Source organism: Streptomyces sp. NPDC107575 (assembly GCF_055657265.1).
Genome location: NZ_JBVKBG010000007.1, coordinates 392,059 through 506,330, shown reverse-complemented (window position 1 = coordinate 506,330; position 114,272 = coordinate 392,059). Strand labels below are relative to the sequence as shown.

95 protein-coding genes, 1 pseudogene and 1 riboswitch (2 of these 97 only partly in view) are annotated in these 114,272 nt (G+C 71.9%); of the genes and pseudogenes, 22 read left to right on the top strand and 74 right to left on the bottom strand.

What is annotated here, in order from left to right; genetic code table 11:
• The 5 genes and pseudogenes from ACZ7L4_RS34720 to ACZ7L4_RS34700 all read right to left on the bottom strand — a co-directional run.
• Nucleotides 1–552, bottom strand: partial view of a GTP-binding protein gene (locus ACZ7L4_RS34720; protein WP_472108776.1) — the 5' portion only. The gene continues 51 nt to the left of window position 1, outside the view; the window shows 552 of its 603 coding nt (coding positions 1–552); it begins with the start codon at nt 550–552; the stop codon falls past the left edge of the window.
• Nucleotides 533–4,199 (bottom strand): annotated as a pseudogene (locus ACZ7L4_RS34715) (hydantoinase B/oxoprolinase family protein). Before ACZ7L4_RS34715 ends, ACZ7L4_RS34720 begins: the two are co-directional and overlap by 20 nt.
• A gap of 54 nt (nt 4,200–4,253) precedes the next feature.
• The gene (locus tag ACZ7L4_RS34710; protein ID WP_450814535.1) at nt 4,254–4,649 is read right to left on the bottom strand and encodes a DUF742 domain-containing protein; all 396 of its coding nucleotides are present in this window, start codon (nt 4,647–4,649) and stop codon (nt 4,254–4,256) included.
• A gap of 9 nt (nt 4,650–4,658) precedes the next feature.
• A complete protein-coding gene (locus tag ACZ7L4_RS34705) occupies nt 4,659–5,096 on the bottom strand; it encodes a roadblock/LC7 domain-containing protein (protein WP_422406034.1) in 438 nt (145 codons plus the stop codon).
• Nucleotides 5,093–7,957 (bottom strand): sensor histidine kinase, encoded by a 2,865-nt coding sequence (locus tag ACZ7L4_RS34700; RefSeq protein ID WP_472108774.1) that lies wholly within the window; start codon nt 7,955–7,957, stop codon nt 5,093–5,095. The genes ACZ7L4_RS34705 and ACZ7L4_RS34700 overlap by 4 nt, the downstream gene beginning before the upstream one ends.
• Nucleotides 7,958–8,383: 426 nt before the next feature.
• Here ACZ7L4_RS34700 and ACZ7L4_RS34695 point away from each other — a divergent pair, with 426 nt between their 5' ends.
• Nucleotides 8,384–8,800: a hypothetical protein gene (locus tag ACZ7L4_RS34695; RefSeq protein ID WP_472108772.1), complete on the top strand. Its 417-nt coding sequence runs from the start codon at nt 8,384–8,386 to the stop codon at nt 8,798–8,800.
• Between the two features lie 67 nt (nt 8,801–8,867).
• On the opposite strand, the gene ACZ7L4_RS34690 is transcribed toward ACZ7L4_RS34695, so the two are convergent.
• The 10 genes from ACZ7L4_RS34690 to ACZ7L4_RS34645 form a co-directional block, all read right to left on the bottom strand.
• Nucleotides 8,868–13,478, bottom strand: coding sequence for a coiled-coil domain-containing protein (locus ACZ7L4_RS34690; RefSeq protein ID WP_472108770.1), 4,611 nt, complete (start codon nt 13,476–13,478; stop codon nt 8,868–8,870).
• Between the two features lie 37 nt (nt 13,479–13,515).
• A complete protein-coding gene (locus tag ACZ7L4_RS34685; protein ID WP_399235228.1) occupies nt 13,516–14,409 on the bottom strand; it encodes a hypothetical protein in 894 nt (297 codons plus the stop codon).
• 97 nt (nt 14,410–14,506) lie between these two features.
• Complete coding sequence (locus ACZ7L4_RS34680; protein WP_472108768.1) at nt 14,507–16,033, bottom strand: hypothetical protein; 1,527 nt, start codon at nt 16,031–16,033, stop codon at nt 14,507–14,509.
• A gap of 92 nt (nt 16,034–16,125) precedes the next feature.
• Complete coding sequence (locus ACZ7L4_RS34675) at nt 16,126–16,818, bottom strand: GntR family transcriptional regulator (RefSeq protein ID WP_472108832.1); 693 nt, start codon at nt 16,816–16,818, stop codon at nt 16,126–16,128.
• Between the two features lie 91 nt (nt 16,819–16,909).
• Nucleotides 16,910–18,112, bottom strand: coding sequence for a cysteine desulfurase-like protein (locus ACZ7L4_RS34670; RefSeq protein ID WP_472108766.1), 1,203 nt, complete (start codon nt 18,110–18,112; stop codon nt 16,910–16,912).
• A gap of 43 nt (nt 18,113–18,155) precedes the next feature.
• Entirely contained in the window at nt 18,156–19,076 is a 921-nt protein-coding gene (locus ACZ7L4_RS34665) for an SGNH/GDSL hydrolase family protein (protein WP_472108764.1), read from the bottom strand.
• Nucleotides 19,073–20,224: a glycosyltransferase gene (locus ACZ7L4_RS34660; RefSeq protein WP_472108763.1), complete on the bottom strand. Its 1,152-nt coding sequence runs from the start codon at nt 20,222–20,224 to the stop codon at nt 19,073–19,075. The genes ACZ7L4_RS34665 and ACZ7L4_RS34660 overlap by 4 nt, the downstream gene beginning before the upstream one ends.
• Complete coding sequence (locus tag ACZ7L4_RS34655; protein WP_472108761.1) at nt 20,221–21,357, bottom strand: glycosyltransferase family 4 protein; 1,137 nt, start codon at nt 21,355–21,357, stop codon at nt 20,221–20,223. Before ACZ7L4_RS34655 ends, ACZ7L4_RS34660 begins: the two co-directional genes overlap by 4 nt.
• Nucleotides 21,358–21,507: 150 nt before the next feature.
• Entirely contained in the window at nt 21,508–22,920 is a 1,413-nt protein-coding gene (locus tag ACZ7L4_RS34650) for a HEAT repeat domain-containing protein (RefSeq protein WP_472108760.1), read from the bottom strand.
• Nucleotides 22,921–23,199: 279 nt separating this feature from the next.
• Entirely contained in the window at nt 23,200–23,592 is a 393-nt protein-coding gene (locus ACZ7L4_RS34645) for an ankyrin repeat domain-containing protein (RefSeq protein WP_450814520.1), read from the bottom strand.
• Between the two features lie 280 nt (nt 23,593–23,872).
• Between ACZ7L4_RS34645 and ACZ7L4_RS34640 the strand changes: the two genes are divergently transcribed.
• Together ACZ7L4_RS34640 and ACZ7L4_RS34635 are read left to right on the top strand one after the other, a co-directional pair.
• Nucleotides 23,873–24,067 (top strand): hypothetical protein, encoded by a 195-nt coding sequence (locus tag ACZ7L4_RS34640; protein WP_266598445.1) that lies wholly within the window; start codon nt 23,873–23,875, stop codon nt 24,065–24,067.
• 37 nt (nt 24,068–24,104) lie between these two features.
• Nucleotides 24,105–25,685 carry a hypothetical protein gene (locus ACZ7L4_RS34635; protein WP_472108758.1) on the top strand — a complete coding sequence of 527 codons (1,581 nt, stop codon included), beginning with the start codon at nt 24,105–24,107 and terminating at the stop codon, nt 25,683–25,685.
• Between the two features lie 22 nt (nt 25,686–25,707).
• Here the strand turns inward: ACZ7L4_RS34635 and ACZ7L4_RS34630 are convergent, their stop codons facing one another.
• Nucleotides 25,708–27,201, bottom strand: a complete 1,494-nt coding sequence (locus ACZ7L4_RS34630; protein ID WP_472108756.1) for an SCO1417 family PLP biosynthesis transcription factor — start codon at nt 27,199–27,201, stop codon at nt 25,708–25,710.
• Between the two features lie 64 nt (nt 27,202–27,265).
• On the opposite strand from ACZ7L4_RS34630, the gene yczE reads away from it, so the two are divergent.
• The 4 genes from yczE to ACZ7L4_RS34610 all read left to right on the top strand — a co-directional run bounded on the left by yczE (nt 27,266) and on the right by ACZ7L4_RS34610 (nt 30,778).
• Nucleotides 27,266–27,976 carry a membrane protein YczE gene (yczE, locus tag ACZ7L4_RS34625; protein WP_472108755.1) on the top strand — a complete coding sequence of 237 codons (711 nt, stop codon included), beginning with the start codon at nt 27,266–27,268 and terminating at the stop codon, nt 27,974–27,976.
• Nucleotides 27,973–28,740: a glycerophosphodiester phosphodiesterase gene (locus ACZ7L4_RS34620; RefSeq protein WP_472108753.1), complete on the top strand. Its 768-nt coding sequence runs from the start codon at nt 27,973–27,975 to the stop codon at nt 28,738–28,740. The genes yczE and ACZ7L4_RS34620 overlap by 4 nt, the downstream gene beginning before the upstream one ends.
• Nucleotides 28,741–28,785: 45 nt before the next feature.
• Entirely contained in the window at nt 28,786–30,141 is a 1,356-nt protein-coding gene (locus ACZ7L4_RS34615; protein WP_472108752.1) for an MFS transporter, read from the top strand.
• Between the two features lie 256 nt (nt 30,142–30,397).
• A complete protein-coding gene (locus ACZ7L4_RS34610) occupies nt 30,398–30,778 on the top strand; it encodes an RNA polymerase-binding protein RbpA (RefSeq protein WP_266721963.1) in 381 nt (126 codons plus the stop codon).
• An 85-nt stretch (nt 30,779–30,863) separates the two neighbouring features.
• Here ACZ7L4_RS34610 and fxsA read toward each other — a convergent pair whose 3' ends face one another.
• From fxsA to ACZ7L4_RS34590, 4 genes are all read right to left on the bottom strand, one after another.
• Entirely contained in the window at nt 30,864–31,463 is a 600-nt protein-coding gene (fxsA, locus tag ACZ7L4_RS34605) for an FxsA family membrane protein (protein ID WP_472108750.1), read from the bottom strand.
• A 58-nt stretch (nt 31,464–31,521) separates the two neighbouring features.
• Nucleotides 31,522–32,295 carry a polyprenol monophosphomannose synthase gene (locus tag ACZ7L4_RS34600; protein ID WP_472108749.1) on the bottom strand — a complete coding sequence of 258 codons (774 nt, stop codon included), beginning with the start codon at nt 32,293–32,295 and terminating at the stop codon, nt 31,522–31,524.
• A 550-nt stretch (nt 32,296–32,845) separates the two neighbouring features.
• Nucleotides 32,846–34,468, bottom strand: a complete 1,623-nt coding sequence (locus ACZ7L4_RS34595) for an amidohydrolase (protein WP_472108748.1) — start codon at nt 34,466–34,468, stop codon at nt 32,846–32,848.
• A 524-nt stretch (nt 34,469–34,992) separates the two neighbouring features.
• Nucleotides 34,993–35,433, bottom strand: a complete 441-nt coding sequence (locus ACZ7L4_RS34590; RefSeq protein WP_327664359.1) for an Lrp/AsnC family transcriptional regulator — start codon at nt 35,431–35,433, stop codon at nt 34,993–34,995.
• Nucleotides 35,434–35,666: 233 nt separating this feature from the next.
• Here ACZ7L4_RS34590 and ACZ7L4_RS34585 point away from each other — a divergent pair, with 233 nt between their 5' ends.
• Nucleotides 35,667–36,113: a hypothetical protein gene (locus tag ACZ7L4_RS34585; protein ID WP_472108746.1), complete on the top strand. Its 447-nt coding sequence runs from the start codon at nt 35,667–35,669 to the stop codon at nt 36,111–36,113.
• A 4-nt stretch (nt 36,114–36,117) separates the two neighbouring features.
• Here the strand turns inward: ACZ7L4_RS34585 and ACZ7L4_RS34580 are convergent, their stop codons facing one another.
• Both ACZ7L4_RS34580 and ACZ7L4_RS34575 read right to left on the bottom strand, forming a co-directional pair.
• Entirely contained in the window at nt 36,118–37,236 is a 1,119-nt protein-coding gene (locus tag ACZ7L4_RS34580) for a phosphotransferase family protein (RefSeq protein ID WP_472108745.1), read from the bottom strand.
• 28 nt (nt 37,237–37,264) lie between these two features.
• Complete coding sequence (locus tag ACZ7L4_RS34575; protein ID WP_472108744.1) at nt 37,265–38,416, bottom strand: Rv3169 family protein; 1,152 nt, start codon at nt 38,414–38,416, stop codon at nt 37,265–37,267.
• Nucleotides 38,417–38,678: 262 nt separating this feature from the next.
• Here ACZ7L4_RS34575 and ACZ7L4_RS34570 point away from each other — a divergent pair, with 262 nt between their 5' ends.
• Nucleotides 38,679–39,107 (top strand): hypothetical protein, encoded by a 429-nt coding sequence (locus ACZ7L4_RS34570; RefSeq protein ID WP_472108743.1) that lies wholly within the window; start codon nt 38,679–38,681, stop codon nt 39,105–39,107.
• 20 nt (nt 39,108–39,127) lie between these two features.
• Here ACZ7L4_RS34570 and ACZ7L4_RS34565 read toward each other — a convergent pair whose 3' ends face one another.
• Nucleotides 39,128–40,297: an acyl-CoA dehydrogenase family protein gene (locus ACZ7L4_RS34565; RefSeq protein ID WP_472108741.1), complete on the bottom strand. Its 1,170-nt coding sequence runs from the start codon at nt 40,295–40,297 to the stop codon at nt 39,128–39,130.
• A gap of 309 nt (nt 40,298–40,606) precedes the next feature.
• Here ACZ7L4_RS34565 and ACZ7L4_RS34560 point away from each other — a divergent pair, with 309 nt between their 5' ends.
• Nucleotides 40,607–41,848: a glycoside hydrolase family 18 protein gene (locus tag ACZ7L4_RS34560; RefSeq protein WP_472108740.1), complete on the top strand. Its 1,242-nt coding sequence runs from the start codon at nt 40,607–40,609 to the stop codon at nt 41,846–41,848.
• 58 nt (nt 41,849–41,906) lie between these two features.
• Here ACZ7L4_RS34560 and ACZ7L4_RS34555 read toward each other — a convergent pair whose 3' ends face one another.
• Together ACZ7L4_RS34555 and ACZ7L4_RS34550 are read right to left on the bottom strand one after the other, a co-directional pair.
• Nucleotides 41,907–42,536: a TetR/AcrR family transcriptional regulator gene (locus ACZ7L4_RS34555; protein ID WP_472108738.1), complete on the bottom strand. Its 630-nt coding sequence runs from the start codon at nt 42,534–42,536 to the stop codon at nt 41,907–41,909.
• A 110-nt stretch (nt 42,537–42,646) separates the two neighbouring features.
• The gene (locus ACZ7L4_RS34550) at nt 42,647–42,799 is read right to left on the bottom strand and encodes an SCO1431 family membrane protein (RefSeq protein WP_472108736.1); all 153 of its coding nucleotides are present in this window, start codon (nt 42,797–42,799) and stop codon (nt 42,647–42,649) included.
• Nucleotides 42,800–42,986: 187 nt separating this feature from the next.
• On the opposite strand from ACZ7L4_RS34550, the gene ACZ7L4_RS34545 reads away from it, so the two are divergent.
• Complete coding sequence (locus ACZ7L4_RS34545) at nt 42,987–44,468, top strand: M1 family metallopeptidase (protein ID WP_472108735.1); 1,482 nt, start codon at nt 42,987–42,989, stop codon at nt 44,466–44,468.
• 21 nt (nt 44,469–44,489) lie between these two features.
• Here the strand turns inward: ACZ7L4_RS34545 and ACZ7L4_RS34540 are convergent, their stop codons facing one another.
• Nucleotides 44,490–45,884 carry a peptidase C39 family protein gene (locus ACZ7L4_RS34540; protein WP_472108733.1) on the bottom strand — a complete coding sequence of 465 codons (1,395 nt, stop codon included), beginning with the start codon at nt 45,882–45,884 and terminating at the stop codon, nt 44,490–44,492.
• 216 nt (nt 45,885–46,100) lie between these two features.
• Between ACZ7L4_RS34540 and ACZ7L4_RS34535 the strand changes: the two genes are divergently transcribed.
• Nucleotides 46,101–46,742 carry a uridine kinase family protein gene (locus ACZ7L4_RS34535; RefSeq protein WP_472108731.1) on the top strand — a complete coding sequence of 214 codons (642 nt, stop codon included), beginning with the start codon at nt 46,101–46,103 and terminating at the stop codon, nt 46,740–46,742.
• 406 nt (nt 46,743–47,148) lie between these two features.
• Complete coding sequence (locus ACZ7L4_RS34530) at nt 47,149–49,011, top strand: AAA family ATPase (protein WP_472108729.1); 1,863 nt, start codon at nt 47,149–47,151, stop codon at nt 49,009–49,011.
• Between the two features lie 145 nt (nt 49,012–49,156).
• Here ACZ7L4_RS34530 and ACZ7L4_RS34525 read toward each other — a convergent pair whose 3' ends face one another.
• From ACZ7L4_RS34525 to ACZ7L4_RS34485, 9 genes are all read right to left on the bottom strand, one after another.
• Nucleotides 49,157–50,239, bottom strand: a complete 1,083-nt coding sequence (locus ACZ7L4_RS34525) for a hemolysin family protein (protein WP_472108728.1) — start codon at nt 50,237–50,239, stop codon at nt 49,157–49,159.
• The gene (locus ACZ7L4_RS34520) at nt 50,236–51,576 is read right to left on the bottom strand and encodes a hemolysin family protein (RefSeq protein ID WP_472108727.1); all 1,341 of its coding nucleotides are present in this window, start codon (nt 51,574–51,576) and stop codon (nt 50,236–50,238) included. The genes ACZ7L4_RS34525 and ACZ7L4_RS34520 overlap by 4 nt, the downstream gene beginning before the upstream one ends.
• A 323-nt stretch (nt 51,577–51,899) precedes the next feature.
• Nucleotides 51,900–52,349 (bottom strand): PH domain-containing protein, encoded by a 450-nt coding sequence (locus tag ACZ7L4_RS34515; RefSeq protein ID WP_472108726.1) that lies wholly within the window; start codon nt 52,347–52,349, stop codon nt 51,900–51,902.
• 12 nt (nt 52,350–52,361) lie between these two features.
• Nucleotides 52,362–53,210 carry an ATP phosphoribosyltransferase gene (hisG, locus tag ACZ7L4_RS34510; RefSeq protein ID WP_385763156.1) on the bottom strand — a complete coding sequence of 283 codons (849 nt, stop codon included), beginning with the start codon at nt 53,208–53,210 and terminating at the stop codon, nt 52,362–52,364.
• 55 nt (nt 53,211–53,265) lie between these two features.
• On the bottom strand, nt 53,266–53,538 hold the full coding sequence (locus ACZ7L4_RS34505) for a phosphoribosyl-ATP diphosphatase (RefSeq protein ID WP_422429997.1): 273 nt from the start codon (nt 53,536–53,538) through the stop codon (nt 53,266–53,268).
• A 34-nt stretch (nt 53,539–53,572) separates the two neighbouring features.
• The gene (ribH, locus tag ACZ7L4_RS34500) at nt 53,573–54,058 is read right to left on the bottom strand and encodes a 6,7-dimethyl-8-ribityllumazine synthase (protein ID WP_472108724.1); all 486 of its coding nucleotides are present in this window, start codon (nt 54,056–54,058) and stop codon (nt 53,573–53,575) included.
• A 39-nt stretch (nt 54,059–54,097) separates the two neighbouring features.
• On the bottom strand, nt 54,098–55,378 hold the full coding sequence (locus ACZ7L4_RS34495; protein ID WP_472108722.1) for a bifunctional 3,4-dihydroxy-2-butanone-4-phosphate synthase/GTP cyclohydrolase II: 1,281 nt from the start codon (nt 55,376–55,378) through the stop codon (nt 54,098–54,100).
• Nucleotides 55,375–56,025 carry a nicotinamide mononucleotide transporter family protein gene (locus tag ACZ7L4_RS34490; protein WP_472108721.1) on the bottom strand — a complete coding sequence of 217 codons (651 nt, stop codon included), beginning with the start codon at nt 56,023–56,025 and terminating at the stop codon, nt 55,375–55,377. The genes ACZ7L4_RS34495 and ACZ7L4_RS34490 overlap by 4 nt, the downstream gene beginning before the upstream one ends.
• A complete protein-coding gene (locus ACZ7L4_RS34485) occupies nt 56,022–56,624 on the bottom strand; it encodes a riboflavin synthase (RefSeq protein ID WP_472108720.1) in 603 nt (200 codons plus the stop codon). The genes ACZ7L4_RS34490 and ACZ7L4_RS34485 overlap by 4 nt, the downstream gene beginning before the upstream one ends.
• A gap of 159 nt (nt 56,625–56,783) precedes the next feature.
• Nucleotides 56,784–56,916, bottom strand: a riboswitch (FMN riboswitch).
• A gap of 133 nt (nt 56,917–57,049) precedes the next feature.
• On the opposite strand from ACZ7L4_RS34485, the gene sigJ reads away from it, so the two are divergent.
• Both sigJ and ACZ7L4_RS34475 read left to right on the top strand, forming a co-directional pair.
• The gene (gene sigJ / locus ACZ7L4_RS34480; RefSeq protein ID WP_472108718.1) at nt 57,050–57,955 is read left to right on the top strand and encodes an RNA polymerase sigma factor SigJ; all 906 of its coding nucleotides are present in this window, start codon (nt 57,050–57,052) and stop codon (nt 57,953–57,955) included.
• Nucleotides 57,956–58,045: 90 nt separating this feature from the next.
• Nucleotides 58,046–58,780, top strand: coding sequence for an SDR family oxidoreductase (locus ACZ7L4_RS34475; RefSeq protein ID WP_472108717.1), 735 nt, complete (start codon nt 58,046–58,048; stop codon nt 58,778–58,780).
• Nucleotides 58,781–58,820: 40 nt separating this feature from the next.
• Here the strand turns inward: ACZ7L4_RS34475 and ACZ7L4_RS34470 are convergent, their stop codons facing one another.
• Nucleotides 58,821–60,005, bottom strand: coding sequence for an ROK family transcriptional regulator (locus ACZ7L4_RS34470; protein ID WP_472108716.1), 1,185 nt, complete (start codon nt 60,003–60,005; stop codon nt 58,821–58,823).
• Nucleotides 60,006–60,099: 94 nt separating this feature from the next.
• Between ACZ7L4_RS34470 and ACZ7L4_RS34465 the strand changes: the two genes are divergently transcribed.
• Complete coding sequence (locus ACZ7L4_RS34465; protein WP_472108714.1) at nt 60,100–61,314, top strand: MFS transporter; 1,215 nt, start codon at nt 60,100–60,102, stop codon at nt 61,312–61,314.
• A gap of 123 nt (nt 61,315–61,437) precedes the next feature.
• Nucleotides 61,438–62,829 (top strand): uracil-xanthine permease family protein, encoded by a 1,392-nt coding sequence (locus ACZ7L4_RS34460; protein WP_472108713.1) that lies wholly within the window; start codon nt 61,438–61,440, stop codon nt 62,827–62,829.
• A 13-nt stretch (nt 62,830–62,842) separates the two neighbouring features.
• Here ACZ7L4_RS34460 and ACZ7L4_RS34455 read toward each other — a convergent pair whose 3' ends face one another.
• The 9 genes from ACZ7L4_RS34455 to ACZ7L4_RS34415 form a co-directional block, all read right to left on the bottom strand.
• Entirely contained in the window at nt 62,843–63,406 is a 564-nt protein-coding gene (locus ACZ7L4_RS34455) for a UbiX family flavin prenyltransferase (RefSeq protein WP_472108712.1), read from the bottom strand.
• Nucleotides 63,394–64,827, bottom strand: a complete 1,434-nt coding sequence (locus ACZ7L4_RS34450; RefSeq protein ID WP_472108710.1) for a UbiD family decarboxylase — start codon at nt 64,825–64,827, stop codon at nt 63,394–63,396. The genes ACZ7L4_RS34455 and ACZ7L4_RS34450 overlap by 13 nt, the downstream gene beginning before the upstream one ends.
• Entirely contained in the window at nt 64,814–65,557 is a 744-nt protein-coding gene (locus ACZ7L4_RS34445; RefSeq protein WP_472108709.1) for an aspartate racemase/maleate isomerase family protein, read from the bottom strand. The genes ACZ7L4_RS34450 and ACZ7L4_RS34445 overlap by 14 nt, the downstream gene beginning before the upstream one ends.
• Nucleotides 65,558–66,826: 1,269 nt before the next feature.
• Entirely contained in the window at nt 66,827–67,756 is a 930-nt protein-coding gene (locus tag ACZ7L4_RS34440; protein ID WP_385763128.1) for an amidohydrolase family protein, read from the bottom strand.
• Between the two features lie 75 nt (nt 67,757–67,831).
• Complete coding sequence (locus ACZ7L4_RS34435; protein WP_472108707.1) at nt 67,832–70,081, bottom strand: molybdopterin cofactor-binding domain-containing protein; 2,250 nt, start codon at nt 70,079–70,081, stop codon at nt 67,832–67,834.
• Between the two features lie 81 nt (nt 70,082–70,162).
• A complete protein-coding gene (locus tag ACZ7L4_RS34430) occupies nt 70,163–70,882 on the bottom strand; it encodes a GntR family transcriptional regulator (protein WP_450814475.1) in 720 nt (239 codons plus the stop codon).
• Between the two features lie 12 nt (nt 70,883–70,894).
• Entirely contained in the window at nt 70,895–72,379 is a 1,485-nt protein-coding gene (locus ACZ7L4_RS34425; protein WP_472108705.1) for a nucleobase:cation symporter-2 family protein, read from the bottom strand.
• Between the two features lie 97 nt (nt 72,380–72,476).
• The gene (locus ACZ7L4_RS34420) at nt 72,477–73,880 is read right to left on the bottom strand and encodes an amidohydrolase family protein (protein ID WP_472108704.1); all 1,404 of its coding nucleotides are present in this window, start codon (nt 73,878–73,880) and stop codon (nt 72,477–72,479) included.
• A gap of 143 nt (nt 73,881–74,023) precedes the next feature.
• Nucleotides 74,024–75,214, bottom strand: a complete 1,191-nt coding sequence (locus tag ACZ7L4_RS34415) for a glycoside hydrolase family 6 protein (protein ID WP_472108703.1) — start codon at nt 75,212–75,214, stop codon at nt 74,024–74,026.
• Nucleotides 75,215–75,309: 95 nt separating this feature from the next.
• Here ACZ7L4_RS34415 and ACZ7L4_RS34410 point away from each other — a divergent pair, with 95 nt between their 5' ends.
• Nucleotides 75,310–76,023: a DUF5995 family protein gene (locus ACZ7L4_RS34410; protein WP_472108701.1), complete on the top strand. Its 714-nt coding sequence runs from the start codon at nt 75,310–75,312 to the stop codon at nt 76,021–76,023.
• A gap of 82 nt (nt 76,024–76,105) precedes the next feature.
• Nucleotides 76,106–77,041, top strand: coding sequence for an LLM class F420-dependent oxidoreductase (locus ACZ7L4_RS34405; RefSeq protein ID WP_472108700.1), 936 nt, complete (start codon nt 76,106–76,108; stop codon nt 77,039–77,041).
• 3 nt (nt 77,042–77,044) lie between these two features.
• Here the strand turns inward: ACZ7L4_RS34405 and ACZ7L4_RS34400 are convergent, their stop codons facing one another.
• The 8 genes from ACZ7L4_RS34400 to rpe all read right to left on the bottom strand — a co-directional run bounded on the left by ACZ7L4_RS34400 (nt 77,045) and on the right by rpe (nt 85,957).
• Nucleotides 77,045–78,748 (bottom strand): flavin monoamine oxidase family protein, encoded by a 1,704-nt coding sequence (locus tag ACZ7L4_RS34400; RefSeq protein WP_472108698.1) that lies wholly within the window; start codon nt 78,746–78,748, stop codon nt 77,045–77,047.
• Nucleotides 78,749–78,826: 78 nt separating this feature from the next.
• Complete coding sequence (locus ACZ7L4_RS34395) at nt 78,827–79,618, bottom strand: carbon-nitrogen hydrolase family protein (protein WP_472108697.1); 792 nt, start codon at nt 79,616–79,618, stop codon at nt 78,827–78,829.
• A gap of 169 nt (nt 79,619–79,787) precedes the next feature.
• Nucleotides 79,788–80,240, bottom strand: coding sequence for an Lrp/AsnC family transcriptional regulator (locus tag ACZ7L4_RS34390; protein ID WP_385763110.1), 453 nt, complete (start codon nt 80,238–80,240; stop codon nt 79,788–79,790).
• A 10-nt stretch (nt 80,241–80,250) separates the two neighbouring features.
• A complete protein-coding gene (locus tag ACZ7L4_RS34385) occupies nt 80,251–81,717 on the bottom strand; it encodes an amino acid permease (protein ID WP_472108695.1) in 1,467 nt (488 codons plus the stop codon).
• Nucleotides 81,718–82,035: 318 nt separating this feature from the next.
• Nucleotides 82,036–83,478 (bottom strand): GuaB1 family IMP dehydrogenase-related protein, encoded by a 1,443-nt coding sequence (locus ACZ7L4_RS34380; RefSeq protein ID WP_472108693.1) that lies wholly within the window; start codon nt 83,476–83,478, stop codon nt 82,036–82,038.
• A gap of 139 nt (nt 83,479–83,617) precedes the next feature.
• Nucleotides 83,618–83,917, bottom strand: coding sequence for a barstar family protein (locus ACZ7L4_RS34375; protein WP_472108691.1), 300 nt, complete (start codon nt 83,915–83,917; stop codon nt 83,618–83,620).
• A 159-nt stretch (nt 83,918–84,076) separates the two neighbouring features.
• Entirely contained in the window at nt 84,077–85,060 is a 984-nt protein-coding gene (locus tag ACZ7L4_RS34370) for a sugar-binding transcriptional regulator (RefSeq protein WP_472108831.1), read from the bottom strand.
• Between the two features lie 210 nt (nt 85,061–85,270).
• Entirely contained in the window at nt 85,271–85,957 is a 687-nt protein-coding gene (rpe, locus tag ACZ7L4_RS34365; RefSeq protein WP_385763103.1) for a ribulose-phosphate 3-epimerase, read from the bottom strand.
• 163 nt (nt 85,958–86,120) lie between these two features.
• Between rpe and ACZ7L4_RS34360 the strand changes: the two genes are divergently transcribed.
• Nucleotides 86,121–88,256 carry an MMPL family transporter gene (locus ACZ7L4_RS34360; RefSeq protein ID WP_472108690.1) on the top strand — a complete coding sequence of 712 codons (2,136 nt, stop codon included), beginning with the start codon at nt 86,121–86,123 and terminating at the stop codon, nt 88,254–88,256.
• Nucleotides 88,257–88,313: 57 nt separating this feature from the next.
• Here the strand turns inward: ACZ7L4_RS34360 and ACZ7L4_RS34355 are convergent, their stop codons facing one another.
• Both ACZ7L4_RS34355 and fmt read right to left on the bottom strand, forming a co-directional pair.
• On the bottom strand, nt 88,314–89,744 hold the full coding sequence (locus tag ACZ7L4_RS34355) for an RsmB/NOP family class I SAM-dependent RNA methyltransferase (RefSeq protein WP_472108689.1): 1,431 nt from the start codon (nt 89,742–89,744) through the stop codon (nt 88,314–88,316).
• Nucleotides 89,745–89,872: 128 nt separating this feature from the next.
• A complete protein-coding gene (gene fmt, locus ACZ7L4_RS34350) occupies nt 89,873–90,802 on the bottom strand; it encodes a methionyl-tRNA formyltransferase (RefSeq protein WP_472108687.1) in 930 nt (309 codons plus the stop codon).
• 282 nt (nt 90,803–91,084) lie between these two features.
• Between fmt and ACZ7L4_RS34345 the strand changes: the two genes are divergently transcribed.
• A complete protein-coding gene (locus ACZ7L4_RS34345; RefSeq protein WP_472108685.1) occupies nt 91,085–91,654 on the top strand; it encodes a hypothetical protein in 570 nt (189 codons plus the stop codon).
• 235 nt (nt 91,655–91,889) lie between these two features.
• Here the strand turns inward: ACZ7L4_RS34345 and ACZ7L4_RS34340 are convergent, their stop codons facing one another.
• From ACZ7L4_RS34340 to pyrR, 14 genes are all read right to left on the bottom strand, one after another.
• Nucleotides 91,890–94,061 (bottom strand): primosomal protein N', encoded by a 2,172-nt coding sequence (locus ACZ7L4_RS34340; RefSeq protein ID WP_472108683.1) that lies wholly within the window; start codon nt 94,059–94,061, stop codon nt 91,890–91,892.
• A gap of 121 nt (nt 94,062–94,182) precedes the next feature.
• Nucleotides 94,183–95,391 (bottom strand): methionine adenosyltransferase, encoded by a 1,209-nt coding sequence (gene metK / locus ACZ7L4_RS34335; RefSeq protein ID WP_399235351.1) that lies wholly within the window; start codon nt 95,389–95,391, stop codon nt 94,183–94,185.
• Nucleotides 95,392–95,682: 291 nt separating this feature from the next.
• Nucleotides 95,683–96,903 carry a bifunctional phosphopantothenoylcysteine decarboxylase/phosphopantothenate--cysteine ligase CoaBC gene (gene coaBC / locus ACZ7L4_RS34330; protein WP_472108682.1) on the bottom strand — a complete coding sequence of 407 codons (1,221 nt, stop codon included), beginning with the start codon at nt 96,901–96,903 and terminating at the stop codon, nt 95,683–95,685.
• Nucleotides 96,904–97,008: 105 nt separating this feature from the next.
• Nucleotides 97,009–97,281, bottom strand: coding sequence for a DNA-directed RNA polymerase subunit omega (gene rpoZ, locus ACZ7L4_RS34325; protein ID WP_385763087.1), 273 nt, complete (start codon nt 97,279–97,281; stop codon nt 97,009–97,011).
• Nucleotides 97,282–97,316: 35 nt separating this feature from the next.
• Entirely contained in the window at nt 97,317–97,874 is a 558-nt protein-coding gene (gene gmk / locus ACZ7L4_RS34320; protein WP_385763085.1) for a guanylate kinase, read from the bottom strand.
• A gap of 72 nt (nt 97,875–97,946) precedes the next feature.
• On the bottom strand, nt 97,947–98,270 hold the full coding sequence (locus tag ACZ7L4_RS34315) for an integration host factor (RefSeq protein ID WP_026246651.1): 324 nt from the start codon (nt 98,268–98,270) through the stop codon (nt 97,947–97,949).
• Nucleotides 98,271–98,535: 265 nt separating this feature from the next.
• On the bottom strand, nt 98,536–99,384 hold the full coding sequence (pyrF, locus tag ACZ7L4_RS34310; protein ID WP_472108680.1) for an orotidine-5'-phosphate decarboxylase: 849 nt from the start codon (nt 99,382–99,384) through the stop codon (nt 98,536–98,538).
• Nucleotides 99,381–100,484: a quinone-dependent dihydroorotate dehydrogenase gene (locus tag ACZ7L4_RS34305; protein WP_472108678.1), complete on the bottom strand. Its 1,104-nt coding sequence runs from the start codon at nt 100,482–100,484 to the stop codon at nt 99,381–99,383. The genes pyrF and ACZ7L4_RS34305 overlap by 4 nt, the downstream gene beginning before the upstream one ends.
• Nucleotides 100,485–100,575: 91 nt before the next feature.
• A complete protein-coding gene (gene carB, locus ACZ7L4_RS34300) occupies nt 100,576–103,884 on the bottom strand; it encodes a carbamoyl-phosphate synthase large subunit (protein WP_472108677.1) in 3,309 nt (1,102 codons plus the stop codon).
• Nucleotides 103,877–105,019: a glutamine-hydrolyzing carbamoyl-phosphate synthase small subunit gene (gene carA, locus ACZ7L4_RS34295; RefSeq protein ID WP_472108676.1), complete on the bottom strand. Its 1,143-nt coding sequence runs from the start codon at nt 105,017–105,019 to the stop codon at nt 103,877–103,879. The genes carB and carA overlap by 8 nt, the downstream gene beginning before the upstream one ends.
• Nucleotides 105,016–105,588 carry a PH-like domain-containing protein gene (locus ACZ7L4_RS34290; protein WP_472108829.1) on the bottom strand — a complete coding sequence of 191 codons (573 nt, stop codon included), beginning with the start codon at nt 105,586–105,588 and terminating at the stop codon, nt 105,016–105,018. The genes carA and ACZ7L4_RS34290 overlap by 4 nt, the downstream gene beginning before the upstream one ends.
• Nucleotides 105,589–105,593: 5 nt before the next feature.
• The gene (locus ACZ7L4_RS34285) at nt 105,594–106,883 is read right to left on the bottom strand and encodes a dihydroorotase (RefSeq protein WP_472108675.1); all 1,290 of its coding nucleotides are present in this window, start codon (nt 106,881–106,883) and stop codon (nt 105,594–105,596) included.
• Between the two features lie 2 nt (nt 106,884–106,885).
• Nucleotides 106,886–107,875 carry an aspartate carbamoyltransferase catalytic subunit gene (locus ACZ7L4_RS34280; RefSeq protein ID WP_472108673.1) on the bottom strand — a complete coding sequence of 330 codons (990 nt, stop codon included), beginning with the start codon at nt 107,873–107,875 and terminating at the stop codon, nt 106,886–106,888.
• A gap of 102 nt (nt 107,876–107,977) precedes the next feature.
• The gene (gene pyrR, locus ACZ7L4_RS34275) at nt 107,978–108,550 is read right to left on the bottom strand and encodes a bifunctional pyr operon transcriptional regulator/uracil phosphoribosyltransferase PyrR (RefSeq protein WP_266721807.1); all 573 of its coding nucleotides are present in this window, start codon (nt 108,548–108,550) and stop codon (nt 107,978–107,980) included.
• 244 nt (nt 108,551–108,794) lie between these two features.
• On the opposite strand from pyrR, the gene bldD reads away from it, so the two are divergent.
• Complete coding sequence (gene bldD / locus ACZ7L4_RS34270; protein WP_266721805.1) at nt 108,795–109,295, top strand: transcriptional regulator BldD; 501 nt, start codon at nt 108,795–108,797, stop codon at nt 109,293–109,295.
• Nucleotides 109,296–109,450: 155 nt separating this feature from the next.
• Here the strand turns inward: bldD and ACZ7L4_RS34265 are convergent, their stop codons facing one another.
• From ACZ7L4_RS34265 to ACZ7L4_RS34245, 5 genes are all read right to left on the bottom strand, one after another.
• Entirely contained in the window at nt 109,451–110,893 is a 1,443-nt protein-coding gene (locus ACZ7L4_RS34265; protein WP_472108672.1) for a pyridoxal phosphate-dependent decarboxylase family protein, read from the bottom strand.
• Nucleotides 110,890–112,374, bottom strand: a complete 1,485-nt coding sequence (locus ACZ7L4_RS34260) for an MFS transporter (protein ID WP_472108671.1) — start codon at nt 112,372–112,374, stop codon at nt 110,890–110,892. The genes ACZ7L4_RS34265 and ACZ7L4_RS34260 overlap by 4 nt, the downstream gene beginning before the upstream one ends.
• A 106-nt stretch (nt 112,375–112,480) precedes the next feature.
• Nucleotides 112,481–112,915: a transcription antitermination factor NusB gene (nusB, locus tag ACZ7L4_RS34255; protein ID WP_450817605.1), complete on the bottom strand. Its 435-nt coding sequence runs from the start codon at nt 112,913–112,915 to the stop codon at nt 112,481–112,483.
• A gap of 2 nt (nt 112,916–112,917) precedes the next feature.
• Nucleotides 112,918–113,484 carry an elongation factor P gene (gene efp / locus ACZ7L4_RS34250; RefSeq protein ID WP_450817606.1) on the bottom strand — a complete coding sequence of 189 codons (567 nt, stop codon included), beginning with the start codon at nt 113,482–113,484 and terminating at the stop codon, nt 112,918–112,920.
• 61 nt (nt 113,485–113,545) lie between these two features.
• Nucleotides 113,546–114,272, bottom strand: partial view of an aminopeptidase P family protein gene (locus tag ACZ7L4_RS34245; protein ID WP_472108670.1) — the 3' portion only. Its footprint extends 392 nt past the window's final position; only the last 727 of its 1,119 coding nucleotides appear in the window; its start codon lies beyond the right edge, outside the window; the stop codon is at nt 113,546–113,548.

Sequence of the window (114,272 nt, the reverse complement as noted above, 5' to 3'; positions counted from 1 at the left end):
GACGCCGATCAGGACCTCCTTCACCGACTCCTTGTCGCGTGCGTCGCACAGGATCACCGGGACTTCGGGATCGAGGTCGAGCGCCTGGCGGACCGCTTCGGCCGGGTGGCGGGTCGCGCCGTCGAAGCAGTTGACGCCGACGATGAACGGTATGGAGCGCCGCTCGAAGTAGTCGACCGCGGCGAAGCAGTCCTCCAGGCGGCGGGTGTCCGCGAGGACGACCGCGCCCAGCGCGCCGGTCGCCAACTCGTCCCACAGGAACCAGAAGCGGTCCTGGCCGGGGGTGCCGAAGACGTAGAGCACCAGGTCGTCGCGGAGCGTGATCCGGCCGAAGTCCATCGCCACCGTGGTGGTGCTCTTGCGCTCGACGCCCGCGGTGTCGTCCACGGGGCGGCCCGCCTCCGTCAGGACCTCCTCCGTGCGCAGCGGCCGTATCTCGCTGACCGCGCCGACCAGTGTCGTCTTGCCCACGCCGAAGCCGCCGGCCACCAGGATCTTGAGCGTCACGGGCTCGACGGGGGCCTTGCGGCGCTCAGAACGCCCGAAGATCATGACTGTGTCTCTCCTGCCTCGCCGGTGTCGCTGTCTCGGGTACTGCTGCTCGCCTCTGGCGGCCCGTAGCCGCCGCCTCCAGGCGTTTCGACGACGAGTACGTCGCCGGGGGCCACGTCGGCCGTGTCGCTGCCGTCGAGGCGGGTGACGGTGCCGTCCACGCGCTCCACGGAGTTGGCGCCGAGCGCTCCGGGGGCGCCACCCGCCATCCCGTAGGGCGGCACCCTGCGGTGCTGGGTCAGTGTGGAGACGGTCATCGGCTCACGGAAGCGGATGCGCCGCACGGCGCCGTCGCCACCCGGCCAGCGGCCCGCTCCCCCGCTGCCGCCCCGCACCGCGAACTCCTCCAGGAGGACGGGCAGCCGCCATTCGAGGACCTCGGGGTCGGTGAGCCGCGAGTTGGTCATGTGGGTCTGCACGACGGGCGCCCCGGGGAAGCCGTCCCCGGCGCCGGAGCCGGAGGCCACCGTCTCGTAGTACTGGTGGCGCGCGTTCCCGAAGGTGATGTTGTTCATCGTGCCGGAGCCCTCGGCCTGCACGCCCAGGGCCCCGTAGAGGGCGCCGGTGATGGCCTGCGAGGTCTCCACGTTGCCCGCGACGACCGCGGCGGGCGGCTCGGGCGAGAGGAAGGAACCGGGCGGCACGACGATGTCGAGGGGGCGCAGGCAGCCGTCGTTGAGCGGGATGTCGTCGCCCACGAGCGTCCGGAAGACGTACAGGACGGCGGCGTTGACGACGGCGAACGGGGCGTTGAAGTTCGTGGCGAGCTGGTCGGAGGTTCCGGTGAAGTCGACGGTGGCGCGGCGCTGTGCGCGGTCCACGCTCACGCGTACGCGGATGACCGCGCCCGAGTCGGTCTCGTAGCCGAACTCGCCCTCCTCCAGGGCGTCGATGACCCGTCGCACGGATTCCTCGGCATTGTCCTGCACGTGCTTCATGTAGGCGAGCACGACGTCGAGGCCGAAGTTCTCGATCATGCGGCCGACTTCGTCGACGCCCTTCTGGTTGGCCGCGATCTGGGCGCGCAGGTCGGCGAGGTTCGTCCGCGGGTTGCGGGAGGGGTACGGCGCCTCGGTCAGCAGCCGCAGCGTCTCCTCCTCACGGAACGTTCCGGCCTCCACGAGCAGCCAGTTGTCGAAGAGCACGCCCTCCTCGTCGATGGTGCGGCTGTTCGCGGGCATGGAGCCGGGGGCGATGCCGCCGATCTCGGCGTGGTGCCCGCGCGAGGCGACGTAGAAGAGAATCCGGTCACCGTCCGTGTCGAAGACCGGGGTGATCACGGTGACGTCGGGCAGGTGCGTGCCGCCGTGGTACGGGTCGTTGACGGCGTAGGTGTCGCCGGGGCGCATGGTCGCGCCGCGGCGGCGGATGACCTCCTTGACGCTGGTACCCATCGAGCCCAAGTGCACGGGAATGTGCGGGGCGTTGGCGACCAGGCTGCCGTCGGGGTCGAACAGCGCGCAGGAGAAGTCGAGACGTTCCTTGATGTTGACGGACTGCGAGGTCGACTCGAGTCGGGCGCCCATCTGTTCCGCGATCGACATGAAGAGGTTGTTGAAGACCTCGAGCAGAACCGGATCGATTTCCGTGCCGAGATCGGAACTCTCTGTAATCGCCGACCGTTCCATGAGCAGGTGGCCGTCGTCCGCGAGGGCCGCTTGCCATCCGTCGTCGACGACGGTCGTCGAGCCGTCCTCGGCGATGATCGCCGGCCCCTGGACGGCTTCGCCGGGCGGGAGTCGGTCCCGGTGACGGAGGGGTACGTCCCGCCAGGTGCCGCCGGTGTGCAGGCGGACGGTCGCGGTGTCGGCCGGGGTGGTGGCGCGGGGTGCGAGGTGGGAGAGATCGGGGGGATCGGTCAGGCCAGTGGCTTCTACGGAGAGTGATTCGACGACGAGCGGTCGGTCCAGGGTGAAGGAGTAGTGAGCGCGATGACGTTCTTCGAAGGCGCGGGTCATGGCGTCGGGTTCGGCGAGTTCCACGGTGAGCGCGGTGTCCGTGCCGTCATAGCGGAGCTGGGCCCTGCGCGTGATGCGAATGCGCTGCTCAGGGACGTCCTCGGCGCGCAGTTCGTCTCGCGCGGCGCTCTCCAGGTCGTCGGCCGTCTTGAGGATGTGCGGCATCGAGGCGGCGTCGACGGTGGCCTCGACGGACTGCTCCCGCATGGCCGTGGTGTCGGCGAGCCCGATGCCGAGCGCGGAGAGGACGCCTGCCATGGGCGGTACGAGGACCGTGCGGATGCCGAGTTCGTCGGCGACCTTGCACGCGTGCTGGCCACCCGCACCACCGAAGGTGGTGAGGGCGTAGCGGGTGATGTCGTGGCCCTTCTGCACCGAGATGCGCTTCACGGCGTTGGCGATGTTGGCCACGGCGACCTGGAGGTAGCCCTCGGCGACCTGCTCCGGGGTGCGCTCGTCGCCGGTCTTCTCGCGGATCTCGGCGGCGAGCGCGGCGAAGCGCTCGCGCACGAGACCGTCGTCGAGCGGCTGGTCCCCTTCGGGGCCGAACACATGGGGGAAGTGGCCGGGTTGGACGCGACCGAGGGCGACGTTGGCGTCGGTGACCGTGAGCGGCCCGCCGCCCCGGTAGCAGGCGGGTCCCGGCACCGCGCCCGCCGAGTCGGGTCCCACCCGGTAGCGGCTGCCGTCGAAGTGCAGCACGGAGCCGCCGCCCGCCGCGACGGTGTGGATGTCGAGCATGGGCGCCCGCAGCCGTACGCCGGCGATCTGCGTGGTGAGGACCCGCTCGTACTCGCCCGCGAAGTGCGAGACGTCGGTGGAGGTCCCGCCCATGTCGAAGCCGATGACGCGGTCGAAGCCCGCGCGCTCCGACATCCGGGCCATGCCCACGATGCCGCCCGCGGGCCCGGACAGGATGGCGTCCTTGCCGCGGAACTGCCCGGCCTCCGTGAGCCCTCCGTTGGACTGCATGAACATCAGCCGCACATCGGGGAGTTGCTCGGCGACCTGGCGCACGTAGCGACGCAGGACGGGCGACAGGTAGGCGTCGACGACGGCCGTGTCGCCCCGGGGCACGACCTTCATGAGCGGGCTGACCTCGCTGGACAGCGAGATCTGCGGGAAGCCGATCCGTTCGGCGAGGGCGCCGATCGCGCGCTCGTGGTCCGGGTGGAGATGGCTGTGCAGGCAGACGACGGCGACCGCCCGAATGCCGTCCTCGTAGACGCCGCGCAGCGAGGCCTCGAGGGAGTCGAGGTCGAGCGGTGTGATCACCTCGCCCTGGGCGTCGACGCGTTCGTCCACCTCGATGACGCGCTCATGGAGCAGTTCGGGCAGCTCGATGCGGCGGGCGAAGATGTGGGGCCGGTTCTGGTAGGCGATCCGCAGGGCGTCTCGGAAGCCGCGCGTGATGACCAGGGCGGTGGGTTCTCCGCGGCGCTCCAGGAGGGCGTTGGTGGCGACGGTGGTGCCCATGCGGACGGAGTCGACGAGGTCACCGGGCCGGCCGCCGGACTCCGGCCCCGCCCCCTCGGCGAGGAGCTCGCGGATCGCGAAGACGGCCGGGTCGGCGTAGCGCGCCGGATGGTCGGAGAGCAGTTTGTGCGTGACCAGGCGGCCGTCGGGCCGCCGGGCCACGACATCCGTGAAGGTGCCGCCTCGGTCGATCCAGAACTGCCAGCCTGCCACGTGTGTCTCCTGCCGTCCGCCCCGTTCCTGTGCCTCGCAGGCTCCGCTGTCGGATCAGAGCGCTCTGAGGCCGTCGATCACGTCGCGGAGAATACTCGTGTCGGGCAGCTGGGCTGGTGGGACCGGCCGCGTCACATGGACGAGTTCGTCGTCGACGAGGTCGCCGATGAGGACGCGCACGACTCCGATCGGAAGATCGAGCTCCGCGGCCAGTTCGGCCACGGACTGCGGGGCGTCCTGGCAGAGTTCGACGATGTCGACGTGTTCCGGCGACAGCGTCTGGTCCTTCGCGGCGTCGCCCTCGTGCTGTTCGGCGACGACGACCGCGATCAGGTCGAGCCGGTGCTGGGCCGCGCTGGTGGTGCGGCCGCGTGTCATGGCGTACGGGCGTACGACGGGACCCGCGTCGTCGTCGAACCAGTGATGCGTCTCGTGACCGTCTGGTCTCATGTCAACCCACTACCCTCCGGCGGGCAGATCCGTGCGCCGGGCCGTCCCCAGATGCGCTCCGACCCTCTTGACCAGCAGGGTCATCTCGTAGGCGACGAGGCCGACGTCGGAGTCCGCGTCGGACAGCACCGCGAGGCAGCTGCCGTCCCCCGCCGCGGTGACGAACAGGAAGGCCTCGTCGAGTTCGACGACCGTCTGGCGGACGCCGCCCGCCTCGAAGTGCCGGCCCACCCCCTTGGCGAGGCTGTGGAACCCGGAGGCCACGGCGGCGAGGTGTTCGCTGTCCTCGCGGCTGAGGCCCTCGGAGACGCCCGTCGGCAGCCCGTCGCCAGAGAGCACCATCGCCTTGCGGATACCGGCGACGCGCTCGACCAGGTCGTCCAGGAGCCAGTTCAGCTCCCCGACGACGCCGTTGGTGGTCTGCGCATTGGCCTTCGGCGCGGTCATCGACCGTCCCCCTCAGAATTCGTTCCTGGTGCTGTACCGTCGGCGCGCTCATCGCCCGCGGTGTTCTCCGCTCGTCCACGCCGCCAGCCGCGCTGGAGCGAGGCCATACGGCTGCGCACCTCGTCGGCGTCCCGGTCGGGGAGTTGTGCGGAGGGAGTCCTTTCTTCGGCCGGTGCCGCGCTGTCGCCGCGCAGGTCGGGGCCGTCCTTCAACTGCGGGGCCAGGCTGGCCTGTCGGACGCGGCGGGGCAGGCCGCCGGGAGTGGTGCTGGGCGTGCTGCCGGCCTGCGGGGCGTCCGCCGCGGGCTCCGGGGTCTCGCGGCGCGGTGCCGGAGTCTCCTCCACCGCGCGTGCGCGGCGCCTCCTGGGGAGGCCCGCCGGGGCATCAGGGCGTCCGTCGCCGTTGCCGTCGCTGCCGGTGCCGGCGTCACTGCTGTTGCCGGCGTCGCTGCTGGTGTTGTTGCCGCGGTCGTGCCGTTCGCCCGGTTCGGGCGTGGCGCGGTCGGCCTCGCCGGGCCGGCTGTGGGTGACGGGTCTGCCGTGCGAGCTGACGAGCTTGGGCACGCGTCGGCGCGGGAGCGGCAGCGGCCCGTCCGGACCGGCTGCCGGGTCCTGCGCGTCGCGGTCCCCGGAGCGGCGCGGGCCGCCCGTGCGGCGGGAGGACTCCATGCCGCCGGGACCGGCTCCGTCGTCCTCGGCCTGCTGGTGCTGCTCGCCAGGGGGGCCTGCCACGGTGCGGCGGGGGCGGAACAGGCTGCCGCGCTCGCTGTCATCGTCGCCCAGGGCGCCGGGGAACTGGGTCATGTCGGAGGTCGTCAGCGGAGCCTCGAGCTCGACGGGACCGTCGACCACGGAGGCCGGCAGACCGGGCAGCCCGGCCACGGTGCCCGGCTTCGCGAGGGTCACCGACGGAGGCGTACGGCGGGGCGCGTTGGGCCGGTCGAGACGGAAGCCGGCGCCCTCGGTGTCCGGGGCGTCGGTGAGCAGGGCGTCCGGGATGAAGACGACCGCGGTGGTGCCGCCGTAGGGCGACGGCTGGAGGGAGACGCGGATGTTCTGCCGCTGGGCGAGACGGCTGACCACGAACAGGCCGAGCCGGTCGGTGTCGGAGAGTTCGAACTCCGGTGTCTCGGCGAGGCGCAGGTTGGCGTCGAGCAGCGCGTCGGAGGTCATGCCGAGGCCGCGGTCGTGGATCTCCAGGGTGAAGCCGTTCGCGACGCGCTCGCCGACCACCTGCACGGCGGTGTGCGGCGGCGAGAACACGGTGGCGTTCTCCAGGAGTTCGGCCACGAGATGGGTGAGGTCGGCGACGGCGGGCCCGGTCACGGCCATCCGCGGCAGCCGCCGTACCTCGATGCGCTCGTAGTCCTCCACCTCGGCGACGGCTGCCCGCACGATGTCCATGAGCTGGACGGGGCGGCGCCACTGCCGGGACGGAGCGGCGCCGGAGAGGATCACCAGGCCCTCCGCGTGGCGGCGCATGCGGGTGGTGAGGTGGTCGAGGCGGAACAGGTCGGCGAGTTCGTCGGTGTCCTCGGTCCTGCGCTCCATGGTGTCGAGCAGGGTCAGCTGCTTGTGCAGCAGGACCTGGCTGCGCCGGGCGAGGTTGACGAAGACCTCGGAGACGCCGCGGCGCAGCTCGGACTGCTTGACGGCGGCTTCGACGGCGGAGCGCTGCAGAGTGTTGAGCGCCTGGCCGACCTGCCCGATCTCGTCCTTGTCGTACTCGAGGCGCGGCGCCTCGGTCTCCACGTCGACCTCGTCCCCGGCGGCGAGCCGCCTCATCACACCGGGGAGTCGCACGCCGGAGGCCTCGTGCGCCTCGAGCCGGAGCCGGCGCAGGTCGCGGACGAGCCCGCGGCCGATGCGTACGGACAGGTACAGGGAGAAGAGCAGGGCGAGCAGGCCGAGGACTCCGGCGACCCCGGCCCGGAGCAGGACGTCGATGGCCTCGGGCCGAGCACGGTCCTGGTAGCGCTCGGTCGCGGCGGTGTCCCGGTCGACGAGATCGCCGAGCACCGGCTTCGACGCCTTGTCCCAGCTCCGCGCGGTGACGCCCCGGGGGGTGCCGGGGGAACCGTTCACGACCGCTTCCTCCGCGGTGCGCAGCGGGTTGGTGTCCGGGCTCTTCCAGTACCGCTGGTAGCGGGAGCGCTCGGAGTCGGGCAGGAGCGCGAGATTGCTCTCGTAGAGGAGGGAACGCTGGGCCACGAGGTCGGAGACCTGCCGCAGTTCCTGCTGGGTGAATCGGCGGGCCACGAGGCCCGAGCCGACCAGGGCGTCCTCCTGGGACAGGAGTTCGCGGGCCTTGAGCACGCCGACGAGGGCGCGCGCCTGGCGTTCCACCTTCGCGTTGTCGAGGGCCGTGAGGTCGAGCAGGAAGTCGTACGTCGGCGCGATGAGGCGGTTGTAGAACTCGAGGGCCTGGGCGCGGGTCACGGTGCCTTCGTCGACGTTCCGGCGGAGCGAGGCGATGCCTTCGAGGCCCTCCACCGCGGTGTCGAGGGAGGCCCGGGCGTCGCTGTCCAGGTCGTCGCGGACCGCTCCGTCGCGCACCGTCTCCTTGATTCGGGTGATCGACTCGTCGGCCGTGGTGCGCTTGGCGCGCAGCGCCGACTGGGCCTCGGAGGCGCGGGGGTCGGCGAGATACACGAGCGTCTGGCGGCGTTCCGCCTGCAGGGTGCGGCCCGTGGCGACCAGCGGGTAGGCGACCGAGTCGATCGCCTGGCCCGCGGAGATCAGCTGGACGGCGGCGCGCCCCGTGATCACTGTGGCGAAGGCCCAGATCGCCGTCAGGGACAGCAACGGCACCAGCAACAACGCCACGATCTTCCGGCGGATGGACTTCCCGCGAAAGCGCATGGCCTCCCCCAGATCGACCCCTCAGCCTTCAGGGGCACACATGTGCGTCAACAAACGGCGCGAGCCTACTACTGAGACGGGAGCAACTCGAAGACCTGTCCGGATGACGTCCAGGTGAACTGAGGTGCCAACATCACGAGTTGTCCGGCATTGCGGGAGATTCCCTCCGCCCGCGGCGGGCCTGGGTGACGATCACAACCGGCGTACGAGGCCGAAGAGTTGGCCGGAATCCTGCGCACCGCTCGCCCGGAACAGGCAAGTTCGCCGCATCGGGAATCTTCCCGCCCCGCCGTTCGTCTCCATCAGGGGCAGAAGAGTCGACGGCGTAAAGCACGGCAATTCGGGCAGTCACTGTTGCAGTGCCGGTGCGGGGGCATCGGCTTGAGGGTCGTTGAGGACCCACGAGCGGTGGGGAGTGACGTGGCGATGGGTACGGCGGATCGAAATGGCCTGTGGGTCGAGGAGCCGGCGCGACGGCGCCGCATGCCCGATCCCGTACGGACGTCCGCGGTGCGGGCCGTCCTGATAGTGGCGCTCACGCTGATCCAGGCCATGATCGCCGTGCTCTGCACGCTGACCGACTCCTGGCTGGCCTTCCCCATGGTGCTCAGCAGCGTGGGGAGCACGGTGGTGGCGACATGGGGCGTCCTGGACGTCTGGGTGACCCGTCAGGTGTGGAACCAGCGGCACGGCGTCGTCTCGGTCCCGGCCAGCACGGCCCGACAGTTGCGCAAGGAGCGCCGCCGGGCCCGCCGCGCCGCGAGGTCGCGGGGCGGCGTCGCCCGGCCCGACGGGGTCAACATACGCAGGCGCGGCAGGTCGGGGCAGCTGACCCACACCTGAGCCGCCTGCGCCGCACGGGCAAGCGCCGCCGCCCGCACGGGCAGCCGCCCCGCCGCGCGCTCGGGCGTCAGCTCTCGGCAGGCCGCTTGTACATCCGCGTGGCCGTGATCTCGCCGTGCACGGTCTCGCCCTCGGGGTCCTGCTGCGGCAGGCCCGGACGCAGGTGCTCCTCCACGCTGATGTACTTCAGGCCGGCCCGAAGGTCCGCGTCGTTGCGCATCCGGATCACGAGGGGGAACTCGGCGAGCGCCGTCGTGTCGAACAGGCCGGTGGTGTAGAGGAGTTGGACCCCCAGCGCGTCGGACACCGCGCGCTGCAGTTCCAGCAGGTACGTGGCGTTGGCGCGGCCGATCGGGTTGTCGAGGAACAGCGTGCCCGCGTGCCGGTGCTTGTCGCGGCCCCGGTCGTTGGAGCGCAGCGCGGCCATCGTGCAGTACAGGGCGATGGCGGCGGTGAGCAGCTGACCGCCGGAGAACACATCGCCCATCTGTCCGACGGGGACGCGCTCGGCGCGCAGCACCGCGTCCGGCTTGAGGATCTCGACGGCGACGCCCTTGGGCTGGAGCGCCGCGCTGACACCGCGCAGCAGCAGGGACATTCCGTCGCGGCGCAGGTCGGAGTTCTTCTTGACGGCCGCGCTGGTCGCCTCGTCGATGACCTCGCCGAGGCGCTCGATCAGCGTGGCCTGGTCGGGCTCCTCGAAGCGGATCCGCAGGAACTCCTGTCCGGACCACTCGCCGAGCCCCTCGGGCAGCCGGGACAGGCGCTGGGCGGAGCGGAGGGTGGCGAGCGAGGACTCGACGAGGCCGCGCAGCCGGTCCACGATCGAGTCGCGGTTGCGCTCCAGCTGGGCCAGCTCGTCGGTGAGGACACGCAGCCGGGGCGCGAAGGCGTCGGCCCACTTCTGCGCGTGCTCGGGCAGGGCGGAGGCGGGCAGCTCGCGGATCTGCTGGCGGGCGGGCGTGCGCACCTGCTCGTAGCGCGTCGAGTTCGCGTGTCGTACGAGGATGTCGCTGGCCTCGCGGACGGCGGCCTCGGCGGCGGACAGGTCGGCGGCGCAGCCGCGCAGCGAGCGGCGGGTCTCGGCCGCCGTCTGGCGGGCCTCCTCCAGGGTGCCGGGGTAGGGCTCCTGCTCCTCCTGGTCCTCGGCCGGGTCGGCGTGATCGCGCAGCAGGTCGCGCAGGAGCGCGGCCGTCTCGTCGAAGCCGCCGGCCCCGTCCTCGGCGGCGCGGTGCGCGTCGAGGAGTTCGGCGTGGGCCGCGCGGGCGGTGCTCAACGCGTCGGTGCGGGTGGCGAGTTCGGTGGTGGCCGTGCGCAGCAAGGTCTGCGCGTGCTCGGTGTCGGACGGGACGAGGTCCTCGGGCAGCTCCGTGTGCGCTTCGCCGTCCTCGGGCGCGTGCCGCTCGGCCTCGCCGCGCAGCCGGCCGAGCTGCTCGCTGGCGGTGGAGGCACGCGTCTCCAGGAGCTGGACGAGTTCCTCGGCGCGGGCGGCGGCGGCCTGCCTGGACGGCCCGTCGGCGCCTTCGGAGGTCTCCAGGAGGGCGGCGGCGCGGGTGCGCACCTTGTTGCTGAGCCGGTCCAGCTCCGCGAGCGCCGCGGACTCGTCGGACTCGGCGCGGGCCTGCTCGGCGCGCAGGTCGGCGCCGACGCCCACCTTCTCGTAGACCTGGGAGGCGGCGCGGTAGGCCTCCCGCAGCGCGGGCAGTGAGGCCTGAGGCGGCTCGCCCTCCGGCACCTCGTCCGGGGCGCCGGCGATCTCGGCGCGCTCGGCGCGCAGGGTGCGGGCGGTGCGTCGGGCGTCGTCGGCGGAGCGCTGGGCGGCGCGGCGGTCCTCATCGGCCGAACGCGCGTGCTCCAGACAGGACTGGGCCCGGGCCTCCGACTCGACGGCCTCGTCGGCGAGTTCGCGGACCTTGGCCTGCCAGCCGGCGCGCTCGCGCAGGCGGAACGCGAGCCCGGCCAGCGCGTCGGCGGCGCGGCGGGCCTTCTGCGCCGCCTCCTGCCGCTCGTCGCGCACGCGGGTCGCCTCCGCGGCGGCCTCGTCGGCCTCGGCGCGCACGGTGCGGGCCTCGGCGAGTTCGGCCTCGGACTCCTCGGCGAACGTACGGGCCTCGTGGGCGGCGGCGGCGAGTTCGGCGAGGCGGCCCGTGGGGCAGCCGGTGCGCCAGGAGTTGAGGCGCGCCGCCAGTTCGCGGTCCTTGGCGAGGCGTCCGGCGAGCGCCCGGATCTCCTCGTCGCGCCGGGCCGCGCGCTCGCGCAGCGCCTGCCGCTCCTCGTCGGCGGCGTGCTCGTCGTGCATGGCCGGGTTCGGCGGTACGAGGAAGACGTTCTCGTCCGACGCGTTCTCGGCCGGGGTCGGGGCGAGCAGCGCGGCGGCGGTGCCGACGGCGACGGCGGAGCGCGGCAGCAGGGCCGCCCCGGCGAGCGCCTCCCGGGCCCGCTCGTGGGCCGCGGAGTCGGTGATCACGACGCCGTCGACCAGCTCGGGCCGGGCGGCGAGCACGCGCGCGTGGTCGGCCGGATCGACGGACTGGGCGAGGTAGCGCCAGCCGGGCAGCGCCGGGATGCCGTGCTCGCCGAGGAACTCGACGGTGGCCAGCACGTCGGGCCCCGGCGGGAGCAGGCCGCCGTCACCGAGGGCGCCCAGGATCCGGGAGTCGTCGGCCGCGGCCGTGCGGAGCTCGAACAGCTGCCGCTCGGCGGACGTCACGGTGTCGTCGAGCAGCGTCTTCAGGTCGTCTGCGGCGCGGTCGAGGTCCTCGGCGGTGAGCGAGCCCTCGGAGGCGTCCCACGCGTCCCCGTCGGGCTCCCCCGCCTCGGAGGCGGCGGACTTCCCGCCCACACCGAGCAGTTCGGCGAGCCGCTCCTCCCCCGCGAGGGAGGCCGCCGCCCGCTCCTCCGCCTGATGGGCCTGCTCCGCGGCGCTCGCGGCGTCGGCGGCGCGGGCCGCCGTCAGCTCGGCGCGCGACTCGACGGCGCCTGCCTCGCGCGCGTGCTCGGAGGCCCGGCGAGCGGCCTCGCGCGCGGTGTCCCACGCGGCGACGGTGGTCTTCTCGGCGTCCGCCGCGGCGAGCGCGGCACGGGCCGGATCCGCGTCGGGTGCACTGTCGTCGATCCACCCGGCGCGCACGGCCTCGGCGGTCTCCTGCTCGACCTCGGTCGACCGCTGGCGCAGGTGACCGAGTTCGCTGCGGGCGCGCTGCGCCTCGGTGGCGGCGACGGTCGCGTCGTGGTGCGCCTTCTCGCCCGCCTCCTGGAGGACGGCGGAGCGCTCCTCCCCCTCGTTGGCGTGGGCCTCGGCCTGCTCGGCGGCGCCGTGCAGCGCCCGCACGAGTTCGGACGCGGCCTTGGCGCGGGCCGCGAGCGCGGGCGCGGCGTCCCGCTCGGCCTCCCGGATGGCCACGGCCACGCGCGCGGAGCGGTCCGCGGCGGCGCGGTGACGCAGAACGGCCTCGGCGGCCTGCCAGGCGGAGTAGAGGTTGCGCGCGTCGGCCAGCTCGCGCTTCTGCGCGGCGGCGGACTTCTCGGCACCGGCGAGCGCCAAGGAGGCGTGCCGGTAGGCCAGTTCGGCGGCGATCAGGGAGCTGCGCTCGCGCGCCGACTCCGCTTCGGTGACGGTGTGCGCGGCGGCGGTGACCTGCTGGGCCAGCTCCCCGGCGCGGCCACGCTCGACGGCGGCGCGGGCGGACAGCCGGCGCGCGAGCGTGCGCGTGCGGCGCTCGGCTGTGGTGTGGATGTCCCGCGCGCGTGAACGCGTGTCGGCGGCCTCCACGATGCGGGTGAGCAGGTCGACGGAGCCCGCGGTGAAGTCGCGCTCGGCGATCAGCTCGGCGCGCCGTCCCAGCTTGTTCCCGAAACCGCTCACCAGGTCGGCGAGCCCGTCCGTGTCCCGCGTGTCGGTCACGGCGCGCAGCAGCAGGTCCGTGAAGTCGGAGTCCTTCTTGACGGCGAACAGGCCCGCGGCCTCGCCCTCGTCCGCGTTCATCTCCCGCTGGTAGCGGAAGAGTTCGGGGTCGAGGCCGAGGTCACCGAGGTGCTCGTTCCACCGGTCGTGGATCTCCTCCCAGTGCACCTCGAGGTGCGGGTAGACCTTGACCGCCTCCGTCAGCGCGTCGCGGAAGCCCTTCATGGTGCGGCGCCGCCCCTGCGCGCCCGAGGCGCCCTCGGCGACGGGACGTACGGCGCTGGACTCGGCGACCGGCAGCGAGTCGAGGCTCAGTCCGGGTCCGGGCCGGAACGAGTACCAGGCCTCGGCGAACTTCCGCGGGTCGTTCGAGACCTGCCGCCCCCGCCACTCGCTCACCTTGCCGACGACGATGCACTCGCCGGTGAGCGTGTGCTGCCACTCCAGGGCGACGTGTCCGCAGTCGTCGGCGAGGAGGAACTTGCGCAGCACGCCGGAGCTGGCGCCGCCCAGCGTGTTCCGGTGGCCGGGCAGCATGACCGAGAAGATCAGCTTGAGCAGGACCGACTTGCCGCCGCCGTTCTCCAGGAAGAGCACACCGGCCGGCGCGGGGCGGCGCGGCGGGCCGACAGGCTCGTCCTCGAAGAACTCCGCCTGGGTGGGCGCGGGGTCGGGCACGGGTTCGCCGACTCCGCGCAGGTCAAGCACGGTGTCGGCGTAGCGTGCACCGGCGGGCCCGATGGAGTAGAGGCGAACCCGGGACAGCTCGTACATGGCGGACTCTCGTGGTAGGTACGGAAGTTCAAGAAGGTCAGGAGTGGAACGGCAGGCCCGCGTCGGCGGCGAGCTCGGTCGCGTCCTCGTCCATCGGCGGCACCAGGCTCGCGGACCCGTCCGTGACGGGAACGACGCCCAGCTCGAGGAGTTCCGCCATCGCGGCCGTGCCGGCCATGTCGCGGACCTGGAGCTGGTAGCGGGCGGTGGTGCGGTACGTGCCGCCCGAGTCGTCCCCGGTTCTCTGCAGGAAGCCGGAGTCGGTGAGGAACGCGACGGCCTTGCCGACGATGCCGGTCGTCGAACTGGCGAGCCGGCGCGTGTCCTTGGTGGCGCCCGTGGAGCTGCGCCGCGCCCAGATCCGCCAGGCGGCCTCGAGTCCGGGGGCCTCCGTGGCCGGGTCGGTGTTCTCGCCGGTCTCCTCGGCCCGCTCCTCCAGCTTGCGGCAGGCCTGCCGGACGAACGCATCCACGCCGTTGACACTCACGCGGCCGATGTAGCCGTCGTCGGCGAGGTCCTCGGGGCGCGGGAAGGCGAGCGCGGCGACCGCGAGATGGGCGAGGCCGTGCAGGAAGCGGTCGGTGGAGTCGGCGGCGGCCTTGCGCGCGTAGTCGCCCATACGGACCGCGAACACGGAGTCCTCGGCGGCGGTGACGGCCATCCCCGCGCGCGGGGACACCTCCAGGACGACGAGTCCGAGCCCGGTGGCGACCGCGTCGGCGAGCCGCGCGAAGGGCGGGTCCTCGCGGTAGCGACGCAGCAGTTCGCCGTACTCCTGGTCACGGGAGGGCTGCAGCTTCGGCTGGAGGCCGAAGGAGACGAGCCGGGCCGCGTCCGCGGCGTCGGCCGGGGTGACGGGCGCCTGGGCCCTGGCCGAGCCCGAAGCGTCGGGCTCGCCCCATTCGGCGTGCTCTTCGGCGTACTCGGTCACGGGTGGTGCTCCTTCAGGGGTTCTGCGTGTCCTGCATGTCCTGCGTGATTTGCATGTCCTGCGTGTTCTACGTCTTCTGTGGGGGCGTGGGTCGGCATCACGCGGCCTCCGTCCGGCCCGCGGCCATCCCGACCGCGTCGAGCAGCGCCGTGCCGACGATGAGGTCGGCGCCGCCGAACTCCGGGTCGTCCAGCTCGGTGCCGTCGTCCACGGCGAACAGCAGCTTCTCCTCGCCCTGGCGGTAGGCGGTGCCGACCGGCGGGCTCGCGGCGTGCACCGCCAACAGGGCCACCAGGTACGGCAGTTCGGCATCGCGCTCACGGGCGTCCGCGAGCAGCCCCGACAGCCGGCGCGGCGCGTCCGACGGCAGGTCGAGCAGCTCCATGGCGCCGGCGAGCTGCTCCTCGCTGAACCGGCTGTCGTCCGGCGTGGCGATGAGGTCCGGCTCGGGCATCTCCGCGCCGAGGTGCTCGCGCTCCTGCGGCGGCGTGAGCAGTATGTCGACCAGGTCGCCGACGCGGACGGACACGGGCGTACGCAGCCCGGTGCCGCGCGCGAAGAACGCGTCCGTCACCCTGCTCGCGCTCTCCACCGGGAGCGGCAGCAGCGGCGCGAGCAGCTGCCCGTACAGGTCGAGCCCCACGCGCGCGGAGGGCGTCGTGAAGGCCTGCCGGTCCTGCTCGGCGCGGAACAGCGGACCGGCCTCCAGCAGGCGCGACTGCAGCAGCGTGTGCCGGCGGATGCAGTCCTTGACGATGTCGACGAGCTCGGCGGCGCGGCGCTTGTGCTCCTGGTCCTCCGACTCGTCCCGCGCCTTGCGGATGTTGGTCAGGATCGCGTTCTCGTGCCGGTAGCGGTCCGCCACGTGGTCGAGCGCCTCGGCGATCATGTCGGGCACGGCCTTCAGCCAGTCGACGGCGCGCACATTGCGCCGCGTCGCATCCAGCGCCTTGCGGAGCGTCTCCGAGTACTGCACGGTCCGGTACCTGGCCTGCTCGGCGGCGAGCTGCGCGTCCGCGAGCCGGCCGCGGCTGATGAGCACCTCCAGCTTGACCTCGGCGGCGATCTGCGCGCTGGTGACGTCGGTGTCGAGGGCACCCACCAGCACGTTCACCGCCTCGTCCGTCGTGCGGAGATAGACGCTGCCGCCGTAGCCGGGGACTTCCTCGATCAGCTTGAAGTCGTAGTCACGCCGTACATAGGAGCCGTCGGGCGCGAACGTGCCGTACACGGCGCGGAAGCCGCGGTCGACGCTGCCGACGTTGATCAGGTTCTCCAGGACCCAGCGGGCCACCCGCTCGTGCTCGGCGGTGGGCCGCTGCGGGGCCTGGGCGGCGATGCGGGGGACGAGCCTGGCCACTATCTGCTCGTGGTCGGCGCCCGTGTCGAAGTCCATGTTCAGGGTGACGAGGTCGATGGCGGACAGCGCCACCTCCGCCATCCCGTACGTCGAGTACTCGCCCGCGAGGTTGGCCTTGCGCACGTCCAGGTCGTGCAGCGGCGCGGTGCACGCGAGCGCGCGGAGCCGCCGCGCGAGCCCCTCGTCGGCGGCCGGGCCCGGTGCGGGGCGCGGCCCCGCGCTGAGCTGGGGCGGAACGGATTCCGTGCTGGCAGGCGAAGTCACGGAGCACAGGGTATGCGCTGGGTCTGACAACGGTCGAAACGGCGCAGATGCGACGGCTTTCGGGCCCGCCCGTCACGGGCCCCGACGGGCCGCTATCCGTCCTGCGGCATCCGCTGGCGGTAGGCCTCGACGAGCCCCTCGCGGGAGTCGTCGAGGTAGGCGCCGAGCAGTGTCTCGGCCGTGTCCCTGCGCCCCTCGCGCAGCATCTCCACGAGTTCCAGGTTGCGCGCCAGGTACGGCTCGTGGAGGCGCCGCGGGTCGTCCACGACGTGGAAGGCCAGCCGGAGCTCGGCCAGGACGCTGCGCATCAGTTCGTCGGTGCGCTCGCTGCGCGCCAGGGCGACGAGTTCGCGGTGGAAGTGGATGTTGGCGGTCGAGACGCCCTTCCACTCGCGCCGCTCGGCCGCCCGATGCCCGTCCGCGACGGCCTCCGCGACGCGGTCGAGCGCGTACGGCGGGTCTCCCAGGGACCGCACGACGGCGCACTCGACCATGTGCCGGGTCCGGTAGATGTCCTCGACGTCGTCGACGCTCAGGACGCGCACGAAGACCCCGCGGTTCAGCCGGTGTTCGAGCAGCCGCTCGTGCGTGAGCAGCCGGAACGACTCACGGAGCGTGTTGCGCGACACCCCGAGGGCGCCTCCGATGCTGTCCTCCGACAGCCGCGTCCCGGGTGGGAAGTAGCCCTCCGCGATCCGGTTCCGCAGGATGTCCGCGACGCGCTCCGCGGTGCTGGTGCGCCCCAGCAGCGCGCGGTCGTCCGCGAGAGCGTTGAGTTCGTCCATGGCCACGGCCGAATTCAAGCGCAGTTCCGGGAACGAGACAACGTCGGTATCGCCGGATCGTTCAACGAGAGCCGCGAAGGGCCGCGGCGCCTCAGGACACGACCGCCTCCAGCGCCGTGAGCAGCCGGTCCACGTCCTCCGCGCTGCTGTAGGGGGCGAGGCCCACCCGGATCCCGCCCGCGTCCCCGAGGCCGAGCCGCCGCGAAGCCTCCAGCGCGTAGAAGGAACCGGCGGGGGCGTCGATGCCGTGGTCGGCGAGCCGCCGGGAGATCTCGGCCGGGCTGTGGCCCTCCACGGTGAACAGGAGGGTCGGGGTGCGCCGCTCCGCGCGCGAGTACCGGGTGATTCCACCGAGGTCCGCGAGGCCTTGCTCCATGCGCTGCCGCAACGCGTCCTCGTGCTCCTCCAGTGCCGCGAAGGAGGCGACGAGGCGTTCCCTGCGACTGCCGTCCGACCCCGCGCCGAGGTCCGCGAGGAAGTCCACGGCGGCCCGCGCGCCGGCCAGCAACTCGTACGGAAGCGTGCCGAGTTCGAAGCGCTCCGGGACGGCATCGCTGGACGGCAGCAGCTTGTCAGGGCGCAAGGAGTCCAGCAGTTCGGCGCGGCCGGTGAGGACGCCCAGGTGCGGGCCGAGGAACTTGTACGGCGAGCAGACCAGCGTGTCCGCGCTGAGCGCCGCCAGGTCGACCGCGGCATGCGAGGCGTAGTGCACCGCGTCCACGTGGAACAGCCCGCCCGCCTCGTGGGTGAGGGCGGCCAGGGCCGGCAGGTCGGGGCGCGTGCCTATCAGGTTGGAGGCGGCGGTCACGGCCACCAGGCGGGTACGTTCCGAGAGCACCGCTTCCAGGTGCTCGGGCCGCAGCTCCCCCGTCTCCGGGTCGAAGTCGGCCCACCGTACGGTGGCGCCCACCGCCTCGGCCGCCTGGATCCACGGGCGGATGTTGGAGTCGTGGTCGAGCCGGGTCACGACCACCTCGTCGCCGGGGCGCCAGGTCTTGGCGAGCATCCGGGACAGGTCGTAGACGAGCTGTGTGGCGCTGCGCCCGAACACGATCGTCCCGGGCGTGGTGCCGAGCAGGTCGGCCAGCGCCGCGCGGGCCTCGACGACGATGCCGTCCGCGTTGCGCTCACCCTCGGTGGTCTGCCCTCGGTTCGCCAGCGGGCTGCTGAGCGCGGCGGCCATGGCGTCGATGACCGGGCCGGGGGCCTGGGTGCCGCCCGGAGCGTCGAACCGGGCCGTGCCCGACTTCAGGGCGGGGATCTGTGCGCGGACGGCGGCGATGTCGAGGGCCATGTCTCAACTCCTATGGTGCGTAGGCGGTGCGGGACCTTCCCGGTCAGGCGCAGACCTCGCACGGCCGGCTCGTGTCCGGGGCCGCTCCCGCGACTCCAGCCACATGATCGCAAGCCCCGAGCGGCACCTCCAGACCGGAGACCGAGGCGAGTGCCGCCGCGACACCGGCCGAGGCCCGCAGGTCGAGCCGGGCGCCGGTGCCCCGCATGCCGTGCCGCACCTCCTCCGCGGCGAGCACGAGGAGTCCGGGCAGCAGATCGGCGCAGCGCCGCGCGACCCAGCCGGTGCCCGCAGTGGCGAGCCACCACAGGCCCGCGGCACGGGTCGACCCCGGCCGCTCCGGCTCGACGTCGGGCGCCGGGCCGAGCGCCTCCCCCGCGGCGGCGAGCGCGGCGTGGAAGCGGGCCGCGAACTGGCGGTGCCCCCGCTCACCGGGGTGCAGCCGGTCCGCGCTCCACAGGGTGCGGTCGGCCGCCCAGTGGGCGTCGGCGGCGTGCAGATGGACGGCTCCGTGGCGTTCGGACAGGGCGTGGACCACGGAGTTGACCGCGCCCTGGCGGCGCGCGAGGGGACGCGCCAGGGCGCCCGGCAGGCCCAACAGGCTTCCGGGGTCCGGCAGGCAGGCCGTGAGCAGGAGGGCGCCCCGCCGGGTGAGTGCCCCGTACACGGTGTCGAGGCGGGCGGCGACGGCCTGGACGTCGAAGGCGGCCCGCAGGGTGTCGTTGACGCCGACCACGACGGACGCGACATCGGGCGCGAACTCCAGCGCACGCGGCAGCTGCCGCACGAGCACGTCGGAGGTCTGCGCCCCGCTGGTCGCGAAGTTGCGGAACTCCACGGGCACTTCGGCTGGCGGCAGTCCGTCGGAGAGCAGCGCGGCCCAGCCCCGCCAGCCGTCGCCGACGGGATCGCCGACGCCTTCGGTGAGCGAGTCGCCGAGCGCGGCGAACCTGAGCGCCTTCATGCCGCGCCCCGGAGCGGCACCCGGGCGGGGGCGTCGTGCGCTGCCAGGAAGGCGGCCACGGCGGCGTCCCATCCGAAGCACTCGGCACGCGCGCGTGCCCGCGCCCTGCGCTGCCACAGGGGCCGCCCGAGCACGTCCCGGACGGCGGCCGCGAACGCCGCGCCGCTGTCCTCCGCCACCGCTCCGGCCGCGCCGACCACTTCGGGCAGCGCCGAGGAAGCGCTGACGACGACCGGTGTCCCGCAGGCCAGCGCCTCGAGGGCGGCGAGCCCGAAGGTCTCGGCGGGCCCCGGCGCCAGGCACACGTCGGCCGTGGCCTGCAGGGCGGCCAGCGCGGCCGGGTCGGCGACGTGCCCGAGGAACTCGACCCGCAACCGCCGCACCCGCGCGCGTTGTTCGAGCCGCGACCGCAGCGGCCCGTCCCCCGCCACGACAAGCCGGACGGGCACGCCGGACCGGTGCAGCCGCTCCACCGTGTCGAGGCCGATGCCCGGCCGCTTCTCCACGGAGAGCCGAGTGCACATGAAGAGCAGCACCTCGTCCACGCGCGCGTGCCGCGCGCGTACCTCCGCGTCCCGCTCCCCCGGTCGGCACCGCACGAGATCGACGCCGAGCGGGGCCCGTACCACGTTGCGCGCACCGATCCGCACGAACTCCCGCTCGGCCCACTCCGTGGTGCACACCACGCGCGTGTAGGCGTGCGCCGTACGGACGTTGAGCACGTCGGCGGCCCACCGCGCGGCGCGCTCGGGCAGGCCCCACGTGCGCAGCACTCCGTGGGCGGTCTCGTGGGACACCATCACGGCGGGCACCCGCGCGCGGCGTGCCCACTCGCCGGTCCAGCGCAGGGTCGTCCGGTCCGACACCTCCAGCCGGTCGGGGCCCAGCCGTTCCAACGTCCGTGCCACGCGCTGCCGGTCGGTCAGGACGCGGTAGCCGCCGCTCGCGGGCAGCGGCGCCCCCGGCAACGTAATGACCCGCCCTTGAGGCGTCTCCATGTCCGACGGGCGCTCCCCCGGCACGATCAGCACCGGCTCGTGCCCTGCCGCCAGATAGCCCGCGCCCAGCTCGCGCAGCGCGGTCCGCAGGCCGCCGGATGCGGGTGCGACGAAGTTCGCGATCCGTACGATCCGCAGTCGCCCGCTCATGCCGCCACCGCCCCTGCCCCGGCCGACCGCGCGTGCAGGACTTCCGCGTAGTGCTCGACCAGCAGGTCGCCCACGGCCTCCCAGCTGCGCCCGGCCACCGCCGCGCGCCCTGCGCTCCCGTACGCGGCGCGCAGCGCGGGGTCACCGGCGAGCGCCCACACGGCGTCGCGCAGCGCCTCCGCGTCGCCCGGCGGCACGAGCAGCCCGGTCCTGCCGTGCGCGACGAGGTCGAGCGGCCCGCCGGCCGCCGGGGCGATCACCGGTACAGCGCTCGCCATGGCCTCCTGCACGGTCTGGCAGAACGTTTCGTAGGGACCGGTGTGCACGAACACGTCCAACGAGGCGAAGACCCGGGCGAGTTCGTCCCCGGTGCGACGCCCCAGGAAGACCGCGCCGGGCAGTGCGCCGCGCAGGGAGGCCTCGCTCGGCCCGTCGCCCACCACGACGACCCGCACCCCTTCCAGGCCCGTCACCCGCGCGAGCAGCTCGACGTGCTTCTCCGGGGCGAGCCGCCCCACGTATCCGACGAGGAGCTCCCCGCGCGGCGCCAGGTCGGCGCGGAGCAGCTCGCAGCGCCGCTCCGGCCGGAACCGCACGGCGTCGACCCCGCGCGGCCACAGCCGCACCCGCGGCACCCCGTGCGCCTCCAGGTCGCGCCGTGCGGCGGTGGAGGGCGCCAGCGTCCGGTCGGCGGCGGCGTGCACGGAGCGGATCCGCCGCCAGGCCGCGCCCTCCCCCGCCCCTACGTAGGTGCGCGCGTAGCCCGCCAGGTCGGTCTGGTAGACGGCCACGGCGGGCACGTGCTGCCGGGTCGCGGCCGCCATGCCGCGCATGCCGAGGACGAACGGGCTGGCCAGGTGGACGAGTTCGGCCCGGTGCGCGGCCACGGTCTGGGCGAGGCGGCGCCCCGGCAGCGCTACCCGGACCTGCGGGTAGCCGGGCAGCGGGAGGGACGGCACCCGGACGACGGGGCAGGGCGCCGCCGCGTCCGCCTCGGGACCGTCGGGGGTGGCGGGGGCGACGACGAGGGGGTCGTGGCCGCGGGCGGCGAGGTGCCGCGCGGTCTGCAGGGCGCAGTGCGCCACACCGTTGATGTCGGGAGGGAAGGACTCGGTCACGATGACGACACGCATACGGGCTTTGTCGCCCCGCCGGACGTGCTCACGTCAAAGTGGATCTTTCCTGGCGAGGAACGGTCCGTGAGCTTCAGCCGCCCCTCGACGTCCGGGGAAACAGCAGGAGGCGGCCCCGTCCCACGGGGCCGCCTCCTGTACGTCAGCGCGTCACAGGGCCGTCGCGTCCGGGCCGATGCGACTGCGGACCGCGGTCTGCACCTCGTCCTCCTCGGCCGGGTCGGCGGCGAGGCGACGCAGCTGGTCGACGACGCGGGCGTCGCCCGTCTCGGCATGCCGCGCGGCGACCTCGCGGGTGCTCTCCTCGCAGTCCCACAGGCACTCGACGGCGAACCCGGCGGCGAAGGAGGGATCGGTGACGGCGAGCGCGCGGGCGGCGCGGCCGCGCAGGTGGGAGGAGGCCGTCTCGCGGTAGATGTGCCGCAGCACGGGGGCGGCGCAGCCGATGCCGAGGCGTCCCGCGCCGTCGACGAGCGGCCAGAGGGTGGGGTCGTCGGGGCCGTCGCCGCGTACTGCCTCCCGTAGGGAGGCGAGGACGAGTTCGCCGTCCTGGGCGCCGCCTCTGCAGGCGAGGATGCGTCCGGCGGCGGCGCCGAGCGCGTCGGGCCGGGGGGCCCACTGCCGGGCCCGCTGCACGACGGTGACGCCGCTCATCCGCTCGAAGGCGTCGAGGGCGGCGTCCACGACGGCGCGGGAGGGCGCCTCCACGGCCGCCTCGATGAGATCGAGCACGGCCGGGTCGTGCATGTCGGCGAGGTAGCGAAGGGCGGTGCAGCGGGCCCCGTCGGTCCCGTCCTGCGCGGCCCGCACGATCAGGGCGTGGTCCTCGGGACCCGCCACGGCGGTCAGGCAGCGGGCGGCGGGCACGTACAGGACGGCGCCCCGCTCGAAGCCCTCCTGCGCCCAGTCGAAGACGGCCTGCACGCTCCACTCGGGGCGCGGGCCGGCCGGCCGCATCTGGCGCTGCCAGCGGTCGAAGGAGCCGACTTCCTGCGCGGCACGCACGCGTGCCCCCACATGTGGGCGCGGGTCCTCGGCCCACAGGCGCCAGGGTCGCGGCTCGAAGGCGTCGCGCACGACGGCGGCGAGCTCGGCCTCGGCGTCCGCGGGGAAGCGGGCGAGGACCGGCTCGGCGAGCGCGCGCAGGCCCGCGTCGTCGTCGCGCAGGGCCAGCTCGTCGAGCGCCCAGGCCCAGTTGCCGCCCACGGCGGCGTACCTGCGCAGCAGCTCCAGGGCGTCCTGCCTGTCGTAGGAGGCGAGGTGGCCGAGGACGGCGAGCGCCAGGCCCGTGCGCGACTCCTCGGGGTCGAGGAGGTCCTCCGGGTCGAAGAGGTGCCGCTCGATCTCGTCGAGCTCGCCGTGGAGGTCGACGTAGAGCCGGGCGTAGTAGAGCGAGCGGTTCTCCACCTGCCAGTCGTGGCGGGGGTCGCTCAGCACACAGTGATTGATGGCCGCGAGCGCCTCGGCACGCGGCGCCGTCAGCGCGTGCAGCGTGCCGTCGCCGCGGCCCCGCTGCAGCAGGCCGAGCAGCGTACCGCTGGGCGCTATGACCGGTTCGAACATGGGAAACAGCCTCACATCAAGCGTCGACGCAACCGGGATGCTCACCTACCTGGCCACGCGACAACACGTCGGAGCGCCCGCCGTCTCTTGCTTGCTGCTACCCATTTCTCTGCCTCTCGTCCAAGGCCCGGAACCGGGCCGTTCACGGCCCGCTCTGCACGTGGGCACCACCTGCCCCGGCCTCGCGTCCGTAAATCACGCCGTCATCATGACCCAGCGGCGGAGCACACCGCGACCACATTTCCCGTACCCCCGTTTTGCCTGGTCAGAGCCAGTGTGTCAGGAGGCACCGAAGAGGTCGACGAGCTCCGTCTTGCCGAACATCCGAGCCGTGTCGACCGCCGAAGGGGTCCCCGCGGTCGGGTCGGCGCCCCCGTCGAGGAGCGCGCCGATCACGCCGTCGGCGCCCTTGAAGACGGCGCCCGCGAGCGGGGTCTGGCCCTTGTCGTTGGCGAGGTTGGCGTCGGCGCCGCGCTCCAGGAGGGCGCGTACCGCCTCGGTGTGCCCGTGGTAGGCGGCGAGCATGACGAGCGTGTCGCCCCGGTCGTTCGTGAGGTTCGCCGGAACCCCCGCGTCTACATAGCCCACCAGAGCCTCCGTCTCGCCGCGTCGCGCGAGGTCGAAGATCTTGGTGGCCAGCTCCACGACCTCCGGGTCGGGGGCTTCGCTCATCGGGCGGACCGCCTTTCTCATACGTGCCGGTACGGCTGTGCAGCCGTACGAGTGAATCGACAGGGTACTGCCCGGTCGGGCACATGGCCCGACCCCACCGAGGCAAAGATCACGGAGAGTGCGGACGACCGTCCGGCAGCACGCTCGAGCGGATCAGCAGCGACTCGCGAACGGGTGAAAACAACAAATTTCCACCCATTTGCACCTTTTGTCGTATAGATACATGCTGTGAGCCTGGAAGAACTCATGGTGACTGTCCCCATCAACCAGGAGAACCCTCATGATCCTGTCCATCTCGGGCGTCGTGCTGCTCGGCATCATCGTCTTCTTGTTCTTCCGCAAGGACGGCCTGAAGGCATCGCACGCACTGGTCTGCGCCCTCTTCGGCTTCTACTTGGCGGGCACGGCCATCGCCCCGAGCATCAAGGCGGGCGGCCAGAGCCTCGCCAGCCTGCTCGGCGGGATCAAGTTCTGACGGACCACTCACCCGCACACACCACCAGGAGAACGACGTGGCCAGGCGCCCACTCCCCCGCATTCTGAGCAACGGCAGCGCCACGATCGCCCGGAGCCGGGACATGGCTCGGACGGCCGCCGACGGTGCCACCGACGTACTCCACCCCCTCATCACGGTCAGCCGTGGACTGCGCCGCCTGGCCGCTGCCGGGCGGCACAAGTGGGCGGACACCCCCAAGGAGCGGCGCGGACCGCTGCTCTTCCTGGTGGCCGCCGTCGTCCTGGTCGTGGTGTTCATTCCGTACGGTCCGCTGCTGGCGCTCATCACCCTGATGGCGGCGGCCGCATGGAAGGGGCGCGATCCGAAGCCGCCGGAGCAGACCGGCCCCGACGATTCGCAGGTACAGCGCCTCTCGTCCCTCTACGAGGCGCTCGTGCCGTACTTCTCCGTCGCCGACGACCCGAGCCCGCTGTACGCGCACGGGGGCGACTGGGAGAAGGCCTTCGAGACGTTCGACTTCGACGGCGACGGCCGGGTCGACCGGATCGACATCCGCTACCCCGCCTACTTCACGGACGGGGAAGCGGCCTCGCGGGCCCGGATCGAGCAGCTGCTGCACGCCAAGCTCGGCCGGGACCGCGAGTACCACTTCGCGTGGGACGAGGAGGGCAACCACCTGTCGGTGACCGTGCTCGACCCGCTGCCCACGGACATCGCGGCCCAGCCCTTCGTCACCTCACCCGGTGAGACCGTGCTCGGCTTCACCGACGGGACGGGCGTCCAGCGCACCCTGCCGGTCATGGCGGGCGAGGAGGAGCGGGACGTGCCGCCCGTCGTGTGGCGCACCGGCGTCCGCTCCACCGAGCCGCACCTGCTGGTCGCGGGGCAGCCGGGCAGCGGCACGACGTCCTTCCTGCGCTCCGTCGCGCTGCAGGCCCTGCGGCACGGCGACGTACTGATCGTCGAGGGCAGCGGGACGGGCGACTACGCGTGCCTGGTCGGCCGCTCCGGTGTGCTCGCCGTGGAGTGCGGGCTCGCCGGCGCGCTGACCAGCCTCGAATGGGCGGCGCACGAGACGGAGCGCCGGCTGATCGCCGCGAACCGGGCGCGCCAGGCCGGGCATCCCACCCCGGACGACATCAAGCGCCCGCTGTGGATCCTCCTCGACCGGCCCAGCGCGCTGGGCCACCTCGCCGCGGCGGACGGCCGCAAGGACCCGCAGACGCTGCTCCAGGTGCCACTGCGGCACGGTCGCGCGGCCGGCGTGACGGTCGTCGTGGCCGAGCAGTTCGACAGCCTCGACGCCCTGATCGACCCGGTCCGCCAGCACACCCGCGCGCGTGTGGTGCTCGGTCCCGCCGCCCCGGAGGAGCTGCGGGACGTGCTCGGCACCGTGCCGCAGACGACGCCGACCGCCGACATCCCGGCGGGCCGCGGCTACGCCCGCCTGGGCAACGGCCCGGTGCACCGCCTCCAGGTCCCCGCCACCCCGGACCCGTACGACGACGCGACGAGCGAGGCGCACCGGCAGGCGGTCACGGCGCTCCTGCCCGAGCGCAGCACGCCGGCGGACGCGACCGTCGAGACGCCGGTCGAGGCGGTCCCCGACGAGGCCGAGGCCCTCTCCCAGCGCTGACCTCGCGCTTGTCTCTCGGGCCTTACGCGATCAGGGTGCGCGGCACGTCCCCGCCCGCACCCTGACCGTCCCTCACCAGCTGCGCCGCCGCCGCGAGCCGCGCCGCCGCCTCGTCGGCCACGGCGCCGCCCACGGTGAACGGCAGCCGCACGTACCCCTCGAAGGCCCCGTCGACGCCGAAGCGAGGACCGGAGGGGACGCGCACCCCGACCCGCTCGCCCAGCTCGGCGAGGCGCGATCCCGACAGGCCGCCGGCCTTCACCCACAGGGTGAGGCCCCCGCTCGGCACGTCGAACTCCCAGTCGGCCAGCTCCCGCCGCAGAGCGGTCACGAGCGCGTCCCGGTTCTCGCGCGCCTGCCCGCGCCGCAGCGCGACGGCCTCCTCCCAGCCCCCGGTGTTCAGCAGCCAGTTCACCGCCAGCTGCTCCAGGACCGGGGTGCCGAGGTCCGCGTACGCGCGCGCGGCGACCAGGCTGCGGATGACGTCGGGCGCGGCCCGCACCCAGCCGATCCGCATGCCCGCCCAGAACGCCTTGCTGGCCGAGCCGACCGTGACCACCGTGGAGCCCGCGGGGTCGAACGCGCAGACGCGGCGCGGCATGTCGAGGTCGGCATCGAGATGCAGCTCGGTCATCGTCTCGTCGACCACGAGCACCGTGCCCGCCGCGCGCGCGGAGTCCACCAGCGAGCGGCGCTGCTCCTCGTCGGCGAGCGCGCCCGTCGGATTGTGGAAATCGGCGACTACGTAGGCGAGCCGCGGCGCCGCCTCGCGCAGCACCTGCCGCCAGCGGTCGAGGTCCCACCCCTGGAGCCCGTCGGCCATGGCGACAGGGACGAGCCGGAGGCCCGCCTCGCGCATCAGTTGAAGGATGTTGGCGTACGACGGTGATTCCACCGCCACGCGCTCCCCGCGGCCCGCGAAGAGGTGGCAGATCGCGTCGATGGCGCCCATCGCGCCGGTCGTGACCATGATCTGTTCGGGCATGGTCGGGATGCCCTGCGCGGTGTACCGCTCGGCGATCATCGTGCGCAGCGCGGGCAGCCCCGCCGGGTAGTCGCCGTGGGTGTGGGCGTACGGCGGGAGTTCTTCGAGTGCGCCCTGGACCGCGCGGGTCAGCCACGGCTCGGGGGCGGGCAAGGCCGCCGTGCCGAGGTCGATCATGGAGCCGAGGGCCTCGGGCGGCAGGGGTTCCAGGCCGCGCGCGGGGAGCGGGTTCCCGGCGGGCACGGCGGTCCAGCTGCCCGCTCCCCTGCGGGACTCCAGGAACCCTTCGCCGCGCAGCGCCTCGTAGGCGGCCGCGACCGTGGTGCGGCTCACCGAGAGTGCCTGGGCCAGTTCGCGCTCGGCAGGCAGCCGTGTGGCCACCGGGACGCGGCCCTCCAGGACGAGGAGGCGGATGCCGTCGGCGAGGGCGCGGTAGGCGGGCGGGCGGCGGGTGCCCGCGGGGCGCGGCTGCTGCGAGGTGAGCAGCCGGGCGAGCTGGGTCGAGCCGATCGCCGAAGTCCACTGGGCCATGCGAGCCAGTCCACCTTCCTCGAATTGGCCATGGTTGGCATCCGATTCCACGCCACAGAGTGTCATGCGTCAGGCCACTACCACCACAGAGGGGCTCACCTTGTCCGCGTCACCGTCCGCTCCGTCGCCCGGCGGCCCGCTCGTCCGCCGCCTCGTGCAGCTCTACGCAGGTCTCGCGCTGTACGGCGCCAGTTCGGCGCTCCTCGTGGAGGCGGGGCTCGGCCTGGAGCCCTGGGGCGTGCTGCACCAGGGGCTCGCCGAGCTGACGGGCATCTCCATCGGCGTCGTGTCGATCATCGCGGGCGCGATCGTGCTGCTCCTGTGGATCCCGCTGCGGCAGCGGCCTGGCCTCGGCACCGTCTCGAACGTCTTCGTGGTGGGCCTCGCGATCGACGGCACCCTGGCGATCGTCCCCGATGCGCACTCCTACGGAGTGCGCATCCCGTTGATGCTGGCGGGCATCGTGCTCAACGGCGCGGCGACCGGCCTCTACATCGCGGCGAAGTTCGGCCCCGGGCCGCGCGACGGCCTGATGACGGGGCTCCACCAGCGCACCGGCCGCTCGATCCGCCTGATGCGCACGGTCATCGAGGTCGCCGTCGTGGCGAGCGGCTTCCTGCTCGGCGGCACGATCGGCGTCGGCACGGTCCTGTACGCCCTGGCGATCGGCCCGCTGGCGCAGTTCTTCCTGCGCTTCTTCGCCGTCCCCGCGTCGCCCGCCGGTTCCACGGTGGTCGCCGTGGGCACATGGCGGCGGGCCATACTGCGACGGTGACCTCGCGCGTACGCCATCCCTACCTCGACCATCCGGGGCCGCTCGCCCTCGCCCACCGGGGCGGGGCGGCGGACGGCCTGGAGAACACCGTCGCCGCGTTCCGCCGCGCGGTCGACCTCGGCTACCGGTACATCGAGACCGATGTCCACGCGACGTCCGACGGGCGCCTCGTCGCCTTCCACGACGCCACCCTTGACCGGGTCACCGACGGCGCCGGCCGGATCGCCGACCTGCCGTGGTCGACGGTGCGCCACGCGCGCGTGGCGGGCACCGAACCGGTGCCGCTCTTCGAAGAGCTGCTGGAGTCGTTCCCGGACGTGCGCTGGAACGTGGACGTCAAGGCGGAGCCCGCGCTCGTACCGCTCCTCGACCTGCTGCGCCGCACGCGCGCGTGGGACCGCGTCTGCGTCGGCTCCTTCTCGGAGGCGCGCGTCGCCCGCGCGCAGGCCGTCGCGGGACCCCGCCTCGCCACGTCGTACGGCACCCGGGGCGTACTGGGCCTGCGCCTTCGCTCGTACGGGGTTCCGACCACGCTGCGCCGCTCCGCGGTCTGCGCCCAGGTGCCGGTGGCGCACGGCCCGGTCCGGGTGATCGACCACCGCTTCGTACAGGCAGCCCACGCGCGCGGGCTGCAGGTCCACGCGTGGACGGTGAACGACGAGCAGGAGATGCGGCGACTTCTCGACCTCGGGGTCGATGGCATAGTTTCCGATCACATCGAGACGCTGCGGGACGTCCTCAAGGACCGGGGGACGTGGGTCTGACCGCCACCCCGCGGCGCCGTGGGCGGGGACGGCAAGGGGACACGGGTGGGCACCGAGATCGCGCGGGAGACGCCGCCGGGGGCTTCGACCCCCGCCGAGCGCAAACGCGAGCAGCGCGGCTGGTACTTCTACGACTGGGCGTGCTCGGTCTATTCGACCAGCGTCCTGACGGTGTTCCTCGGGCCGTACCTGACCTCGGTCGCGAAGGCCGCGGCCGACCCTGAGGGCTTTGTGCACCCCCTGGGCATCCCGGTCCGCGCGGGATCCTTCTTCGCGTACTCGGTCTCCCTTTCGGTGATCCTGTCGATCTTCGTGATGCCCCTCGCGGGCGCGGCGGCGGACCGTACGGGCCGCAAGAAGCCGCTGCTCGCGCTCTGCGCCTACATAGGCGCGGCGGCGACGGCCGGGATGTTCTTCCTGGACGGCGACCGCTATCTGCTGGGCGGCCTGCTCCTCGTCGTCGCGAACTCCTCGCTCGCCGTCTCGATGGTGCTCTACAACTCCTACCTGCCGCAGATCGCCCCTCCGGAGGAGCGCGACGCGGTCTCCTCGCGCGGCTGGGCCTTCGGCTACGCCTCTGGCGCCCTGGTTCTACTGACGAACCTGGTGCTGTACACGGCCCACGACACCTTCGGTGTCTCCGAGTCGACGGCGGTGCGCATCTGCCTGGCGTCGGCGGGCGTCTGGTGGGGCGCGTTCACCGTGGTGCCGCTACGCCGCCTGCGCGACCGGCGCACGCAGCCCACTCCCGGCGGTACGGCCTCAGGACCGCGGCAGCTCCTGGCCACGGTGAAGGACATGCGCCGCCACCCGCTGACGCTCTCCTTCCTCCTCGCCTACCTGGTCTACAACGACGGCGTGCAGACGGTGATCTCGCAGGCCTCCGTCTACGGCTCCGAGGAGCTGGGGCTCGGCCAGTCGACGCTGATCGTGGCGGTGCTCCTCGTGCAGCTCCTGGCGGTGGCCGGGGCGCTCGCGATGGGCCGCCTCGCGCGCGCGTACGGCGCCAAGCGCACGATCCTCGGCTCCCTCGTGGCGTGGACGGTGACGATCGGGGCCGGCTACTTCCTGCCCGCCGGGGCGCCCGCGTGGTTCTTCGCGCTGGCCGCCGGAATCGGGCTCGTCCTGGGCGGCACCCAGGCGCTGTCCCGCTCGCTGTTCTCGCATCTCGTGCCGGCCGGGAAGGAGGCCGAGTACTTCTCCGCGTACGAGATGAGCGACCGCGGGATGAGCTGGGTGGGGCCCCTGGTGTTCGGGCTCGCGTACCAGCTGACCGGGAGTTATCGCGACGCGATCGTGTCCCTTGTGGCCTTCTTCGTGATCGGTTTTGTCCTGCTCGCGCGGGTTCCGGTTCATCGGGCGGTGCGCGACGCGGGCAATTCCGTACCGGCCCGGATTTAGCACCTGAAGGCAAATCCCGGTAGTGTACGCGGTTGGCCTGCCAGGCGTACCGTTACTGCACGTCTAGATCGCGAAACGCCAGGTGACATCCTGCGTGAGATGTGACAAACCGGTCACCGGTGGGTACAACAAGGGGCGGCTACGACGGCGACGCATGACCCGGAAACCGGGAATCTTTACCGCCGACCGGACGTTGACCGGATGACGACGACAGCGACACCTGTCCTGTGGGCGACAAGCCCGGGAGGCACGATTCATGAGTGAGCGAGCTCTTCGCGGCACACGCCTCGTAGTGACCAGCTACGAGACGGACCGCGGCATCGACCTGGCTCCGCGCCAGGCCGTGGAGTACGCATGCGAGAAGGGACATCGCTTTGAGATGCCCTTCTCGGTGGAGGCCGAAATTCCGCCGGAGTGGGAGTGCAAGGTCTGCGGGGCCCAGGCACTTCTCGTGGACGGTGACGGCCCTGAGGAGAAGAAGGGCAAGCCGGCTCGTACGCATTGGGACATGCTGATGGAGCGGCGCACCCGTGAGGAGCTCGAAGAGGTCCTCGAGGAGCGTCTGGCAGTTCTGCGTTCGGGCGCGATGAACATCGCGGTGCACCCGCGGGACAACAGCGGCCGCAAGTCCGCCTGATCCCAGAGGCACACCGCAGCACAACGGCCGGGGCCGGACACACACCGTGTGTCCGGCCCCGGCCGTTCGTCGTGGGCCCGTCGCGTCAGGGCGTGAGCGGCGGCCGCGGGTCCGTGTTGTCGTCCCCGCGCGGGCCCGGACGCTCGTCGTCCCTGATGACCTCGCCCTGGATCACGGTGCCGCCGGACTGCCGCATGCGGGCCTGCTGGAACGCGTCACCGAACGGGCTCTGCCCCGCAGTCGCGCCCATGCTGCGCTCGACCTTGCGCTCGGTGTACCGGCTCAGCGCCGTGCGCAGCGGCGGTACGAGCAGCAGCAGGCCGAGAGCGTCCGAGATCAGCCCAGGGATCATCAGGAGGAGCCCGGCGAGCATCAGCAGGCCATTGCCCTGCGAGCGCTGCTCAGGGGCCTTGGAGGCCTCGGGAGAGCCGCTCTGCTGGCGCTGCAGCGTCTCGGTGAGGTTCTTGAACGCGCGGCGCCCCGCGGACTTCATCACCACGGAACCGAACACGATGCCGGCCACCAGCAGGATGCCGAGCGTGAAGCCGCCGATCGCGCCCGCCACCACCGTGAGCAGCCAGATCTCCAGGACCATCCAGGCCGCGACAGCGAGCGGCAGATACCTGCGGAGCCGGGAGCGCCGGGCTCCGGTGGACGGATTACGAGGCGGAGTGCCAGTGGTCATGCCCCCAGTTTGCCTGGGGTCGGATGCGATTGGCGTAAGCGGGGGATCAAGATCGCTCTCAGCGATCGCCGTGCTTGCGCCCCAGGACCTTGTCCACCCGCGCGCCCACACCCCACGTGGTGACCCGCCACAGCGCCTCCACGACGATGTCCTTGCTCATCTTGGAGTCCCCCCGCACGCGCTCGACGAAGGTGATGGGGACCTCGACCACGTGATAGCCCTCCCGCACCGCCCGCCGGGCCAGGTCGACCTGGAAGCAGTAGCCCTGCGAAGCGACCTCGTCGAGGCCGAGGCCCTCCAGGGTCTCCCGGCGGAAGGCGCGGTAGCCCCCGGTGACGTCGCGCAGCGGGACGTCCAGGAGGAGGCGCGAGTACGTGGAGCCGCCGCGGGAGATGAACTGGCGGGACCTGGGCCAGTTGACGATGCGCCCGCCGGGCACCCAGCGCGAGCCCAGGACCAGGTCGGCGCCCTTCAGCGCGGTCAGCAGGCGGGGCAGCTCCTCGGGCTGGTGCGAGCCGTCGGCGTCCATCTCGACCAGGACGCCGTAGCCGTGCTCCATGCCCCAGGCGAAGCCCGCCAGATAGGCGGCGCCCAGGCCCTCCTTGCCGGTGCGGTGCAGGACGTGCACCTGCTCGTCCTCAGCGGCCAGCTCATCGGCGAGTTTGCCGGTGCCGTCGGGGCTGTTGTCGTCGGCGATCAGGACGTGCGCGGCAGGCACGGACTCCCGGACGCGGCCGACGACGGGCTTGATGTTCTCCGCCTCGTTGTAGGTCGGGATGATCACCAAGGTCGTGCCCAGAGGGCCGAACTTCCGCCCACCGCCGTCGCTCACAGCTTCCCCTTAAAACTTCCGTCCACAAGAGGACCACCATAGCGAGCACCCCAGTTCACGCCGATAAGGCGCCCTGGATGAGCCGGGTGAGCCGGATGAGTCGACGAGGGCCGGTAACGGAACCGGTCACTGCGGAGCGGCGAATACTGCGGATCGGGGCCGGGCGTCCTTCGGGCCGACCTGGGGCCCGCTGGCTGCGGGTCGACCTAAAGCCGTTGTCTACTGAACGCCCGGGCCCCACCCGGGTCGCACCTGGCCGACCGGCCGGAACGTTCCAGCGCCCCGTGGCGCGGGCGCTGGGCCTGGCTCCCAGTGGTGGTACGCCGGTGCGGCGCACCACCCCCTGACCCAGCTGCGTTCTACGACTGCCTGGACTTCCCCGGTCGTGCCTGGAGGTGGTGGACCCGGCCGAACCTACCCGTCGACCGCCGCGCCTTGTCAACAGGCGTTCCACCTGCGGCTCTCCGCGAACTCCGCTGGTCAGCGCGGAGGATTCGCAGGTCGCACGGGACCGTGCCGCGACAAGATCGAAGTCGTGGCGCCCCGGTTATCACTCGTCCGGCCGTACGAAGACCGTCTGACCGAAGACCACCGTCCGCAAGCAGACAGGGAGTTGGGCGCCCGGGGAGAGGTCCGGCAGGCCGGGCGTGCCGGAGCGCGGATCGGTCGACCAGCGGGCGACCCGGTCGTCCGGGGCCTGCACGACCAGCTCGTCCGTGCGCCAGACGGCGTAGTCGGCGGGGGCACCCGGGACGAGGATGCCCGCGTCGTCGCGACCGACGGCGCGCCAGCCCCCGCGCGTGTGGGCGGTGAACGCGGCGCGTACGGAGACGCGGTGTTCGGGCGTCCGGTGGAACGCGGCGGCGCGGATCGTGCCCCACGGGCCGAGCGGGGTGACCGGGCTGTCGGAACCGAAGGCGAGCGGGACGCCGGCCTTCAGTAGGGCCGCGTACGGGTTGAGGGTACGCGCCCGCTCGACGCCGAGGCGGTCGGCGTACATGCCGTCCTCGCCGCCCCACAGGGCGTCGAAGGCGGGCTGCACGGAGGCGGTGAGGCCGAACTCGGCGAAGGCGGCGACGGTTTCGGGGGTGAGCATCTCGGCGTGCTCCACACGGTGCCTGGCCGCGCGTACGCGCGCGAGGCCGACCCGCTCGGCGGCGGCGCGCATGCCATCGACCACCGCGGTGACGGCGGCGTCGCCGATGGCATGGAAGCCCGCCTGGAGGCCGGACTCCGTGCAGGCGACCACATGGGCGGCGATGTCCTCGGCCGACATGTAGGCGGTGCCGTTGTGCGGCGCGGCGGCGGTGTCCGCGTAGGGCTCGTGCAGGCACGCCGTGTGGGAGCCGAGGGCGCCGTCGACGAACAGGTCGCCCGCGGCGCCCAGCGCGCCGAGTGCGCGGGCGCGTTGGATGTCGCGGTCCGCCCAGTAGCCGGCGACGCGCGGGCCCGGCTCGGAGCGGGCGAGGTCGAGCAGGCCGGTGAAGTCGTCCTCGGAGGAGATGTCCGGGCCCGCGCACTCGTGGACCGAGCCGATGCCGAGCGAGGCGGCGTGCTGGAGGGCGGCGCGCTGGGCCTCCGTACGTTGCTGGGGGCCCACGGCGGCGAGGGCGGCGGCGCGGACGGCGTGGTGGGCGTCGCGGGTGAGGGGGCTCTCCGCGTCGAATCCGGGGCGGTCCGTGATGCCGGGGACGAGGTCGAGGAGGGCGGTGCTGACGGCGGCCGAGTGCACGTCGATGCGGGAGAGGTACACGGGGCGGCCCGCGGTGGCCTCGTCGAGCTCGGCGCGGGTGAGGGGGGTGCGGTCGGGCCAGCGGGCGGCGTCCCAGCCGTGGCCGAGGAGGACGCGGTCGGTGGGGTTCGCGACCGCGTGTTCCCGTACGAGGGTCAGGGCCTCGGTACGGGTGCGGGCGGCCGTGAGGTCGAGGCCGGTCAGGGCGAGGCCGGTCGACGTGGTGTGGACGTGGGCGTCGGTGAACGCCGGGGTCACCAGGGCGCCGTCGAGGTCGATCACCTCGTCCACGCCGTCCGTGAACGCGTCCGCGGCGCCCTCCGAGCCGACCCAGGCGACGTGGCCGGCCTCCACGACCATCGCGGTGGCGAACGGGTCGGCGGGGCTGTGGATCTCGCCTCGGCGCAGGAGGACGGTGCGGGGGGTGGGGGGCGTGCTCATGGTGACAGTTTCCCGTGTCCGTGGGGTGGGGTGTGGCAGGGGGGTGGGCGGTGCCGGGGTTTGGGGGCTGTGGCGGGGTTGGCGCCGGCGGTGATGGGGGCGCGGCACCGGGGGCCGGGGCCTCTGCCGGGGTCGGCGCCTGTCGTCATGGGTGCGCGGCACCGGGGGCCGCCTTGCCCACCCTGCCGCCCCAGGCGGCAGATTGCCCAAGGCGGTTGCGGCCCAGCGCCACGGGTGGGGAGGCGTAGCGGCGGCAGACGCCCGAGGCGGGGGCGGTCGACCGCGATGCGTGGGGAGCCGGGCCTCGGCACACGCCCGAGGCGGGGGTGCGGTCGCCCGTAAGGTGGGGGGGGGGAGCCGTTCCGGCGGCGGATTGCCGAAGGCGGTGGCGGTACCCCGTTGGGCCGACGCCCCCGGAGGGGGCGGGTGGGTGGGAGATGGGTGGCGGGCGGACGAAAGTCCGGCGGGTGGCCGTGGCGCGGCCTCGTACCGGCCCAGCCGCGCCCTCCGGCCCCGCCCGCCCCCTAAACCCGCGGAGGCCGCGCCTCGTACGGCGTGGAGAGGACCACCGTCGTGCGGGTGGAGACGCCTGCCAGGGAGCGGACGCGGGCCAGGAGGTTCTCCAGCTCGTGGGGGGTCTCGACCCGGACCTTGAGGATGTAGTTCTCGTCGCCGGCCACGCTGTGGCACGCCTCGATCTCGGGGACGCCCGCGAGCCGCTCCGCGATGTCGTCGGGGGCGCTCGGGTCGAACGGTTTCACCGAGATGAACGCGGTGAGCGGCAGGCCGACCGACTCCGGGTCGACGACCGCGGCGTAGCCACGGATCACCCCGCGCTGTTCGAGGCGGCGCACCCGCTGGTGCACCGCGGACGTGGACAGGCCCGTGGCCTTGCCCAGGTCGGTGTAGCTCATCCGCCCGTCCTTGACGAGCAGCTGCACAATCTGTCGGTCGAGCTCCTCCATGCCGCTGAACCTACCCGCCCCTTGATCCTCACGGATACCTGAAGGAACGAGATGGGCGATACGTCTACCGCCGGACGGGCAAGTCCATTCGACATGTGACGAACACCACAGGCCTCGGGCCGTGTCCACCGGCATGGAGTGATTACCTCGACGAGGAGCCGGGAAATGCTTGCTGTGGCCGAGGCCGCCACTCATGGACATCAGCGGCCGGCCCACCCGAGGGGGAGAATCCCATGCAGAGTGTGAAGCGTTCCGGACGTCCTGGCGCGCGCGGCCGCCAGCAGGCGATCGCCGAGCCCCAGCCGGAGGGCGTCGAACCCGACCTCTTCGACGCCGAGGGGGACGCGGGATACGAGACGTTCGAGATGTACCGGGTGGCCTGCCCCGACTGCGGCAAGGCCATCGCCCTCCTCGCGGAGGAGGAGGTGCTGCCGGAGCACGCCCATGTCACGTCCCCCTGGGACCCGTTCGGGCTCACCGTCTGCGTCGGCAGCGGCAGGACCGTCACGGACGCCCTGCCCACGGACGACCTGGTGGGCGCCCAGGAGCAGGACGCCGCACTCCTGTTGACGCTCCCTCAGGGGCTCGACTGGCGTACGCAGCCGTTCTCGCACGCCGGTGGCCCCGGCTCGCGCCCGATCCGGGTGCCCGACCAGCCCTACCGCCGGGCCGCCGCCTGATCCGCTACGACCGGTCGGCCCAGTAGCTGCCCCGCACCATGGCCCGCAAGCTGTCGTGGTGCAGGATCAGCGTGTCCGGGTCCGCGGGCTCGGTGACCTCGCCGAAGTGGATCTGCCGGCGGGCGACGCGGAGCATCACGACGGCGTGCCGCAGGGCCGCGTAGAGCGTGTAGAAGTCCATGTCGCGCGGGGTGTGGCCGGTGAGTCGGGCATACCTGGCCTCGACGCGGTCGCGGCGCAGGAAGTCCGGCAGTCCCCGCTGCCCGAAGGTCTCGGTCAGGTCCTGGAAGAAGCGGTGCAGATACACCGTCCAGCCGAGGTCGACCTCGCGCGGGGCGAGCGCGGCCATCTCCCAGTCGAGGACGGCGGCGGGCGTGAACCCGTCCTGTTCGTAGATGATGTTGCCGATGCGGGCGTCGCCCCAGTTGAGGACCGAGGGGCCCGGCTCCCGCGGCCACAGCTCCTCCAGGCGCGCGAAGGCGCTCTCGATGAGCGGCGAGGGACTGCGGCCCTCAACCACCCATGCGTAGTAGGCGCGTTGGGCGTCGACGTGGCGGCGCAGCGGGCTCCCTTCCCCCGGCAGTTCCAGGAAGGACGCCTCGGCCGCCGGCACGCCGTCGTGCAGCCGCGCGAGCACCCGGACGCTCGCGTCCTCCAGGCGTTCCCGTTCGTCGTCGGTCGCCTCGTGCAGCCAGTTCCCCTCGTACGTATAGGGCATGACGTCGGGCGGCACGCGGCCCGCCACCCGTTCCATGACGAAGAACGGGGCGCCGAGCGGCCCCGCGTCCCCCTCCAGCCACAGCACGCGCGGCACCGGAAGGCCGGTGCGCTCGGCCGCGAGGCGCATCGTCCGGTACTGGCGCGGCATGTCGTACACCGGAAAGATCGTGTACGCCGACGGGTCCGCTGCCAGTCGCAACGCGCAGGCGCGCACGGGCGGTTCGGGGTGCTCGATGTCGAAGAGCAGGGTTTCGCTCGACATGCCGTTGGACTCGGGGACGGTGACGTTCACCGCCTTCGCGCCTGGCAGTCGGCGGCCGAGCCACGCGGTCAGGCGCCGGGCGATCTCCTCGGGCTCGCGGGTGGACGTGCGGGGCCTGGGCTGTCGGGGCGCTGTCGCCATCGTCGAACTCCCTGTCCGTGAGGGGTGGTTACGACCGTTCGGGAGCCGGGGCCACCGAGTCGAAACCCGTGAAGCCGCTGGGGTCGTGGCGGCCGAAGGAGCCGTGCTCGAAGATGCCGTGCCCGACCTGCCCGTCGAGGGTGAAGCGGGCGGCGTGGTCGATGACCCCGTACGCGGCCCGGGGGTGGGCCGCCGGGTCCGCCAGGTCGTACGTCAGCCGCTCGCACCAGTCGCGGCCGCGCCAGGTCCCGTGCTGCCAGTCGTCGGCCGGCGGGTAGCCCGCGCCGACGGCGAGCGGGGAGGAGGCGAGGATCTCGACGCCCACGTCGAGCGGTTTGCGGTCGACCGGGTCCATGAGGTGGATGACCGCCCGCTCGGGGTGGCGGGTGCCGGGGCGGTAGGTGATGTCGGTCTGCGGCCAGCCGAGTTGGCGGTCGCGGTGGCCCTCGCGGACGACCGTGGCGTCGTTCAGGGTGCGGTAGCCGTCGGCGTCCTCCTGGGTGATCACCATGAGGAAGCGGTCGTCGAAGCGGACGGGCGCCCAGATCCAGTGAAATCCCTCGGTGGGGAGTTCCTGCGCGAGCCGCCCGCCGTCCTCGCCCGGTATCGGCCGCACTCCCCAGCTCCGGTCGCGGGTGCCGGTCCAGCCGTCCAACCGGGTCTCCCGGCCGCCGATCCGCAGCCACCCGTCGCACCGCCCGGCCTGCACGAACCGCTTGCCCTCCAGGGTGAGCCGCGCCCCCTTGCGCTGGGTGTGGTGCGGCTCCCACAGGGCCGGGAAGTCGGCGCTCCAGTTGATCTCGTACGAGAGCCCGTCGGGGTCGTCCGGATTGGCGGCGCAGCTGAGGACGAAGTCCTTGAGCGGGCGCTCGACCAGTATCTGCAGCGGGCCGACCCGCATGTTCATCCGCGTCTCGTCACTCAGGGCGTCGGACGCGCGGACCGCGTGCAGGGTGTCTTCGACGCGCAGAGTGGCGTAGGCGTCGATCACCCCCAGGTTCGGGTAGACGCCGAGGCCGAGGATGAGCAGGAACCGGCCCTCGGGGTCGACGAGATGGAAGATGCAGCGGTCGTAGGCGTTGCGGTCGCTGGTGGCGACGTGCTTCATCGACAGCGGCACCTGGTGGACGGGGTACTCGTCGAAGGCGACCGGGCGGTCGACGGCCTCGTCTGCGGACACGGCAAACCTCCCTGAAAGCACGGCGGTTGGCGTCGCCCGGAGGGGTGCGGCCTGCCCGGCGGCGGAGTTGACGGTACGTCAGCTCGGCGTTGCTGGCCAGACGTTCGACCGGCCGACACCACGCGTACGGGGATGTCGTGAACTGACGCTCGAATTCGTCAACCAGTGACCTCGCCAGTCCCTCTTTCGTTGAACGGACATGACCTCGACGCAGACCTCGGCACCTGCGCCCACGGGACGACGCAGGCGCATCCTCGTACCGGTGACAGCAGAATCGGTTCACCAGGAGCGGCAGTCCCCCACGTCCCACCCGCTTCCCCAGGGCCGGCAGACGCCACAGGAACAGCAGTCCCAGCAAACGTCACAGGTTCAGCGCACCCCTCAGGCCGCACAGCCCCCGCGGCCTTCCGAGCCCCCGGCCGCGCAGCCTCCGGCGCTGCAGCCCCCGGCCCTCCAGCCCGCGGGACCGCAGCCGCTCCCCCGCCCGCAGCAGGCGCGGCCGCCCCAGCCGCCGCACCCGCAGCCGCCCCAGCCGCGCCTGCACAACCCGCCGATCTACCAGGCGATGATCACGGCCTGGACCGAGCGGGGCCGGACGCTGCCGGGGCGCGAGGACCCGGAGTGGGCGCGCCTGATCGCGCCCACCGTGCGTCCCGGGCAGTTCAGCGCGATGCAGAGCACCCGGCAGTAGGTCCCGCGGCGCCGCGGGACCTACTGCCGGCCCGTCTCAGGGCCGGCGAGGTGACGGGCGATGACCATGCGCTGGATCTGATTGGTGCCCTCGACGATCTGGAGCACCTTCGCCTCGCGCATCAGGCGCTCGACGGGGAAGTCGGCCGTGTAGCCGTATCCCCCGAGGACCTGCACCGCGTCCGTGGTGACCTTCATCGCGGCGTCCGTGCACAGCAGCTTCGCCATGGCGGCCTGCTTGGAGAAGGGCCTGCCCGCGTCCCGCAGCCGGGCCGCCGACAGATACAGGGCGCGGCCCGCCTCGATCTGCGTCGCCATGTCCGCGAGCATGAAGCGAAGGCCCTGGAAGTCCGCGATGGGCCTGCCGAACTGGGCGCGCCCCTTCGCGTAGTCCACCGCCGCGTCGAGCGCGGCCTGCGCGACGCCGACCGCGCAGGCCGCGATCCCGAGGCGGCCCGAGTCGAGCGCGGAGAGGGCGATCTGGAAGCCCTGCCCCTCGTCCCCGAGGCGGCGCGCGTCGCTCACCCGCACCCCGTCCAGGTGGATCTGGGCGGTGGGTGAGCCCTTCATGCCCATCTTCTTCTCGGGGACCGCCGCGCTCAGGCCCGCCGCGTCACCGGGCACCAGGAACGCCGTGATGCCGTGCGCGCCCTCGCCTCCGGTGCGCGCGAGGACCGTGTAGAAGTCGGCGACGCCGCCGTGGGTGATCCAGGCCTTCGTCCCCGTGAGCACCCAGTCGTCGCCCTCGCGGACCGCCTTGGTGCGCAGGGACGCCGCGTCGGAGCCCGAGGACGGCTCGGAGAGGCAGTAGGCGCCGAGCAGGCCGCCGCCCAGCATGTCGGGCAGGTGCTCGGTGCGCTGCTGCTTCGTCCCGAAGTTCGCGAGGGCGTGGCAGGACAGCGAGTGCACGCTGACGCCGAGACCCACCGTGAGGCGGGCGGCCGCGAGCTCCTCGAGGACCTGGAGGTAGACCTCGTACGGCTGCTCGCCGCCGCCGAACTCGGCGTCGTACGGCAGCCCGAGCAGTCCCGACTCGGAGAGGAGCCCGAAGGTCTCGCGCGGGAAGCGGCCCGCCTCCTCGTCCTCGGCCGCGCGCGGGGCGATCTCCCGCTGCGCGATGTCGCGGACGAGCCGCATCAGATCCTGAGCTTCGTCCGTCGGCAGCTGACGCTCGACTCCTGGCTCCGGCATGGCGACGCTCTCCTCCCTGGGCGGGCACTGCGGCGGCGGCCGCCGGGTGGGCGGGCGCCGCCGGATGGTCACTGCCGGGCCGATGCTGCCCCTCCGGATCACGGAAAGCGCAGACCACGCGGCCGCGGCGTGTCGAGTATTCCCGATCCGGAGCACCCCGTCACTGGTTAACGACCGCTTACTCAAAGTTTTTTCGCTGCGGCGGAATTGGTTCGGACCATTGACCCCACTGGTCTAGTCCTTCTAAGGTGCGGCGCGCAGGTCCACAGCACGAACCCCCCACGCTCCCCTCCCCCACGAGGAGACACGATGCTCAGACCGCACCTCCCCAGTAGAGGCCTCAAGGCCCTCCTCTCCGCCGCATGTTGCGCCGTCCTCGGCGCCGGGCTGCTCGCCGGAGCGGGCGGCGCCTCGGCACAGCCGCAGAGCGACACCGAGCCGAAGGCGGCCGGCTCGAAGGTCGTCGGATACTTCACCGAGTGGGGTGTCTACGACCGCAACTACCACGTCAAGAACATCGAGACGTCGGGCTCGGCGGACAAGCTCACGCACATCAACTACTCCTTCGGCAACGTCCAGGGCGGCAAGTGCGCGATGGGCGACTCCTACGCCGCGACCGACAAGGCGTACACGGCCGATCAGTCCGTGGACGGCGTCGCCGACACCTGGGACCAGCCGCTGCGCGGCAACTTCAACCAGCTGCTCAAGCTGAAGAAGAAGCACCCGGAGCTCAAGGTCCTCTGGTCCTTCGGCGGTTGGACCTGGTCCGGCGGCTTCGGCGAGGCGGCCAAGGACCCGGCCGCGTTCGCGCAGTCCTGCTACGACCTGGTCGAGAACTCCAAGTGGGCCGATGTCTTCGACGGCATCGACATCGACTGGGAGTACCCGAACGCCTGCGGCCTCACCTGCGACACCAGCGGGCGCGACGCGTACAAGAACCTGATGGCGGCGCTGCGTTCGAAGTTCGGCGGTGACTACCTGATCACCTCCGCCATCCCGGCCGACGCCTCGGAGGGCGGCAAGCTGGACGCCGCCGACTACGCGGGCGCCGCCCAGTACGTCGACTGGTACAACCCGATGACGTACGACTTCTTCGGCGCCTGGGACGCGAAGGGGCCTACCGCCCCGCACTCGCCGCTGACCTCGTACGACGGCATCCCGAAGGCGGACTGGCACTCCTCGGCCACCATCGCGAAGCTCAAGGCGATGGGCGTGCCCGCTTCCAAGCTGCTGCTCGGGATCGGGTTCTACGGGCGCGGCTGGACCGGCGTCACACAGGACGCTCCCGGCGGCACGGCGACCGGGCCCGCGGCCGGCAAGTACGAGCAGGGCATCGACGACTACAAGGAGCTCAAGAGCAAGTGCCCGGCCACCGGCACGGTCGGCGGCACCGCGTACGCGCACTGCGGGAACGACTGGTGGAGCTACGACACCCCGCAGACGATCGCGGGGAAGTCGGAGTACAAGAACCAGCAGGGCCTGGGCGGCACCTTCTTCTGGGAGCTGTCCGGGGACACGCCGGACGGTGAGCTGATCAAGGCGATCGGCTAGCCGCCCAGCCCGCCCCGAACACCCGCTCCCCTGACCACGCGCGCGTACCCGCGTGTGGTCAGGGGAGCACCGGCGCCGGGTGCGAGGGCTCGAACTCCTCGATCACCTGCAGGGTCTCGCCGAGCGTGCGCACCAACAGGGCGCGCACCGTGCCCCGTTCGAGCGCGTGGTGGCCGATCCAGTCGAGGGTGATGCCCTCGACGCTGCACAGCCAGCCGAGCAGCGCCGTGCGCGCGAGCAGCGGCACCTGCGCAGTCCCGTACGCGGCGCGGGCGATGGTGTCGATCAGCGCGTCCCGCACCTCGTCGCGGATGGCCTGCACCTGGGCGTCGAAGCCCACACCACCCGTGACGATCGTGCGGTACGCCGCCTGGTTCCGCTCCGCGTAGCGCAGATAGCCGTCCACCGTGCGGTGCACGCGCTCGACGGGGGCCAGGTCGCCCACGCTGCTGGCGCCGTCGACGAGTTCACCGACGGACTCCTCGATGATCGCCAGGTAGTAGCCGCGCTTGGACTTGAAGTAGTAGTAGATGAGCCCCTTGGCCACGCACGCGTGCTGCGCGATGTCGTCCATGGACAGCGCGTCGTAGGACGTGTCGGCGAACAGCTTGCGGCCGATGGCGATGAGTTCGGCGCGGCGGGCGGTGGAGCGGTCGGCGCCGTGCGCCCGTTGTTGGCTGGTGTTCAATTCCGGCCCTGGTCTCGGACTCCGTGCGGAAGCCCGCAGTATGGCACTTTTCGGGGTGCCCTCAAGACTCCGAGGTGGGGCGTCTCACGTCGCCGTGGGCGACGGCGCGGTCACATCCAGCCGAGCTGGGTGACGAGCATCGCGAGGACCACGACGAAGGTCCAGCCCAGGACGTGTTCGAGGATCTTGGGCCCGTTGTCCTCGGGCCCGCCGGTGCGGGCGCGCGTGGCGGCGGTGGAAGCGGTGGCGGAATGCGCGGTCATGGGTGTCTCGCTCGGGTCGCGGTGCTGGTCCTGACTCCCCCGGCTGCGCCCGTGCCCCCCGTCCGGCGCCCTCTCCACCTTGCCATCGGATCGCCGTCCCGCGGCCGAGACCTTGGTCACGTACAACCGGGCCGGGGCGTCACGCGTCCCACATTGCGACGCGTTCCGTCCGACCGGAAGGTTCCCGATGAGTACGTACCGGACACCCCGCCGCAGAACCCGTCTCGCCCTCGCGGCGGCGATCACCGTCACGGCCGCGCTGACCGGCCCCGCGGCCGTCTCCCGGGCGGCCACCGACGCCGCGACGCCGGGCGCCGCGGGCCTCGGCGACCCGATGTTCCCGCTCGACGGGAACGGCGGCTACACCGTGCGCCACTACACGCTCGACTTCGACTGGCAGGCGCCGCGGACCCCGTTCGCCGCCGCCACCACGATCAGGGCCACCGCGACGCAGGCGCTGTCCCGCTTCGACCTCGACTTCGCCGGGAACGAGCTGCGCTCGGTGACCGTGAACGGCCGCGCCGCCGAGACCCGGCGGGACGGCGACGAGCTGATCGTCACGCCCGCCGCACCGATCCCCAGGGGCGCCGCCTTCACCGTGAAGGTCGGGTACACCGCCGACCCGACGCAGGTGCGCCACCGCGACGACGCGATCGAGGACTACGGCTGGATCCCGACGCCCGACGGGACGGTCCTGTACCCGCAGCCCAACGGCGCCAAGATGATCTTCCCGGCGAACGACCACCCGAGCCGGCGCGCCCCCTTCACGTTCCGCGTGACGACCCCGGCCGACCGCACGGCCGTCGCGAACGGGCGCCTCACCGACCGCACGGAGCGCGCCGACGGCCGGATCCGCTGGACGTACGAGTCCGAGCAGCCGATCGCGACGCAGCTGGTCCAGCTGGCCATCGGGAAGTTCACGCTGGTCGACAGCAAGGGCCCCGGCGGGCTGCCGCTGCGCGATGTCGTGCCGGACCACCTGGTGGCACCGACCAAGCAGTACCGCGACCTGACGCCCGAACATCTGACCTGGCTGCAAAAGAAGTTGGGCCCCTACCCCTTCAACCGGTACGGCGTCCTCGTCGGCGACACGGACCTCGGGGTGGCCCTGGAGACGCAGACGCTGTCCCTCGTCCCGAAGGCGGACCTGCTCGGCACGAAGGTCGACGCCGAGCGCAATCTCGTCCACGAACTGACCCACCAGTGGCTCGGCGACAGCGTCGGCATCGCCACCTGGTCCGACCTGTGGGTGAGCGAGGGGCACGCCCGCTTCTACGAGCGCTGGTACTCCGAGGAGCACGGCGGCGACAGCTTCGAGGCCGCCATGAAGACGGCCTACGAGAACCACGACCAGTGGCGCCACGACTACGGCGCCCCCGCCGAGCCCACGGAGCCGAACCTCTTCAAGCGGATGCGCTACGACGGCTCGGCGCTCGTCCTGTACGCGCTGCGCGAGCAGGTCGGCGCGGACACCTTCGGGAGGATCGAACGGGCCTGGGTCACCCAGTACCGGGGGAAGACGGCGTCGACGGCCGACTACATCGAGCTCGCCTCGAAGGTCGCGGGCCAGGACCTGACCGGCTTCCTGCGCCCGTGGCTGTACGGCTCGAAGACCCCGCCGATGCCGGGCCACCCCGACTGGGTGGTGAACCCTGTGGTCACGGGCTGACCCGGCCGGCGCGGGGCGCGCTCAGCGCACGCCCACCGCCGCGAGCGCCTTGCGCTGCTTCTCGGTCGGGTGGGCCGGGAAGTACAGGTAGCAGACGCCACCGGTGCCGGAGACGACCTTGCCGGTGGCGTTGTAGCGCTTGGTACGGAGCCAAATATTTTCCCACTCGCGCCTCTTGTAGACGCGGCGGACCGCGGGGTCGCTGGGCGAGGCCGGGTCGTTGGCGATCACGTCGCCGTCGGCGGTGAAGCCGATGACCGTCATCAGGTGCCCCGACGTGCCGTACCCCGCTCCGGTCAGCTCCTCCTTGAGGAACGACTGGGACGTTATGGCCGGGATGCCGGCCGCGATCAGCTTCTCCAGGTCGGTGAGGGAGGAGAGGCGGGTGACGACGCCCTGCAAGTCCTTGTACGTCGCCGCGTACGCCGCGTTGAACGGCCAGTTGCCGCAGCCCTCGTACTGGTAGTCATACGTATGACGGGCGGCGTGGCAGACCTGCGGGTCGGCGAACGAGGGGTCCACCCAGGCCAGCTGCTCGGCCGTCGGCTTCCGCCCCCAGTACTCGATGATCATCTGCGAGGAGGTGGGGCTGCACCAGGCCTCTCCCCCGTTGTCGTACTCGGGGTACTGGCCGACGTGGATGTTCTGCGAGTAGCGCGGGACCTTCAGCTCCTTGGCGAGGCCCGGCGTGGACGCGGGGACCGTGAAGCGGTCCGGGACGTCCGAGCCCATGGCGCCCAGGCGCCACACCGTGGGCGCCGCCTTCGAGCCCGGAGCGCGCAGCAGCCGCAGACGCAGCCGGTACGAGGCCAGGCGGAGGCCGGACGCCGCGTCGTCGATGGAGAACGTGTCCGTCCAGATGCTCGACCTTCCGTCGGACTGGTCGTCCACGGACGTGCGGCGGATGTCGGCGTCCTTGTCGTCGCCCGCGGTCCAGCGGCCCATGACGTACCAAGGGGTCGTCGCGCCGTCCGTGTAGGTGCCCTGGAGTTCGACCTGGATCCAGGTGCCCTTCGGGGTGTGCGCGTTCCAGGACGCGATGACCTCGGTCGCGGGGACCGAGAGCGCGTGCACCGGCGAGAGCCACTCGGCGTACTCCCACTCGGCCGTCTTGTTCAGGTGCGGGTCCTTGTACGTCGTCGTACCGGCGGGCGCGCCGATCGTCACGCCGGGGCGCGCGCCGCCCACGACGCGCGTGCCGTGCGCGGTGCCGGAGCGCCAGTCGGTGGACGTCGTCCAGGTGCGGTTGTCCACGAGGCGGTTCACGGCGCCCTTCCGCGCGGTCGGTGCGGACTGCCGCGCGGAACCGGCTGCGCGCGCGGCGCCCGTCGCGGCCGTCGTGGCGAGCGCGGCGCCCGCGGCCGCCGCGAGAACGGTTCTCCGGGAGAGCGGGGACGGGGTTTCGGGTCGGGTCATCGGCTGATCCCTCGGTCGTCGGTTCTGACGGACGTGACGGAGACTGAGACAGAGACGGAGACTGACGTGACAGAGTGCGCCAACTATGGCCGCCGGGGCGGGATTTCCACCAGCGTTTCGCAGCGGCGCGCCCGCACGAATATTGGTCTTCACCACTGGCATGACCTGCGGCGGCGCGCGCGAAACCGATCCGGGCGGCGTCGTACCCTTGCGGCCGTGAGCTACCACCATGTGCCCCTCGCCGACTGCGCCGACCGGATCCGCCGGCTTCCGCCCTCCTGCGGCCCCGTGCGCCTCGTCGGCATCGACGGGCACGCGGGTTCCGGGAAGTCGACCCTCGCGGCGCGGCTCGCGGAGGCGCTCGGCGGGGCGCCCGTCCTGCGGATCGACGACCTCGCCAGCCACGACGCGCTCTTCGCCTGGACCGAGCGCCTGCGCGCCCAGGTCCTCGCCCCGCTCTCCCGTGGCGAGACCGCGCGCTACGAGACGTACGACTGGCATGCCCGCCGCTACGCCGCCGTGCGCGAGCTGCCGGCGGCCGACGTCGTCCTGATCGAGGGCGTCGGCGCGGGCCGGAGCGAACTTCGGCCGGAACTCGCGATGTTGCTGTGGCTCGACATGCCCCGCGAGGCGGCGTGGGCGCGGGGACGCGCGCGGGACGGGGAGGAACAGCGGGAGTTCTGGGACGGCTGGATTCCAGCGGAACGGGAGCACTTCCGAGAGAACCCGTCCCTCCCCTTCGCAGACCTTTTGGTACGCGAGTGTCCAGAGGGGTACGAGGTGCGGGAAGGGCCTGGTGGGATCCCACCCTTGAAGGAGCCCGTCACTCACCGTGACGGACCGCCAGCGGTCCGGTGAACCTGTGGAAACACCCTTCCGCCACTTTCCACGAGAGCCCCAACTCTGCTTGACCGGGGGGCCGTACAGGACTTACGTTCTCAATGTGCGGCCTTTCGGGGCCGCCTACAGACGCGAAGCCCCCGGTTGTTCCCCCGTGATCGGGGGCTTCGTTCTGCCCTCAATGCCCCTCACCGAGCGCGCCGAGCCGCCTTTCGCTCACCCTGGGTCACCAAACGGTACCGCGCTCACCTGCACCGAATCCCCCGCCCGCGCCCCGATCCGACCGGGTCGCGCCCTACGGCCGAGCTCGCCCCCGCAGGTACGATGCCCTCGGTGCGGTCTACGGACGGCTCGCTGTCCGCATCGTGACAACTCCCGTCCATGACAGAGCGGTTCATCGGGGGCACGGTTTGTGGGGGACGTGATGGACTTCGGCACCGGTGCACAGGCCGGCCCGGCCGACCTCGCCTGGCTGCGAGGCGTCGACGCCTACACCATGGGCGCGTATCCGCAGGCGGAGGACGAATTCCGCACGGCGGTACGGATGGACCCGGGGATGGCCGACGGCTGGCTCGGGCTGCACGCCCTGCGCGTCGACACGACGACGGCGCTGCTGCGCATGTTCCGGCACCGCGACCGGTTCGGGGAGCAGCGCATGCGCCATCGGCGCACACTCAACTCCTGGTACTGGCTGGGCTGGTGGGTTCAGCCGGTCCTTGAACACCCGCGCGACCTGCTGCTCGCGCACGCCTCGCACTGGCTGGACGGGCGCCATGTCCCGGACCTGGACCGGGCGTTGGCCACGCTGCCGCCGTTCGACGCGGATCCGCAGGTGCGCTTCCTGCACGCCTGCCGCTCGTACCTGGTGAAGGACTGGGAGCAACTGGTCCGGCACACCGACCCGTTGACCGACGACCCGATGCTCGGCATCGAGGCCGGACTGTTCGGCGGCATGGCCCGGGTGCGCCTGGAGATGTACGGGCAGGCGGAGCCGCTGCTCTCCTCCGCCCTGATGCGCTGTCGCAGCGAGCAGCCGCAGCGCAAGGAGCTGCGCTACTGGCTGGCCAGGGCGCACGAGGGCACGGGGCGCTCGGCGGCCGCGCTCCCCCTGTACCGGGCGGTGCACCGGGTCGACCCCGCCTTCATGGACACCTCGGCGCGGCTCGCGGCGATCGCCGAGGGGGACGGGTACGGGGACTTCGGGGACGGCTCCGACCTCACGACGCTGACGATGACCGGGTACCCGGACGGGCTCGACGGCGACGCGGGCGATCCGCTGTACGAGAGCGACGGGCGCAACCTCAAGGTCACCGACCCCGATCTGCCGCCTCCCGGCGGCGCGGCGGCCGACGACGCCGACATGGTGCGGGAGAAGGCCGTGGTGCCGGTGCCCGCACCGCCGCCGGCCAGCTCCACGGACCCGGTGCTCCTGGAGGAGGCACTCAGCGAGCTGGAGCGGATGGTGGGCCTCGAGCCCGTGAAGCGCCAAGTGAAGGCGCTCTCCGCCCAGTTGAACATGGCACGCCTGCGGTCCGGGCAGGGGCTCCCGGTCCAGCCGCCGAAGCGGCACTTCGTCTTCTCCGGGCCCTCGGGTACGGGGAAGACGACGGTGGCGCGGATCCTCGGGCGGGTCTTCTACGCGCTCGGGCTGCTCGGCGGGGACCATCTGGTGGAGGCGCAGCGGGCGGATCTGGTGGGCGAGTACCTGGGGCAGACCGCCGTGAAGGCGAACGAGCTCATTGATTCGGCTCTGGGCGGGGTGCTGTTCGTCGACGAGGCGTACGCCCTGTCCAACTCCGGTTACGGGAAGGGCGACGCGTACGGGGACGAGGCGCTTCAGGTGCTGCTGAAGCGGGCCGAGGACAACCGGGACCACCTGGTGGTCATCCTCGCCGGGTATCCGGAGGGGATGGACCGACTGCTCGCCGCCAACCCCGGGCTTTCGTCGCGGTTCACGACGCGGGTCGACTTCCCGTCGTACCGGCCGCTTGAACTCACGTCCATCGGTGAGGTGTTGGCCGCGGAGAACGGGGACGTGTGGGACGAGGAGGCGCGGGACGAGCTGCGCTCGATCGCCGGGCACGTGGTGGACCAGGGGTGGATCGACGAGCTCGGGAACGGGCGGTTCCTGCGGACGCTGTACGAGAAGTCGTGTGCGTATCGCGATCTGCGGCTCACCGGGTATGCGGTCGAGCCCACGCGGGATGATCTGGCCACGCTTCGGTTGCCGGATCTTATGCAGGCCTACGGTGAGGTGTTGTCGGGGCGGGGGCCGTCCGGCGGTTGATCCGTCGGGCCCCGGTTCCGTTTCGGCGGAACCGGGGTTGACGTCTCGGGGCTCTGCCCCGGGCCCCGCTGCTCAATCGCCGCAGGGGCTTGATTTACCCGCCGAACCGGACCCGCACCTCAATCGGATCCGGAGCGAGAATTGCCTACGCCAGTGCCCCCTCGCGCTTGCGGGCCTCCGGGACCCTGAGGGGGTCGCTTTCGCGGTGGGTCGGGTCGTTGACCTCGCCGACCAGGAGTTCCAGGACGTCCTCCAGGGCGACCAGGCCGAGGACGCGGCCGGAGGCGTCCGCGACCTGGGCGAGGTGGGTGGCCGCGCGGCGCATCACCGTGAGGGCGTCGTCCAGGGGGAGTTCCGAGCGGAGCGTCGCCATCGGGCGCCAGAGCTGCTGCGGGACCGCACGGTCCGTGTCGGGTCCTTCGATCAGGTCGAGGACGTCCTTGACGTGCAGATAGCCCATGAAGGCGCCGTCGTCGGAGCAGAGCGGGAAGCGGGAGTAGCCCGTGCGGCCCGTGAGGCCGATGATCTCGGCCGGGGTGACCGCGGGGCCCACCGTCACCAGCGAGGCGCGGTCGAGCAGGACGTCCGTCACCGGGCGGGAGCCCAGTTCCAGGGCGTCCTCCAGGCGCTCCTGCTCCTCGGGGGCGAGGAGTCCCGCCTGGCCCGAGTCCTCGACCAGGCGGTTGAGCTGCTCGCTCGTGAAGACCGCCTCCACCTCGTCCTTCGGCTCGACCCTGAAGAGCTTGAGGATCAGCCGGGCGCAGGCGCCGAGGGCGATGGTGACCGGCTTGCAGAGGCGGGCGAAGGCGACGAGGCCGGGGCTGAACCACAGCGCCGTCTTCTCCGGCGCCGCCATCGCCAGGTTCTTCGGGACCATCTCGCCGATGACGAGGTGGAAGAAGACCACGGCCGCGAGCGCGATCACGTACCCGAGCGGGTGGATCATGCCGTGCGGGACGTGCGCCGCCTCGAAGACGGGCTCCAGGAGATGGGCCACCGTCGGTTCGGCCACCGCGCCCAGGGTCAGCGAGCAGACGGTGATGCCGAACTGGGCCGCCGCCATCATCTGCGGCAGGTGCTCCAGGCCGTACAGGACCTGCTTGGCGCGCTTGCCGGGGATCGGTTCGATCTGGCTGCGGCGCACCGAGACGAGCGCGAACTCCGCGCCGACGAAGAAGCCGTTCGCGAGGACCAGCAGGCCCGCGAACACGAGTTGCAGCGCGCTCATCGGGCCGCCTCCAGGACCGCCGGCTTCGGGACGTCCGACGTACGTACGATGCGGACGCGTTCCGCCCGGTAGTGGTCGACGGCGCGCACCGACAGGCGCCAGCCGGGGAGTTCGGCCTTGTCGCCGGGGGCCGGGATGCGGCCCAGGAGATCGGCGACGAGTCCGGCCACGGTCTCGTACGGGCCCTCGGGGGCGTCGAGGCCGATGCGGCGCAGGATGTCGACGCGGCAGCCGCCGTCCACCTCCCAGGCGGGGCGGCCGTCCTCCGGCGGGGCCGCGGCCAGCTCGGGCAGGTCGAGGCCGTCGTGCTCGTCGCGGACCTCGCCCACGAGTTCCTCCACGATGTCCTCCAGGGTGACGACCCCGGCCGTGCCGCCGTACTCGTCGACGACGACGGCGATGGGCTGCTCGCTGCGCAGGCGCGCCAGGAGGGGCTGCACGGGGAGGGTCTCGGGGACCAGGAGCGGGGGCTGCGCGATGCGGCTGACCGGCGTGCGCAGCCGTTGGTGTGCGGGCATCGCGAGGGCGTCCTTCAGGTGCACCATGCCGATGATCTCGTCGATCCGCTCCCGGTAGACCGGGAAGCGGGACAGACCCGTGGCGCGGGTCAGGTTGACCACGTCCTCGGCGGTCGCGGACGCCTGCAGCGCGCTGACCTTCACGCGCGGCGTCATGACGTGCTGCGCGGTCAGCTCGGCGAGGGAGAGGGTGCGGACGAACAGGTCGGCCGTGTCCTGCTCCAGGGCACCCGCCTGCGCGGAGTGCCTGGCCAGGGAGACCAGCTCGCCCGGGGTGCGGGCGGAGGCCAGCTCGTCGGCGGGCTCGACGCCGAGCGCCCGCACGAGGCGGTTGGCGACGGTGTTCAGCAGGGCGATGACCGGGCGGAACAGCCGGGCGAAGACCGTCTGGGGGCCGGCGACGAAGCGGGCCACCTGGAGCGGCTTGGAGACCGCCCAGTTCTTCGGCACGAGTTCGCCGATCACCATCTGCACGGCGGACGCCAGCAGCATGCCGACGACGACCGATACGCCGCCGACCGCGCCCTCGGGGATGCCGATGGCCGTGAAGGGGGCGTTCAGCAGTTGGGCCAGGGCCGGTTCGGCGAGCATGCCGACGACCAGTGAGGTGATGGTGATGCCGAGCTGGGTGCCGGAGAGCTGGAAGGACAGCTGCTTAAGGGCACTGACGACGGTGCGGGCGCGCTTGTCGCCCGCGGCCGCGGCCTTCTCGGCGTCGGGGCGCTCCACGGTGACGAGGCCGAATTCGGCCGCCACGAAGAAGCCGTTGGCGAGGATCAGGAGGAAGGCGGCCGCGAGGAGCAGCAACGGGATGGTCATGCCGCCGCCTCCGGGGACGTGTGCGCTTCGAGAGCGCGGTGTCGGGAGGGGGCGGCGCAGGTACTACCGGACGATCCGTCCATCGCTGGAGGGAGTCACTCCTTGGTTAGCAGGAGCCCTTGGCTCCGCCGGGTTGGCGGGTGGGGGCGGGGCGGCGGTGGGCGCCGCCCCGGCACCAGGTTAATCAAGCGGGTGGGCTGTGCGTCAGGGGCTGCGCCCGCTGGAGTCGGCGGCGGCGGGGTTGGCGTCTCGGGGCTCTGCCCCGGACCCCGCTGCTCAATCGCCGCAGGGGCTCAAAACACCCGCTGCACCGGGCCCTCGCCTCAATCGCCGGCGGGGCTTGATTGGTGCGCGGATTCCGTCAGGGCGCGGAGGGCCTTCGCGTCGCGGATGGCGGATTGTTTGGCCATGCCGGGCTGGATGCCCATCGCGGCCATGCTCGTGCCGTCGGTGAGGTCGAGGAAGACCCAGGGGTCGCCGGGGCGCAGGTTGACCTGGACGATCTCCGCCCAGGTCAGACGGCGGCTGCGGGCCACGTTGACCACCGTGACGCCCTCGGCGTCGGCGACGACCTTGGGCCGGGCCAGCAGCCAGAGCACGGCCCAGAACAGCGCCCCGGTGAAGACGAAGCTGGACTTCTCCCCCGGGCTCAGGCCGCCGAGCAGCAGCGCGACGACCGTGATCACCACGAAGGATGCGGCGCCGAGCGCGTGCAGGAGGGCGCGGGTGCGGCCCGGCCGGAAGGTGACGGGCAGGCTGGGGTGGTCGGACATGGGGATGCGTCCTCAGAGGCGGCAGGCGTGGATGGCCGTGGTGAGGATGGCCCGCGCGCCGAGGGCGTACAGGTCGTCCATGATCCGCTGCGCGCCCTTCGACGGGACCATGGCGCGCACCGCGACCCAGCCCTCGTTGTGGAGCGGGGAGATCGTCGGGGACTCCAGGCCGGGGGTGAGGGCGACCGCCTTCTCCAGGTGTTCGGCGCGGCAGTCGTAGTCCATCATCACGTACGTCCGGGCGACGAGGACGCCCTGGAGGCGGCGCAGGAACTGCTGCACCTTGGGGTCGTCCGACGTGTCGCCCTTGCGGCGGATGACACAGGCCTCGGAGCGCATGATCGGCTCGCCGAAGACCTCCAGGCCGGCGTTGCGCAGCGACGTGCCGGTCTCGACGACGTCGGCGATCGCGTCGGCGACACCGAGCTCGATGGCGGTCTCGACGGCGCCGTCGAGGTGCACGACGTTGGCCTCCACGCCGCGCTCGGCGAGGTACTTGGCGACGATGCCCTCGTACGAGGTCGCGATCGTCCGGCCCGCCAGGTCCGCGAGGTCCTTGACGGCCCCCGGGCGCGAGGCGAAGCGGAAGGTCGAGCGGGCGAAGCCGAGCGGCAGGATCGTCTCGGCCTGGGCGCCGGAGTCGATCAGCAGGTCCTCGCCGGTGATGCCGATGTCGAGCTTGCCCGAGGACACGTAGATCGCGATGTCCTTGGGGCGCAGGTAGAAGAACTCGACCTCGTTGTCCGGGTCGACCGTGACGAGTTCCTTGGACTCCTTGCGCTGCCGGTATCCGGCCTCATGCAGCATGTCCGACGCAGGCCCTGAGAGTGAACCCTTGTTGGGGACGGCGATGCGCAGCATGAGGTCGGATTCCTTTGCGTAAGGGGTGAGTTGCGGATGGGGTGGGCGCGCGGGCTTAGAGGTGCGCGTACACGTCGTCGAGGGAGATGCCGCGGGCGACCATCATCACCTGGACGTGGTAGAGGAGCTGCGAGATCTCCTCGGCGGCGGCGTCCTTGCCCTCGTGCTCGGCGGCCATCCAGACTTCGGCGGCCTCCTCGACGACCTTCTTGCCGATGGCATGGACGCCCTTGTCGACCAGCTCAGCGGTGCGGGACGTGGCGGGATCGCCGTTGGCTGCCTTGTGCTGGAGCTCGGTGAAGAGCTCCTCGAACGTCTTATTGGACATGGTGGCGTCTACTTTACGCGTCCCGGCCCCGCGCTCAGCGCCAGGGCTCGGCGATGGTGCGCAGCGTGGTCGCGGTGGCGACGGCGGCGGTGACCGCCTCGTGCCCCTTGTCCTCGCTGGAGCCCTCGATTCCGGCGCGGTCGAGCGCCTGCTCCTCGGTGTCGCAGGTCAGGACACCGAAGCCGACGGGGACGCCGGTCTCGACGGTGACCTGGGTCAGCCCGTTCGTCACGCCCTGGCAGACGTACTCGAAGTGCGGGGTGCCGCCGCGGATGACGACGCCGAGCGCGACGATCGCGTCGTAGCCGCGGCCCGCGAGGACCTTGGCGACGACCGGCAGCTCGAAGCTGCCGGGGACGCGCAGGACGGTGGGCTCGCTGATGCCCAGCTCGTTCAGGGCGCGCAGCGCGCCGTTCACGAGTCCGTCCATGACCTGCTCGTGCCACTGGGCCGCGATGACGGCCACGCGCAGGTCGCCGCAGTTCTTCACGCTCAGTTCGGGTGCACCCTTGCCGCTCACGCGCTTCTCCTCGTACGTACGTATCTGAAAACGGTTGGCTTACTGGTTGTTGCAGGCGGACGTGCGCGGGGCGTCCAGCCACGGCAGGTCGTGGCCCATGCGGTCCCGCTTGGTGCGCAGGTAGCGCAGGTTGTGCTCGCCCACCGTGACGGGCATCGGCTCCCGCTCGGTGACCTTGAGGCCGTGCCGGGTGAGGGCCTCGGTCTTGTCGGGGTTGTTCGTCATGAGGCGCAGGCTGCGCACGCCGAGGTCGCCGAGGATCTGGGCGCCCGCCGCGTAGTCCCGGGCGTCGGCGGGCAGGCCGAGCTCCAGGTTGGCGTCGAGGGTGTCGCGGCCCTGCTCCTGGAGCTCGTAGGCGCGCAGCTTGGAGAGCAGGCCGATGCCGCGGCCCTCGTGTCCGCGCAGGTAGACGACGACGCCGCGGCCCTCCTCGACGATGCGGCGCATGGATTCCTCCAGCTGGGGGCCGCAGTCGCAGCGAAGCGAGTGGAAGACGTCGCCGGTCAGGCACTCGGAGTGGATCCGGGCGAGGACCTCCTCGCCGTCGCCGATCTCGCCGTGGACGAGGGCGACGTGCTCGACGCCGTCGACCGTGGAGCGGTAGCCGTAGGCCGTGAACTCGCCGAAGGCGGTGGGGAGTTGAACGGTCGCCTCGCGCTTGACCGTGGGCTCGGAGGTGCGGCGGTAGTCGATCAGGTCCTTGATGGAGATGATCGTCAGGCCGTGGCGGCGGGCGAACGGGACCAGTTCGGGCAGGCGCAGCATGACGCCGTCCTCGCCCGCGATCTCCACGATGGCGCCGGCCGGGCGCAGGCCCGCGAGGCGGGCGAGGTCGACGGCCGCCTCGGTGTGTCCGTCGCGGACGAGGACACCGCCCTCCTTGGCGCGCAGCGGGAAGATGTGGCCGGGGCGGACGAAGTCGCCGGCCATCGAGGTGCCGGAGGCGAGCATGCGCAGGGTCTTGGCGCGGTCGGCCGCGGAGATGCCGGTGGTCACGCCGTGCGCACCGGAGGCGTCGACGGAGACGGTGAACGCGGTCTGCATCGACTCGGTGTTGTTGCCGACCATCTGCGGCAGTTCGAGCCGGTCCAGCTCGGCGCCCTCCATGGGGGCGCAGATCAGGCCGCGGCACTCGCTCATCATGAAGGCGACGATCTCGGGCGTGATCTTCTCGGCGGCGACGACGAGGTCGCCCTCGTTCTCGCGGTCCTCGTCGTCGACGACCACGACGGGCCGTCCGGCGGCGATGTCGCGGATCGCCATCTCGACCGGGTCGAGCGACAGGTCCTCGACCTCGTAGAGGTTCGGTGCCGTACTCATGCGCGGGCTCCTTCCAGGGTCGGGGCGGGGGCGGCAGCCGCGCGGGAGCGCAGCCACCAGTCGCGCATGCCCCACAGGACGAGCGCGCCGTAGATGACGTAGACGAAGCCGGAGAAGGCGAAGCCGTTGGCGAAGTTCAGGGGGACGCCGACGAGGTCGACGAGGAGCCAGGCGAACCAGAACTCGACCATGCCGCGGGCCTGGGCGTACATGGCGACGACGGTGCCGACGAAGATGTACGCGTCCGGCCACGGGTCCCAGGACAGCGTCGGGAAGGCGGTGAACAGGCCGCCCACCGCGAGCGTGCCGACGGCCGCCGCGCCGATCAGGCAGCCGCGCTCGCGCCAGGTGGCGAAGCGGACCGCGATGGAGCCGTCCTGCGCCTGGCCCTTGCCGCGGTTCCACTGCCACCAGCCGTACAGGGCGACGGCGATGACGACGAGCTGCTTGCCCGCGCTGCCCGAGAGGTGGGCGGTGGCGAAGGCGGTGAGCAGGATGGCGCCGGATATCAGCTGGGCGGGCCAGGTCCATATGGAGCGGCGCCAGCCGAGCGCGAGGGCGATGAGACCGATCGTGTTGCCGATCATGTCGGACCAGAGGATGTGCTGGCCGAAGATCGTGAAGGCTTCGGTGTTGAGCCAGTTCACTTGCCCGCCCCCTGGCTGCCGAGCATCCGCTCGACGTACTTGGCGATGACGTCGACCTCGAGGTTGACCGGGTCGCCTGCCTGCTTCACGCCGAGCGTGGTCAGGGCGAGGGTGGTCGGGATGAGGCTGATGGTGAAGTAGTCGTCGGCGGCCTCGACGACCGTCAGGCTCACGCCGTCGACGGTGATGGAGCCCTTCTCGACGACGTACTTCGACAGCTCGGCGGGCAGCGAGATCTTGACGATCTCCCAGTGCTCGGAGGGCGTGCGGTCCACGATCGTGCCGGTCCCGTCGACGTGGCCCTGCACGACGTGCCCGCCGAAGCGGCCGTCGGCGACCATCGGCCGTTCGAGGTTGACGCGGGAGCCCGTGGCGAGCGCGCCGAGGCTGGAGCGCTTGAGGGTCTCGGCCATGACGTCGGCGGTGAACTCGTCGTTCTCGTGCTCGACGACGGTGAGGCACACGCCGTTGACCGCGATGGAGTCGCCGTGTTTGGCGCCTTCGGTGACGACGGGGCCTCGGACACGGAAGCGACAGGCGTCGTCGAGCATCTCGACGGCGGTGATCTCGCCCAGCTCTTCGACGATTCCGGTGAACACTTCCCGGGTCCTCCCTCTACGGGCCTGGACTCCGGGGCACTGTCGTACGACGACGACAGAACGTACGGGCTGCGACACCTGGGGCGACGCCGCGGTCGACACCGGTCCCCTGGAGGGACCGCTGAAACAGCCGGCGACGCGCACTCACGTGCCCGCCCGCCGCGCACTGCCTCCCATCCGGACTTTAACCGTCGGTCCAGGAATTTCACCTGGTCAACCGGTCACAAGGTGCGTGACCGGGTCGCGGACTGTAACCGCCGGTTCGGACTTTCACCGACCCCGGAGTGCGCTGCTTCTGGTACAGAGCCAGTCTGCCACGTCTGCCCGACGTGCACGCATGCGAATGCTGTGGGCTGACTCACAGGCCGCGTCGCTGGTTTTCGCCCGTCCACGGGAATACGCCGCCGTTCTGGCAGTCTGAGGGCGTGACCAGCACGCAAAGCCCGCAGCGCGCCGCCGAGTTCGAGAGCCACCGGGGCCGGATGTTCGGACTCGCCTACCGGATGCTCGGCTCCGCCGAGGAGGCCAAGGACACGGTGCAGGACGCGTATCTGCGGTTCGGCGCGACCGAACCGGGGTCCGTCGAGCACGTGGGCGCCTGGCTCGCCAAGGTCGTCACGAACCTCTGCCTGAACCGGCTCTCGTCGGCGCGCGTCCAGCGGGAGCAGTACGCGGGCCCCTGGCTGCCCGAGCCCGTCCTCACCTCGGACGGCACCCTCGGCCCGCTGGAGTCGGCCGAGCAGCTCGACTCGGTGTCCTGCGCGCTCCTCGTCCTCCTGGAGCGGCTCACGCCGACGGAGCGGGCGGTGTACGTGCTGCGGGAGGCCTTCGCGTACGGGTACCGGGAGATCGCCGGGGTGCTCGATCTCGGCGAGGCGAACTGCCGCCAGCTGTACCGGCGTTCGGTCGCGCGCCTGGAGGAGGAGCGGGCGCGGTTCGAGCCGTCGGAGCGGGTGCGGCGCGAGCTGGTCGAGGCGTTCGTCGGGGCGGCCCGCGAGGGTGATCTGGCGGCGCTGGAGAAGATGCTCGCCACGGATGTGCAGTGGTGGGGCGACGGCGGCGGCAAGGTCACCGCGGCCCGCAGGGCCGTCTCGGGCCGCGAGAAGGTGCTGCGGTTCCTCGAGGGCATCGCCGAGCGGTACCTGGTGGGCGTGGAGCTGTTCGTCGCCGAAATCAACGGGGAGCCGGGGATCGTCGCGCGGCAGCCGGGCGGGAGCCTGTTCGCGGTGGTCTGCTTCGAGGTGCGGGACGGGCGCGTTTCGGTGGGGCGCACGATCCTGAACCCGGACAAGCTGGGGTTCGTGACCCGTCAGCTCGGGACGGCGGCGTAGGGCTGTCACAAACGCGCGGCGCCGCCGGTTCTCAGCTGACGACGGGCGTTCCGCAGGGGGACATCCGGGTGCGAAGGAGCTGAGAAGGCGATGACCACGATCCTGGTGACCGGCGGAACCGGAACGCTCGGCCGACTCGTCACCGAGCGGCTGCGCGGGGCGGGGCACGAGGTGCGGGTGCTGAGCAGGCACAGCGAGCCGTACGCCGTGGACCTGCGCGAGGGCGGGCCCGCGCTCGACCGGGCCGTGACCGGCGTGGACACGATCGTGCACTGCGCGTCGACGCAGACCGGCGGGGACGAGAAGGCGGCGGCGAACCTGATCGCGGCCGCGCGCCGGGCGGAGGTCCCGCATCTGCTCTACATCTCGATCGTCGGCGTGGACGAGGTCCCGTTCCCCTACTACAAGGCGAAGCTCGCGGTGGAGCGGCTCGTCGAGGAGTCGGGGCTCGGGTGGACGGTGTTGCGGGCGACGCAGTTCCACGACCTGGTGGCGACGATCGTGCGGGTCGCGGCGAAGTTGCCGGTGGTGCTGTTGCCCTCCGGGGTGAGCGATCAGCCGATCGAGGTGGCGGAAGTGGCGGACCGGTTGGCCGAGTTGGCGGTCGCGCCGCCGGCGGGGCGGGTGGAGGACATGGGTGGGCCGGAGGTGCTCGCGTTCACGGACCTTGCGCGTACGTATCTCAGGGCGGCGGGAAAGCGGCGGGCGGTCGTCTCCGTGCCGCTGGCGGGGAAGGCGTATCGGGCGTTCCGGGCGGGCGGGCATCTCGCTCCGCGGGAGGCGGTCGGCAAGGTGACGTTCGCGGAGTATCTGGCTCGGCGCTGACCGTTCCTACGCCTCGGGGCTCCGCCCCGGACCCCGCTGCTCAATCGCCGCAGGGGCTGGAAATGCGCGCCTCGCGGGGGTAGACCGCCTCCTGGGCCGCCTCTCGGGCCATCAGGAGCGCCCCGCGGAGGACCGCACTGCCGCCCAGCTCGCCTGGGCGGACGTCGGTCGGCAACGGGGACATCGCGGCGATGCGGGTCGCCACCCGGGCGGCGAGGGCCGCGCCGCCCGCGCGGCCGACCTCGCCCGCGAGCACCACGCAGCCGGGGTCGAGGACGGCCACCACCGCGGCGGCGCCCAGCACCACCCGGTCGGCCAGCGCGTCGAGGAAGTCCGCGTCCCCGGCGCGCACCACGTCCGCCGCCCGCTCCAGCGGTGCGCCGGGCTCCACGAGCCCGTGCGCTGCGGCCAGTTCGAGGATCGCCGCCGAGCCGGCCAGCGAGTGGAAGCCTCCGTCGCAGCCCGCCGCGGACGGCAGCCCGGCCGTCCCCGGCACCGGCAGGAAGCCGACCTCGCCCGTACCGCCGGAGGCACCGCGGCGCAGCTTGCCGTCGAGGACGACCGCCGCGCCGATGCCGAGCCCGAGCCACAGCAGCACGAACGTGTCGCGGTCGCGCGCGGCGCCGTCCTTGCGCTCGGCCACGGCGGCGAGGTTCGTCTCGTTCTCCACCAGCACCCGCGCGGGCAGCCGCTCCTGCAGCGCGGCGACGAGGCGGCGGTGCCAGCGCGGCAGCCCCGAGGAGTCCCGCAGCTCACCCGTCGCCGGGTCGATCAGCCCTGGCGCCCCCACGCCCACCGTGTGCAGCCGCTCGACCCCGGCCTCCTTCGCCGTACGTTCGAGCAGCTCCACCGCCCGCTCGACGGCGACTCCGGTGTCGTCGCCGGGCTCGACCGGCGCGGACGCCTCCGCGAGCACCGTGCCCAACAGGTCGGCGACGACGAGCCGTACGCCCCCGGTACGCACGTCGAGCGCGGCGAGGTGGGCGCGGTCGGCGACGATTCCGTAGAGCCGGGCGTTGGGGCCGCGGCGCTCGGCGCCCGCCTCGCCCGCGACCTCGATGAGACCCGCCGCGGTGAGCCGCTCGACGAGGTCGGCGACGGTGGGCCGGGACAGGCCCGTGCGTTCCTTCAACTGCCCGGCGGTGAGCGGCCCTTCCTCCTGGAGGAGGCGCAGCGCGAGCCGGTCGTTGATGGCTCGGGCGGTTCTCGGCGACGCGGGCGGCATGGCGGGATCCTACGCGGATGTCTCCGGCATTATCAGGCAGGGTTCCTGATAGTTTACGGCGGCACGCAAGGGAGACTTGGGGAGGGCTCGCGGGATGCCGGAACTGACGTATGCACCAGGGGAGTTGAAGCGGGCGCGGTACGCCGTCGCCACCGTCTTCTGCATCCATGGCTCCGTGACGGGGTCGTTCGCGACGCGGGTGCCCTGGATCCAGGAGCACGCGGGCGTGAGCGCGGGCCAGTTGGGTCTCGCGCTCGCCTTCCCCGCGATCGGCGCCTCGCTCTCGATGCCGCTGGCGGGCAGCGTCACCCACCGCTTCGGCGCCCGCGCCGGACTGCGCGGGCTGCTCGCGCTGTGGACGCTGGCCCTGATCCTGCCCTCGCTCGCGCCCAACGTGGTAACGCTGTGCGCCGCGCTGCTCGTGTACGGGGCGACCGCGGGCATGTCGGACGTCGCCATGAACGCGCTGGGCGTCGAGATCGAGACCCGGCTCGACAAGTCGATCATGTCGGGGCTGCACGGCCTATGGAGCGTGGGCGCGCTCATCGGCTCGCTCGGCGGCACCCTCGCCGCCCACCTGGGCTCGGACGCGCGGCTGCACCACGCGCTCGCGGCGGGCGTCCTGACCGTGGCGGGCCTTGTCGCCTGCCGCTGGGTGCTGGATCTGCGCCCGACGGAGGAAGAGGAGGCGCCGCCGCGCTTCGCGCTGCCGCCGAAGTCGGCGCTGCTGATCGGCGCGGTCGGCTTCTGCGCGGTGTTCGCGGAGGGTGCGAGCCTGGACTGGTCGGCGGTGTATCTGCGGGACGTGCTCGGCACATCGGCCGGGCTCGCGGCCGCCTGCACCACGGCGTTCACGCTCACGATGGCGGTGGCGCGGATCGCGGGCGACGCGGTGGTGGACCGGTTCGGCGCGGTGCGCACCGTGCGGATCAGCGGCCTCGTGGCCACGCTCGGCGCGCTGCTCGTCGTGGTCGCGCCGAACCCGGGCGTCGCGATGGCCGGATTCGGTCTGGTGGGCCTCGGGATCGCGGTCGTGGTGCCGCTCTGCTTCGCCGCGGCCGGGCGCAGCGGCCCGAACCCGAGCCTGGCCATCGCGGGCGTCGCCACCATCACGTACACCTCGGGCCTGATCGCGCCGTCGGCGATCGGAACGATCGCCGACGCGACCAGCCTCGTCGTGTCGTTCGGCCTGGTGACGGTGCTTGCGACCGGTCTCGTGGTGTTCGCGAAGGTGCTGCGCGGCGGCGACCGGGCGTCGACGGGGGCGGCGGAGCCGAACGCCGCGCGGGCGGCGGATCACGCCTCGTAGGACCGTCCAGGTGGGCGGCGGCTCGGTACGAACTCGCACTTACGTCGCATTAACATGAAGCGATCATTCCGAGCCGCACAGGCACCACCCACCTCACGGCCACCACAGAAGGCGGAAACTCTCATGGACCTCGGCGTGCGCTGGAAACTGCACGGCGACGGGCGCACGCCGGCTCCCGGCGCGGTCGTCCGCCCCGACGAACGCCTCTCCTGGCCGCGCACGGTCGGTCTCGGCGCACAGCACGTGGTCGCGATGTTCGGCGCGTCGTTCGTGGCCCCCGTCCTCATGGGCCTCGACCCGAACCTCGCGATCATGATGTCCGGCGTCTCGACGGTCATCTTCCTGCTCGCGACGCGCGGCCGGGTCCCCAGCTACCTGGGCTGTTCGCTCTCCTTCGTGGGCGTCGCAGCCGTGATCCGGGCGCAGGGCGGCTCCAGCGCGACGGTCACGGGCGCGGTCTTCGTCGTCGGCGCCGCGCTGTTCCTGGTCGGACTCGCGGTGCGGAAGTTCGGGGCGCGGATCATCCACGCGGCGATGCCGCCGGTGGTGACCGGCGCGGTCGTGATGCTGATCGGCTTCAACCTCGCCCCGGTCACGGCCTCCACCTACTGGCCGACGGACCAGTGGACGGCGCTGCTCGTCATGCTGTTCACCGGTTTGGCCGTGGTGTGCCTGCGCGGTTTCTGGTCGCGCATCGCGATCTTCCTCGGCCTGGTCTTCGGCTACGCGCTCTCCTGGGTCCTCGACCAGGTCTTCGGCAAGATCCACTCGCCGAACAGCGGCGGCAAGGCCGTCGACCACTGGCGTCTCGACCTGTCGGCGGTCGGCCAGGCCGACTGGTTCGGCCTGCCGTCCTTCCACGCCCCGTCCTTCCAGTGGTCGGCGATCCTCGTCGCGCTCCCGGTCGTCATCGCGCTGATCGCGGAGAACGCGGGTCACGTCAAGGCCGTCGGCGAGATGACCGGCGACAACCTCGACGGCAAGCTCGGCACGGCCATCTCGGCGGACGGCGTCGGCTCGATGCTCTCCACCGCCGTCGGCGGCCCGCCCAACACCACGTACTCCGAGAACATCGGCGTCATGGCCGCGACCCGCGTCTACTCGACGGCGGCGTACTGGGCGGCGGCGGGCTTCGCGCTCCTCTTCGGCCTGTGCCCGAAGTTCGGCGCGATCGTCGCGGCGATCCCGGGCGGCGTGCTCGGCGGCATCACGGTCATCCTCTACGGCATGATCGGCCTGCTCGGCGCGCAGATCTGGATCAACGCGGGCGTCGACCTGCGCAACCCGCTGAACCTGGTGCCGACCGCCGCGGGCATCATCATCGGCATCGGCGACGTCTCCCTGAAGTTCACCGACAACTTCTCGCTGAGCGGCATCGCCCTCGGCACGGTCGTCGTCATCACCGGCTACCACGCGCTGCGGGCCATGGCCCCGGCCCACCTCAAGACGCAGGAGCCGCTGCTCGACGAGGGGACGTCGTCGTACGACGAGGGCGCGGCGTCCGACAAGAAGTAGTCACCAGAAGTAGTCACCCTCCCGCCCACCGGTCCACGTCGGGACCCGGCAGGGCGAGTTGATCGAGGACCCGGGCGACCGTGTGGTCGACCAGGTCCTCGATCGTTTTGGGCCGCTGGTAGAAGGCCGGCATGGGCGGGACGATGCGGACGCCCATGCGGGCGAGGGCGAGCATGTTCTCCAGGTGGATCTCGTGCAGCGGGCTCTCGCGCGGGACGAGGACCAGCGGGCGGCGCTCCTTGAGGACGACGTCGGCGGCCCTGCCGATCAGTCCGTCCGCGTACCCGGCGCGGATCCCCGCGAGCGTCTTCATGCTGCACGGCGCGATCACCATGCCGTCGGTGCGGAACGAGCCGGAGGAGACGGCGGCCGCCTGGTCGCCGGGGCGGTGCACGACGTCGGCGAGCTTTTGTACGTTGCCGGGGCTCAGGTCCGTCTCCAGCTCGATGGTCGTCCGGGCCCAGCGCGTCAGGATCAGATGCGTCTCGACGTCGGGCAGGGGGAGCAGGGCCTCCAGGAGGCGGATTCCGTAGACCGCTCCGGTCGCACCCGTGATCCCGACGATCAGCCGCCGCATGTTGGGCCCCGGTCCAGCAGATCACGGACGCGCGCGACGCGGGCCGGGTCCGTGCGGATGCGGACGGCGTCGAAGTTCGGGGCGCGAGTGGCGTCGAGGGCCATGCGGGACGTGGTGCCCTCCGGGGTGGACGAGGGGTCGAGGGGGCTTCCGGGCAGACCGTCGACCGTGAACAGGTCGGCGTGCGGCTGGAAATGGGTCGCGAGCGCCCACAGCACGTCCTCGTCGCGGGTGACGTCCACGTCGTCGTCGACCGCGACGACCGTCTTCAGGTACGGGTCCCAGCCGAGCAGCGCCAGCATGATCTGCCGGGCCTGTCCGGGGCGGGCCTGGCGCAGCGCGACGTACGCGTGGAAGTGCGTGCCCGATGTCGGATAGTGCAACGCGGCGACCTCGGGGAACCGGGACCTGAGCTGCTCCGCCATCTCCGACTCGCGCGGGATGCGGGCGAGGTTGAGGTGCTCGGCGCTGTTGCCGCCGACGACGTCGAAGAGGACCGCGTCGCGGCGGCGCAGCACGCTGTGCACCGTGAGGACGTTGTTCGTGGAGCGGTCGGACGAGTAGCCGGAGAACTCGCCGAAGGGGCCCTCGGGCGCGGTGCGGGCCGGGTCGATGACGCCTTCGAGGACGATCTCGGCGCGGGCGGGGACCCGGATGCCGTGCCGCGGTGTGCGTACGACGTCGAGCGGTGCGCCCAACAGGCCGCCCGCGAGGGTGCGTTCGTCGACGTCGGGGCCCACGCGGGCGGAGGCGGCGAGCTGGAAGAGGGGGTGGGCGCCGATGACCATGGCGACGGGGAGCGGTTCGCCGCGCTCCTCGGCGAGGCGCAGCAGCTGCCACAGGTGGCCGCGGGAGTGCAGGCTCGTGGCGAGTTCGGTGCGGCTGTGGACGAGGGCGCGGTGGTAGCTGAGGTTGCCGGAGCGGCCAGGGGTGTCGTGTGGCGCCTCCGCCGTGATGACGCCGCTGGTGATGTACGGGCCGCGGTCCGAGTCGAAGTGCTTGAGCAACGGGAGCGTGGTCAGGTCGACGTCCGGGCCCTCGGCGACCGTGTCGAGAACGGGTCCGGTGGGCACGACGCGGGGTTCGGTGCGGCGGGTGGCGGCCCGCTGGTAGGCGCGGTGCAGGCCGGCGGGGTCGGTGCCGAGGAGGCGGGCGACGCGGGTGCGCGAGGCGAAGAGGTTGGTGACCAGGGGCGTGCCGTCGAGGCCCGACACCTGGGGGCAGAGCAGGAGTTCGGTGCGGCCGCGGGCGGCGAGTTCGGCGACGAGGGCGGCGACGTCCTCGCCCTCCAGCTTCTCGTCGACGGTGAGTACGTCGTCGGGGTGGGCAGTGCGGTAGGCGTCGAGGAAGACGTGCAGGTCCTGGTCGCCGGGGGCGGTGGCGGTGAGCGCGGTGGCACGGGCGGGCTCAGTGGGTGTCACAGCAGACTCCCGCGTGCACGCCGCCCGTGAACAGCCCGCCCCACGCGGGTGATTCGACGCCCGTACCGAGCAGGTCGAGCCCGGTGCGGACCGCGACGCGCGCGCCGTCGTGCACCGGCTTGCCCAACTCCCTCTCCACCATGGCCGCGACGGGGGCGACCGGCAGTTCCGTGCCCGCCACCACCAGGCACTCGGCGTCTGCGGAATCGGCGTCGAGGAGGAGCCGGCGGACCTTCGACACGGGCAGCTCGGCCGCCTCGCGCGGGGTGGCGAGGTCGAGGGCGGTGACGGAGGCGATGCGGAGGCCTGCGGCGAGGCAGGTGTCGGCGAGGCGGCCCGCCTGTTGCGCGGAGCCGGCGGTGATCAGGGCGATGGAGTGGGTCGCGGCGCGGGCCAGGAGGTCCAGTTGGCCGAGGGTGACGGTGGAGGCGCGGACGCCGGCGGTGCGTTCGATGACGCGGGCGACGGCGCGGGCGTGGGCGGCGCCGTCGAGGCCGGCCGATGTGCCGTGCCACACGATGGCGTCGGCGCCGGCCTGGGCCAACTGTTCAGCTCCGCGTTGCAGTTCGGCGGTGTGGGTGGGGGTCAGGGCCGGGCCGTACTGGAACTCGGGGAGGAGGGCGCGGGCGGTCGGGTGGGCGATGTCCACCTGGACCGGGGCGCAGATCTGCCCGACCCAGCGGTCTGCGCCGAGCGAGGTGGCGGGGAGGAGGTGACCTATCCGTTGCATGTGGCTGGGGTCCTGTTCTGTTGCGGTGGGCGGGGGTGTGGGTGGGGTGGTGCGGCAGGTTGCGGGGGTCGGGGCGGGTGGTGTGGCGGGGGCGTTCGTGAGGGTTGGGCGGGGGTGGGGGTGGGTGACGTGGCGGAGGGCGTCCGGGACGGTGGGCGGGGCCGGGCGACGTGGTCAGGGTCGTCCGTGCCGATTGCGGGAACCGGTTGGGCGACGTGGCCAATGTCGTCCGAGACACTTGCCGAACCGCCACGGGCAACGCGGCCGAAGCCGCCCGAGACGCTTGCCGAACCGCCCCGGGCAACGTGACCGAAGCCGCCCGAGACACTTGCCGAACCGCCCCGGGCAACGTGACCGAAGCCGCCCGAGACACTTGCCGAACCGCCACGGGCAACGCGGCCGAAGCCGCCCGGGACGAGTACGGGAACCGGTTGAGCGACGTGGTCAAGGTCGTCCGTGACTGATTCGCAGCACCGCGCTTCCGCCGGCTGCGCCGGTGCCCGCCCATCTCCCACCCACCCGCCCCCTCCGGGGGCTTCGGCCCCCGTGGGCACCCCGGTTCGGCGCCCACCGTTCTCTTGGCGCCGCACCGCCCGCGAGGCAGCGCCAATGTTGCGCGCTTGGCACCGTGGCTGGGGCCGTCGTCATGGGTGCGCGGCACCGGGGGCCGCCTTGCCCACCCTGCCGCCCAAGGCGGCAGATTGCCCAAGGCGGGGGGCGGCCCGCCGATACAGGTTGGGAGCCGTGGCCGGCGCGCTGTCACCCAAGGCGCGAGCGGCCCGCCGACACGGGCGGGGAGCCGTGGTCGACGCGCCGTCACCCAAGGCGGGGGCGGCCCGCCGACACGGGTGGGGAGCCATGGTCGACGCGCCGTCACCCAAGGCGGGGGCGGCCCGCCGACACGGGTGGGAACCATGGCAGGCAACCCATCACCCAAGGCGAGTCGCGGGTGACCGCAACGGGTGCCGGTACCCCGTCGGGCCGACGCCCCTGGAGGGGGCGGGTGGGTGGGAGATGGGCGGTGGAACGGTGACGGGCGACGGATGGCCCGAGGCCGTGGCCGTCGGCCGCAACGACCCCGAAGCCGCGCCCCGTCGCCGCCCCGCGGCAACAACGACCCCGTCGCCCCGAGTGCCCCGATCAAGCCCGTCCGGCGATTGAGGACAGGGGGTCCGGGGCGCAGCCCCCTGGGGCCAACCCCGTCGCAGGCCACCGGAGGCCAGAGCCGAGCCACGCCACACCCCGGCCCGCCCCGGCCCCCGGCCCCCGTCACCTACGCGCAACCGTGTCCAACGACGCATACGTATCCGTGAGCCGCAGCTGCGCCTCCTCCTGGTTCCGCGGCGGAGGCGTCGGCTTCAGGTCGAGCAGCTTCGCCATGTTGTTGCCGAGGTACCCCTCCAGATGCTCCTCGGAGAGGTTCATGCCCTGCGGCGGCGGACCGCACAGCACCTCCAACTCCCGCGCCCACATCCCCGGTTCGTTCGGCGGCGAGTCCGTCCCGAAGACCAGCTGATGCTTCTCCATCTGCTGCGCGAACTCCACGATCCGCGACTGGAGCAGCCAGCCCGACTCCCCGTACACGTTCGGCGAGTCGAGGATCATGTAGAGCGCCTCGAAGCAGTACACGCCACCGGTCTGCACACCGAAGTGGGCGAGGATGAAGTTCACGTTGGTGAACTCCCGGATGATCGGGTAGAACTGCGTCGGGATCGAGTAGGGCCCGTCACCGGTGTGGATGAGGACGACGACACCCAGTTCGTCGCAGACCCGCAGCACCGGCCGCAGCCAGTCGAGGGCCCGGTCGGGCCGGTAAGCGTGCATGTTGGCATGCAGCTTGAGCATCTTGTAGCCGTACTCCTTGACGTGGAACTCCAGCTCCTTCGCCCCGTTCTCGGGCCCGAAGCGCGGGTTGTACATGAAGTTCCCGATGAACCGGTCGGGGTACGTGGTGACCAGTTCGGTGATGTACGACATGTAGTCGCGGATGCCCTCGCGCCCGGTGCGCATCCCGTCCTGCCAGACGGAGTTGCCGGGCGGCGGCATGATGCAGCCGTAGTCGATGCGGCGCGGCTTGCCGTTGATCATGTACGGGCCGTCCATCATCTCCAGCGTGCGCTCGCCCGTGAACGGGGAGCCGTCGTGCCGCCACGCCTGGTCGACGATGTTGGTGGGGTGCATATGGGTGTCGATGATCAAGGTCTTGTGTCCTTCCCAGCTGGTGCCAACCGTGTTCTGTGGTGGACCGTTTGGGGACCCAGGGCAGGGCCCGCCTCACCTCCCTTCTTCTACGACGACGATGTGTTCCGGCCGCACCGGCACCTTCGCCAGCTCAAGCCCCGTCGCGGCACGCAACGCGTTCGCGATCGCCGGGGTCGACGACAGGGTGGGCGGCTCGCCGACGCCGTTGAGGCCGTACGGCGAGTCCGGGTGCGGAAGTTCCAGTAGGTCAATGGGCACGCGCGGCATGTCGGCGATCGTCGGGATCAGATAGTCCGTGAACGACGGATTGCGCAGCCGCCCGCCCTCGACCCGCAACTCCTCCATCACCGCGAGCCCGAGCCCCTGCGCACTGCCGCCCTCGATCTGGCCCTCCACGGCAAGGGGATTCATCGCCTTGCCGACATCCTGGGCCGTCGCCAGCTCGACGACCTTCACGAGACCCAACTCCGTGTCCACGTCCACGACCGCCCGGTGCGCCGCGAACGCGAACGCGATGTGCGCGTCCCCCTGCCCGCGCTCGTCGTCGACGGGGAACGTACGGCGGTGCGCGTACTCGTACTCGGCCTCCAACGGCCCCACCTCTGCGAGCAGTTCGGCCAGGGGCCGGTCGTCCCCCAGCCCCGCGATCCGCTCACGCAGCGCCTTGCACGCGCCCTGCACCGCTCCCCCGCTCATCCAGGTGATGCGCGAGGCGGACGACGAGCCCGCGTCCCCGACGCACGTATCGGCAGGGAGCACCACCACACGCTCGACGCCCAGCTCCGTCCGTACGATCTGCGTCTGCACGGTGACGATGCCCTGGCCGCACTCGGCGGCGGCGGTGTGCACCTCGGCGACGGGCTCACCGCCGTTCAGGACGAGCCGTACGCGGGCGACGGACCGGTCGTCGACGCCGCCGGAGAACCCGATGGCCTTGACCCCGATCGCGTACCCGACCCCGCGCCGCACCCCCTCTCCCCGACTGGTGTTGTTGAGTCCGCCCGGATTCCCGAACGGCCCCTCCCCCACCCCGGGCAGCGGTCGCGCCCGCAGCCGTTCCAGCAGTTCCGCCGCCGGCGCCGGGCCGTCCACGGCCTGCCCGGTCGGCAGCACCGTCCCGGTCGTCATGGCGTTCCGGATCCTCAACTCGACCGGATCGATGCCGAGTTCACCCGCGAGCTTGTCAAGATTCGACTCGACGCCATAACAGGACTGCACCGCACCGAAGCCGCGCATCGCCCCGCAGGGCGGGTTGTTGGTGAAGACCGAGTAGCCGTCGATCTCGGCGTGCGGCACGTCGTAGGCGCCGGCCGCGAAGTAGGAGCCGTTGGCGATGACGACCTGCGAGGTGGAGGTGTAGGCGCCGCCGTCGAAGAGCAGCCTGGCCTTTACGAACACGATCCGGCCCTCGCGCGTCGCCCCGTGCTCGAACCACATGCGGGCCGGGTGCCGGTGCACATGCCCGTAGAAGGACTCCTCGCGGTTGTAGCTCATCTTCACCGGGCGGCCGGTGCGCAGGGCGAGCATCGCCGCGTGGATCTGTACGGACACGTCCTCGCGCCCGCCGAACGCGCCGCCCACACCGGACAGCGTGAGCCGGACCTTCTGAGGCGGCAGGCCGAGCGCGGCGCACATCTGGTGCTGGTCGTCGTGCAGCCACTGCGTCGACACATAGACATCGACGCCGCCGTCCTCCGCCGGGATCGCGAGCCCGGACTCGGGCCCGAGGAAGGCCTGGTCCTGCATGCCGACCTCGTACGTGCCACTGACGATCACGTCGGCCTCGGCGCGCGCCGCCGTCACGTCACCGTGGCGGATGCGGACGTGCCGGACGATGTTGCCGTGCTTGCCGTCGACGCGCTCGGCGTGGACCAGCGGGCCCGTGCCCCGTACGGCCTCCTCGGGGTCGGTGAGCGCGGACCGCTCCTCGTACGCGACGTCGATCAGGGCGAGCGCCCTGCGGGCCGTCTCGGGGTGGTCGGCGGCGACGAGCGCCACGGGTTCGCCCTGGTAGCGCACCCGGTCGACGGCGAGGACCGGCTGGTCGGAGACCTTCATGCCGTACGTCGCCCGACCGGGGACGTCCTCGTGGGTGAGCACCGCCAGCACCCCGGGCAGCCGCAGCGCCGCGCTCGTGTCGAGCCGGACGATGCGGGCGCTCGGGTGCGGGGAGCGCAGGGTCGCGCCCCACACCATGCCCTCGGCCCGCAGGTCGGAGGAGTAGGCGAAGTCGCCCTTGACCTTGAGTCGGCCGTCGGGGCGTGCGGTGCTGGCGCCGACGCCGTCACGGACAGCGGTGGCGGTGCCGGTTGCGGTGCTCACCGTCGTTCACTTCCCTTCTGGCTTGCGCTGGACGGGAGTTGCGGATCGAACGTGGTGCGGCTCAGTCGACTCGCGAAGGCGCTATTCGACGGGGCGTACGCGACCGGCCTCGGCGGACTCCGAGGGCCCCGGCGCGACCGCCTGCGAGAGGCGGATGCGGAGCTTGCGGATGTGGTCGCGGGCCGCGAGGTCGGCGGCGTCCGGGTCGCCCGACGTCATCGCCTCGAAGATCCGGCGGTGCTCGGCGACGGCGAGCCGCGGCGCCTCCTGGCCGCGCCACAACTGGTGCAGCGCGAGGTGGGCGCGGCCCTGGATGGTGTCGAGGGCGGCGGTGAGGTGCGGGTTGTCCGCCACCTCGCGGATCATCCGGTGGTACGCCATGTCCATCTCGATGTGGGTGCGCTCGTCGACCCCTGTGCCGACCTCCCGCTCGTGCCGCTCGAGGAGGTCGCGCAGCTCGGCGAGGCGCGAGGCGTCGAGCCGCTCGGTGGCCAGGCGGGCGGCGAGGCCCTCCATCACCTCACGGACGACGTACAGCTGCCTGACGTCCTCCACGTCGACCGTGGCGACCACGGCCCCCTTGTGCGGGACGTGCGTGGCGAGGCCGTCGTGGATGAGGCGCTGGACCGCCTCGCGCACCGGGCTGCGGCTGATGCTCAGCTGTGCGGCGAGGGCGGGCACGGAGAGGGCGTCACCGGGGCGCAGCCGGTTCGCCAGGACGGCGCCCTTCAGCTCCTCGTACGCCCGGTCCGCCAGGAGGCTGCCGGCCGCGACCGGATTGACCGCACGCTCTGCGCTCATCCCAACTCCCCCTCACTGCTTGCCCGTTTGAGATACATGTTGCATGTAATGTTCGGGCGCGTCAATGGATCCGGCGTCCTCCGACGGCCCCTCCCGGTCCTTGTGCCGCTTCCCGAAGGGAAGGCGCAGGTGGTGGAAGAAGAGGTTGAGGAAGACCGCGGTGAGCGTGCCGAGGATGATGCCGCTCTCGAAGAGGGCGTGCAGCTGCCGTCCCGGCATCTGCTCGGCGAACTGCGGGAACGCGGTGGGCAGGAAGCCCACGCCCACGCTCGCGGCGACGAGGATGGTGTTGCGCTGGTCGGTCAGGTCGGCCTGGAAGAGGATCTGCACGCCGACGACGGCGATGGTGGAGAACAGCACGATGGTCGCGCCGCCGAGGACGGAGGCCGGCATCGCGGCGACGATCGCCCCCACCTTCGGGACCAGCCCGAGCACCATCATGATCACGCCGGAGGACGCGACGATCCACCGGGACTTGACCCTGGTCAGCCGGATCAGGCCGATGTTCTGCGAATAGACGGTGCTGGGGAAGGAGTTGAGGACGCCGGCGACCGCCGTGGCCAGGCCGTCCGCCCGCAGGGCGCGCGTCACGTGCTTGCCCTCGACCTTGCGGTCCACGATCTCCCCGACGGCGAAGAACTGCCCGATGGACTCGACCGCGATGATGACCATGACCAGGACGATGGAGAGCACCGCGACGACGTCGAACCGGGGCGCCCCGTAGTGCAGCGGGGCCGCCGTGCCGAGCCAGGGCGTGGAGGCGATCCCGGAGAAGTCGGCGAACCCGGCGAACGCGGCGACGACCGTGCCGATGAACAGGCCGACCAGGACCGCGACGGTCGCGAGGAAGCCGCGCGACAGCTTGTGCAGCAGCAGGATGACGACGAGCGTGACGGCGGCGAGCCCCAGGTGCGCGGGCGAGCCGAACGAGCCCTGGCTCGGATCTCCCCCGCCCACCTGCCGCGCGGCGACGGCGAGCAGCGTGATCCCCACGATGGTCACGATCGTGCCGGTGACCAGCGGCGGGAAGAACCGCACCAGCCTGCTGAAGACGGGCGCCACCACGAACAGGGCGAGCCCCGCCGCGATCACCGCCCCGAACACGGTCGGCAGGCCCGCCTTCGCCCCGCCCGCCGCGAGCCCCACGGACACCAGCGAGGGCACCGCCGTGGTGGAGGTGCCCTGCACCACCGGCAGCCTGATGCCGATGCCCGGCAGGCCCGCGGACTGGAGCAGGGTGGCGAGGCCGCAGGTCAGCAACGAGGCGTTGACGAGGAGGGCGATGTCGTCGCCCTTCATGCCGATGCCCTCGGCAACGAGCAGCGGCATCACGACGGCGCCCGCGTAGAAGGCGAGCACGTGCTGGAACCCGTAGACGACGAGGCGCCACGCGGAGGGCACGGAGTCGACGGCGTCCTTGCGCGCCGCCACGACGCCGACCGCCTCCACCTCCGCCGCCCCGCCCTGCGTACCGTCCTGAACTTCCTTCTCGGACATGTGCGTTACTCCCTCCACCCGGTGGTCCGGATGTTGTCTCGTGCGCACTTACCGGGGCCGTGGACGGACGACCGCTACCTGTGTCTTTCAGTGGCTGTCAGTGCTGCCAGGAGGCGGTCAGCGGGCCGAAGTCGGCCCGGTGGACGAGGCGTTCGGCGCGCTCCTGGGCCTCCGCCAGCAGCGCCTCCTCGTCGACGAGCGTGCAGCGGCCGTCCTCGACGACGACGCGGCCGCCGACGACGGTCATGTCCACGTCGCCACCGCGCGCCGAGTAGACGAGAGCGGCCACCGCGCGGTGCAGCGGGCGCAGGTGGGGGCGGTCCAGCGCGACCACGGCGAGGTCGGCGGGGGCGCCGGGCGCGAGCACCCCGGCGCCGTTGCCGACGTACCGGCCGCCCTCCCTGGTGGCCAGCTCCAGGGCCTCCTCGCAGCGCGCCACCGCCGGGTCGAGCGTGTCGAGGCGCTGGGCGAACAGGGTCTGCTTCATGACCTCGAACATGTCCTGGCGGTGCCCCGCACTCGGCCCGTCGGTGCCGAGCGCGACCACGGCCCCGGCCTCGCGCAGCCGCCGCAGCGGCATCACCCCGGAGGCGAGATACGCGTTGGAGGCCGGGTTGTGGGCGACGCCGGCGCCGCGCTCCCCGATCGCCTTGGTCTCGGCGTCGTCGAGCCAGACGGCGTGCGCGAGGGTGGTGCGCTCGTCGAGGAGACCTTCGGCGGCGAGCCAGCTCACTGGCCTGATCCCGTACGCGTCGAGGTAGCTCGCCGGGTCCTTGGCGCCCTCGCTGCAGTGCGTGTGCCAGCGGACGCCGAACTCATGGGCCAGCCCGGCGGCCCCGCGCACCAGGTCCTGGTCGCCGTAGCTGAGGTTGAGCGGGGCGGGCCAGATCTCGACGGCGGAGCCGGGCGGCCTGCTGCGCATGCAGTCGCGCGTGATGTCGATTTCCTCGGCCACGGAGTAGCGGAACAGGTCGTCGGGCAGTCCGCGTGCGGCGGCGACGGCCGTCTTGTGCCCGATCATGCCGCGCGCGACGACGCCCCGGAGCCCGGTCGCCCCGATGGCGTCCGCCACCGAGAGAACCGTTTCGGCATCGGTCGGCGCGTAGTGGTTGTCGACGACCGTGGTGATGCCGGAGCGCAGCGCCTCCACCGCGCCGAGCGTCGCCGCGACCCGCGCGTCCTCGGCGTCGACCGCGATCGAGTACGGCCACATGAACTCGCACAGCCACGGCCAGATGGCCTTCCCTTCGCCGAGCCCCCTGGCCAGCGCCTGGAACAGATGACTGTGCCCGTCCACGAACCCCGGCAGCACGGCCCGGCCCCGGCAGTCCACCACCCGCTCGGCCCGCCACTCGGCCTCGATCTCCGCCGCGGGGCCCACCGCCACGATCCGTTCGCCCGACACCGCGACGGCGCCGGGTTCGTACACGTCCCTCGCGTCGTCCACGGTGACCACGTGGCCTCCGGTGAACAAAAGGTCGCACTGCCGCACGGATTCCATCGAGCCTCCAGGGTCCGGGGATCTGTCCAGGGATCTCGGGCATCGGCCATATTTCACATTGCATGCAACATATTCCGGCCACTGGAACTGTCAACCCCTCAAGTACGTACGGGACTTACCGGAGCGGTCGCGCGGTCAGTGGTTCAGTCCGCCAGCTCGTACGCGTAGTCCGCCGTGAACGTCCCCGGCTCCCCCTTGCACCCGTCCGACTCCCCGGGCAGCTTCACCCACAGATACGCGTCGATGCGGGCCTCCCCGGTGCGCAGCGTCGGGGCCCGACCCAGTTCGCGGCCATCGGGGTCGCACCACTCGCCGTCGGCCGGGGCGCCGTTGCCGTTGCGGCTCGTGTCGATGACGGCGCCCAGGCCGCTCGGCCCGCCCAGCGCGGCGAGCACCTTGCGGGCGTACGCGATCTCGTCGGTCGTCCGGTGGAAGTTGGAGACGTTGGTGAACACGCCGTCGGACGACGCGGCGGAGGCGGCGCCCGCCGCGCGCAGCCGTGCGGCCTGGGTGCCGGGCGGGTTCCAGGCGGAGTGCCCGGCGTCGTAGTAGACGCGGGCGCGGGGGTTCGCGGACTTCAGGGCCCGGCCCGCGTGGGCCAACGCCGCGTACCGGTCGGCCTGTTGGCCCTTGGACAGGCACTCGGTCTGGGACAGCGCGTCGGGCTCCAGGATCACGATGACCTCGCGGGAGCCGAGCCCGTCCGCGAACTTCTCGATCCAGTCGCCGTACGCGTCCAGGTCGGGCGCCCCACCCTCGGAGTGCCCGCCGCAGTCACGGTCGGGGACGGCGTACGGCACGAGCACCGGCACCTGTCCGGCGCGGGCACCGGCCGAGGTCACCGCGCGCACCCGCGCCGTGATCGTGGCGGGCGCGTAGTCGGCGAACCAGACGGCGGCAGGCCGGTTCGCTATCCGGGACTCGATGAGCGGGCGGCGCGGGTCGGAGCGGTTGGCGCGCACCCAGTCGAGGACCTGGGAGTCGCCGTAGCGGTACAGGTCGCTCGCGGCCGGTGGGGCGCTCGACGGCTTCGGCCGGGCGGGGGCCGTCCTCTTCGGCTTCGGCTTCGTCTTCGAACTCTTCGACGGGGAGGGCGAGTTGCTCGTCGCCGACGGGGTCGGCAGCGCGGGCAGCGGGCGCAGGCTCGGGGTGGCACTGGCTGTCGGGCGCGCCTCGTCCGCCTCGCCGTGTCCGTCGTCGAGGGCGGAGACGAGGCCCGCCACGGTGCCGACGGCCACCACGGCCGAGGCCGCCGCGGCGAGCGCACCGCGCATGGTTCTGCGGCGTCGCTCCACCCGCCGTTCGGCCAGCCGTCGCGCGCGTGAGCCCGACACCGCACCCCTCCCCTTCAGGTCCGCCGTTCCCTCGTTCTGGGGAAGCCCCCGGCCAGCCGACGTCCGCGCAAGGCTACGGCTGGGACGCTGCGTTCATGGCGCAGTTGGAGCGGTTCGAACAGGCCCGGATCCCGGCACTCGGGGTCGACATCGTGATCGCACGGATGCGCGCGCTCGGGGCGGACCTGCCGCCGCGCGACGGCGTGGCCGTCTTCAACCGGGTCTATCTCTCCGTCACGGAGGCGGTCGACGGGGCCATCGACGGCGGCCCCACCGGCGGCTTCGCGGACCGGGGAGCGGCGGTCACGCTGGACGTCCGGTTCGCCGAGCGCTATCTCGCGGCGGTCGACGCGGCGGCCCACGGCGCGCGCCCGCCCGCCTGCTGGCGGCCCCTGTTCCAGTTCCGCAGGCATCCCGGCGTACGCCCGTTGCAGTTCGCGCTCGCGGGCATCAATGCGCACATCGGGCACGATCTGGCGCTCGCCGTCGTGGACGCGTGTCGCACGCTGGGCTGCGAACCGGATGCCCTGGAGGACGAGTTCGAGCGCGTGGGCGATCTCCTCGTCACGCTGGAGGAGCGCATCCGCGAAGAGCTGATGCCGGGCCCCGATCTGCTCCAGGTCGCGGATCCGCTGACCCATCTGCTCGGCGCGTGGAGCCTGGAGCGCGCCCGCGACGGCGCGTGGGGTGCGGCCCGCGCGCTGTGGGCGCTGCGCGACCTGCCGTCCGTGGAGGCCGAGTTCGCCCACCGCCTCGATGCCTCGGTGGGCCTGGTCGGCCGGATGCTGCTCACCCCGCTGCCCGACTGACCCGGCCGCCGCGCCGGGAACATCCGTACCGCACACGGGCGTTGACACCACGACCCGCGCTGTCGAGCAAAGGAGCACGAGCATGGCGACGACGACCCGACTCGGCCTCGGACTGCCCCAGATGAAGCAGTACGACATCGGCAGGGACGTCCCGGACGTGGCGCGCGCGGCGGAGGCCGTGGGCTACGACAGCCTGTGGGTGTTCGAGCGGATCCTGTTCCCCGAGCCCGCCACCCAGGGCCTGTACGGGATCCCGGGCCTGCCCTGGCCGGACCAGTACCGCTCGGTCGCCGACCCGCTCGTCGCGCTCACCCTGGCGGCGTCCGCCACGTCCCGCGCCCGGCTCGGCACCAGCGTCCTGGTGGCGCCGCTGCACGTCCCGTTCCAACTCGCGCGCTCCCTCGCCTCGTTGGACGCGGCGAGCGGGGGCCGCGTCGTGGCGGGGCTGGGCACGGGCTGGTCGCACGACGAGTACGCGGCGGCGGGCGTGGCCCCCTTCGAGCGGCGCGGCAAGGTGCTCGACGAGCTGCTCGACGTGTGCCGCGCGGTGTGGGGCCCGGACCCGGTGTCGTACGAGGGCGAACTGACGACGATCGCGCCGTCCGTGGTCGGCCCCAAGCCGGCCGGTCCGCTGCCGATCCTGCTCCCGGCGAACAGCCCGAGGTCGGCCCGCCGCCTGGTCGACAAGGCGGACGGGTGGATGCCCGCCGCGATGGGGGCCGAGGGCCTCAAGCAGCAGTGGGACCGCCTCCAGGCGCTCGCCGAGGAGCGCGGCCGCACCGCTCCCCTCCAGACGGTGCTGCGCGCCAACGCGACGTACTCGCGCGAGCCGTACACCGGCGAGGACCGCAGGCCCTTCCAGGGCAGCGTCGACCAGATCGTGGAGGACCTGGTCGCGCACGACGAGGTGGGCCTGGAGGAGATCCTGATCGAACTCCAGGGGCAGGCCCGCGACGCCCAGGAGCTCAAGGACGTCGCGGCCGAGGTGTACGAGAAGGCGCGGGCGGCGGGGGTGTAGCCCCTAGTCCTCCGGGAGTTCGACGGGCGCGATCTCCTCGAACACGTCGCCCGGGCCGGGGTTCGACGCGTCCGTGCTGCCGCCGAGGTGGTGCATGACGCCCCACACCGCGTTCAGCGCGGTCTGCACGGCGCCCTCGGCCCACCCGGCCGTCCACGAGATGTCGTCACCGGCGAGGAAGATGCCGCGCCGGTCCTCGGGCAGCGTCTCCTGCATGAAGTGCGTGAACAGGCGGCGCTGGTAGCGGTAGTGGCCGGGCAGGTTCGCCTTGAACGCGCCCATGAAGTACGGCTCGTTCTCCCAGGACACGGTCACCGGGTTGCCGATGATGTGCTTGCGGATGTCGACCTTGGGATAGATCTCGCCGAGCGACTTCAGCATCACTTCGAGGCGCTCGTTGGCGGACAGCGGCAGCCACTTGAGGCTGTCGTCGCACCACGTGTACGAGAGGCAGATCGTGGCGGGCTTGTCGGGCCCGTCGTCCAGCAGGTAGGTGCCGCGCGTCATCCGGTCGGTGAGCGTCATCGACATGACGTCGCGCCCGGTGTCCTCGTCCTTGTCCAGCCAGAACGGCCGGTCGACCGGTACGAACAGCTTGCTGGACTCCATGTAGTGCGTGCGCTCGATCGCCGTCCAGTGGTCGATCGGGAACAGCGAGTCGTCGCAGTCGACCTTGGACAGCAGCATCCACGACTGGGCCGTGAAGATCGCGGCCTTGTACGTGCGGATGTCGCCGTCGGCGTCCGTGACGGTGATGTGGTTCCCGGCGGTGCGGGACAGCCGGGTCACGGCCGGGCGCGGCTTGCCGTCGGCGTGCAGGCTGGACAGCGAGGTACCGGGAGCCCAGTGCACGATCTTCTGCGGCTCGCGCTCCCACAGGCGCAGCGGCAGCTGCTGCGAGCCGCCCTCGATGCCGCGGTGGTGGTCGTCGGCCTCGGTGTAGACGACGCGCAGGATCTCCAGGATCGAGTTCGGGAAGTCGGTGTCCCAGCCGCCGGTGCCGAAGCCGACCTGGCCGAAGATCTCGCGGTGCCGGAAGGACTTGAACGCCTCGGACTCGCAGAGGAACCCGTAGAACGTCTGGTTGTCGAGCTTCTCGACGAGCCTGCCCCAGATCTCGCGGATGCGCGGCACGTCGCGCTCGCGCATCGCCTGGTTCATGTCGGAGAAGTCGGCGCCCTCGTCGAGGCACTTGTTCCAGGCGTCGGCGACGTCCCGGTAGACCTGCGGCAGATCGGCGAGCGTCTCGGCGTAGTGGGACTCGCCCTTGAGGTCGACGACGGTCGAGGGCGTGGCCTCGGACAGCGGGTTGGGGAACGCCCTGGTCTTGAGGCCGACCATGTCGATGTAGTGCTGCAGCGCCGTGGAGGACGGCGGGAAGCGCATCGCGCCCATCTCGGCGGTCAGGCCGGACGCCTGCGCCGGGGTGCCCTCGAAGCCGACCGTGCGCAGCCGGCCGCCGATCTGGTCCGCCTCGTACACGACGGGCGTGAGGCCCATCTTCATCAGCTCGTACGCGGCGACGATGCCGGACAGGCCGCCACCGATGACCGCGACCTCGGTGCCGTGCTCGGTCGCGGGTATCTGGCCGAGGCCCGCCGGGTGGGCGAGGAAGTCGTCGTACGCGTACGGGAAGTCCGGCCCGAACATCGTGATGGGCGGCTGGCCCTCGGTGTGCTGGGCGGCGGTGGGCACCGTGGACGTCATGGGGTGCGGACTCCTTGCGGGGTACTGAAGTGCTGGGCAGGAAGCGGGAGTTGAGGCGGACCGGGCGGGGGCCGGGCCTCAGGAGGCGAGCGGGCCGTACAGCGCCGGGCGGCGGTCGCTCAGATAGGGGTTGGCCGCACGGGAGGCGGCGAGGAAATCGGGGTCGGCATCGGCGAACACCAGCTCCTCGCCACGCCCCGCACGGGCGCGGGCCACCCCGTCGGGCCCGGCGAGCGTGGAGAGCCCGACGAACTCGAACTCGCCCTCGGCGCCTACCCGGTTGACGTACGCGACGTACATCTGGTTCTCGAAGGCGCGCACCGGCACGACCGATTCGGCGACGAACTGGAAGGGGTGCATCTGCGCCGTCGGCACGAGCAGCAGGTCGGTGCCGGCGAGGGCGTGGGCCCGTACGTTCTCAGGGAACTCGACGTCGTAGCAGATCATGAGGCCGACCCGCAGACCGTTCACCTCGGCCTGTACGACGGGCTGCGCGCCGGGCGTGAACTGCTCGCGCTCGAAGCAGCCGAAGAGGTGCGTCTTGCGGTAGTTCGCGAGGCGGGTGCCGTCGGCGGAGATCAGCTGTACGGCGTTGTAGACCGTGTCGCCGTCCCGCTCGGGGTAGCCGTAGGCGACGGCGAGGCCGTGCCGGTGGGCGAGCTCCGCGACGGCGTCGGCCGCGTCCCCGTCGGCGGGCTCGGCGAGCCGGGCCACGTCGTCCCCGATCGCGTACCCCGTCAGGAACATCTCCGAGGTCACGAGGATGCCGGCGCCCGCCGCGGCGGCCCGGCCCGCGGCCGCGTCGAGAACCTTGAGGTTCGCGGCGGCCTGGCCGGGGTGTCCTGAGCTCTGGAGCAGGGCGGTGCGCATGGGTGTCCTCAACCGGTACGGGGTGGGGTTCGGGGTCACCAAAAAGCTACGGGGGCCCGCCACCGCGGACAAGAAGCACCTGTTGCACGCTGCTGAGCTGTTCGTTGCGTGATGTTCGCGCCGAACGGCGATTCGTTGCGCGGGGGCCGTTCGTACGCGTGGGGTCCCGCTACGCGGGCGAACCGGAGGTGAAACGCCGCATCAACGGCGACAGGACCAGCACGGATTTCGTCCGCTCGACGAAGGGCTCCCCCGCGATCCGCTCCAGGACCCGCTCGAAGTGCCGCATGTCGGAGGCGAAGATCTGGACGAGCGCGTCCGCGTCCCCGGTGACGGTGGACGCGGACACGACCTCGGGATACCGCTCCAGGCCCCGCCGGATCGCCTCCGGCGAGGTGTTGGAGCGGCAGTACATCTCGATGAACCCCTCGGTCTCCCAGCCGAGCGCGGCCGGGTCGACGCGCACCGTGAACCCGGTGATCGCGCCGGTGGCCCGCAGCCGGTCCACACGGCGTTTCACGGCGGGCGCGGACAGGCCGACCAGCTGGCCGATGTCCGCGTAGGAGCGGCGGGCGTCCTCGGCGAGGGCGTGCACGATGCGTTCGTCGAGATCGTTCAGCAAGGCAGGTGTGTCACTTCTGGGCTGCGGGTTCGGCGAGACGGGAGCGGCGCATCCCGTAACTGAAGTAGAACACGAGACCGACGGCCATCCAGACACCGAAGACGATCCAGGTGATAGCGGACAGGCTGCCCATCATCCACACGCAGAGCGCGAAGCCGATGATCGGCAGAACCGGCGACAGCGGCACACGGAAGGTGCGCTTCATGTCGGGGCGGGTCCGGCGCAGCATGATGACCGCGATGTTGACCAGGGCGAACGCGAAGAGCGTACCGATGCTGGTGGCGTCGGCGAGCTGGCCGAGCGGGACGGCCGCCGCGAGGATGCCGCAGAACAGGGACACGATGACCGTGTTGGCGCGCGGCGCCCCGGTCTTCGGGTGCACCTTGGCGAAGATCTTGGGCACGAGGCCGTCGCGGGACATCGCGAAGAGCACACGGGTCTGGCCGTAGAGCACGGTGAGCACGACGGACGCGATGGCGATGACGGCGCCCGCGGCGAGCACCGTGCCCCAGAAGGGCTGCCCCGTGACGTCGTTCATGATCGCGGCGAGCGTCGCCTCGGAGTCCGTGAAGTCCGTCCAGCGGCGGGCGCCGACGGCGACGGCGGCCACGAGGACGTACAGCGCGGTGACGATGATCAGCGACAGCATGATGGCGCGGGGCAGGTCGCGCTGCGGGTTCTTCGCCTCCTCACCGGCGGTGGAGGCGGCGTCGAAGCCGATGTAGGAGAAGAACAGCGTGGCACCGGCGGCGCTGACGCCCGCCATGCCGAGCGGCATGAAGTTCTCGTAGTTGCCGGACTTGAAGCCCATGAAGCCGATGACGCAGAAGAGGATCAGGGCCGCGATCTTCACGGCGACCATGATGGTGTTGGCCCGCGCGGACTCCTTGGCGCCGCCCAGCAGGAACACCATGGCGAGCAGCACCACGATGAGCGCGGGCAGGTTGAAGATCCCGCCGTCACCGGGCGGCGCGGACAGCGCGGCCGGGATGGTGACGCCTATCGTCCCGTCGAGCAGCTCGTTGAGGTACTCGCCCCAGCCGACGGCGACCGCGGCGACCGAGACCCCGTACTCCAGGACCAGGCACCAGCCGCAGACCCAGGCGAGAAGTTCGCCCATCGTTGCGTACGCATACGAGTAGGAGGATCCGGCGACCGGGATGGTGCCGGCCAGTTCGGCGTACGAGAGCGCCGAGAAGAGCGCGGTGAGACCGGCGATCACGAAGGACAGCGTGACGGCGGGACCGGCCTTCGGGACGGCCTCGCCGAGCACCACGAAGATGCCGGTGCCGAGCGTGGCCCCGATGCTGATCATGGTCAGCTGCCAGAGCCCGAGGGAGCGCCGCAGCGATCCGCCTTCTCCCTGGCCGCCCTCCGCGACCAGCAGGTCCACCGGCTTGCGCCGCATGAGGCGGGCGCCGAACCCCACGGGGGTGGGGGCTTGCGGGGTGCGCGGTGGTGCGCCGTGATCGAGCACGGACTGGCTCCTTGATCGCTGCCGGGTGGGGTTGACCGCAGCGAGGGGGACGCGGCGGAGCACACCCGGAAAACGGGTCCCGCCGAGCAGGCCGAACCCCCGCCACGCAACGTACAGCGGATGACTCTAGAGGAGTTCTCTTCTCAGGTGTAATGCAGCAACCTTGCGCAGTCGCGCATGATCGTTGCGCTACGTTCCGGGAGTCGAACGATTGTTGCGCGCGACCTTTCGTCCATTGCGCGCGGATTGACCGAATACGACAAAACCCCGCGCCCCTCCGGAGAGGGACGCGGGGTTCGCGCTGGGGTGCGGGAGGGGTCAGCTCCAGCTGGCGTGCAGCGGCTTGCCCTCGGCGTAACCGGCGGCGGACTGGATGCCGATGGTCGCGCGCTGCTCGAACTCGGCGAGCGAGTTGGCACCGGCGTACGTGCAGGAGGAGCGGACGCCCGCGATGACCGAGTCGATCAGGTCCTCGACGCCCGGGCGCTCCGGGTCGAGGAACATCCGCGAGGTGGAGATGCCCTCCTCGAAGAGCGCCTTGCGGGCGCGGTCGTACGCGGACTCGTCGCTCGTCCGGTTCTTCACGGCGCGCGCGGAGGCCATGCCGAAGGACTCCTTGTAGGCACGGCCCTTGGCGTCGTGCTGCAGGTCGCCCGGGGACTCGTAGGTGCCCGCGAACCAGGAACCGATCATGACGTTGGACGCGCCCGCGGCGAGCGCCATGGCGACGTCCCGCGGGTGCCGGACGCCACCGTCGGCCCACACGTGCTTGCCGTACTTCTTGGCCTCGGCGGCGCACTCCAGGACGGCGGAGAACTGCGGCCGGCCGACGCCGGTCATCATGCGCGTGGTGCACATGGCGCCGGGTCCGACACCGACCTTGATGATGTCGGCGCCGGCCTCGATGAGGTCCTTGACGCCCTCGGCGGCCACGATGTTGCCCGCGACGATCGGCACCTGCGGGTCGAGCGCGCGGACCTTCTTGATGGCCTCGATCATCGACTCCTGGTGGCCGTGCGCCGTGTCGATGACGAGCGTGTCGGCACCGGCGTCGAGCAGCTGCTTGGCCTTGCCCGCGACGTCGCCGTTGATGCCGACGGCGGCGGCGATGCGCAGCTTGCCGTCGGCGTCCGTGGCCGGGGTGTAGAGGGTGGCGCGGAGCGCGCCCGTACGCGTCAGGATCCCCGCCAGCCTGCCGTCCTTGTCCACGGCCGGGGCGTAGCGGCGGTTGGCGCCGTCGAGCTTGTTGAAGGCGTCGCGCGGGTCGATGTCCGCGTCGAGCAGCAGCAGGTCCTTGGACATGACCTCGGACAGCTGCGTGAAGCGGTCGACGCCGGTCAGGTCCTGGTCGGTGACGACACCGACGGGCCGCTGCTCACCGTCGACGACGACACCGGCGTTGTGCGCGCGCTTGTTGAGCAGCGCGAGGGCGTCCGCGACGGTCTGGCTCGGCGCGAGGACGATCGGGGTGTCGAGCACCAGGTGTCGCGTCTTGACCCAGCCGATGACCTCGGTGACGACGTCGATCGGAATGTCCTGCGGAATGACGACGAGCCCGCCACGACGGGCGACGGTCTCGGCCATGCGACGCCCGGCGATCGCGGTCATGTTGGCGACGACCAGCGGGATCGTGGTGCCCGTGCCGTCCGGCGACGAGAGGTCCACGGCCTGCCGGGAGCCGACGGCGCTCCGGCTCGGCACCATGAAGACGTCGTCGTACGTCAGGTCGTACGCGGGCTTGATGTCATTGAGGAAACGCACGTGCGGACATCCCAGTCGGTAGAAGGGGGTCCCCGAAAGTCTGCTCCCGGGGCACAAAGCACGTACTTCATTTTCCCATGCCGCCCGCGGACGCGTCTTCGGGCCGAACGTCCCAAGGTCAGGGGTCCGGCCTGGATGATCATCCAAGCTCGAAGCGGATCCGCGCGGCCGACGCCTGTGCGAACACCTCACGGGCGATCGCCCACTGCTCCGGCTGCGCCGCCTCGAACCCGGCCCACCCGCTCACGACGACGACGAGCTCCTCGCCCTCGGAAACCCCGGGCAGCTGCCCCGGATCACCGAGGACGTCGGCGAGGGCATCCCAGTTCCGCCCGAACCACGCCGGCAGCTCGAGCACGTCGACACACCGGTCCATGAACCCGCCCTTGTCGACCACCCCACGAAGCTCAAGCCACCGCTCACCCACTGGGTCCTCCACGATCGAGCCCTTTCAAGCCCCGGCGCCGACCGAGCATTTTCAAGCCCGGCGCCGGTCCAGCCATCCAAGCCCGGCGCCGATCGAGCCAATTCAAGCCCCGCTGGCGATTGAGGCGCGGGGCCCGGGGCAGAGCCCCGCGACGTCAACCCCGGTCGACCGTCACACCCCGTCCGGATCCGCCCGCTGCAACGCCGGCTTCGGCGCCGCCCCGGCCGCCAGCAAGAAGTCCGCCGCGGCGGTATCGGTGACCAGCGACGTCACAAGCCCCGACCGCAACACCGCATCAATGGCGGCAGCCTTCCGCTGACCACCCGCGATCGCCACGACCTCCGGTATCCGCCGAAGCCGATCCGCCTCGACGGTGATGCACCGCTCCCCCAGATCCCGCCCGACCCGACGCCCCTGCGCATCGAAAAGGTGCGCGGACATCTCAGCGGCGACACCAAGGGACGCATAGTGTGCGCGCTCCTCGTCGCTCAGCATGTCGTGCACGGTCGAGATCCCCGGCTCCCAGGAGCCGATGGACACGCACGCGACGGTGACCTTGTCGAAGTACTCGAAGGCGCGGGCGATCCCCGTCTGATTGCGCAGCGCCGCCGCCGTCGCGGCGTCCGGCAGCAGCATCGGCGCGTAGATCGGGTGCGCGTCGCCGCCCGACACCTGCGCCGCACGCCGTACCGCCTCCACGGAGCCGCGCTCCGCGGTCCCCGCGTCGTACACGCCCGTCAACTGGACCACCGTGCACGGCGGAAGCCGGTCGAGGGCGGCCGCCATGTGGATGGTCGAGCGGCCCCACGCGAGGCCGAGCACATCGCCCTCGGTGACCAGCTCGCCCAGCAGATCGGCCGCGACCTCGCCCAGGTTCTCGGGGTCGGGCGACTCGTCGACCTCGGCCGGCGACTCGACCACGACCGCGTGCCGCAGCCCGTAGCGGGCCCGCAGCGCGTCGGAACGCTCGGCGTCCAGCTCGGCAGGGACCCGGATCTCGATGCGTACGAGATCCCGCTCGAGGGCCGTCTCGAGGACCCGCGCCACCTTGAAGCGGCTCACGCCGAACTCCTCGGCGATCTGGATCTTGGACTTGTTCTCGAGGTAGAAGCGACGGGCCATGGCCGCCGCCTGCACCAGCTCCGCGGGTCCCATCCGCAGGGCCGCCCGTCCCGCCGATGATGCGGACACGGCGTTCTCCTCACTTCTCTTACGTCACGAAACTTCTCTTAAGTCATGAATTCGACTGCTGCTCATGAATCGACTCACGAATCAACCGCTGCACACAACCTGGATACGCCGTTCATCCTTGCAGATCCGACGCGGTTGATCAGCCCCGATGGGCGCCGTTCATGTACCGGTGGCTCAGTGGTCGCACGCCCAGGCCGCGGACGCCGTGGCGCCCTCCGCCTGGGTGCGCAGTGCACGTACCGCCTCCGCCGGATCCTTCGCCCCGTAGACGGCCGAACCGGCCACGAAGACGTCGGCGCCCGCCTCCGCGCACCGCTCGATCGTCGCGGCGGACACTCCGCCGTCGACCTGCAGCCAGAGCTCCAGACCGTGCTTTCCGATCAGCTCACGGGTGCGGCGGATCTTGGGCAGCATGATGTCCAGGAACGCCTGCCCGCCGAATCCCGGCTCAACCGTCATGATCAGCAGCATGTCGAGCTCGGGCAGCAGATCCTCGTACGGCTCGATCGGCGTCGCCGGCTTCAGGGCCATCGAGGCGCGGGCGCCCTTGGCGCGGATCTCGCGCGCGAGGCGGACGGGGGCGGCGGCGGCCTCCGCGTGGAAGGTGACGGACCCGGCACCCGCTTCGACGTACTGAGGGGCCCAGCGATCGGGGTCCTCGATCATCAGATGGCAGTCCAACGGGGTGTCCGTCGCGCGCGCCAGCGACTCTACGACCGGAACCCCGAGGGTCAGGTTCGGGACGAAGTGGTTGTCCATGACGTCGACATGGAGCCAATCGGCGCCTTCGGCGGCCTTTGCCTCGTCGGCAAGGCGGGCGAAGTCCGCGGACAGGATGCTGGGGTTGATCTGCACGGCCATGACCCAAGCGTGCCATGCCCGGGGCCCCCGCTCCGCCTCGGTACGTCCCCATACCCGAGACCGATACCGAGCCGTGCCCGCCCGTGCCATTCTTGGCGGCTCGCAGGAGGGGCCGGCCCGAGGCCCCGGGGGAAGCACCGCGCACGACGCAGCGGGGGACGCCATGGCGGACGAGCAGAGCACGGTGAGCACGACGCCCGGACGCCGCGGTGTCGCGTGGCTGGTGTGCGGTCGGCGCAGCAAGTGGCTGGTGCTGCTGCTGTGGCTGGTGGTCATCGTCGGCACGGCGCCGCTCGCCCAGAAGCTCACCGACGCCCAGGACAACGACGCGCAGTCCTGGCTCCCCGGCTCCGCGGAGTCCACCCAAGTCCTCGACCTCTCCAAGGACTTCAGGCCGGAGACCATCCCCGCCGTGGTCGTCTACGCGCGCGAGGGCGGGCTCACCGTCGCGGACCGGGCCCGGATCGCCAAGGACGTCACCGAGATCAAGCAGCTGACGGCTCACGGGGTGCGGGGCACGGAGACCCGCGGCCCGCTCCTCGACAAGCGGCCGGGCCCCTCGGCCGCCCAGGTCTACGTCCCGATCACGATGGACGCGAAGGGCTGGGAACGGATCGCGCCCGCGGTGGACTCCATCCGCGACAAGGCCGGTACGTCGGCGGACGGGCTTCAGATCCACATCACCGGTCCCGGCGGCACCTCGGCGGACTTCTCCGAAGCCTTCGAGGGCATCGACTCGACCCTCCTCTTCTCCGCCCTCGGCATCGTGATCGTGATCCTGCTGTTCACGTACCGCAGCCCGTCCCTGCTGCTCGTGCCGGTGCTGAGCGTGGTGGCGGCCCTGTTCACGGCGCAGGCGCTGATCTATCTCCTCGCCCAGCACGCGGGGCTCACCGTGAACGGGCAGAGCGCGGGCATCCTCACCGTCCTCGTGTTCGGCGCGGGGACGGACTACGCGCTGCTGCTCGTCGCCCGCTACCGCGAGGAGCTGCGCAGGCACGAGGACCGGCACGAGGCGATGGCCCTCGCCCTGCACCGGGCGGGCCCCGCGGTGCTGGCGTCGGGCGCGACGGTCGTCCTGAGCATGCTGGTCCTGCTGACGGCCGACATGAACTCGACGCGCGGCCTCGGCCCGGTCGCCGCGATCGGCGTGGCCGTCGCCCTGCTCGCGATGCTGACGCTGTTCCCGGCCCTGCTGGTGATCTTCGGGCGCTGGCTGTTCTGGCCGGTGATCCCGCATGTCGGCTCGCCGGAGCCCACCGAGCGGGGCGTATGGGCGCGCGCCGGGCGAAGGATCGCGCGCCGCCCGCGCGTGGTGTGGATGGCGACGGCGGCGGCGCTCGCGCTGCTCTCCCTCGGCCTGATCCAGCTGAAGGCGGCGGGCATCAGCAACGCCGACTCGTTCACCGACAAACCCGACTCGATCGTGGGACAGGAGATCTCGGCGGAGTACTTCCCCGCGGGCACCGGCGACCCGCTGGTGATCGTCGCGAACCAGGCGCGAGGCGGGGAGGTGCGGCGCGCGGTCGCCACGACGGAGGGCGTCGTGCGCGGCAGCATCGGCGTACCGCCGAACACCAGGCCTGCGGCGGACGGCCGGATCCTCTTCGAGGCGACGACGACCGCGCCTTCCGACAGCCAGGCCGCCAAGGACACGGTGGACCGGGTGCGGGCCGCGGTGCACGACGTGGACGGCGCGGAGGCGAAGGTGGGCGGCGGAACGGCGGCGCTGCTCGACATGGACCGGGCGACCACGCACGACAACAAGCTGGTGATCCCGCTGGTCCTGGTGGTCGTCCTGCTGATCCTCGGCCTGCTCCTACGGGCCCTGGTGGCACCCCTGTTGCTGATCGGGACGGTCGTCCTGTCGTTCGCGGCGGCCCTCGGCATCAGCGCGCTGGCCTTCCGGCACCTCTTCGACTACGCGGGCGAGAGCACGGACTTCCCACTCTTCGTCTTCGTGTTCCTGGTGGCACTCGGTATCGACTACAACATCTTCCTCACGACCCGCATCCGTGAGGAGGCCGCACGCCAGGGCACGCGCCCCGGCGTCGTCACGGGCCTGGCCGCGACCGGCGCGGTGATCACGTCGGCGGGCCTGGTCCTCGCGGGCACCTTCGCGGCCCTCGGCACGCTCCCCATGGTCGCCTTCGCGGAGATCGGCTTCGCGGTGGCGGTGGGCGTCCTCCTGGACACGTTCGTGGTCCGTTCGATCCTGGTGACGTCCCTCTTCCTGGACGCGGGAGGAAAGGTCTGGTGGCCGAGCCGGTCCGGCCATTCAAGCCCCGCCGGCGATTGAGGCGCGGGGTCCGGGGCAGAGCCCCGCGACCGCACCCCCGTCCCACCGCAACAAGACCTACGCGGTACGCCGAATCAACGCCAAATACATCGCATCGGTCCCATGCAGATGCGGCCACAACTGCACATCCGGCCCCTCCCCCAACGCCGGCACCCCCTCCAACAACGGCCGCGCATCGATGAGTTCGGCCCCCGCGACCTGCTTCAGCACATCGCTCACGACCGCCCGCGTCTCCGCGAGATGCGGCGAGCACGTCGCGTACCCCACGACACCACCCACCCGCACGGACTCCAACGCCTTCCGCAGCAGGCCCCGCTGGAGGGGACCGAACCCCTCCAGGTCCTCGGGACGCCGCCGCCACCGCGCCTCCGGACGCCGCCGCAGCGCGCCGAGCCCCGTACAGGGAACGTCCATCAGGATCCGGTCGAACGTCTCAGGGCCCCACGGCGGCCGCGTCCCGTCTGCGGCGATCACCTGGTACGGGCCCGGGTTCCCGGCCAGCGCCTTCGCGACGAGCCCGGCCCGGTGCGGCTGCTTCTCGGAGGCGAGCAGCGTCGCGCCCCGCTCGCTCGCGAGCCCGGCCAGCATGGCCGCCTTGCCGCCGGGACCGGCACACCCGTCGAGCCACTTCTCGTCCCGCCCCTCGATCGGAGCGTTCGCGAGTGCGATGGCGACCAGCTGGCTTCCCTCGTCCTGCACTCCGGCCCGCCCCGACCGCACGATGTCGAACGAGCCCGGCTCACCGCCCTCGGCGAGCCGCACGGCGTACGGGGACCAGCGCCCGGGAAGCCCCGACTCCTCGCCCACCTCGGCGAGTACGGCCTCGGCGGTGGCCCGCCCGGGCCGCGCCACGAGCGTCACCTCGGGCCGCTCGTTGTCGGCCTCCAGGAGATCCTCGATCCCGGCACGCCCGCCACCCAGCGAGTCCCACAGGGCGGAAACAACCCATCGCGGATGCGAATGCACCACAGCCAGATGGTCGTCGGGATCCTCGTCGTACGGCGGCGCGACCCGCTCGACCCACGCGTCGAGATCGGCTTGCGAGACCTTCCGCAGCACCGCGTTGACGAACTTGGCGCGCCCGTCACCGAGCACGACGCGCGCCAGCTCGACCGACGCGGACACGGCGGCGTGGGTCGGGATGCGCGTGCCGAGCAGCTGATGGACGCCGAGGTTGAGCACATCCAGAACCGGCGGGTCGACCTCCCGCAGCGGCCGGTCGATGCACGCCGCCACGATCGCGTCGTACGTCCCCTGCCTGCGCAGCGTCCCGTACACGAGCTCGGTCGCCAGCGCGGCGTCCCGACCGTCGAAGTCGCCCTTCTCGCGGGCCTTGCGCAGCAGCGGCGGCAGCACGAGGTTCGCGTACGCGTCCCGCTCGTCCACCGCGCGCAACGCCTCGAAGGCGAGGATGCGCACGGGGTCCTTCTTGGGACGACGGTGGGGCTTGCCGGGCTTACGAGGGGGCCGGCCGGGCTGGTCGCTCAAAGGTGCTCCGCTGCTGGGATCGTACGGGCGCTACGCACGGGTCGTACGCCGGGATGAACCCTCCCAGGGTACGTCCCGGCGCCGACAGCGGACCTCGTGGGCCCGTCAGCCCAAGGCGTGCGGGCTCGTCAGCCCAGGGACTCCCCCTCGGCGATCCGGGTGCCCCGCGCCCAGTCCGCCGCGGCCATCGGCTTCTTGCCCTGCGCCTGCACCCAGAGCAGCTCGACGGCGTGCGAACCGGTGCCCACGTAGAGGTTCTTCTTGCCCGCGCTGATCTCGCCGGGCGCCAGATCGGTGCGGTCGGGCGCGAGGACGGCCGTGCGCACCTTGAGCCGCTCGCCGCGGAACTCGGTCCAGGCCCCCGGCGCGGGCGTGCAGCCGCGGACGACCCGGTCGACCCGGAGGGCCGGCGCGTTCCAGTCGATCCGGGCGTCGTCCACGGTGATCTTCGGCGCGAGCGTGACGCCGTCGGCGGGCTGCGGCACTGCCTGCACCGCACCGTCCTCGATTCCGTCCATCGTCGCGGAGAGCAGTCCGGCGCCCGCGAACGCGAGCCGGGTGAGCAGGTCGCCGCTGGTGTCGGTGGCACGGACCGCCTCGGTCACCGTCCCGTACACGGGCCCGGAGTCGAGCCCCTCCTCGATGAGGAACGTGGACGCGCCGGTGATCTCGTCGCCCGCCATCACCGCGTGCTGCACGGGCGCGGCGCCCCGCCACGCGGGCAGCAGCGAGAAGTGCAGATTGACCCAGCCGTGGGCGGGCACGTCGAGCGCGACCTTCGGGAGCAGCGCCCCGTACGCGACGACCGGGCAGCAGTCGGGGGCGATCTCGCGCAGCCTCGCCAGGAACTCCTCGTCGCGCGGCTTGGCCGGCTTGAGCACCTCGATACCGGCCTCCTCGGCCCGCTGGGCGACCGGGCTCGCGACCAGTCGACGGCCGCGCCCCGCCGGCGCGTCGGGCCGGGTGACGACCGCGGCGACCTCGTGCCGGTCGGAGGCGATCAGGGCGTCCAGGGCGGGAACGGCGACCTCGGGGGTGCCTGCGAAGACGAGCTTCATCGGTGGCGTACAGCCTCTCGGGGCAGGGGCACGGGCAGCGCACCAGTCTATGGGCGCCGTCCGGCGGGCGCGTACGGGGCGCACGTCGTGACGTGCGCCCCTCGCATATGCGGATACGCCCGAACAGCGTGACCCCACACCGGATGGCGCGTTGGTCAAGAAAGAGTTGACCAGTCAATGGGCCGCAATCAGTCATCCGTCATCGCTCACTCGTCTTCTTCGGTGTCGCTTGACGCGAGCGTGGCCCGATCCTTTTTCATCGCCGGTTCGAGAGGCTTGTTCATGGCCGACCACGCAACCCACGACGCCCAGGCACGGGCCAGCCTGCATCTTCTTGTGCGGGACATCGAGCGGGTCCGCCGTCAGGTGGACGCACTGCGCACCCTCACCGCACAGCTGGGCAACGTCTACCGCCCGCGCCGCTCAGGCCCCTCCGCGGGGTTCGTCGTCTACGGGAGGGCGCCCGCCCCCACCGTCCGTCTCGCCCAGGAACTGCGCGACAGCGTCGAGACGTTGGTCACCGCAGCCGTGGACTTCGACCGTTCGCTGGGGTTCTCGTGGGACGCGGTGGGCTCCGCGCTCGGCGTCACCAAGCAGGCGGTCCACCGCCGGTACGGGGCCCGCAGGGCGGTCACCCAGGCAGCGGCCGAGGCCGAGCGCGGGGCCGAGGCCCCGGCGTCACCGGCGCCCGCCGTGCCGTCCTCGGCGGGGGCCCCGCGGCCCACCGTGCCGATGGGAGCGGGCCCGTTGGTACCCGCCGCCCGCGCGCTGCCCACGCAGCCGACGGCCGTCACCACCGGCCTGCGCGACGACTCGCGGCCCAGCGCCTTCCCCGGCCCGCGCCACGGCTGAGCCGCCGCTCCACACACGTCTGCCTCCCCGTGCGCACCTGGCGCCCGGGGAGGCAGACGTGTGTGGCACAGGGTGTCCGACATGAGGCGATGGGCACCGCGTTCGGCCGCGACGCCGGTCGAGCTGCGCGCAACCCTCGTTCCTGGTGGCCTTCGGCCGCCCCCGCCCTGGGCACCCCGCCCCCCCCCACGACGACAAGAGCCGCCCCGCCTTGGGCAATCTGCCGCGCAGACGCTCAGCCGATGTCCAGCGGATCCACCCGCACCCGTACCGGCTCCCCGGCCCCCCGGGCCATCCGCGCCGCCTGCGCCTGCTTCAGGGCGCGGGCGAGCACGGCCCCGCTCCCCGGCGGCACCCGCACAAGCACCCGCTCCCACTCCTCCCCGACCATGGGGTATCCCCTGCTCGAAGAGCTTGGGGAAGGCCCCCCGCCCCGCCGCGCCCCACCCGGTATCGCCGAAGGCACCGGCACGGGCCCCAACACCTCCGCGTCCCCCGGAAGTTCCACCGCCCCCATGAACCCGGCGACCGCCTCCGCCGGCCCGGTGACCGCCGCCATCCGCGACACCGGCGGAAACCCGAGCTCCGCCCGGTCCGCGAGCTCCCGCACCGCGTGCCCCACCGGATCCCACCGCACCAGCGCCTGCACGGGCCGCAACGTGGGCTCGGCGACCACGACCACCGCACCCCCCACCTCCTGCGGCCGCACCAGCGCGGACGCCGCGATCCACCGCCGCAGCGCCTCCTCCCCCGCCCGCAGATCGGCCCGCCCGAGCATCGCCCACCCGTCGAGCAGCAGCGCCGCCGCGTACCCGCCCTCGGCGACCGGCTCGGCCCCCGGCGTGCTCACGACCAGCGCGGGCGTCCCCGGCACCGTGTCGAGCACCTGCTCGCGCCCCGACGTCCGCACCGGCACGGTGGAGAACGCCCGCCCCAACTCCTCGGCGGTGCGCCGCGCCCCGACGACCTGCGCCCGCAACCTCGTCCCCCCGCACTCGGCGCACTGCCAGCGCCCCTCCTCGCGCCCGCACCAGCCGCACGCGAGCACCCCGGTCGCCTCCCGCGCCTCCAACGGCCCCGCGCACTGCCGGCACCGGGCGGGCTCCCGGCACCGCTGACACGCGAGCCGCGGCACGTACCCGCGCCGCGGCACCTGCACCAGCACCGGGCCCTCCCGCAGCGCGTTCCGCGCGACCTCCCACGCGAGGCTCGGCAGCCGGGCGGCCCGCGCCGCCTCGTCGCGCGCCACGTCGCGGTCCCCCACGGTGCGTACGAGCGGAGCGACCCGCCGTACGACGTCGCGCGGTGCGCTCACGGCGGCGGCCCAGCCGCTGCGCACGAGCTGCGCCGCCTCCACCGTGCAGCTCCAACTCCCCAGCAGGAACGCGCACTTGTCCCGCGTCGCCCGCAGCTCCAGGACCTCCCGTACATGCGGGAAAGGGGCGTGGTCGTCGCTGTGGTGCTGGTCCCCGTCCTCCCAGACCACCACGAGCCCGAGATCGCGCACGGGCGCAAACATGGCCGCCCGCGTCCCGACGACGGCCCGCACGGCACCCCGCCGCACAGCCAGCCACTCGGAGTACCGCCGCTGCTGACCGGCATCGGCCGTCAGCAGCGCATGCTGTCCCTCCCCCAACTCCTCCCGCAGCGCCGCATCGACGCGCGCCGCCAGCCGCACGGTCGGCACCACGACCAGGGCCCCCCGCCCCGAAGCCAACGTCGCCCGCACGGCCCGCGCGATCTCGTCGGCCCACTCGGGCCCGGGCAGCGCCGTCCACACCGCGCGGGGCGCGCCGCCCGCCGCCAGCGAGGCCACGAAATCGACCCCCCGCTCGTACCGCTCCCAGGAACCGGCCTCGGGAGCCCCCGGCGGCGCGGGCGGAGCGGCGAACTCCCGGGCCTCGGCCTTGGCATGACGCGGCGGAATCGCCAGCTGCAGCACATCGGCGAGGCTCCCCGCGTACCGATCGGCGACGGCCCTGGTCAGCCCGAGCAGCTCCGCGTCGAGCACCGGTTCGGGCGACACGACCTGCGCAAGCGCGGCCAACGGCCCCTGATACTCGGCCTCGGCCACCCGCTCGACCAGAAACCCGTCGATGAGACCGCCGCCTTCGCGCCGACCGTCCCGCACGTTCCGGTTCCCCGCGCCGAACCGCACCCGCACCCGCACGCCCGGCTGCGCGGCGGCGTCCAGCTCCTTCGGCACCGCGTACTCGAAGTACCGGTCGAGATGCAGCACCCCCTTGTCGACGAGCACCCGCGCCACCGGCAGCTCGTCCGCCAGTGCCGCCCCCCGCCACGTCCGCGGCTTGGCCTTCGGCACCTTCGCAGCCCGCACGCTCTCCCGGATCAACGCAAGCTGCTCCGGCTCCCCGCCCTCGTCGCCCCTGTCGTTCTCGCTGCTCACACGTGCATTCCTACCAGAGCGCACTGACACCGGGCCCGGTCGGCGAAGGCCGGGAAACGCCGAAGGGCCCGGCCCTCCCGAGGGAGAACCGGGCCCTTCGGACCGATCAAAGGCTCAAGGCCTACAGGCCCGCGGCCTTGCGCAGCGCGTCCACGCGGTCCGTCTTCTCCCACGTGAAGTCGGGCAGCGCGCGCCCGAAGTGGCCGTAGGCGGCCGTCTGGGAGTAGATCGGGCGCAGCAGGTCGAGGTCGCGGATGATCGCGGCCGGGCGGAGGTCGAAGACCTCGGAGATCGCGGCCTCGATCTTGTCCGTGTCGACCGTGGCCGTACCGAAGGTCTCCACGAAGAGACCGACCGGCTCGGCCTTGCCGATCGCGTACGCGACCTGGACCTCGCAGCGCGCGGCGAGACCCGCGGCCACGACGTTCTTGGCGACCCAGCGCATCGCGTACGCGGCCGAGCGGTCGACCTTGGACGGGTCCTTGCCGGAGAAGGCACCGCCGCCGTGGCGGGCATAGCCGCCGTACGTGTCGATGATGATCTTGCGGCCGGTCAGACCGGCGTCGCCCATCGGGCCGCCGATCTCGAAGCGGCCGGTCGGGTTGACCAGCAGGCGGTAGCTCTCGGTCTCCAGCTTGATGCCGTCGTCGAGCAGCGCCTTCAGCTCCGGCTCCACCACGAACTCGCGGATGTCGGGGGCGAGCAGGGAGTCCAGGTCGATGTCGCTCGCGTGCTGCGAGGAGACCACGACGGTGTCCAGACGGACCGCCTTGTCGCCGTCGTACTCGATGGTGACCTGGGTCTTGCCGTCGGGACGCAGGTAGGGGATCGTCCCGTTCTTGCGCACCTCGGACAGGCGGCGCGAGAGGCGGTGCGCGAGGTGGATCGGGAGCGGCATGAGCTCCGGCGTCTCGTCGCACGCGTAGCCGAACATCAGGCCCTGGTCGCCCGCGCCCTGCTTGTCGAGCTCGTCCTCGTCGCCCTCGACGCGCTTCTCGTACGCCGTGTCGACGCCCTGCGCGATGTCGGGCGACTGCGAGCCGATGGAGACCGAGACGCCGCAGGACGCGCCGTCGAAGCCCTTCTTCGACGAGTCGTAGCCGATCTCGAGGATCTTGTCGCGCACGAGCTGCGCGATCGGCGCGTACGCCTTCGTGGTCACCTCGCCAGCGACGTGCACGAGGCCGGTGGTGATCAGCGTCTCGACGGCGACGCGGGACGAGGGGTCCTCGCGCAGCAGCGCGTCAAGAATGGTGTCGCTGATCTGGTCAGCGATCTTGTCGGGGTGACCCTCGGTCACGGACTCCGAGGTGAACAGGCGACGGGACACAACGCTCCCTGTGGTTGCAGCGGCTGCTGGCTGATCATTTGACGGTTGGTGCGGGGGGCTGCGCCCGGCACCGTCCTGGAACAGTTTATCGGTCGTACTCGCCCGCCGGTCCACGTGTCTCGCCCAATGGGAGTGCTGTGACCTGCGACACCGCATTCTGCGATACGACGATCGCTCTTCGGAAGGGTACTGCTCGCCCGAAAATGGCGTGTTTTCCGGGTTTCCCTGCGCCAAACGCGTCAGATGTGAATTTCACGTACCGGTGAGGTTCCGCGCGTGTTCGGCCAAGGTTCAGCCCGCCGCCGGAGGCGCGAGCCGCCGCGCCGTCTCGTCCCAGATGCGGTCGGCGAGTGCTTCCTTCGGGCCGTACGGGACCGGTGTCTCGTGCCCGTCGGAGCCCAGGATCACGGCCTCGTTCTCCTCGGAGCCGAAGGTCTTGCGCTCCCCCACCTCGTTGACGACGAGCAGGTCGCAGCCCTTGCGGGTGAGCTTGGCGCGGCCGTTGGCGAGGACGTCGTCGGTCTCCGCGGCGAAGCCGACGACGACCTGTCCCGGGCGGGCACGGTCCGCGGACAGCTCGGCGAGGATGTCCGGGTTGCGGACGAGGGCGATCGGCGCGGGCTCCTCGCCGTCCTTCTTCTTGATCTTCCCGGTGGCGTACGCCTCGGGGCGGAAATCGGCGACGGCGGCGGCCATGACGACCGCGTCGGCGTCGGCGGCCGCCTTGAGGGCCGCCTCGCGCAGCTGCACGGCCGTCCCTACGCGGACGACGTCGACGCCCGCCGGGTCCGGCAGGTCCGCGTTCGCGGAGAGCAGCGTGACGCGGGCGCCGCGGGCCGCCGCCGTGCGGGCGAGCGCGTAGCCCTGCTTTCCGGAGGAGCGGTTGCCGAGGAAGCGGACCGGGTCGAGGGGCTCGCGGGTGCCGCCGGCACTGACGACGACGTGGCGCCCGGCGAGGTCCTGCGGGGCGTCGCCGCGGGCAAGGACCCGGCGCGCGTACTCGAAGATCTCGATCGGGTCCGGGAAGCGGCCCTTGCCGGTGTCGACGCCGGTGAGGCGGCCGACCGCCGGCTCGATGACGAGGGCGCCGCGGCGGCGCAGCGTGGCGACGTTCTCCTGGGTGGCCGGGTGCTCCCACATCTCGGTGTGCATCGCGGGGGCGAAGACGACCGGACATCGGGCGGTGAGGAGCGTGTTGGTGAGGAGGTCGTCGGCGAGGCCGTGGGCCGCCTTGGCGAGCATGTCGGCGGTGGCGGGCGCGACGATCACCAGGTCCGCGTGCTGGCCGATGCGCACGTGCGGCACCTCGTGGACCGAGTCCCACACCTCGGTGGAGACCGGGTTGCCGGAGAGCGCCGACCAGGTCGCGGCGCCGACGAAGTGCAGGGCCGAGTCGGTCGGCACGACGCGCACGTCGTGGCCGGCCTCCGTCAGCCGTCGCAGCAGTTCACACGCCTTGTAGGCGGCGATTCCGCCGCTGACCCCCAGAACGACCTTCGGCTTCGACGACACCGGCTCTCCCCTGACTTCGCTGCGTACGAGGAAACGTACGACTCCATGACACACCACAGGCCCGACAGCGGCGCTGCCGGGCCTGAAGTACCGAGACTACGAGCCTTACTGAACCGGGCCCTCGATGGCCTCGGAGGTCAGCAGACCCGCGTTGATCTCACGAAGGGCGATCGAGAGGGGCTTCTCGTGGACGTGCGTGTCCACCAGCGGGCCGACGTACTCGAGCAGGCCCTCACCGAGCTGCGAGTAGTACGCGTTGATCTGGCGCGCGCGCTTGGCGGCGTAGATGACCAGGCTGTACTTCGAGTCGGTGGCCTCGAGGAGCTCATCAATCGGCGGGTTGATGATGCCCTCGGGCGCGGTGATGGTAGAGGACACTCTCTGCCTTCCGATGGGGTAAAGACTGCTAAAGATCAAAGAACTTTCATCAAGGCTAGCAGCTCGGCGGCCACGCCCTCGACGGAGGTGTTGACAAGCGTGGTGTCGAACTCCGACTCGGCGGCGAGCTCCACCTTGGCGGCCCCGAGACGGCGCTCGATGACCTCCGGCGCCTCCGTACCGCGCCCGGTGAGCCGGCGGACCAGCTCCTCCCAGCTCGGCGGGGCCAGGAAGACCAGCTGCGCCTCGGGCATCGATTCCCGGACCAGGCGAGCACCCTGGAGGTCGATCTCGAGCAGCACCGGCTCCCCCGCCTCCAGGCGGTCGAGCACGGCTCGGCGCGGGGTGCCGTAGCGGTTCCCCGCGAACTCGGCCCACTCGAGGAGCTCACCGTTGGCGATCAGCTTGTCCATTTCCTCGTCGGTGACGAAGAAGTACTGGACACCGTGCTGCTCGCCGGGGCGCGGCTTGCGGGTCGTGGCCGACACCGAGAGCCAGACCTCGGGGTGTTCCTTGCGCATATGGGCGACAACCGTGCTCTTGCCGACCCCCGAGGGGCCGGAGAGCACGGTCAGCCGCGGACGTTCACTCATGCAGCGATTATTCCAGTTGTTCCGGAGTGCCCGGACCAGCCCCGGGAATCAGCCCGGGGCGGTCGGGGTCACTCAGGCGCCGGTGCTGCCGAACTCGCGCTCCAGGGAGGCGATCTGGTTGGAACCGAGACCGCGCACCCGGCGGGATTCGGAGATCCCGAGCCGCTCCATGATCTGCTTGGCGCGGACCTTGCCCACGCCCGGCAGGGACTCCAGGAGGGCGGAGACCTTCATCTTGCCGATGACGTCGTTCTCCTGGCCCTGCTTGATGACCTCGTGGAGGGAGGCGCCGGAGTGCTTGAGTCGATTCTTGACCTCGGCCCGCTCCCGGCGAGCCGCGGCGGCCTTTTCGAGCGCGGCTGCGCGCTGTTCAGGGGTAAGGGGCGGAAGAGCCACGCCTACGTCACCTCGGATGTCGAACTGTCGGATACGGACCGGTGAGGAACCTAGTCGCCCCACACCTGGGGAGCAACGAACAACCCGCTGGCGTGCAGTTGACCGTTGACTCTCGACGGAGACTAGCGGGCATGGCCGCCAGAGTCAGCGAGAACAGACGAAAAGTCCTGGTCAGCCTCTGTCGAGCCGTACATTCTGGACAAATCGACCGCTAAACAGGACAGGATTCGGACGCAAAACCCAAGGTCGGCACGGAGTGCCACCCTTAAACCTCGCGCGAAACCGCTTCCCTGACCTCGTCCGCGAACCGTACGGAGGCGTCCCGCAGGGCCGAGACCGAGGGTCCCGCCTTGAGGACTCCACGGCTCACGTTCGGTACGACATGGCGCACGGCGGCGCCGAACACCGACGGAAGATCGGCGGCGGTGGCACCCTGCGCCCCGATGCCGGGGGCGAGGAGCGGGCCGTTGATGTCGAGCTCGTACGAGGACAGATCGCCCAGCGTCGCGCCGACGACCGCGCCGAAGGAGCCCATGGGCGTCTCGCCCGCGTTCTCCTCGGCGAGGTGCCCGAGCATCGTCGCCCCTACGTTGCGGCCGTCGGCGCGCACCGCGTGCTGGACCTCGCCGCCCTCGGGGTTCGAGGTCAGCGCCAGGACGAAGAGTCCCGCCCCGGACTCGCGGGCCAGGTCGACGGCCGGCTTCAGGGACCCGTAGCCCAGGTACGGCGAGACCGTCAGGGCGTCCGAGAACAGCGGGGAGTCCTTGCGCAGGAAGGCCTCCGCGTACGCGGCCATGGTGGAGCCGATGTCGCCGCGCTTGGCGTCCATGACGACGAGGGTGCCGGCCTCGCGCAGGTCCGCGACGGCCCGCTCCAGGACGGCGACACCGCGCGAGCCGAAGCGCTCGAAGAACGCCATCTGCGGCTTGACCACGGCGACGGTGTCGGCCATGGCCTCGACGCACGCGCGCGTGAAGGCCTCCAGGCCCGCGATGTCGTCGCTGAGGCCCCAGGAGGACAGCAGGGCGGCGTGCGGGTCGATGCCGACGCAGAGCGGGCCGCGCTCGTCCATGACGCGGCGCAGGCGGGCGCCGAAGGGCTCGAGGTCGGTCATGCGGACACCTTCTTCGTGTCGGCGCCGATCGCGTCGGCGAGCGTGGCGTAGGGGGAGTCGCGCAGGCGGGCGGCGAGGCCCTTGTGGATCGCGCGGGCGTAGCAGGGGCCCTCGTAGATGAAGGCCGAGTAGCCCTGGACGAGGGTGGCACCGGCCAGGATGCGCCGCCAGGCGTCCTCGGCGTTCTCGATGCCGCCGACGCCGACGAGGGTGATCCGGTCGCCCACGCGCGCGTAGAGGCGGCTGAGCACCTCCAGGGAGCGCTCCTTGAGGGGGGCGCCGGAGAGGCCGCCGGTCTCGTTCACGACGTCGCCCTTGGTGGCGAGGCCCTCGCGGGTGATCGTCGTGTTCGTGGCGATGATGCCGTCGAGGCCGAGCTCCACGGCGAGGTCGGCGACCGCGTCGACGTCCTCGTCCGCGAGGTCGGGCGCGATCTTCACGAGGAGCGGGACGCGGCGGCTCTTGACCGTGCGGTCGGCGGCCTCGCGCACGGCGCTCAGGAGCGGTCGCAGCGACTCCGTGGCCTGGAGGTTGCGCAGGCCCGGGGTGTTCGGCGAGGAGACGTTCACGACGAGGTAGTCGGCGAACGCGGCGAGGCGCTCGGTGGACTTCACGTAGTCGGCGGCGGCGTCGGCCTCCGGCACGACCTTCGTCTTGCCGATGTTCACGCCCACCGTGGTCTTGAAGACCGGGTTGCGGGAGGCCAGACGGGCCGCCACGGCCAGCGAGCCCTCGTTGTTGAAGCCCATGCGGTTGATGAGCGCGCGGTCCTGCACGAGGCGGAAGAGGCGCTTCTTGGGGTTGCCGGGCTGGGCCTCCCCGGTGACGGTGCCGATCTCGACGTGGTCGAAGCCGAGCATCGACATGCCGTCGATCGCGACGGCGTTCTTGTCGAAGCCGGCGGCGAGGCCGAAGGGGCCGTGCATACGCAGGCCCAGGGCCTCCGTACGCAGCTCCTTGTAGCGCGGCGCGAAGTACGCGGCCACGAAGGTGCGCAGAACGGGTGTGCGGGCCGCGAGGCGGATCCAGCGGAAGGCCAGGTAGTGGGCCTTCTCGGGGTCCATGCGCTTGAAGACGAGGTTGAAGAACAGCTTGTACATGCCTGAAGTCCTATAGGTCCTCACGAGGCGGTGGCCTCATGAAGAGGGGGACACCGGTGTGGTGTCCCCCTCTTGGGCTGCTACTGGATCCTTAGTCGCGGGCCGCGGTCAGGTGCTCCGCGTGCTCCTGCAGGGAGCGCACGCCCACGTCGCCGTGGCCCAGCGCCTCGATGCCCTGGACGGCCGCGGCGAGCGCCTGGACCGTGGTCAGGCACGGCACGGAGCGGGAGACCGCCGCCGTACGGATGTCGTAGCCGTCGAGGCGGCCGCCGGTGCCGTACGGGGTGTTGACGATCAGGTCGACGTCGCCGTCGTGGATCAGCTGGACGATCGTCTTCTCGCCGTTCGGGCCCTCGCCCTCGGACTGCTTGCGCACGATCGTGGCGTTGATGCCGTTGCGCTTGAGGACCTCGGCGGTGCCGGAGGTGGCGAGCAGCTCGAAGCCGTGGGCGACCAGCTCGCGCGCCGGGAAGATCATCGAGCGCTTGTCGCGGTTGGCGACGGAGATGAACGCCCGGCCCTTCGTCGGCAGCGGACCGTAGGCGCCCGCCTGCGACTTGGCGTACGCCGTGCCGAAGACGGAGTCGATGCCCATGACCTCGCCGGTGGAGCGCATCTCCGGGCCGAGGACCGTGTCGACGCCGCGGCCGTGGATGTCGCGGAAGCGCGACCACGGCATGACGGCCTCCTTGACGGAGATCGGCGCGTCCATCGGCAGCGTGCCGCCGTCGCCGGTCTTCGGGAGCAGGCCCTCGGCGCGCAGCTCGGCGACCGTGGCGCCCAGCGAGATGCGGGCGGCGGCCTTCGCGAGCGGCACCGCGGTCGCCTTCGAGGTGAAGGGGACCGTGCGGGAGGCGCGCGGGTTGGCCTCCAGGACGTAGAGGATGTCCCCGGCCATGGCGAACTGGATGTTGATCAGGCCGCGCACGCCGACGCCCTTGGCGATGCCCTCGGTCGAGGCGCGCAGGCGCTTGATGTCGTGGCCGCCGAGCGTGATCGGGGGCAGGGCGCACGCCGAGTCGCCGGAGTGGATACCGGCCTCCTCGATGTGCTCCATGACGCCGCCGAGGTAGAGCTCCTCGCCGTCGTAGAGCGCGTCGACGTCGATCTCGATGGCGTCGTCGAGGAAGCGGTCGACGAGGACCGGCCGCGAGGGGCTGATCTCCGTCGACTCCTCGATGTACGCGGAGAGGCGCTCCTCGTCGTAGACGATCTCCATGCCGCGGCCGCCGAGCACGTACGACGGGCGGACCAGGACCGGGTAGCCGATCTCGTCGGCGATGGTCTTCGCCTCCGCGAACGTCGTCGCGGTGCCGTGCTTCGGCGCGGGAAGACCGGCCTCGGCGAGCACGCGGCCGAAGGCGCCGCGGTCCTCGGCGGCGTCGATCGCCTCCGGCGGGGTGCCGACGATCGGGACGCCGTTGTCCTTGAGCGCCTGCGCGAGGCCCAGCGGGGTCTGGCCGCCGAGCTGCACGATGACGCCCGCGATCGGGCCCGCGAGGGACTCCGCGTGGACGATCTCCAGGACGTCCTCGAGGGTCAGCGGCTCGAAGTAGAGGCGGTCGGACGTGTCGTAGTCCGTGGAGACCGTCTCCGGGTTGCAGTTGACCATCACGGTCTCGTAGCCGGCGTCGCTGAGCGCGAAGGAGGCGTGGACGCAGGAGTAGTCGAACTCGATGCCCTGGCCGATGCGGTTCGGGCCGGAGCCGAGGATGATCACGGCGGGCTTCTCGCGCGGCGCGACCTCGGACTCCTCGTCGTACGAGGAGTAGAAGTACGGCGTCTTGGCGGCGAACTCGGCGGCGCAGGTGTCGACCGTCTTGTAGACCGGGCGGACGCCGAGGGCGTGCCTGACCTCGCGGACGACGTCCTGGCGCAGGCCGCGGATCTCGGCGATCTGGCGGTCGGAGAAGCCGTGCCGCTTGGCCTCGGCGATCAGGTCCTTCGTCAGCTCGGGGGCCGCGGCGAGCTCGTCGGCGACCTCCTTGATGAGGAAGAGCTGGTCGACGAACCACGGGTCGATCTTCGTGTAGTCGAAGATCTCCTGCGGCGTGGCACCGGCGCGGATCGCGTCCATGACGGTGTTGATGCGGCCGTCGGTCGGCCGGACGGCCGCTTCGAGGAGCGCGGTCTTGTCGCCGACCTCGCCGACGAAGGAGAACTGCGAACCGGCCTTCTCCAGCGAGCGCAGCGCCTTCTGGAACGCCTCGGTGAAGTTGCGGCCGATGGCCATGGCCTCGCCGACCGACTTCATGGTCGTGGTCAGCGTGGAGTCCGCGGACGGGAACTTCTCGAAGGCGAAGCGCGGGGCCTTCACGACGACGTAGTCGAGCGTCGGCTCGAAGGACGCGGGGGTCTTCTCGGTGATGTCGTTCGGGATCTCGTCCAGCGTGTAGCCGACGGCCAGCTTGGCGGCGATCTTCGCGATCGGGAAGCCGGTGGCCTTGGAGGCGAGCGCGGAGGACCGGGAGACGCGCGGGTTCATCTCGATGACGATGATGCGGCCGTCGTCGGGGTTCACCGCGAACTGGATGTTGCAGCCACCGGTGTCGACGCCGACCTCGCGGATGATCGCGATGCCGATGTCGCGCAGGCGCTGGTACTCGCGGTCGGTGAGGGTCATCGACGGGGCGACGGTGATCGAGTCACCGGTGTGCACGCCCATCGGGTCGAAGTTCTCGATGGAGCAGACGACCACGACGTTGTCGTTCTTGTCGCGCATCAGCTCCAGCTCGTACTCCTTCCAGCCGAGGATGGACTCCTCCAGGAGCACCTCGGTGGTCGGGGAGAGCGTGAGGCCCTGTCCGGCGATGCGGCGCAGCTCCTCCTCGTCGTGCGCGAAGCCGGATCCGGCGCCGCCCATGGTGAAGGAGGGGCGGACGACGACGGGGTAGCCGCCGAGCTCCTCGACGCCCTTCATGACGTCGTCCATGGAGTGGCAGATGTACGAGCGGGCGGACTCGCCGTGCCCGATCTTCCGCTTGACCTCCTCCACGACCTCCTTGAAGAGGTCGCGGTCCTCACCCTTGTTGATCGCCTCGACGTTGGCGCCGATCAGCTCGACGCCGTACTTCTCGAGGACGCCCTGGTCGTGCATCGAGATCGCGGTGTTGAGCGCGGTCTGGCCGCCGAGGGTGGGCAGGAGCGCGTCGGGGCGCTCCTTGGCGATGATCTTCTCGACGAACTCGGGGGTGATCGGCTCGACGTACGTGGCGTCGGCGATCTCCGGGTCGGTCATGATCGTCGCCGGGTTGGAGTTGACCAGGATGACCCGCAGGCCCTCCTTCTTCAGCACCCGGCAGGCCTGGGTGCCGGAGTAGTCGAACTCCGCGGCCTGGCCGATGACGATCGGGCCCGAACCGATGACGAGTACGGACTTCAGGTCGTTGCGCTTAGGCACGGGCGGACTCCATCAGGGACACGAAGCGGTCGAACAGGTACGCGGCGTCGTGCGGACCGGCCGCCGCCTCGGGGTGGTACTGGACGGAGAAGCCCGGCTGGTCGAGCAGCTGGAGCCCCTCCACGACGTCGTCGTTGAGGCACACGTGGGAGACCTCGGCGCGGCCGAACTTGGTGTCGCTCACCTTGTCGAGCGGCGCGTCCACGGCGAAGCCGTGGTTGTGGGCGGTGACCTCGACCTTGCCGGTGGTGCGGTCCTGCACCGGCTGGTTGATGCCGCGGTGGCCGTACTTCAGCTTGAAGGTGCCGAAGCCGAGGGCGCGGCCGAGGATCTGGTTGCCGAAGCAGATGCCGAACAGCGGCGTCTTGCGCTCCAGGACGGCGGTCATCAGCGCGACCGGGCCCTCGGCGGTGGCCGGGTCGCCCGGGCCGTTGGAGAAGAACACGCCGTCGGGATTTACGGCGTACACGTCCTCAGGGGTGGCGGTGGCCGGCAGGACGTGCACCTCGATGCCGCGCTCGGCCATCCGGTGCGGGGTCATGCCCTTGATGCCGAGGTCGATGGCGGCGACGGTGAACTTCTTCGTGCCGATCGCCGGGACGACGTACGCCTCCTTGGTGGCGACCTCCTCGTACAGGCTCAGGCCCTTCATCGCGGGCTGCGCCTGGACGCGGGCGACGAGCTCGGCGTCGGCCGGGAGGGTCTCGCCGGAGAAGATGCCGGAGCGCATGGAGCCGCTCTCGCGCAGGTGGCGGGTGAGGGCGCGGGTGTCGATGCCGGAGATGCCGACGATGTCCTGCGCGACCAGCTCGTCGTCCAGGCTGCGCTTGGCGCGCCAGTTGGACGGTACGCGCGCGGGGTCGCGCACCACGTAGCCGGAGACCCAGATGCGCTTCGACTCGTCGTCCTCGTCGTTCCAGCCCGTGTTCCCGATCTGCGGGGCGGTCGCGACCACGATCTGGCGGTCGTACGACGGGTCGGTGAGGGTCTCCTGGTAGCCGGTCATGCCGGTGGAGAACACGGCCTCGCCGAAGGTCTCCCCCACGGCCCCGTAGGCGCGGCCGCGGAACACCCGGCCGTCCTCCAGGACGAGCACGGCGGGAACCTTTTCGGTTCCCCTGGTGGAGGTGGTCATCGTGCGGTGCCTTCCGTCGTGATCTTCGTGTCGATCATGTTGTTGATTGCGGTGACCCACTCCGCCTGCTCGGCGGCGTGGTCGGAGCGGAATCCGGAGTCGATCAGCTTGTCGCCGTGCGCCCAGGTGACGATGAGCATGCCGCCCTCGGTGAGGACCTTGCCCGCGATGCCCTTGTCCAGCCGCGCCTCGCGCAGCGCGGCCGCCGGGACGAAGAAGTCGCTCGCCCCGGGGCGTACGACGTTCAGGCCCTCGTCGGTCAGGCTCAGCTCGACGCGGCTGCGGGTGCCGAGGCCGTGCGCCACGATGCGGTCGAGCCACTGCCCGGCGCTGGTGGAGCCGTGGTACCGGCCGCTCAGCTCCAGTTTCACCGGGCCCTGCTCGGAAGGCGCGCTGGGCAGCTCCGGCAGGTCGCCCTGCAGGGTGCCGCGCCACTTCCAGCCCTGGCGCATCAGCCAGTAGACGAGCGCGATGAAGAGCAGCAGACCGACGATCCAGCCGATCCGGTTCGGCCAGTCGGTCACCTCGGCCGACTTCTGTTCGGCGGCGAGGACGGCGAGTGGTTGCAGAGGTGTCACGCGAGCTTCCCGTCGGCGAGGGTGGCCTTGCCCCGCAGCCAGGTGTGGGTGACGCGCCCCGGCAGCTCACGGCCCTCGTACGGGGTGTTGCGGCTGCGGGAGGCGAAGCCCGCGGGGTCCACGTCCCCACGGTAGTCGGCGTCGACGAGAACGAGGTTCGCGGGCTCACCTGCCGAGACGGGACGTCCATGGCCGTGGGCCCGGCCGATCTCGGCGGGCTTCACGGACATCCGGTCGGCAACCCCGGCCCAGCTCAGCAGGCCCGTCTCCACCATCGTCTGCTGCACCACGCTGAGCGCGGTCTCCAGGCCGACCATGCCCATGGCGGCGGCGGCCCACTCGCAGTCCTTGTCCTCGTGCGGGTGCGGGGCGTGGTCGGTGGCGACGATGTCGATCGTGCCGTCGGCCAGCGCCTCGCGCAGGGCCATCACGTCCTTCTCCGTACGAAGCGGCGGGTTGACCTTGTAGACCGGGTTGTACGAGCGCACCAGCTCGTCGGTCAGGAGCAGGTGGTGCGGGGTGACCTCGGCGGTGACGTCGATGCCGCGGGACTTGGCCCAGCGGACGATCTCGACGGAGCCGGCGGTCGACAGGTGGCAGATGTGCACGCGGGAGCCGACGTGCTCGGCGAGCAGCACATCGCGGGCGATGATCGACTCCTCGGCGACGGCGGGCCAGCCACCGAGGCCGAGTTCGGCGGAGACGGTGCCCTCGTTCATCTGGGCGCCCTCGGTGAGGCGGGGCTCCTGCGCGTGCTGCGCGACGACGCCGCCGAAGGCCTTCACGTACTCCAGGGCGCGGCGCATGATCACGGCGTCGTGGACGCACTTGCCGTCGTCGGAGAAGACGGTGACGCCGGCGGCGGACTCGTGCATGGCGCCGAGCTCGGCGAGCTTGACGCCCTCCAGGCCGACGGTGACGGCGCCGATGGGCTGCACGTCGCAGTAGCCGTGCTCCTGGCCGAGCCGGTAGACCTGCTCGACGACGCCGGCGGTGTCGGCGACGGGGAACGTGTTGGCCATGGCGAACACGTTCGTGTAGCCACCGGAGGCGGCGGCGCGGGTACCGGTGAGGACCGTCTCGGAGTCCTCGCGGCCGGGCTCGCGCAGGTGGGTGTGCAGGTCGACGAGGCCCGGCAGGAGGACCTTGCCCTCGGCCTCGACGACGGTCTCGACGCCGTCGGCGCTCAGGCCGGTACCGACCTCGGCGATGACGCCGCCGTCGATCAGGACGTCCTGCGGCTCGCCGCCGAGCACCTTCGCACCACGGATCAGGGTCTTGCTCATCGTTACTTCGTCTCCTCGGAACCGGTGGGGCGGGTGTGGCTGACGGCGGGCTCGTTGCCGCCGAGAAGCAGGTACAGGACGGCCATCCGCGTGTGCACGCCGTTGGCGACCTGCTCGATGACCGTGCAGCGGTCGGAGTCGGCGACCTCGGCGGTGATCTCCATGCCGCGGACCATCGGGCCGGGGTGCATCACGATGGAGTGCTCCGGCATCCGCGCCATGCGGTCGCCGTCGAGTCCGTAGCGGCGCGAGTACTCGCGCTCGGTCGGGAAGAACGCGGCGTTCATCCGCTCGCGCTGGACCCGCAGCATCATCACGGCGTCGGACTTCGTGAGCGTCGAGTCCAGGTCGTAACTGACCTCGCAGGGCCAGCTGTCGACGCCGACGGGCACCAGGGTGGGCGGCGCTACGACGGTGACCTCGGCGCCGAGCGTGTGCAGCAGGTCGACGTTCGAGCGGGCGACGCGGCTGTGCAGCACGTCGCCGACGATCGTGACGCGCTTGCCGTCCAGGCCCTTGCCGATGCCGGCGTCCGGTCCTACGAGGCGGCGGCGCATCGTGAAGGCGTCGAGCAGCGCCTGCGTGGGGTGCTGGTGGGTGCCGTCACCGGCGTTGATGACGGGCGCGTCGATCCAGCCGGAGGTGGCGAGCCGGTACGGGGCGCCGGACGCGCCGTGCCGGATGACGACGGCGTCGACGCCCATGGCCTCGAGGGTCTGCGCGGTGTCCTTGAGGGACTCGCCCTTGGAGACGCTCGACCCCTTGGCGGCGAAGTTGATGACGTCGGCGGACAGACGCTTCTCGGCGGCCTCGAACGAGATCCGCGTCCGCGTCGAGTCCTCGAAGAAGAGGTTGCAGATGGTCCGGCCGCGCAGCGCGGGCAGCTTCTTGATGGGCCGGTCGGCGACGCGGGCCATCTCCTCGGCGGTGTCGAGGATGAGCACGGCGTCGTCGCGGGAGAGGTCGGCGGCCGAGATGAGGTGTCGCATCATCTGGGGTGCTCCGTAAGGCAGTTCAGGAGATTCAGGACATACGGGCGCGCGAGGGCACACCTTTGGGGCCGTACGCGTACGCGCGCACGACAAGAAGGAGTGCTACTGCTCGGCCGCCTGGGCGTCCGGCTTGGCACCGAGCAGCACGGCGTCGCGGCCGTCCTCCTCGGCGAGCTGGACCTTGACCGTCTCCCGCAGCGACGTGGGGAGGTTCTTGCCGACGTAGTCGGCACGGATGGGGAGTTCGCGGTGGCCGCGGTCGACGAGGACGGCGAGCTGCACGGCACGCGGGCGCCCGATGTCGTTCAGCGCGTCGAGGGCGGCGCGGATGGTGCGGCCGGAGAAGAGCACGTCGTCGACGAGGACGACGAGGCGGCCGTCGATGCCGTCACCGGGGATCTCGGTGCGGGCGAGCGCGCGCGGCGGGTGCATGCGCAGGTCGTCGCGGTACATCGTGATGTCGAGCGAGCCGACGGGGATGGCGCGGCCGGTGATCTCTTCGAGCTTCTCGGCCAGCCGGCGGGCGAGGAAGACGCCTCGCGTGGGAATGCCCAGGAGGACCACGTCCTCGGCGCCCTTGGCGCGCTCGACGATCTCGTGGGCGATACGGGTCAGTACCCGCGCGATGTCAGGGCCTTCGAGTACCGGCCGAGCATCGGACTGCTGCGTGTCCATACGAAACGGACCCCCTTCTCCGCCTCACGGGACGGACCTTAAAGGACGTCGGATTTTGCGGTGTCAACACTACCAGCCCCCGCAACATCACTGATCACCCGCCTGGAGGTGCGGGACGGCCGAATTCACGAGAAGGTCGGTACGGACCATTCGGCTTGACGCGGCCAAGTAACGCTGCGTAACCTCACAGTGAGTTACAGCCACGCGGCGCAGCCGCTTAGTGATGCAGTGTCCGGGGAGCTATATGTCCAGCGAATACGCCAAACAGCTCGGGGCGAAGCTCCGCGCGATCCGTACCCAGCAGGGCCTTTCCCTCCACGGTGTCGAGGAGAAGTCCCAGGGACGCTGGAAGGCGGTCGTGGTGGGGTCGTACGAGCGCGGCGACCGTGCCGTGACCGTGCAGCGCCTCGCCGAACTGGCGGACTTCTACGGCGTGCCGGTGCAGGAACTGCTGCCGGGCACCACCCCGGGTGGCGCCGCCGAGCCGCCGCCGAAGCTGCGCCTCGACCTGGAGCGTCTGGCCCACGTGCCGCCGGAGAAGGCGGGCCCGCTGCAGCGTTACGCCGCCACGATCCAGTCGCAGCGCGGTGACTACAACGGCAAGGTGCTGTCGATCCGCCAGGACGACCTGCGCACCCTCGCCGTCATCTACGACCAGTCGCCCTCGGTCCTGACCGAGCAGCTGATCAGCTGGGGCGTGCTCGACGCGGACGCGCGTCGCGCGGTGGCGCACGACGACGTCTGATCCGGCCACACGCAGCAGAAACGTCACAGCCCTGAGGGGGCGGAGCGATTGGGCTCCGCCCCCTCAGGGGTTTCGGGCCCAGGGACACCGGACCCCGCTGCCTCTCGTCCGACGGCGAGGCTGAAATACCCGACCGGCCAGCCGGAGCCTTCCCCTCATGTCCGGTACAGGCGTCCGATCACCTCGGGCAGCAAGCGCGCGCTCAGCCGCGGCGGCAGCGCCTGGAGAACCGCGAGCACGGGCGCCATCCGCTCCGGCAGCCGGCCGCCCTCCCCCACCCCGGCGAGCGCCAGCGCGACCTCCACCTCCTCCGAGGTCAGTGCGTCCGGGTCCAGCGTGCCCGCGGCCTCGACGACCTCGGGATCCACCCGAACGGGCCCCAGCTTCCGCGCCCGTTCGACCGCTTTCTCCAGCTCGGCGAGGAGCAGTCGCGCGGTCTCCTCTTGCGCGACGGCCGCGGTCACTGTCAGATGCAGGGTTGCCGGTGACGCTCCGAACGCCGGCTGCGGCTGCAGATACCAGCCGCTCCCCCGCAGCTCGTCCGCCACCACGAAGACATCGATGTCCGGGTCGTCGGAGGCCACGGCGATCAGGGACGCCTCGGGCCGCGCGGCGAGCCGCAGACCGCCGATCCCCTCGACACCGTCGGCGAGCGCGCGGGTCGTGCGGTGTACGCGCGTCGACAGCACCGCGTAACCTTCGGCGCCGACGCGCTCCGTCACCGCCCAGGCCGCCGCGAGGGGCCCGGCCGACTTGGTGCCCTGGAGCGTGGAGTTGACCACGGGGTAGCCGGGCCAGGCGGCGTGCGCGAACCAGCCGTGGCGGCGCAGCCCCGCGTCCCGGAACAGCAGCAGCGAGGCCCCCTTCGCCGTGTACGCGTATTTGTGCAGGTCGACGGAGAGCGACGTGACGCCGGGGACGGACAGGTCGAACTCCGGGATGTCCGGTACGTCCCGCTCCTGCCGCGCCGTGAGCCGCAGATGCCCGAGGTACCAGCCGCCGATGCACGCGTCGACATGGCACAGCACCCCGCGCCGCTCCGCCTCCCGCGCCACCTCGACGACCGGGTCGATGACCCCGTGCGCGTACGAGGGGGCGGAGACGACGACCAGGGCGGTGCGCTCACTGATCGCCGCGGCCACGTCCGCCGGGCGCACCTTGAAGGTGTCCGGGTCTACGGGGACGCTCACCACGGCCAGGCCGAAGAGCTCGGCGGCCTTGTGGAAGGCGGCGTGCGCGGTCTCCGGGAGCACGAGTTCGGGCTCGGTCACCCCGCGCTCCTTGCGGGCGTGCTGACGCGCGGTCAGGACGGCGAGCAGGCAGCTCTCGGTGCCGCCGCTGGTGAACGTGCCCGCGCTGCCGCCGAGCAGCGCGGTGGCCCGGCGCACCAGGTCGTTCTCCAGCTCCACGACGCTCGGGAACGCCGTCATGTCGAGCCCGTTGACCCCGGCGAAGGCGGCCTGCGCGGCGTTCGCCAGTTCGTCGAGGCCTTCGAGCCCGGAGTCGTAGACGTACGCCATCGTGCGGCCGCCGTGCACCGGCAAGTCGCCTGCGCGCAGTGCGGTCAGCCGGGCCAGGATCGGGTCGTCGGTCGTCATGCGGACTCCTCGTCTCGCTGGGTGGGCTCTTGGTGCTCGCCCGGCGCGGTGGACTCGTCGAAGTCGGCGCGCAGGCGGATCAGTTCGGACTCGGTGAGGCGGTACCTGGCCAGCAGCGGAAGGCTCAGCGCGAGCAGCAGGGCGGGCAGCGCGCCGAAGCCGACGACGATCGCGGTCAGTGCCGAGCCGGGCTGCGCGACGCGATCGGTGGCATCGGACGAGACGAACCCGCCGAGCGCGAGCACGAGCCCGAACAGGCCGGGGCCCAGGGCGAGCCCGAGTGTCTCACCGGCGGTCCACAGGCCGGTGAAGACTCCGGCCCTGCGCCGCCCGCTGGTGTAGGCGTCGGCCGCGATCGCGTCGCCGAGCATCGCGAGCGGCAGCATCTGCACGCCCGCGTACCCGATGCCCGCCATGGCGACGGCCACATAGACCGCCGTCGTCGGCAGTTCCCGTCCCCCGGCGGCGCCGAGCGCTCCGAGCAGGAAACACGCGGAGGCCCCGACTGCCGCGTTCCGCTTGCCCGTTCGGCGGCCCACGGCCAGCCACAGGGGCATCGCGAGGAGCGAGGGCACGATGAGGCAGGCGAACAGCACGGTGGTGGCGCTCGGCCGGTCGAGGATGTACGTCGCGAAGTACTGGGTGCCGGCGAGCATCAGGCCGGACGCGGTGGCCTGCACGACGTACGCGCCAAACAGCCGTCCGAAGGGCGCGTTGCCCCGGGCGGCGCGCAGCTGTGCGCGCAGGCCGGGCTCGCCCGTTGTACGTATGACGTCCACTGGGGCGGATGTGCCGTCCAGCGTTGTACGTATGACGTCCTGGGTTGTACGTATGACGCTCCGCGTTCCCGCCGTGGCAAGCACCGCCGCCAGCATCCCCACCGCGAGCAGCCCGCCGATCACCACGCCCATCAGCCGGTATCCGCCCGCGCTCCCCCGGTCGTCGCCGGTGGCGCCCGCGAGGATCGGGGCGACGGAGCCGGACAGCAGGATGGCCACGGCGAGGAAGGCGACGCGCCACGCCATGACACGGGCCCGCTCGTCCGGGTCCCCCGTCAGCTCCGCGGGCAGGGCGACGTACGGCACCTGGAAGCAGGCGTACGCGGAGGCGCAGAGGAGGAAGAGGGCGGCCACGTACGCGGCGGCGGGCCCGCCTTCAAGCCCGGCGGGCGCCGCGAACATGCCCGCGAAGCAGACCGGCAGGGTGAGCGTGCCGAGCAGCATCCAGGAGCGGCGGGGGCCCAGGCGCGAGCGGTTGCTGCGGTCGGAGCGGCCGCCGACCCACGGGTTGAACAGCACGTCCCACGCCTTGGGCAGGAAGACGAGCAGCCCCGCCAGGCCCGCTCCGACGCCGAGCACATCGGTCAGGTAGTAGAGCAGCAACAGGCCCGGGACCGTGCCGAAGGTTCCGGTGGCCAGGGATCCGAGACCGTAGCCGATGCGCACGCGCGCGGGGAGGGAGTCCGGTCCTGTCGGTGACATGACCAGAACCTAATGAAGATCCCCGGAAACGCACCAGGCCCGGAGCAGAACATTGTTCATGTTCTGCTCCGGGCCCGCGGAACGGTGCTGCGCTCGGCGGCGGGGCTCAGGCCTCGTCGCGACGCAGGGTGGACTTCAGGTCCTTGAAGCGACCGAGCAGTCCGTTGATGAACGCCGGGGACTCGTCGGTGGAGAACTCCTTGGCCAGCGAAACGGCCTCGTCGAGCACCACGGCGTCCGGGGTCCCGTCGACCCAGACCAACTCATAGGCGCCGAGCCGCACGATGTTGCGGTCGACGACCGGCATCCGGTCAAGGGTCCACCCGACGGAGTACTGCGAGATGAGCTCGTCGATCCGGGCCGCCTGCTTGGCGTACCCCTCGACCAGCTCCATCGTGTACTCGCTCACCGGCGGCTGCCGCGTGTCGCTGCGGGAGTGCCGGATCCAGTCCGCGAGGACCGTCAGGGTGTCGGCGCCGCGCTGGTCTGCCTCGAAGAGGATCTGAAAGGCGCGCTTGCGGGCCGTATTACGGGCAGCCACGGTTAGCTGTTCACCCGGCCGAGGTAGTCGCTGGAGCGGGTGTCGACCTTGATCTTCTCGCCCTGGGTGACGAAGAGCGGGACCTGGATCTGGTGGCCGGTCTCCAGGATGGCGGGCTTGGTGCCACCGGTGGAGCGGTCGCCCTGGACGCCCGGCTCGGTCTCCTGGATGACCAGCTCGACGGCGGCCGGCAGCTCGACGAAGAGCACCTCGCCCTCGTACTGGGCGACCGTGGCCTCGAAGCCCTCGATCAGGAAGTTGGCGGCGTCGCCGACGGCCTTCTTGTCGACGTGCAGCTGGTCGTAGGTCTCCATGTCCATGAAGACGAAGTACTCGCCGTCCATGTAGGAGAACTGCATGTCGCGCTTGTCAATGGTGGCCGTGTCGACCTTGACGCCGGCGTTGAACGTCTTGTCGACGACCTTGCCGGAGAGCACGTTCTTGAGCTTGGTGCGCACGAAGGCAGGGCCCTTGCCGGGCTTGACGTGCTGGAACTCGACGACGGACCAGAGCTGGCCCCCGTCGAGCTTGAGCACCAGGCCGTTCTTGAGGTCGTTCGTGGAAGCCACGGTTTCGGAATCTCCTGGACTGACGTGGACGACCCAGGTGCACGCGAGCAGCCTTTGCGGGCTAGAGCGCGAGCAGCTCCTTGGTCGTGATGGTGAGTAGCTCGGGTCCGCCGTCCGCCTCGGGGCGGACGACGAGCGTGTCATCGATCCGGACGCCGCCCCGTCCCGGGAGGTGGACCCCCGGTTCGACGGTGACCGGCACACAAGTGTCCAGTTTACCCATGGCTGCGGGGGCCAACTGCGGGTCCTCGTCGATTTCGAGTCCCACCCCGTGTCCGGTCAGTGGCGCGAGCCCGTCACCATACCCTGCCGCGTCCAGGACGTGACGCGCGGCCCTGTCGACTTCGCGGCACTCGACGCCCGGCGCGAGGCTCTCGCGCGCGGCCCGCTGGGCGGCGAAGACCAGTTCGTACAGCTCGATCTGCCAGTCCGCGGGCGAGGTTCCGATGACGAACGTACGACCGATCTCGCAGCGGTAACCGCGGTACGTGGCTCCCAGGCACACGGAGAGGAAGTCGCCCTCCTCGACCCGGCGGTCGCTGGGGCGGTGGGCGACGCGTCCCGAGTTCGGGCCCGTGCCCACGGAGGTGGGGAAGGCGGCGCCGTCGGCGCCGTGGTCGACAAGTCGACGCTCCAGTTCGAGGGCGAGGTGCCGCTCCGTACGGCCCACGAGAATCGATTCGAGCAGTTCACCGAGCGCCTGGTCGGCGATCTCCGCCGCGATCCGCAGGCAGGAGATCTCCTCCTCGTCCTTGACGAGACGGAGCTGCTCGACGCCGCTGTTGAGG

Bases quoted from the DNA above. Each gene is read 5' to 3' on its own strand.
- ACZ7L4_RS34710 (WP_450814535.1), bottom strand. From the start codon at position 4,649: ATGAGACCAGACGGTCACGAGACGCATCACTGGTTCGACGACGACGCG.
- ACZ7L4_RS34705 (WP_422406034.1), bottom strand. From the start codon at position 5,096: ATGACCGCGCCGAAGGCCAATGCGCAGACCACCAACGGCGTCGTCGGG.
- ACZ7L4_RS34700 (WP_472108774.1), bottom strand. From the start codon at position 7,957: ATGCGCTTTCGCGGGAAGTCCATCCGCCGGAAGATCGTGGCGTTGTTG.
- ACZ7L4_RS34695 (WP_472108772.1), top strand. From the start codon at position 8,384: ATGGGTACGGCGGATCGAAATGGCCTGTGGGTCGAGGAGCCGGCGCGA.
- ACZ7L4_RS34690 (WP_472108770.1), bottom strand. From the start codon at position 13,478: ATGTACGAGCTGTCCCGGGTTCGCCTCTACTCCATCGGGCCCGCCGGT.
- ACZ7L4_RS34675 (WP_472108832.1), bottom strand. From the start codon at position 16,818: ATGGACGAACTCAACGCTCTCGCGGACGACCGCGCGCTGCTGGGGCGC.
- ACZ7L4_RS34670 (WP_472108766.1), bottom strand. From the start codon at position 18,112: ATGGCCCTCGACATCGCCGCCGTCCGCGCACAGATCCCCGCCCTGAAG.
- ACZ7L4_RS34665 (WP_472108764.1), bottom strand. From the start codon at position 19,076: ATGAAGGCGCTCAGGTTCGCCGCGCTCGGCGACTCGCTCACCGAAGGC.
- ACZ7L4_RS34660 (WP_472108763.1), bottom strand. From the start codon at position 20,224: ATGAGCGGGCGACTGCGGATCGTACGGATCGCGAACTTCGTCGCACCC.
- ACZ7L4_RS34655 (WP_472108761.1), bottom strand. From the start codon at position 21,357: ATGCGTGTCGTCATCGTGACCGAGTCCTTCCCTCCCGACATCAACGGT.
- ACZ7L4_RS34650 (WP_472108760.1), bottom strand. From the start codon at position 22,920: ATGTTCGAACCGGTCATAGCGCCCAGCGGTACGCTGCTCGGCCTGCTG.
- ACZ7L4_RS34645 (WP_450814520.1), bottom strand. From the start codon at position 23,592: ATGAGCGAAGCCCCCGACCCGGAGGTCGTGGAGCTGGCCACCAAGATC.
- ACZ7L4_RS34640 (WP_266598445.1), top strand. From the start codon at position 23,873: ATGATCCTGTCCATCTCGGGCGTCGTGCTGCTCGGCATCATCGTCTTC.
- ACZ7L4_RS34630 (WP_472108756.1), bottom strand. From the start codon at position 27,201: ATGGCCCAGTGGACTTCGGCGATCGGCTCGACCCAGCTCGCCCGGCTG.
- yczE (WP_472108755.1), top strand. From the start codon at position 27,266: ATGCGTCAGGCCACTACCACCACAGAGGGGCTCACCTTGTCCGCGTCA.
- ACZ7L4_RS34610 (WP_266721963.1), top strand. From the start codon at position 30,398: ATGAGTGAGCGAGCTCTTCGCGGCACACGCCTCGTAGTGACCAGCTAC.
- fxsA (WP_472108750.1), bottom strand. From the start codon at position 31,463: ATGACCACTGGCACTCCGCCTCGTAATCCGTCCACCGGAGCCCGGCGC.
- ACZ7L4_RS34595 (WP_472108748.1), bottom strand. From the start codon at position 34,468: ATGAGCACGCCCCCCACCCCCCGCACCGTCCTCCTGCGCCGAGGCGAG.
- ACZ7L4_RS34590 (WP_327664359.1), bottom strand. From the start codon at position 35,433: ATGGAGGAGCTCGACCGACAGATTGTGCAGCTGCTCGTCAAGGACGGG.
- ACZ7L4_RS34585 (WP_472108746.1), top strand. From the start codon at position 35,667: ATGCAGAGTGTGAAGCGTTCCGGACGTCCTGGCGCGCGCGGCCGCCAG.
- ACZ7L4_RS34580 (WP_472108745.1), bottom strand. From the start codon at position 37,236: ATGGCGACAGCGCCCCGACAGCCCAGGCCCCGCACGTCCACCCGCGAG.
- ACZ7L4_RS34565 (WP_472108741.1), bottom strand. From the start codon at position 40,297: ATGCCGGAGCCAGGAGTCGAGCGTCAGCTGCCGACGGACGAAGCTCAG.
- ACZ7L4_RS34560 (WP_472108740.1), top strand. From the start codon at position 40,607: ATGCTCAGACCGCACCTCCCCAGTAGAGGCCTCAAGGCCCTCCTCTCC.
- ACZ7L4_RS34550 (WP_472108736.1), bottom strand. From the start codon at position 42,799: ATGACCGCGCATTCCGCCACCGCTTCCACCGCCGCCACGCGCGCCCGC.
- ACZ7L4_RS34545 (WP_472108735.1), top strand. From the start codon at position 42,987: ATGAGTACGTACCGGACACCCCGCCGCAGAACCCGTCTCGCCCTCGCG.
- ACZ7L4_RS34540 (WP_472108733.1), bottom strand. From the start codon at position 45,884: ATGACCCGACCCGAAACCCCGTCCCCGCTCTCCCGGAGAACCGTTCTC.
- ACZ7L4_RS34530 (WP_472108729.1), top strand. From the start codon at position 47,149: ATGGACTTCGGCACCGGTGCACAGGCCGGCCCGGCCGACCTCGCCTGG.
- ACZ7L4_RS34525 (WP_472108728.1), bottom strand. From the start codon at position 50,239: ATGAGCGCGCTGCAACTCGTGTTCGCGGGCCTGCTGGTCCTCGCGAAC.
- ACZ7L4_RS34520 (WP_472108727.1), bottom strand. From the start codon at position 51,576: ATGACCATCCCGTTGCTGCTCCTCGCGGCCGCCTTCCTCCTGATCCTC.
- ACZ7L4_RS34515 (WP_472108726.1), bottom strand. From the start codon at position 52,349: ATGTCCGACCACCCCAGCCTGCCCGTCACCTTCCGGCCGGGCCGCACC.
- hisG (WP_385763156.1), bottom strand. From the start codon at position 53,210: ATGCTGCGCATCGCCGTCCCCAACAAGGGTTCACTCTCAGGGCCTGCG.
- ACZ7L4_RS34505 (WP_422429997.1), bottom strand. From the start codon at position 53,538: ATGTCCAATAAGACGTTCGAGGAGCTCTTCACCGAGCTCCAGCACAAG.
- ACZ7L4_RS34495 (WP_472108722.1), bottom strand. From the start codon at position 55,378: ATGAGTACGGCACCGAACCTCTACGAGGTCGAGGACCTGTCGCTCGAC.
- ACZ7L4_RS34475 (WP_472108717.1), top strand. From the start codon at position 58,046: ATGACCACGATCCTGGTGACCGGCGGAACCGGAACGCTCGGCCGACTC.
- ACZ7L4_RS34470 (WP_472108716.1), bottom strand. From the start codon at position 60,005: ATGCCGCCCGCGTCGCCGAGAACCGCCCGAGCCATCAACGACCGGCTC.
- ACZ7L4_RS34465 (WP_472108714.1), top strand. From the start codon at position 60,100: ATGCCGGAACTGACGTATGCACCAGGGGAGTTGAAGCGGGCGCGGTAC.
- ACZ7L4_RS34460 (WP_472108713.1), top strand. From the start codon at position 61,438: ATGGACCTCGGCGTGCGCTGGAAACTGCACGGCGACGGGCGCACGCCG.
- ACZ7L4_RS34455 (WP_472108712.1), bottom strand. From the start codon at position 63,406: ATGCGGCGGCTGATCGTCGGGATCACGGGTGCGACCGGAGCGGTCTAC.
- ACZ7L4_RS34445 (WP_472108709.1), bottom strand. From the start codon at position 65,557: ATGCAACGGATAGGTCACCTCCTCCCCGCCACCTCGCTCGGCGCAGAC.
- ACZ7L4_RS34430 (WP_450814475.1), bottom strand. From the start codon at position 70,882: ATGAGCGCAGAGCGTGCGGTCAATCCGGTCGCGGCCGGCAGCCTCCTG.
- ACZ7L4_RS34425 (WP_472108705.1), bottom strand. From the start codon at position 72,379: ATGTCCGAGAAGGAAGTTCAGGACGGTACGCAGGGCGGGGCGGCGGAG.
- ACZ7L4_RS34420 (WP_472108704.1), bottom strand. From the start codon at position 73,880: ATGGAATCCGTGCGGCAGTGCGACCTTTTGTTCACCGGAGGCCACGTG.
- ACZ7L4_RS34410 (WP_472108701.1), top strand. From the start codon at position 75,310: ATGGCGCAGTTGGAGCGGTTCGAACAGGCCCGGATCCCGGCACTCGGG.
- ACZ7L4_RS34405 (WP_472108700.1), top strand. From the start codon at position 76,106: ATGGCGACGACGACCCGACTCGGCCTCGGACTGCCCCAGATGAAGCAG.
- ACZ7L4_RS34400 (WP_472108698.1), bottom strand. From the start codon at position 78,748: ATGACGTCCACGGTGCCCACCGCCGCCCAGCACACCGAGGGCCAGCCG.
- ACZ7L4_RS34395 (WP_472108697.1), bottom strand. From the start codon at position 79,618: ATGCGCACCGCCCTGCTCCAGAGCTCAGGACACCCCGGCCAGGCCGCC.
- ACZ7L4_RS34370 (WP_472108831.1), bottom strand. From the start codon at position 85,060: ATGGGACCCGCGGAGCTGGTGCAGGCGGCGGCCATGGCCCGTCGCTTC.
- rpe (WP_385763103.1), bottom strand. From the start codon at position 85,957: ATGGCCGTGCAGATCAACCCCAGCATCCTGTCCGCGGACTTCGCCCGC.
- ACZ7L4_RS34360 (WP_472108690.1), top strand. From the start codon at position 86,121: ATGGCGGACGAGCAGAGCACGGTGAGCACGACGCCCGGACGCCGCGGT.
- fmt (WP_472108687.1), bottom strand. From the start codon at position 90,802: ATGAAGCTCGTCTTCGCAGGCACCCCCGAGGTCGCCGTTCCCGCCCTG.
- ACZ7L4_RS34345 (WP_472108685.1), top strand. From the start codon at position 91,085: ATGGCCGACCACGCAACCCACGACGCCCAGGCACGGGCCAGCCTGCAT.
- gmk (WP_385763085.1), bottom strand. From the start codon at position 97,874: ATGAGTGAACGTCCGCGGCTGACCGTGCTCTCCGGCCCCTCGGGGGTC.
- pyrF (WP_472108680.1), bottom strand. From the start codon at position 99,384: ATGACCGACCTCGAGCCCTTCGGCGCCCGCCTGCGCCGCGTCATGGAC.
- ACZ7L4_RS34305 (WP_472108678.1), bottom strand. From the start codon at position 100,484: ATGTACAAGCTGTTCTTCAACCTCGTCTTCAAGCGCATGGACCCCGAG.
- carA (WP_472108676.1), bottom strand. From the start codon at position 105,019: ATGACCACCTCCACCAGGGGAACCGAAAAGGTTCCCGCCGTGCTCGTC.
- ACZ7L4_RS34285 (WP_472108675.1), bottom strand. From the start codon at position 106,883: ATGAGCAAGACCCTGATCCGTGGTGCGAAGGTGCTCGGCGGCGAGCCG.
- ACZ7L4_RS34280 (WP_472108673.1), bottom strand. From the start codon at position 107,875: ATGATGCGACACCTCATCTCGGCCGCCGACCTCTCCCGCGACGACGCC.
- pyrR (WP_266721807.1), bottom strand. From the start codon at position 108,550: ATGGACACGCAGCAGTCCGATGCTCGGCCGGTACTCGAAGGCCCTGAC.
- bldD (WP_266721805.1), top strand. From the start codon at position 108,795: ATGTCCAGCGAATACGCCAAACAGCTCGGGGCGAAGCTCCGCGCGATC.
- ACZ7L4_RS34265 (WP_472108672.1), bottom strand. From the start codon at position 110,893: ATGACGACCGACGACCCGATCCTGGCCCGGCTGACCGCACTGCGCGCA.
- ACZ7L4_RS34260 (WP_472108671.1), bottom strand. From the start codon at position 112,374: ATGTCACCGACAGGACCGGACTCCCTCCCCGCGCGCGTGCGCATCGGC.